Origin of the sequence: Sphaerisporangium fuscum (assembly GCF_018531465.1) — a bacterium.
GTDB lineage: Bacteria > Actinomycetota > Actinomycetes > Streptosporangiales > Streptosporangiaceae > Sphaerisporangium > Sphaerisporangium fuscum.
Genome location: NZ_JAHDTF010000005.1, coordinates 226,213 through 339,746, shown reverse-complemented (window position 1 = coordinate 339,746; position 113,534 = coordinate 226,213). Strand labels below are relative to the sequence as shown.

At 71.5% G+C, this 113,534-nt stretch carries 103 protein-coding genes, 1 tRNA gene and 1 pseudogene (2 of these 105 only partly in view); 45 read left to right on the top strand and 60 right to left on the bottom strand.

The window, feature by feature from the left end:
• Together KIK05_RS08940 and KIK05_RS08935 are read right to left on the bottom strand one after the other, a co-directional pair.
• On the bottom strand, positions 1-82 hold the 5' end (the start) of the coding sequence (locus KIK05_RS08940; protein WP_214410103.1) for an ATP-binding SpoIIE family protein phosphatase. It extends 2,423 nt beyond the left edge of the window; only the first 82 of its 2,505 coding nucleotides appear in the window; its start codon is at positions 80-82; its stop codon lies off the left edge, out of view.
• A 218-nt stretch (positions 83-300) separates the two neighbouring features.
• The gene (locus tag KIK05_RS08935; RefSeq protein WP_214410102.1) at positions 301-720 is read right to left on the bottom strand and encodes a DUF3151 domain-containing protein; all 420 of its coding nucleotides are present in this window, start codon (positions 718-720) and stop codon (positions 301-303) included.
• A gap of 146 nt (positions 721-866) precedes the next feature.
• Between KIK05_RS08935 and KIK05_RS08930 the strand changes: the two genes are divergently transcribed.
• Positions 867-1,721 (top strand): polysaccharide deacetylase family protein, encoded by an 855-nt coding sequence (locus tag KIK05_RS08930; protein ID WP_214410101.1) that lies wholly within the window; start codon positions 867-869, stop codon positions 1,719-1,721.
• On the opposite strand, the gene KIK05_RS08925 is transcribed toward KIK05_RS08930, so the two are convergent.
• From KIK05_RS08925 to fbaA, 5 genes are all read right to left on the bottom strand, one after another.
• Positions 1,705-3,306 (bottom strand): glycosyltransferase, encoded by a 1,602-nt coding sequence (locus KIK05_RS08925; protein WP_250562433.1) that lies wholly within the window; start codon positions 3,304-3,306, stop codon positions 1,705-1,707. The two genes, KIK05_RS08930 and KIK05_RS08925, sit on opposite strands and share 17 nt — an antisense overlap.
• A 4-nt stretch (positions 3,307-3,310) precedes the next feature.
• Positions 3,311-5,245 (bottom strand): glycosyltransferase, encoded by a 1,935-nt coding sequence (locus tag KIK05_RS08920; protein WP_214410100.1) that lies wholly within the window; start codon positions 5,243-5,245, stop codon positions 3,311-3,313.
• Positions 5,242-6,447, bottom strand: coding sequence for a class I SAM-dependent methyltransferase (locus KIK05_RS08915; RefSeq protein ID WP_250562432.1), 1,206 nt, complete (start codon positions 6,445-6,447; stop codon positions 5,242-5,244). The genes KIK05_RS08920 and KIK05_RS08915 overlap by 4 nt, the downstream gene beginning before the upstream one ends.
• Before the next feature lie 75 nt (positions 6,448-6,522).
• Positions 6,523-8,058 carry an asparagine synthetase B family protein gene (locus tag KIK05_RS08910; protein WP_214410099.1) on the bottom strand — a complete coding sequence of 512 codons (1,536 nt, stop codon included), beginning with the start codon at positions 8,056-8,058 and terminating at the stop codon, positions 6,523-6,525.
• A 261-nt stretch (positions 8,059-8,319) separates the two neighbouring features.
• A complete protein-coding gene (fbaA, locus tag KIK05_RS08905; protein ID WP_214410098.1) occupies positions 8,320-9,342 on the bottom strand; it encodes a class II fructose-bisphosphate aldolase in 1,023 nt (340 codons plus the stop codon).
• A 281-nt stretch (positions 9,343-9,623) separates the two neighbouring features.
• Between fbaA and KIK05_RS08900 the strand changes: the two genes are divergently transcribed.
• Together KIK05_RS08900 and KIK05_RS08895 are read left to right on the top strand one after the other, a co-directional pair.
• On the top strand, positions 9,624-10,316 hold the full coding sequence (locus KIK05_RS08900) for a DedA family protein (protein ID WP_214410097.1): 693 nt from the start codon (positions 9,624-9,626) through the stop codon (positions 10,314-10,316).
• An 84-nt stretch (positions 10,317-10,400) separates the two neighbouring features.
• On the top strand, positions 10,401-10,853 hold the full coding sequence (locus KIK05_RS08895; protein ID WP_214410096.1) for a DUF4115 domain-containing protein: 453 nt from the start codon (positions 10,401-10,403) through the stop codon (positions 10,851-10,853).
• Between the two features lie 33 nt (positions 10,854-10,886).
• Here KIK05_RS08895 and pyrE read toward each other — a convergent pair whose 3' ends face one another.
• Positions 10,887-11,423 carry an orotate phosphoribosyltransferase gene (pyrE, locus tag KIK05_RS08890; protein ID WP_214410095.1) on the bottom strand — a complete coding sequence of 179 codons (537 nt, stop codon included), beginning with the start codon at positions 11,421-11,423 and terminating at the stop codon, positions 10,887-10,889.
• Positions 11,424-11,657: 234 nt separating this feature from the next.
• Here pyrE and KIK05_RS46690 point away from each other — a divergent pair, with 234 nt between their 5' ends.
• Positions 11,658-14,384 (top strand): NYN domain-containing protein, encoded by a 2,727-nt coding sequence (locus tag KIK05_RS46690; protein WP_308249822.1) that lies wholly within the window; start codon positions 11,658-11,660, stop codon positions 14,382-14,384.
• 198 nt (positions 14,385-14,582) lie between these two features.
• Here the strand turns inward: KIK05_RS46690 and KIK05_RS08875 are convergent, their stop codons facing one another.
• The 4 genes from KIK05_RS08875 to KIK05_RS08860 all read right to left on the bottom strand — a co-directional run bounded on the left by KIK05_RS08875 (position 14,583) and on the right by KIK05_RS08860 (position 21,396).
• On the bottom strand, positions 14,583-15,785 hold the full coding sequence (locus KIK05_RS08875; RefSeq protein WP_214410094.1) for an MFS transporter: 1,203 nt from the start codon (positions 15,783-15,785) through the stop codon (positions 14,583-14,585).
• A gap of 187 nt (positions 15,786-15,972) precedes the next feature.
• Positions 15,973-16,443 (bottom strand): RrF2 family transcriptional regulator, encoded by a 471-nt coding sequence (locus tag KIK05_RS08870; protein WP_250562431.1) that lies wholly within the window; start codon positions 16,441-16,443, stop codon positions 15,973-15,975.
• Positions 16,444-16,588: 145 nt separating this feature from the next.
• Complete coding sequence (locus KIK05_RS08865; protein WP_214410092.1) at positions 16,589-17,215, bottom strand: response regulator; 627 nt, start codon at positions 17,213-17,215, stop codon at positions 16,589-16,591.
• Positions 17,215-21,396, bottom strand: a complete 4,182-nt coding sequence (locus tag KIK05_RS08860) for a HAMP domain-containing protein (protein WP_214410091.1) — start codon at positions 21,394-21,396, stop codon at positions 17,215-17,217. The genes KIK05_RS08865 and KIK05_RS08860 overlap by 1 nt, the downstream gene beginning before the upstream one ends.
• Positions 21,397-21,607: 211 nt before the next feature.
• Here KIK05_RS08860 and KIK05_RS08855 point away from each other — a divergent pair, with 211 nt between their 5' ends.
• Complete coding sequence (locus tag KIK05_RS08855) at positions 21,608-23,083, top strand: PP2C family protein-serine/threonine phosphatase (RefSeq protein WP_250562430.1); 1,476 nt, start codon at positions 21,608-21,610, stop codon at positions 23,081-23,083.
• Here the strand turns inward: KIK05_RS08855 and KIK05_RS08850 are convergent.
• The 3 genes from KIK05_RS08850 to KIK05_RS08840 form a co-directional block, all read right to left on the bottom strand.
• Positions 23,080-24,903, bottom strand: coding sequence for a S9 family peptidase (locus KIK05_RS08850; RefSeq protein ID WP_214410089.1), 1,824 nt, complete (start codon positions 24,901-24,903; stop codon positions 23,080-23,082). The genes KIK05_RS08855 and KIK05_RS08850 overlap by 4 nt on opposite strands.
• A 116-nt stretch (positions 24,904-25,019) precedes the next feature.
• Entirely contained in the window at positions 25,020-25,853 is an 834-nt protein-coding gene (locus tag KIK05_RS08845; protein WP_214410088.1) for a putative RNA methyltransferase, read from the bottom strand.
• Between the two features lie 8 nt (positions 25,854-25,861).
• A complete protein-coding gene (locus tag KIK05_RS08840; RefSeq protein WP_214410087.1) occupies positions 25,862-26,818 on the bottom strand; it encodes a TetR/AcrR family transcriptional regulator C-terminal domain-containing protein in 957 nt (318 codons plus the stop codon).
• Between the two features lie 258 nt (positions 26,819-27,076).
• On the opposite strand from KIK05_RS08840, the gene KIK05_RS08835 reads away from it, so the two are divergent.
• Positions 27,077-28,297: an FAD-dependent monooxygenase gene (locus tag KIK05_RS08835; RefSeq protein WP_214410086.1), complete on the top strand. Its 1,221-nt coding sequence runs from the start codon at positions 27,077-27,079 to the stop codon at positions 28,295-28,297.
• A 4-nt stretch (positions 28,298-28,301) separates the two neighbouring features.
• Here the strand turns inward: KIK05_RS08835 and KIK05_RS08830 are convergent, their stop codons facing one another.
• The 3 genes from KIK05_RS08830 to KIK05_RS08820 all read right to left on the bottom strand — a co-directional run bounded on the left by KIK05_RS08830 (position 28,302) and on the right by KIK05_RS08820 (position 32,244).
• Positions 28,302-30,395, bottom strand: coding sequence for a 3-hydroxyacyl-CoA dehydrogenase NAD-binding domain-containing protein (locus KIK05_RS08830; RefSeq protein WP_214410085.1), 2,094 nt, complete (start codon positions 30,393-30,395; stop codon positions 28,302-28,304).
• A complete protein-coding gene (locus KIK05_RS08825) occupies positions 30,392-31,591 on the bottom strand; it encodes a thiolase family protein (protein WP_214410084.1) in 1,200 nt (399 codons plus the stop codon). The genes KIK05_RS08830 and KIK05_RS08825 overlap by 4 nt, the downstream gene beginning before the upstream one ends.
• Before the next feature lie 113 nt (positions 31,592-31,704).
• Positions 31,705-32,244, bottom strand: coding sequence for a PadR family transcriptional regulator (locus tag KIK05_RS08820; protein WP_214410083.1), 540 nt, complete (start codon positions 32,242-32,244; stop codon positions 31,705-31,707).
• An 88-nt stretch (positions 32,245-32,332) separates the two neighbouring features.
• Here KIK05_RS08820 and KIK05_RS08815 point away from each other — a divergent pair, with 88 nt between their 5' ends.
• Both KIK05_RS08815 and KIK05_RS08810 read left to right on the top strand, forming a co-directional pair.
• On the top strand, positions 32,333-32,890 hold the full coding sequence (locus KIK05_RS08815) for a DUF3159 domain-containing protein (RefSeq protein WP_214410082.1): 558 nt from the start codon (positions 32,333-32,335) through the stop codon (positions 32,888-32,890).
• 31 nt (positions 32,891-32,921) lie between these two features.
• Positions 32,922-34,226 (top strand): carotenoid oxygenase family protein, encoded by a 1,305-nt coding sequence (locus KIK05_RS08810; RefSeq protein WP_214410081.1) that lies wholly within the window; start codon positions 32,922-32,924, stop codon positions 34,224-34,226.
• A gap of 66 nt (positions 34,227-34,292) precedes the next feature.
• Here the strand turns inward: KIK05_RS08810 and KIK05_RS08805 are convergent, their stop codons facing one another.
• Positions 34,293-34,907 carry a TetR/AcrR family transcriptional regulator gene (locus KIK05_RS08805; protein ID WP_214410080.1) on the bottom strand — a complete coding sequence of 205 codons (615 nt, stop codon included), beginning with the start codon at positions 34,905-34,907 and terminating at the stop codon, positions 34,293-34,295.
• A 103-nt stretch (positions 34,908-35,010) separates the two neighbouring features.
• Between KIK05_RS08805 and KIK05_RS08800 the strand changes: the two genes are divergently transcribed.
• Positions 35,011-35,646 carry an NAD(P)-dependent oxidoreductase gene (locus KIK05_RS08800; protein WP_214410079.1) on the top strand — a complete coding sequence of 212 codons (636 nt, stop codon included), beginning with the start codon at positions 35,011-35,013 and terminating at the stop codon, positions 35,644-35,646.
• A 6-nt stretch (positions 35,647-35,652) separates the two neighbouring features.
• On the opposite strand, the gene rho is transcribed toward KIK05_RS08800, so the two are convergent.
• Positions 35,653-36,807, bottom strand: a complete 1,155-nt coding sequence (gene rho, locus KIK05_RS08795; protein WP_214410078.1) for a transcription termination factor Rho — start codon at positions 36,805-36,807, stop codon at positions 35,653-35,655.
• Between the two features lie 345 nt (positions 36,808-37,152).
• On the opposite strand from rho, the gene KIK05_RS08790 reads away from it, so the two are divergent.
• Positions 37,153-37,941: an MBL fold metallo-hydrolase gene (locus KIK05_RS08790; RefSeq protein WP_214410077.1), complete on the top strand. Its 789-nt coding sequence runs from the start codon at positions 37,153-37,155 to the stop codon at positions 37,939-37,941.
• Here the strand turns inward: KIK05_RS08790 and KIK05_RS08785 are convergent.
• Positions 37,849-39,144, bottom strand: a complete 1,296-nt coding sequence (locus KIK05_RS08785; protein WP_250562429.1) for an MFS transporter — start codon at positions 39,142-39,144, stop codon at positions 37,849-37,851. The two genes, KIK05_RS08790 and KIK05_RS08785, sit on opposite strands and share 93 nt — an antisense overlap.
• 77 nt (positions 39,145-39,221) lie before the next feature.
• Between KIK05_RS08785 and KIK05_RS08780 the strand changes: the two genes are divergently transcribed.
• Positions 39,222-39,713 carry an NUDIX domain-containing protein gene (locus KIK05_RS08780; protein WP_214410076.1) on the top strand — a complete coding sequence of 164 codons (492 nt, stop codon included), beginning with the start codon at positions 39,222-39,224 and terminating at the stop codon, positions 39,711-39,713.
• Between the two features lie 7 nt (positions 39,714-39,720).
• Here KIK05_RS08780 and KIK05_RS08775 read toward each other — a convergent pair whose 3' ends face one another.
• The 9 genes from KIK05_RS08775 to KIK05_RS08735 form a co-directional block, all read right to left on the bottom strand.
• Positions 39,721-40,683: a UDP-glucuronic acid decarboxylase family protein gene (locus KIK05_RS08775; RefSeq protein ID WP_214410075.1), complete on the bottom strand. Its 963-nt coding sequence runs from the start codon at positions 40,681-40,683 to the stop codon at positions 39,721-39,723.
• Entirely contained in the window at positions 40,680-41,651 is a 972-nt protein-coding gene (locus KIK05_RS08770; RefSeq protein WP_214410074.1) for a glycosyltransferase family 9 protein, read from the bottom strand. The genes KIK05_RS08775 and KIK05_RS08770 overlap by 4 nt, the downstream gene beginning before the upstream one ends.
• A complete protein-coding gene (locus KIK05_RS08765) occupies positions 41,642-42,322 on the bottom strand; it encodes an SDR family oxidoreductase (RefSeq protein WP_214410073.1) in 681 nt (226 codons plus the stop codon). Before KIK05_RS08765 ends, KIK05_RS08770 begins: the two co-directional genes overlap by 10 nt.
• A 61-nt stretch (positions 42,323-42,383) precedes the next feature.
• Complete coding sequence (gene rfaE2, locus KIK05_RS08760) at positions 42,384-43,733, bottom strand: D-glycero-beta-D-manno-heptose 1-phosphate adenylyltransferase (protein ID WP_214410072.1); 1,350 nt, start codon at positions 43,731-43,733, stop codon at positions 42,384-42,386.
• Positions 43,730-44,281 carry a D-sedoheptulose-7-phosphate isomerase gene (locus KIK05_RS08755; RefSeq protein ID WP_214410071.1) on the bottom strand — a complete coding sequence of 184 codons (552 nt, stop codon included), beginning with the start codon at positions 44,279-44,281 and terminating at the stop codon, positions 43,730-43,732. Before KIK05_RS08755 ends, rfaE2 begins: the two co-directional genes overlap by 4 nt.
• Before the next feature lie 2 nt (positions 44,282-44,283).
• Complete coding sequence (locus tag KIK05_RS08750) at positions 44,284-45,480, bottom strand: glycosyltransferase (protein ID WP_214410070.1); 1,197 nt, start codon at positions 45,478-45,480, stop codon at positions 44,284-44,286.
• Positions 45,477-46,484, bottom strand: a complete 1,008-nt coding sequence (locus KIK05_RS08745; protein WP_214410141.1) for a glycosyltransferase family 9 protein — start codon at positions 46,482-46,484, stop codon at positions 45,477-45,479. Before KIK05_RS08745 ends, KIK05_RS08750 begins: the two co-directional genes overlap by 4 nt.
• A 53-nt stretch (positions 46,485-46,537) precedes the next feature.
• Positions 46,538-47,524, bottom strand: coding sequence for a glycosyltransferase family 2 protein (locus tag KIK05_RS08740; protein WP_214410069.1), 987 nt, complete (start codon positions 47,522-47,524; stop codon positions 46,538-46,540).
• Complete coding sequence (locus KIK05_RS08735; RefSeq protein ID WP_214410068.1) at positions 47,521-49,257, bottom strand: carbamoyltransferase family protein; 1,737 nt, start codon at positions 49,255-49,257, stop codon at positions 47,521-47,523. Before KIK05_RS08735 ends, KIK05_RS08740 begins: the two co-directional genes overlap by 4 nt.
• 1,012 nt (positions 49,258-50,269) lie before the next feature.
• On the opposite strand from KIK05_RS08735, the gene KIK05_RS08730 reads away from it, so the two are divergent.
• Positions 50,270-52,306 carry a glycosyl hydrolase family 28 protein gene (locus KIK05_RS08730; protein ID WP_214410067.1) on the top strand — a complete coding sequence of 679 codons (2,037 nt, stop codon included), beginning with the start codon at positions 50,270-50,272 and terminating at the stop codon, positions 52,304-52,306.
• A 104-nt stretch (positions 52,307-52,410) separates the two neighbouring features.
• On the opposite strand, the gene KIK05_RS08725 is transcribed toward KIK05_RS08730, so the two are convergent.
• The gene (locus tag KIK05_RS08725; RefSeq protein ID WP_214410066.1) at positions 52,411-53,064 is read right to left on the bottom strand and encodes a TetR/AcrR family transcriptional regulator; all 654 of its coding nucleotides are present in this window, start codon (positions 53,062-53,064) and stop codon (positions 52,411-52,413) included.
• Between the two features lie 72 nt (positions 53,065-53,136).
• Between KIK05_RS08725 and KIK05_RS08720 the strand changes: the two genes are divergently transcribed.
• Together KIK05_RS08720 and KIK05_RS08715 are read left to right on the top strand one after the other, a co-directional pair.
• The gene (locus tag KIK05_RS08720; protein ID WP_214410065.1) at positions 53,137-55,188 is read left to right on the top strand and encodes a HelD family protein; all 2,052 of its coding nucleotides are present in this window, start codon (positions 53,137-53,139) and stop codon (positions 55,186-55,188) included.
• Between the two features lie 181 nt (positions 55,189-55,369).
• Positions 55,370-56,575: a serine hydrolase domain-containing protein gene (locus KIK05_RS08715; protein ID WP_214410064.1), complete on the top strand. Its 1,206-nt coding sequence runs from the start codon at positions 55,370-55,372 to the stop codon at positions 56,573-56,575.
• A gap of 359 nt (positions 56,576-56,934) precedes the next feature.
• Here KIK05_RS08715 and KIK05_RS08710 read toward each other — a convergent pair whose 3' ends face one another.
• Positions 56,935-57,969: a HesA/MoeB/ThiF family protein gene (locus KIK05_RS08710; RefSeq protein WP_214410063.1), complete on the bottom strand. Its 1,035-nt coding sequence runs from the start codon at positions 57,967-57,969 to the stop codon at positions 56,935-56,937.
• Between the two features lie 426 nt (positions 57,970-58,395).
• Positions 58,396-58,797: an ATP-binding protein gene (locus tag KIK05_RS08705; RefSeq protein WP_214410062.1), complete on the bottom strand. Its 402-nt coding sequence runs from the start codon at positions 58,795-58,797 to the stop codon at positions 58,396-58,398.
• 928 nt (positions 58,798-59,725) lie between these two features.
• On the opposite strand from KIK05_RS08705, the pseudogene KIK05_RS46685 reads away from it, so the two are divergent.
• Positions 59,726-60,544 (top strand): annotated as a pseudogene (locus KIK05_RS46685) (helix-turn-helix domain-containing protein).
• Complete coding sequence (locus KIK05_RS08690; RefSeq protein WP_214410059.1) at positions 60,535-60,747, top strand: DUF397 domain-containing protein; 213 nt, start codon at positions 60,535-60,537, stop codon at positions 60,745-60,747. The pseudogene KIK05_RS46685 and the gene KIK05_RS08690 overlap by 10 nt, the downstream one beginning before the upstream one ends.
• A gap of 181 nt (positions 60,748-60,928) precedes the next feature.
• On the opposite strand, the gene KIK05_RS08685 is transcribed toward KIK05_RS08690, so the two are convergent.
• Positions 60,929-61,498, bottom strand: coding sequence for a nitroreductase family protein (locus KIK05_RS08685; protein WP_214410058.1), 570 nt, complete (start codon positions 61,496-61,498; stop codon positions 60,929-60,931).
• 175 nt (positions 61,499-61,673) lie between these two features.
• On the opposite strand from KIK05_RS08685, the gene KIK05_RS08680 reads away from it, so the two are divergent.
• Positions 61,674-62,768 (top strand): serine hydrolase domain-containing protein, encoded by a 1,095-nt coding sequence (locus KIK05_RS08680; protein WP_214410057.1) that lies wholly within the window; start codon positions 61,674-61,676, stop codon positions 62,766-62,768.
• Here KIK05_RS08680 and KIK05_RS08675 read toward each other — a convergent pair.
• Entirely contained in the window at positions 62,746-63,072 is a 327-nt protein-coding gene (locus KIK05_RS08675; RefSeq protein ID WP_214410056.1) for a hypothetical protein, read from the bottom strand. The two genes, KIK05_RS08680 and KIK05_RS08675, sit on opposite strands and share 23 nt — an antisense overlap.
• Positions 63,073-63,136: 64 nt before the next feature.
• Here KIK05_RS08675 and KIK05_RS08670 point away from each other — a divergent pair, with 64 nt between their 5' ends.
• Together KIK05_RS08670 and KIK05_RS08665 are read left to right on the top strand one after the other, a co-directional pair.
• A complete protein-coding gene (locus tag KIK05_RS08670) occupies positions 63,137-63,613 on the top strand; it encodes a DUF2975 domain-containing protein (RefSeq protein ID WP_214410055.1) in 477 nt (158 codons plus the stop codon).
• Complete coding sequence (locus KIK05_RS08665; RefSeq protein ID WP_214410054.1) at positions 63,613-63,834, top strand: helix-turn-helix domain-containing protein; 222 nt, start codon at positions 63,613-63,615, stop codon at positions 63,832-63,834. Before KIK05_RS08670 ends, KIK05_RS08665 begins: the two co-directional genes overlap by 1 nt.
• Positions 63,835-63,898: 64 nt before the next feature.
• Here the strand turns inward: KIK05_RS08665 and KIK05_RS08660 are convergent, their stop codons facing one another.
• The 4 genes from KIK05_RS08660 to KIK05_RS08645 all read right to left on the bottom strand — a co-directional run bounded on the left by KIK05_RS08660 (position 63,899) and on the right by KIK05_RS08645 (position 66,477).
• A complete protein-coding gene (locus KIK05_RS08660; protein ID WP_214410053.1) occupies positions 63,899-64,327 on the bottom strand; it encodes a PIN-like domain-containing protein in 429 nt (142 codons plus the stop codon).
• Positions 64,328-64,342: 15 nt separating this feature from the next.
• On the bottom strand, positions 64,343-65,023 hold the full coding sequence (locus KIK05_RS08655; protein WP_214410052.1) for a DUF433 domain-containing protein: 681 nt from the start codon (positions 65,021-65,023) through the stop codon (positions 64,343-64,345).
• Between the two features lie 239 nt (positions 65,024-65,262).
• Positions 65,263-65,547 (bottom strand): hypothetical protein, encoded by a 285-nt coding sequence (locus tag KIK05_RS08650; protein WP_214410051.1) that lies wholly within the window; start codon positions 65,545-65,547, stop codon positions 65,263-65,265.
• A 168-nt stretch (positions 65,548-65,715) separates the two neighbouring features.
• Positions 65,716-66,477 (bottom strand): alpha/beta fold hydrolase, encoded by a 762-nt coding sequence (locus tag KIK05_RS08645; RefSeq protein ID WP_214410050.1) that lies wholly within the window; start codon positions 66,475-66,477, stop codon positions 65,716-65,718.
• Between the two features lie 136 nt (positions 66,478-66,613).
• Between KIK05_RS08645 and KIK05_RS08640 the strand changes: the two genes are divergently transcribed.
• Positions 66,614-67,105 carry a DUF6653 family protein gene (locus KIK05_RS08640; RefSeq protein ID WP_214410049.1) on the top strand — a complete coding sequence of 164 codons (492 nt, stop codon included), beginning with the start codon at positions 66,614-66,616 and terminating at the stop codon, positions 67,103-67,105.
• Between the two features lie 53 nt (positions 67,106-67,158).
• On the opposite strand, the gene KIK05_RS08635 is transcribed toward KIK05_RS08640, so the two are convergent.
• From KIK05_RS08635 to KIK05_RS08620, 4 genes are all read right to left on the bottom strand, one after another.
• On the bottom strand, positions 67,159-67,581 hold the full coding sequence (locus KIK05_RS08635) for a YjdF family protein (protein ID WP_214410048.1): 423 nt from the start codon (positions 67,579-67,581) through the stop codon (positions 67,159-67,161).
• Between the two features lie 167 nt (positions 67,582-67,748).
• Complete coding sequence (locus KIK05_RS08630; RefSeq protein ID WP_214410047.1) at positions 67,749-68,783, bottom strand: cobalamin B12-binding domain-containing protein; 1,035 nt, start codon at positions 68,781-68,783, stop codon at positions 67,749-67,751.
• Positions 68,780-70,225: a PP2C family protein-serine/threonine phosphatase gene (locus KIK05_RS08625; protein WP_214410046.1), complete on the bottom strand. Its 1,446-nt coding sequence runs from the start codon at positions 70,223-70,225 to the stop codon at positions 68,780-68,782. Before KIK05_RS08625 ends, KIK05_RS08630 begins: the two co-directional genes overlap by 4 nt.
• An 82-nt stretch (positions 70,226-70,307) precedes the next feature.
• On the bottom strand, positions 70,308-70,895 hold the full coding sequence (locus tag KIK05_RS08620; protein WP_214410045.1) for a TetR family transcriptional regulator: 588 nt from the start codon (positions 70,893-70,895) through the stop codon (positions 70,308-70,310).
• A gap of 112 nt (positions 70,896-71,007) precedes the next feature.
• Here KIK05_RS08620 and KIK05_RS08615 point away from each other — a divergent pair, with 112 nt between their 5' ends.
• Both KIK05_RS08615 and KIK05_RS08610 read left to right on the top strand, forming a co-directional pair.
• Positions 71,008-71,256, top strand: a complete 249-nt coding sequence (locus KIK05_RS08615; RefSeq protein ID WP_214410044.1) for a putative antibiotic biosynthesis monooxygenase — start codon at positions 71,008-71,010, stop codon at positions 71,254-71,256.
• A 69-nt stretch (positions 71,257-71,325) separates the two neighbouring features.
• Positions 71,326-72,744: a dihydrolipoyl dehydrogenase family protein gene (locus KIK05_RS08610; protein ID WP_214410043.1), complete on the top strand. Its 1,419-nt coding sequence runs from the start codon at positions 71,326-71,328 to the stop codon at positions 72,742-72,744.
• Positions 72,745-72,787: 43 nt separating this feature from the next.
• Here KIK05_RS08610 and KIK05_RS08605 read toward each other — a convergent pair whose 3' ends face one another.
• On the bottom strand, positions 72,788-76,633 hold the full coding sequence (locus KIK05_RS08605; RefSeq protein WP_214410042.1) for a S8 family peptidase: 3,846 nt from the start codon (positions 76,631-76,633) through the stop codon (positions 72,788-72,790).
• A 144-nt stretch (positions 76,634-76,777) separates the two neighbouring features.
• Between KIK05_RS08605 and KIK05_RS08600 the strand changes: the two genes are divergently transcribed.
• The 3 genes from KIK05_RS08600 to KIK05_RS08590 all read left to right on the top strand — a co-directional run bounded on the left by KIK05_RS08600 (position 76,778) and on the right by KIK05_RS08590 (position 79,558).
• Complete coding sequence (locus KIK05_RS08600) at positions 76,778-77,830, top strand: helix-turn-helix transcriptional regulator (RefSeq protein WP_214410041.1); 1,053 nt, start codon at positions 76,778-76,780, stop codon at positions 77,828-77,830.
• A gap of 296 nt (positions 77,831-78,126) precedes the next feature.
• Positions 78,127-78,666, top strand: coding sequence for a CPBP family intramembrane glutamic endopeptidase (locus tag KIK05_RS48790; protein WP_308249821.1), 540 nt, complete (start codon positions 78,127-78,129; stop codon positions 78,664-78,666).
• A gap of 79 nt (positions 78,667-78,745) precedes the next feature.
• Positions 78,746-79,558, top strand: a complete 813-nt coding sequence (locus tag KIK05_RS08590) for a polysaccharide deacetylase family protein (RefSeq protein WP_214410040.1) — start codon at positions 78,746-78,748, stop codon at positions 79,556-79,558.
• A 4-nt stretch (positions 79,559-79,562) separates the two neighbouring features.
• Here the strand turns inward: KIK05_RS08590 and KIK05_RS08585 are convergent, their stop codons facing one another.
• Entirely contained in the window at positions 79,563-79,919 is a 357-nt protein-coding gene (locus tag KIK05_RS08585) for a nucleotide pyrophosphohydrolase (RefSeq protein ID WP_308249820.1), read from the bottom strand.
• A gap of 169 nt (positions 79,920-80,088) precedes the next feature.
• On the opposite strand from KIK05_RS08585, the gene KIK05_RS08580 reads away from it, so the two are divergent.
• Complete coding sequence (locus tag KIK05_RS08580) at positions 80,089-80,772, top strand: HNH endonuclease family protein (RefSeq protein ID WP_250562428.1); 684 nt, start codon at positions 80,089-80,091, stop codon at positions 80,770-80,772.
• Between the two features lie 122 nt (positions 80,773-80,894).
• Here the strand turns inward: KIK05_RS08580 and KIK05_RS08575 are convergent, their stop codons facing one another.
• Complete coding sequence (locus KIK05_RS08575; RefSeq protein ID WP_214410037.1) at positions 80,895-81,215, bottom strand: hypothetical protein; 321 nt, start codon at positions 81,213-81,215, stop codon at positions 80,895-80,897.
• Positions 81,216-81,549: 334 nt separating this feature from the next.
• On the opposite strand from KIK05_RS08575, the gene KIK05_RS08570 reads away from it, so the two are divergent.
• Entirely contained in the window at positions 81,550-83,781 is a 2,232-nt protein-coding gene (locus KIK05_RS08570) for a molybdopterin-dependent oxidoreductase (protein WP_214410036.1), read from the top strand.
• Here the strand turns inward: KIK05_RS08570 and KIK05_RS08565 are convergent.
• Positions 83,760-84,767, bottom strand: a complete 1,008-nt coding sequence (locus KIK05_RS08565) for an anti-sigma factor RsbA family regulatory protein (protein WP_214410035.1) — start codon at positions 84,765-84,767, stop codon at positions 83,760-83,762. The genes KIK05_RS08570 and KIK05_RS08565 overlap by 22 nt on opposite strands.
• Positions 84,768-84,920: 153 nt before the next feature.
• Between KIK05_RS08565 and KIK05_RS08560 the strand changes: the two genes are divergently transcribed.
• From KIK05_RS08560 to KIK05_RS08525, 8 genes are all read left to right on the top strand, one after another.
• On the top strand, positions 84,921-85,448 hold the full coding sequence (locus KIK05_RS08560; RefSeq protein ID WP_308249819.1) for an RNA polymerase sigma factor: 528 nt from the start codon (positions 84,921-84,923) through the stop codon (positions 85,446-85,448).
• Positions 85,445-86,614 (top strand): CU044_5270 family protein, encoded by a 1,170-nt coding sequence (locus KIK05_RS08555; protein ID WP_214410034.1) that lies wholly within the window; start codon positions 85,445-85,447, stop codon positions 86,612-86,614. Before KIK05_RS08560 ends, KIK05_RS08555 begins: the two co-directional genes overlap by 4 nt.
• A gap of 150 nt (positions 86,615-86,764) precedes the next feature.
• A complete protein-coding gene (locus KIK05_RS08550; RefSeq protein ID WP_214410033.1) occupies positions 86,765-88,123 on the top strand; it encodes a glutamine synthetase family protein in 1,359 nt (452 codons plus the stop codon).
• 51 nt (positions 88,124-88,174) lie between these two features.
• Positions 88,175-88,825, top strand: coding sequence for a Crp/Fnr family transcriptional regulator (locus KIK05_RS08545; protein WP_214410032.1), 651 nt, complete (start codon positions 88,175-88,177; stop codon positions 88,823-88,825).
• Between the two features lie 283 nt (positions 88,826-89,108).
• Positions 89,109-89,855 carry a hypothetical protein gene (locus tag KIK05_RS08540; RefSeq protein WP_214410031.1) on the top strand — a complete coding sequence of 249 codons (747 nt, stop codon included), beginning with the start codon at positions 89,109-89,111 and terminating at the stop codon, positions 89,853-89,855.
• Positions 89,852-92,098, top strand: a complete 2,247-nt coding sequence (locus tag KIK05_RS08535) for a hypothetical protein (protein ID WP_214410030.1) — start codon at positions 89,852-89,854, stop codon at positions 92,096-92,098. Before KIK05_RS08540 ends, KIK05_RS08535 begins: the two co-directional genes overlap by 4 nt.
• Positions 92,099-92,107: 9 nt before the next feature.
• Complete coding sequence (locus KIK05_RS08530) at positions 92,108-93,064, top strand: hypothetical protein (protein WP_214410029.1); 957 nt, start codon at positions 92,108-92,110, stop codon at positions 93,062-93,064.
• Between the two features lie 22 nt (positions 93,065-93,086).
• Positions 93,087-93,590, top strand: a complete 504-nt coding sequence (locus tag KIK05_RS08525) for a hypothetical protein (RefSeq protein ID WP_214410028.1) — start codon at positions 93,087-93,089, stop codon at positions 93,588-93,590.
• A 127-nt stretch (positions 93,591-93,717) separates the two neighbouring features.
• On the opposite strand, the gene KIK05_RS08520 is transcribed toward KIK05_RS08525, so the two are convergent.
• Complete coding sequence (locus tag KIK05_RS08520) at positions 93,718-95,097, bottom strand: FAD-binding oxidoreductase (RefSeq protein ID WP_214410027.1); 1,380 nt, start codon at positions 95,095-95,097, stop codon at positions 93,718-93,720.
• A 158-nt stretch (positions 95,098-95,255) separates the two neighbouring features.
• On the bottom strand, positions 95,256-95,387 hold the full coding sequence (locus tag KIK05_RS48010; RefSeq protein WP_284681240.1) for a hypothetical protein: 132 nt from the start codon (positions 95,385-95,387) through the stop codon (positions 95,256-95,258).
• 23 nt (positions 95,388-95,410) lie between these two features.
• Between KIK05_RS48010 and KIK05_RS08510 the strand changes: the two genes are divergently transcribed.
• The gene (locus KIK05_RS08510; protein ID WP_214410026.1) at positions 95,411-95,752 is read left to right on the top strand and encodes a cytochrome P450 family protein; all 342 of its coding nucleotides are present in this window, start codon (positions 95,411-95,413) and stop codon (positions 95,750-95,752) included.
• 373 nt (positions 95,753-96,125) lie between these two features.
• Here KIK05_RS08510 and KIK05_RS08505 read toward each other — a convergent pair.
• Together KIK05_RS08505 and KIK05_RS08500 are read right to left on the bottom strand one after the other, a co-directional pair.
• Positions 96,126-96,199, bottom strand: a tRNA-Pro gene (locus KIK05_RS08505).
• Positions 96,200-96,325: 126 nt separating this feature from the next.
• A complete protein-coding gene (locus tag KIK05_RS08500; protein WP_214410025.1) occupies positions 96,326-97,231 on the bottom strand; it encodes a metallophosphoesterase in 906 nt (301 codons plus the stop codon).
• Positions 97,232-97,470: 239 nt separating this feature from the next.
• Between KIK05_RS08500 and KIK05_RS08495 the strand changes: the two genes are divergently transcribed.
• On the top strand, positions 97,471-97,926 hold the full coding sequence (locus tag KIK05_RS08495; RefSeq protein WP_214410024.1) for a GatB/YqeY domain-containing protein: 456 nt from the start codon (positions 97,471-97,473) through the stop codon (positions 97,924-97,926).
• A gap of 304 nt (positions 97,927-98,230) precedes the next feature.
• On the opposite strand, the gene KIK05_RS08490 is transcribed toward KIK05_RS08495, so the two are convergent.
• Positions 98,231-100,486, bottom strand: a complete 2,256-nt coding sequence (locus KIK05_RS08490; RefSeq protein ID WP_214410023.1) for a transglycosylase domain-containing protein — start codon at positions 100,484-100,486, stop codon at positions 98,231-98,233.
• A 305-nt stretch (positions 100,487-100,791) separates the two neighbouring features.
• Between KIK05_RS08490 and KIK05_RS08485 the strand changes: the two genes are divergently transcribed.
• Positions 100,792-101,088: a WhiB family transcriptional regulator gene (locus tag KIK05_RS08485; protein WP_214410022.1), complete on the top strand. Its 297-nt coding sequence runs from the start codon at positions 100,792-100,794 to the stop codon at positions 101,086-101,088.
• A gap of 80 nt (positions 101,089-101,168) precedes the next feature.
• On the opposite strand, the gene bagB is transcribed toward KIK05_RS08485, so the two are convergent.
• Positions 101,169-102,326 (bottom strand): ATPase BagB, encoded by a 1,158-nt coding sequence (gene bagB, locus KIK05_RS08480; protein WP_308249818.1) that lies wholly within the window; start codon positions 102,324-102,326, stop codon positions 101,169-101,171.
• On the bottom strand, positions 102,323-103,327 hold the full coding sequence (gene bagA, locus KIK05_RS08475) for an ATPase BagA (RefSeq protein ID WP_214410021.1): 1,005 nt from the start codon (positions 103,325-103,327) through the stop codon (positions 102,323-102,325). The genes bagB and bagA overlap by 4 nt, the downstream gene beginning before the upstream one ends.
• A 92-nt stretch (positions 103,328-103,419) precedes the next feature.
• Between bagA and sp36 the strand changes: the two genes are divergently transcribed.
• Genes sp36 through KIK05_RS08455 form a run of 4 tightly spaced genes read left to right on the top strand, consistent with a single transcriptional unit; the run spans position 103,420 to position 105,744 of the window.
• Positions 103,420-103,575, top strand: coding sequence for a Sp36 family protein (sp36, locus tag KIK05_RS08470; protein WP_214410020.1), 156 nt, complete (start codon positions 103,420-103,422; stop codon positions 103,573-103,575).
• Complete coding sequence (locus KIK05_RS08465) at positions 103,572-104,033, top strand: RidA family protein (protein ID WP_214410019.1); 462 nt, start codon at positions 103,572-103,574, stop codon at positions 104,031-104,033. Before sp36 ends, KIK05_RS08465 begins: the two co-directional genes overlap by 4 nt.
• Before the next feature lie 53 nt (positions 104,034-104,086).
• On the top strand, positions 104,087-104,950 hold the full coding sequence (locus KIK05_RS08460; RefSeq protein ID WP_214410018.1) for an NUDIX hydrolase: 864 nt from the start codon (positions 104,087-104,089) through the stop codon (positions 104,948-104,950).
• Complete coding sequence (locus KIK05_RS08455; protein ID WP_214410017.1) at positions 104,947-105,744, top strand: MBL fold metallo-hydrolase; 798 nt, start codon at positions 104,947-104,949, stop codon at positions 105,742-105,744. The genes KIK05_RS08460 and KIK05_RS08455 overlap by 4 nt, the downstream gene beginning before the upstream one ends.
• A gap of 10 nt (positions 105,745-105,754) precedes the next feature.
• On the opposite strand, the gene KIK05_RS08450 is transcribed toward KIK05_RS08455, so the two are convergent.
• A complete protein-coding gene (locus tag KIK05_RS08450) occupies positions 105,755-106,465 on the bottom strand; it encodes a Crp/Fnr family transcriptional regulator (protein WP_214410138.1) in 711 nt (236 codons plus the stop codon).
• A 164-nt stretch (positions 106,466-106,629) separates the two neighbouring features.
• On the opposite strand from KIK05_RS08450, the gene nth reads away from it, so the two are divergent.
• Both nth and KIK05_RS08440 read left to right on the top strand, forming a co-directional pair.
• Positions 106,630-107,286 carry an endonuclease III gene (gene nth / locus KIK05_RS08445; RefSeq protein WP_214410016.1) on the top strand — a complete coding sequence of 219 codons (657 nt, stop codon included), beginning with the start codon at positions 106,630-106,632 and terminating at the stop codon, positions 107,284-107,286.
• A gap of 57 nt (positions 107,287-107,343) precedes the next feature.
• Positions 107,344-107,994 carry an NUDIX hydrolase gene (locus KIK05_RS08440; protein WP_214410015.1) on the top strand — a complete coding sequence of 217 codons (651 nt, stop codon included), beginning with the start codon at positions 107,344-107,346 and terminating at the stop codon, positions 107,992-107,994.
• Here KIK05_RS08440 and KIK05_RS08435 read toward each other — a convergent pair.
• A complete protein-coding gene (locus tag KIK05_RS08435; RefSeq protein ID WP_214410014.1) occupies positions 107,975-108,637 on the bottom strand; it encodes a HEAT repeat domain-containing protein in 663 nt (220 codons plus the stop codon). The genes KIK05_RS08440 and KIK05_RS08435 overlap by 20 nt on opposite strands.
• Before the next feature lie 61 nt (positions 108,638-108,698).
• On the opposite strand from KIK05_RS08435, the gene KIK05_RS08430 reads away from it, so the two are divergent.
• Positions 108,699-109,889, top strand: a complete 1,191-nt coding sequence (locus KIK05_RS08430; RefSeq protein WP_214410013.1) for a MarP family serine protease — start codon at positions 108,699-108,701, stop codon at positions 109,887-109,889.
• Here the strand turns inward: KIK05_RS08430 and KIK05_RS08425 are convergent.
• From KIK05_RS08425 to acs, 4 genes are all read right to left on the bottom strand, one after another.
• Complete coding sequence (locus KIK05_RS08425) at positions 109,886-110,386, bottom strand: DUF309 domain-containing protein (RefSeq protein ID WP_308249817.1); 501 nt, start codon at positions 110,384-110,386, stop codon at positions 109,886-109,888. The two genes, KIK05_RS08430 and KIK05_RS08425, sit on opposite strands and share 4 nt — an antisense overlap.
• A gap of 19 nt (positions 110,387-110,405) precedes the next feature.
• Positions 110,406-111,329, bottom strand: coding sequence for an alpha/beta fold hydrolase (locus KIK05_RS08420; RefSeq protein ID WP_214410012.1), 924 nt, complete (start codon positions 111,327-111,329; stop codon positions 110,406-110,408).
• Between the two features lie 10 nt (positions 111,330-111,339).
• Positions 111,340-111,864 (bottom strand): phage holin family protein, encoded by a 525-nt coding sequence (locus tag KIK05_RS08415; RefSeq protein WP_214410011.1) that lies wholly within the window; start codon positions 111,862-111,864, stop codon positions 111,340-111,342.
• A gap of 299 nt (positions 111,865-112,163) precedes the next feature.
• Positions 112,164-113,534, bottom strand: the 3' portion of a protein-coding gene (gene acs / locus KIK05_RS08410; protein WP_214410010.1) for an acetate--CoA ligase. The gene runs 606 nt beyond the window's last position; 1,371 of the gene's 1,977 nt are visible here — the last part of the coding sequence; the start codon falls outside the window, past its right edge — the gene reads right to left on this strand; its stop codon occupies positions 112,164-112,166.

Genomic DNA, 113,534 nt, shown 5'->3' with positions numbered 1-113,534 from the left:
GGGTGGCCACGGCGTGGTGCAGCGCGGCCAGCAGCACCTCGGTCGCCGTCAGGTCGTCGTCCATGGCCTCGAGCGCTCGCAAACGTTCCGCCTGCGGGCACCCGGTCGGCCGCTGGATTTCTGGGGCGCGTTCTCCGTCCACATCGATGCCTGTCGTCGTATCTCCTGTTTCCCCGACAAGAGACGACAACGCCTTATGTGGTCTAGTACGTACCAGAGAAATCCCGTGTTCCGGTCAAATTTCCCCAGGGACCGCCGGGCGCCACAAGGCCGGCTCGCCGCTGTGGCGCCCGGACGGGGTCACTGCGAGTTGAGCGCCTTGGCCGCCTCCGGGCTGCTGTCGCGCAGGAACTGCGCGCACCGCTCGGCCTCGTCCTTCTCACCGATCGCCTGGGCGGCGCGGCTGAGGGCGTGCAGGCAGCGCAGGAAACCACGGTTGGGCTCGTGCTCCCACGGGATCGGCCCGTGACCCTTCCAACCGGCGCGGCGCAGCTGGTCGAGCCCCCGGTGGTAGCCGGTACGGGCGAAGGCGTAGGAGGTGACGGCGTGCCCGGCGGTGAAGTATTCGTCGGCGAGCGCCGCCCAGGCCGCGGAGTGGGCGGGGAAGCGGGCCGCGACGTCGCTGGCCTTGGCCCCGGATTCGAGGGCCTGCCTCGCTTCCGGGGTGTCCGGTAGGTAGGTCGGCGGCGGCCCGGCGAGAAGGTTCTCGTGCGTTTCCATGGCACAGTCTTACCCTGTGATCGGCCCGAAGCGGCATAGCCCTTCGCCGACAGGCGAAGCGATGGGGAAGAAAGCCGAGAATCGTCGGATACGGTGACGTGGTTGCTCGTGCGAAGACTCACGTAAGACCACGAAGGAGCAGAGAAGTGTCCCTCTCCGTCTCCCGGTGCGTCGCCGTGACGCTGGCCGCGCTGCTGACCCTGGTGACCACGGCCTGCGGTGGCGAGAAGGCGGGCGAACGGCCGCCCGGCGCCGCCAGGACGGTGGTCGCGCTGACCTTCGACGACGGCTGGGCCACCCAGTCGACCGCCGCGGAGCTCCTGCGGAAGCACCACCTGACCGGCACCTTCTACATCAACAGCGGCTTCCTCGGCCGTCCCAAGCGCCTGACCAAGGCGCAGGTGGACGGTCTGGTGGCCGCCGGGAACGAGATCGGCGGGCACACCCTCACCCACCCGCGCCTGCCGACGCTCCCGGAGGCGGCCCAGCGGCGGGAGATCTGCGACGACCGCCGCGCCTTGATCGACATGGGGTACAAGCCGCGTTCGTTCGCCTACCCGTACGGCATGTTCGACGCCACGACGATGACCCTCGCCCGCGAGTGCGGGTATGACAGCGCCCGGCGGTCGGGCGGCATCGCGCCGCCGAGCGACCCGTGCCCGAAGTGCGCCCGCTCGGAGGACGTCACCAGGACCGACCACTACCGCCTGCGCAGCCTGCCCGCCGTACGCGCCACCGTCACCCTGGACACCCTCAAGGAGTACGTCACGCAGGCCGAGAAGCGCGGCGGAGGCCTTGTGACCTACCAGTTCCACAACGTGTGCGACGGCTGCGACCCGTTCGGCGTCAGCCCACGGGTGCTCGACGGGCTGCTGGGATGGCTGGCGGCGAGCGGGGTCCAGGTACGGCTGTTCGGGGACGTCGTCGGCGGCCCCTTCCGACCGGCCCCGCCCGCTCACACCGGGGCGGGGCCCGCTCCGCGCCTCAGCGCAGGCGCCTGAGCAGCGACCTCGGCCCTCTCTGCCTCGGTACGGACGCCGGGTCCTCGTCGCGGGCGGCCGCCTCCCGGGTGAGGGCCGCGACCTGCTCGGCGAGCCGCGCGTTCTCGGCGCGCAGCCGCGTGACCTCCCGCTTGAGCGCCGGGTCCTCGATCTTGCCCCGCTTCGGCGGCTCGGCCTCGGCCGCCGGGAGGAAGCCGAACGTCCGGCCGTCCAGCCAGTGCGTGCCGTGCACCTCGTGGACGGCGGCGTCCAGCGGCTCGCCCTCCTCGCGGACCAGGGCGGCCCGGGCGAACGCGCCGGTGTGCTCCAGGCGGGCGGCGATCACCTCGTCCGTCTCGTCGAGGGCGACGCTGACCAGCCCGTGCCCGTGCCCGGCGGCCTCGTCGACCAGCCGCCGGAGCGTCTCCGGGCCCGGCACCCATCCGGCCGGGCACAGCATGCGGTACGGCACCGGGGCCGCCGTCGCCGGCACCTCCTCGACGTACCGGACCCTCGGATCGCCGCGGTAGAGCCCCCGGACGAGCAGCAGGTCGAGCTGCGGGCTGTCGAGCGGGTTGCGGCGGTCCTCCCGCAGGGAGTCCCACGGCCCGGCCAGGGTGACCTGGATGTCGTTCAGGCTGCCGGCCAGGAAGCCGTCCACGGTGGCCCGGACGTCCTCGTACGACGCCCCGGCGGCCTCCACGACCACCTCGACGTATGGCACCAGCCACTGGCGGCGCGGGTGGGTGCGCAGCCACCGCATGTGCGGGATGTGGTCGGGGACGAAGACCTGGTTGTACCGCCTGACCTGCTCGCCGTCGCGCATCATCATCGAGTGGCCGAGGTGGCGGCTGCGCGCCTCGGGGGCGAGCACGAACGCCGCGCCGCACTGGGCCAGCCGGTAGCCGAGCTCGCTGTCCTCGCCGAGCACGAGCCGGGTGTCGAGCGGCCCGGCCTCGCGCAGCAGCCGGGCGTTCACCGAGGCCGCGTTGGTGACGTGGACGCGGTAGGCGGAGTCGCCCGCGGTGCGCAGGCCGTCGGTGCGCTCGGCGAGGTCGACGATCCAGGCGTGCGGCTCGCTCGCGGCCTCGTCGAAGAGCGTCTCGGTGGCGCGCGCCGCCACCGCCGCGTGCACCTGGGCCGCCGTCGGAGTACCCCGCTCGTAGTCGACATAGCGGACATAACCCATGACCACGAGGTAGTCGGCCAGGTGGTGCCAGCGCATGTGCGCCTCCACCTCGTCATGGAAGGTCACCATGTCGGCGTCCAGCCAGTGGATCACGTCGCCGTCCGCCAGGGCCAGCGCGGCGTTGCGGGCGTTGGACCTGCCCCGCGAGCCCGGCTCGGTGGTGACCAGGCGGGTGTTCTCCGGAACGATCTCCGGCAGGCGCAGGGCCGGGGCCGTCCCGTCGTCGACGACCACGACCTCCATCAGGTGCCCGGGATAGCTCTGGGCGGCGAGGGCGGCCAGGGTCAGGTCGAGTTTGTCCTGGTGGCCGTAGGCGGCGATCACCACGCTGACCGACAGCCGCGGTTCCCAGGCCCCCGGCTCCGGCGGCTCCAGCACGCCGTAGTCGTTGTGCCGGATCCTCGGCTGCCTTCTCATCTGTTCACCGCTCCCACTCCACCAACCGGCTCGGCCGGAATCCACGCCACTGCTGCTTCGCCCGGGCCAGGAAGTACCCGACCGGCTCCTGCCAGGTGTGCCGCCCTCTTGCCGCCCTGCGCGCGACGAAACCCAGGCCGTGCGTGCGGTAGATCGCGCCGCCGGCGCACAGCAGGTCCTGGAAGAACTGGACGTCGACCGAGCGCGCCACCGGCCGGAAGCCGCCGAGCGCCTCGAAGGCCGACCGCGACACCACGAACGTGCCGCCCGCCACGTGGTTCGACATCGTCTCCGCGACCCACTCCCGCCGGACGGTGAGGTCGATCTGCTGCAGGTAGAAGAACTCCGAGGCGGCGCCCACCAGCTCCGCCCCCGAGTACGAGTGGGCGAGCATCATGTCGGCCAGGTGGTCGGGGCCGTACCAGTCGTCGTCGTCCCACTTGCTGATGAACGAGCCGGTCGCCCGGGCGGCCGCCTGGTTCAGCACGACGCCGAACGGCAGGGACGCCTCCGCCTCGACCACCGTGACGGGACGGCCGAACTCCTCCACCGCCCGTGCGATCTGCGGGGTGCTCGCCGGTACCCCGTGCAGGGTCAGGATCAGTTCCAGCTCCACCCCCCGCTGCCGGGCGATCTGGCCGAGGGCGAACGGCACGAAGTCCGGGCGGCGCGTGCACATGATCACCGAGATGGTGGGGTCGGGCGGCAGGGCGATCCCGGCGCGCGCGGAGAGGGCCCGCCACCGGGCCGTGGCGCCGTGGCCGCGCAGCGCGAGGCGGCGCAGCCGTACGCTGTGCTCCTCCCGGCGCAGGTCGTCGGCCAGTTCTTGCTCGGTCGCGGCGGTGAGCCGCGCGGCCAGCTCGCGCCCGAGCGCGCGGGCGGCCCAGACCGGGGGGCGTTCGGACAGCAGGGGGACCCCGGCGGCGGCCAGGCCCGCCAGGGCGTGCGCGGCGGCGACCGGCCCGGTGTGGGCGGGCCGCCAGGAGACCCGCAGCCCGCGCAGGGGGCGCAGGCGGCCGACGTCGGCGTCCGTCACGCCTCCGGAGGCGGCCAGGCGGACGAGGGTCTCGCCGTCGAGGCGGACCTCCCAACGTCCGTCGTGCTGCACGAGGTCGGCGACCGGTCGTTCGGGGGTCCGCAGGAAGCCGCGCGGGTTGACCGAGCGTTCGTCGACCGGCGGCACGTCGTCGGGTTCGAGCGCGGCGAGCCGCACCGCGCCGTACCCGCCGGGAGAGCCGAAACGCTCCCAGGTGAGGTCGGTGGCGTGCTCCACGACGGCAATCCGGTCGTCCGCCCAGCCGGCCGGGGCGCTGTCCGGTTCCGTCAGCCGCACGGCCCGGACGGCGAGGTCGGCGCCCTGGACACCGGAGCGGTCGGGGGCCGGTCCGCTCTCGTCGGCGAAGGTCACGTTGGGGTCCCCGGGGCGCCAGCCGGCGAGCCCCGCCCCGGCGAGCCCGGCCATGGGCAGGGGATAGCCGTTCAGGTGGTGCCCGCCGAAGCTCCTGGCCACGGCCGCCGCGACCTCGCCCGCCGGACGGGGGTGGGAGAAGCGCGCCTTGACGCGCCAGCCGGTGTGGCCGTACCGCGAGACGCCGACGTCGCGCAGGAACCTGCGGCCGAGGCCGGGCGACAGCGGCACGCCGGGGGCGTCGCACCAGGGCGGGGTCTCCACCACGATCACCCCCACCATGGGGGCGGCGGGGAGGGCCCCGCCGAGCGTGACGGCGCGGCGCAGGTCGGTGGGGGTCCGGGCGACGACGACCACGGCGGAAGGGTCGGAGGTGGCCCACGCCTGCGGGCTCATGCTGTCGACGTCGGCCGCCTCGAACGGCACGCCGGGGAGCAGGCCGTCGAGGTCCGCGGCGTCGACCCCGGCGACGGCGACCGCGACCTTGCCGCCCGCCCTGGTCAGCTCGGCCGTCATCCCTGCGGACTTCATCGGGGGGTCCGCCTGAACACCATGGCGCCCTTCTCGGCCGGGTACGACGTGCCCGCGAGCTCGGGGCGCTCCCGGAGCCAGCGGTCGGCCACCTCGCGCTCGGCCGGGCGGGCGGTGTCGTCCAGGACGATCCACGCGCCGTCCGCGCAGCGCGGGAGCAGCACGGGCACGGCGGGGTAGCGCACCAGCGGGTCGGTGGCCCCGGGAGGCCCGTCCACGAAGACCAGGCCGATCTCGGTCAGGTCGCTCACGGCCGAGGTGTCGTACCAGGGGATCGTCTCCGCCTCTTCGGACGTCCACGGGGTCAGAGGAGCGTGGCGGATCTCCACGACGTCCTGAAGGCCGTGGGCGGCGACCAGGTCCCTGGACGTCTCGGCGAACCGCTCGTCGTGCTCCAGCGCGACGACGCGCCCGCCGCCGGAACGCTGCACGGCGTACCCCAGCCACACGCTGGACGAACCGCTGCCGCATTCGACGACGAGACCGGGGCGATCCACCGCTATCCGCTCGATGAGCAGGCGAAGGACGTCGGGTGAGGCCGCCCAGCCGCGCAGCCGGGGCAGCGGGGCGCGTGGCTGGAGGAGCGCCCTGAGGTCGACCAGCGCCTCCAGTTGCGCGTAGGTCTGCCGCACCGATCCGGCGAGGTCGGCCTGACCCTCGCGCAGCGTGGTCTCCAGCGTGTCGAGCCGCTCGCCCAGGTGCCGTACGGCCGCGGCGGCCCCGCCGGTGACCGTGGCGAGCTGCTCGTGGTCGTGGCGGAGCTTGCGCAGTTCGTCGAGGTCGGCGGCGCTCTCCCGGACCGTGGTGTCGATCCGGGCGACGGTGCCGGCGAGCAGTTCGAGCCGCTCGGCCTGCGCGGCGAGCTCCATGCGGTCCTCGCCGAGCGCGGCCAGCACGCCACGCGCCTGCAGGCGGCCGGCCTCCTCAAGGCGCCCGGTGAACTCGTCGAGCGAGCCGGCCAGCTTCGCCAGGCTCTGCTCGGTCCTGGCGAGAGCGGCCTCGTGCCGCTTGGTCCGCGCGTCGATCCGCAGAGCCTTGCCGTCGGTCCTGCGCCCGCTCATGACGATCACGGCCGCGGCGGCCAGCGTGACGACGGCGAGGGCGATCTGGACCGCCGGGACCGGTTCCAGGATTCCCGCAGCGGACAGCATCACCAGGGCGACCACGGCGACGCCCGTGCAGGCGGCGCCGATGATCAGCAATAACCGTGGGGGTAGTGTCCGCATTCGTACCCTTTCTGGACGTTTGTCAGGCAGGGGGTTCCAGATTACGCGTGGTCAGGGGATGGACTCCCAGGTCAGACGGGAGCCGTACTGCGTACGCCAGTCGGCGAGCATGCTCGCCCACTGGAGGACGTAAAGGGGGCCGGACCACTTGGCCTGCCGCGCGCGCAGCTCGGAATCGCTCAGCGCCGCCAGCAGCCGCGGACCGAGGAGCGCCCGTACCTCGTCACAGTCCGCGATGCTCTGCGCGAGCGCGGCCAGCGCCGCGGGGCTCGTCTTGCGCTGCGGGCCCGGCTCAGGCCTGTCGCCGGGGTCGTTCGTCGAGGGCAGCCATGCCACATGCGGTGCCCCGTACCCCAGCATCGCCCGGTAATACGCGTGATCCTCCCGGGCCGCGAGCGGCACCCGCAGCGCGGCGGTGACCACGTCCGGGTCGGCGAAGGGCAGCCAGACCTCGGCCTCCGGCCCGAGCATCCAGTTCGGCGCGGCGTAGATGCCCCGGTAGCGGGTCAGCAGCCGCGCGAGGACGGGCATCGCGTGGTGGCCCTCGGCCGGGCGCATCACCCGGTGGAACGCCGTCAGGCTGAGCTCGGCGAGGGTGTCGCCCACCTTCGGGGCCCACACCTCGGGATGGTGGGGGAAATGGGTCGTCAGGGCCTGCCAGGTGATCGTCCGCGCCTGCTCGTGACTCGCCGCGCGGGACGCCCGCGGGTGGTCGTCGCGGGTCCGCAGCAGCCCGTCGCCCAGGCATCCGTCGATCAGCGGCGCCCGCAGCCGGTGCGCCGCCCTGGCGTACGGCATCGCCCAGCCGTGGTGCAGGCTCTGGTACTGGATCCGCCGCCACACCGTCCGGTGCTCCTCCAGCCACGACTCCGGCCCCGGCCGCACCACGTGGTGGGGGACGCCCAGCGTCGCGGCCACGGTGCGGGCGCAGGTGATGTCGAGGTCCAGCCCGTCGTCGGTGCTGGTGGTCCACGCCTCCAACTGGGTGCCGGGACGGCCGGCGGCCAGCGCGGCGAGCAACCGGGAGTCCCAGCCGCCGCTGAGGCCGATCGCGACGGGCCCCGATCGGTGCGGGATGCGGTCGGCGATCAGGTCGACCATTTCCTCCGGCGCGGGTGGCTCGTCCGGCTCGGCGGCGTACCAGGCGGGCTCGAAACGCTCCAACCGGAGTCCCCGGTCGTCCGACCGCCACGCGGTGCCGCCCTCCAGGTGCCTGATCTCGCGGAACGGCGTCTCGTCGCCGACCGGCGTCGTCATCACCAGCAGGTTCGCCCAGGCGGACCAGTCCACGTGGAGGGGTGCGTCGTCGAGGCGGACGAGAGGGTCGATCCGGGCGGAGAAGTACAGGGCGTCTCCGAGGCGGCGGACGTACAGATCGTTCAGGCCGAGGGCGTCGGTGTGGAGGACGGCCGCGCCACGCTCGACCGCCAGCCCGGCGGCCAGGCGGCGCTCGGCGGCGTCCTGCCAGGAGTGCGGCTGAGGTGGTCCTCCCGCCGCGGGCCACCACAGGTGGCCGGAGTTCGGCCCCGCCGACCAGTTCTCTGGCTCACCCGTCGACCACAGGGCGGCGAGCGGAGAACGGTGCACCTCGTCGAGACCTCGCGGCGAGGCCGACAGCAGCCGCTCCGCCGTCCGTGCATCCCACTTTCCGATGGCACCGCACACATATGGTCGCGCTCGGTAGGAGATGAACATTTAGCTCATGCTAACGACGTATTTGTTACACCAACCTCTCATGCAACTCTTTTTACGCTTTCTCTCAGGAAATTCCCATGGAACGGGCAGATCCGCGAATCCGCCCGTTCCATGAGAGATGTCACACTTCGTGACTGGCCGATCTTTCTCCGCTCAGCTCAGCTTGTTACCGGCCGACAGCAGGTCGTCACAGGCCTGGGAGACCCGGGCCGCCATGCCGGCCTCGGCCGACTTGCCCCAGGAGCGGGGGTCGTAGTCCTTCTTGTTGCCCACGTCGCCGTCCACCTTCAGCACGCCGTCGTACTTGCGGAACATGTGGTCGGCCACCGGGCGGGTGAAGGCGTACTGGGTGTCGGTGTCGATGTTCATCTTCACCACGCCGTAGGAGATCGCCTCGCGGATCTCGTCCAGGGAGGAGCCGGAGCCACCGTGGAACACCAGGTAGAACGGCTTCTCGTTGCCGTACTTGGCGCCGACGGCCTCCTGGATGTCCTTCAGCACGCTCGGGCGGAGCTTGACGTGGCCCGGCTTGTAGACGCCGTGCACGTTGCCGAAGGTCGCGGCCAGGATGTAACGGCCGTTCTCCCCCAGGCCGAGGGCCTCGGCGGTGGCGAGCGCGTCCCCCGGCGTGCTGTACAGCTTCTCGTTCATCTCGCCGACGATGCCGTCCTCCTCGCCGCCGACGACGCCGATCTCCAGCTCCAGGACGACGTTCGCCTCCTTCGCCTTCTGGAGGAGGTCTTGGGCGATCTCGAGGTTCTCGTCCAGCGGGCAGGCCGAGCCGTCCCACATGTGGGACTGGAACAGGGGGTTCCCGCCCTCGGCCACCCGCCGCTTGGAGATCTCGAGCAGCGGGCGCACGAAGCCGTCGAGCTTGTCCTTGGGGCAGTGGTCGGTGTGCAAGGCGATGTTGACGGGGTACTTGTCGGCCACGACGTGGGCGAACTCCGCCAGCGCCACCGAGCCGGTCACCATGTCCTTCACCGTGCTGCCGGACAGGTATTCGGCGCCACCGGTCGACACCTGGATGATGCCGTCGCTCTCGGCCTCCGCGAAACCGCGCAACGCGGCGTTCAACGTCTGCGTCGACGTCACGTTGATCGCGGGGTATGCGAAACCGTTGGCCTTGGCCCGGTCCAGCATCTCGGCATAGACCTCTGGGGTAGCGATAGGCATCGGAAGTCATCTCCCTAGATGGAACGAATGGCGGGCGCGGGGCTGGATCTCTCCCCTGTTCGGGCGCGGAGGACAGATCGGCTCATCCTCGCTGCGCGAGGAGGAGCCCCGGGGGTCAGTATCGCGAAGGAGTGACGGACGAGGAAGAAGTAGCGGCGCACGTGTTCACCTCGCCCTCGCACCCTCTTCTCGACCGCCCGGCTCGCCCTGTGCTTTTGACACAGCTGGTCCTACCCCCGGTCGCGCCGCGAACCCGCCTTTCGGCTGTACCCTCATCGGTGATGGACCTCACTAATCTTCTGGACGCCCAATGGTGGATCGTCACCTTCGGGCTCATCGGCATTCTCGCGATCATCTTCGCCGAGACCGGTCTGCTGATCGGTTTCTTCCTGCCGGGTGACTCGCTGCTGGTGGTCGCCGGCATGGGGGCCTCGGCGGCGGTCGCCCATTCCGTCGGCCTCGAATCGCCGTTCCCGCTGGGCGTCCTGCTGGTCGCCGCCCCCCTGTGCGCCATCGCGGGGGCGCAACTGGGCCATCTCATCGGCGCCAAAACGGGGCCCCGGCTGTTCTCCCGGCCCGACTCCCGCCTTTTCAAGCAGGAGTACGTCGAGAAGGCCGAGCACTACTTCCAGAAGTTCGGCCCCTCCAGGGCCGTGGTGCTGGCGAGGTTCATCCCGATCGTCCGCACGTTCCTCAACCCCGTCGCCGGCATCCTCGGCATGCCCGCCGCGCGGTTCTTCCTGTGGAACGTCGTCGGCGGCATCCTGTGGACAGAGTCGATGCTGCTCATCGGCTACTTCGCGGGCAGGAGCATTCCGAACGTCGACCGCTACATCCTGCCCGGCGCCGCGGTCATCATCGTCCTGTCGGTGATCCCCATCATCCGCGAGGTGCTGAAGGGGCGCAAGGAGGGCAAGCAGGCCGTCCCCGAGCCGCGCGGCCGGCACCACCGGGACACCACCTCGCCGTTCTAGCCCCCGTCCGGGCGGTGAAAGCCGGGCTGACGAGTCCTGCCGAGCGGTCGTTCGGAACGGGGTCCAACCGCTACTCTCCGGTATGTGGGACGTCACCGGACCGACCCGATGGGAATCGCCCGCCTGCTGCTCGTCGGCGTGGCGATCCTCGCGGTGCTCGGGCTCGTCGTCGTCGGCGTGATCTCCCTCATCGGCTCGCTCGACTCGAGCGGCGCTTCGCCCTCCCCCAGCGCGAGCGCGTCGAGCGGTGGCCCCTCGCCCTCGCCGTCCGCTCAGGATTCCGGCCGCACCGTGCCCACCCTGTTCGTGGAGTGCCGGGCCGACCGGTGCCCGATCTTCGTCCGGGCCACCGGCGGCGACGTCATCGAAGACCGTGACCTCGCCCAGGGCCAGCAGGCGATCTACACCCAGCCGGCCCTCGACGTCGTGCTCGGCGACGCCTCCACCGTCTACGTCGAGGTGAACGGCAAGGCGCGCTCCCCCGGCAAACCGGGGGAGCGGCAGAGCTTCACGGTCAAGCGCGCACCGGAGCAGTGACCGGCCGCGTCGCCGCGCGTGGCACGGCGGCGCTCAGGCGAGCCCGAGGTCGTCCAGGCTGTAGGCCGAGCGGTAGGGCAGGCCCGTCTCCTCGATCCTGGACTTCGCGCCCCGGTCGACGATCGTCGCCACGCCCACGATCTCGGCGCCGGCCTCCCGCAGCGCCTCCACCGCCGTGAGGACGGACCCGCCGGTGGTCGAGGTGTCCTCCACGGCCAGCACCCGCCGGCCGGCGACGTCCGGCCCCTCGATGCGGCGCTGAAGGCCGTGGGCCTTGCCCGCCTTGCGGACGACGAACGCGTCCAGTCGCCGGCCGCGGGCGGCCGCCGCGTGCAGCATGGCGGTCGCCACCGGGTCGGCCCCCAGAGTCAGGCCTCCCACCGCGTCGTAGCCGAGGTCCTCGGTGAGGTCGAGCATCACCTGGCCCACCATCGGGGCCGCGACGGCGTCCAGCGTGATACGCCGCAGGTCCACGTACCAGTCGGCCTCCTGACCGGAGGAGAGCACGACGCGTCCGTGCACGACGCCCTTTTTCTTGATCTCGTCTAGCAGATTGTCCCGATATGTCACGTGCCCAGCCTAGAGATAGCGCATCCGGATGGTCCTACTGGCCACTCGTTTATCACCCCAGGACGGTGATAGAAGAGCAACTGGTACGGTCTGGATGAATGTTCTTGAACATGGTCATGCGCGGGCCGAATCGCCGGGATTCACCCTCGCGCGATCAGAGGCTTCATTACCCTGAGATAGGGCCGGGCTTCGGCTGCCACCGGGCTTGGGCCACGTGCGAAAGGGCGGTGTCGCGTGGATCGCTGCGCGCTGTTCGTGGACGCCGGCTATTTGCTGGCCGACGGCGCGATGGCCGTCCATGGCACCCGCCATCGCGAAGCCGTCGCCTGGGACTATCCAGGGCTGCTCCAGCTGCTCTCCACGCTCTCCCGCGAGCGCACCGACCTGCCGTTGCTGCGCTGCTACTGGTACGAGGCGACGGTCGAGGGCAGGCGCACCCCCGAGCACGACGCGCTGGCCGACATCCCCGGGCTCAAACTCCGCCTGGCGCGCATCAGGCCCGGGCGCAGAGAAGGGGTCGACGCCCAGGTCCACCGCGACCTCATGACCCTGGCCCGTAACAACGCCATCTGCGACGCCGTCGTGGTCAGCGGCGACGAGGACCTCGCCCAGGTGGTGAGCGACGCCCAGGACCTCGGCATCCGGGTGACCGTGATCAACATCGTGGCCGAGGGGGGCTGGGCGGTCTCGCGCACGCTCCAGCAGGAGTGCGACGACCTGATCGAGATCGGGGCGGGTCATCTGCGGCCGTACGTCAGCCTGGTGACCGGCAACATCGCGACCGGCGCCCAGCCCGGCTCCCCGTCCGGGAACGGCCGGCGCGCGTCACAGCCACTGAGCAACGGGCGTGACCACGCCTACAGCGGACGACGCGCCTCCTCATCGGCCCCACCCCCAGCCGCCGGCTCCCCGTACGGCTCCCAGGGTCCGGTGGGTGGTGGTTCTTCCGCCGGGTCTTCTTACGGTTCCCAGGGTTCGGTGGGTGGTGGTTCTTCCGCCGGGTCTTCTTACGGTTCCCAGGGTTCGGTGGGTGGTGGTTCTTCCGCCGGGTCTTCTTACGGCGCCCAAGGCCCGGTGAGTGGCGGTTCGTCCAGCGCGTCCTCTTATGGTTCCCAGGGGGCGGGGGAGGGTGGTTCGGCGGCGTCCACCGACCTTGAGTCCACCGCGCCGCGTTTCGCGCCCTCGTCGGGGCAGCCTCTCGCCTCCCAGGACACGGGGTCTTCCGCTACAGGCATGGCCAGCGGGTCGACGTACGGGGCCACCGCGGAGGAGGCCGCTTCCCGAGGGTCGTCGGGACCGCTGGGGTCCCCGGCTTCACTGGCCTCGTCGGGACCGCTGAGCTCCTCGGGAGCGGTCGGTCCCTCGGCGGCGTCCCTCGGCACTCCTCCTCACGGCACTTCCTCCCATGGCACTTCCCAGGGGGCCGAACCGTCGGCGCAGGCCGCCGGCGCTCAGGCGTCCGGCCTGCTCCCTTCGAACGTCCACGAGTCCGGCCTGCTCGCACCGCGTGGTGAGGCGGACCCCCTCAGGTCCGGCCACGGCGACTCCGGCTCGCCCGGGTCCGGCCATCAGGAGCACGGTCCTCTCGGCTCCCGGAGCGCCCACCAGAGTGCACTGGGCTCCAGTGGTACCGAGCCGGGCGCGCTCGGCCTCAGCCGCTCGGAGTCGGGTTCTCTGGGGCCCGTCCACTCGGAGTCCGGTTCTCTGGAGGCCGGCCGCTCGGAGACGGGGCTGCTGGGCGGCTCCGGCCGTTCCGACTCCCGATACCTGGGATCCCCCCGTTCCGAGTCCGGTTTCCCGGGGGCGGGCAGGTCCGACTCCGGTTCTCTCGGGCCCGGCCCTTCGGATCCCGGCCTGCTCGGCTCCAGCCGTACCGGGGCCGGCTCGTTAGGGGCCGCCCGTGCCGAGTCCGGGTCCTCGGAGACTGGTCGTTCTGACTCCGCTCTGCTGGGCGCCGGCCGCACTGGTTCCGGCTCTCTGGGAACCGGCCGTTCCGATTCCGGGCTGCCCGGCGCCGGTCGTTCCGATTCCGGGTCTTCGGGGGCCGGCCGTGCCGACCAGTCGGGGCTTCTCGGCGTCGGTGGGCAGGAGGGCGGTCCGCTCGGCCGCTCCGGGGAGGCGGGCCTGCTCCGGTCGGGTGGCCAGGACGCGGAGACGCGGCAGCTCGCCCGCGACGAGTCCGGCGCGCCGACCTCCCGGGCCCACGATTCCTCCTCGCCCGGCCTCGGCTCACACGAGCCTGGTATGTCCGGGGCCGGGCACCAGGAGGCGGGTTCCCGCGGCTCCGGTCCCGGAGCCCACAGCGCCATCGGCGCTCACACCCCGGCCGCCACCGCCGCGTCCTCCCATGGGCCCGACACCTCCGCCGCTGCTCACGGGGCCCCGTCCCCGATGAGCCACGGGACCGCCTCCCATGCGCAGACGTCCCACACTTCCGGCTCGCAGCCGCCCAGCCCGCCGCGCATGGCTCAGCCGGCGCTGCCACCGTCGTACGGGGCGTACGCCTCCGAGCCGCAGCAGCGTGAGCAGGCCGGCCCGCCGCCGTCTCCGCCCATGGCGGCGCCCGTGCCTCCGCAGGCGGCCCCGCCCGTGCCGGCCCAGTACACCATGGGAGGGGGCTCCAGCCTGACGCAGGGCTTCCCGGCGCCCCAGCTCGGCCCGTACACCGGCCCGCAGCCCGCGCCGGTGCCCCCGCAGGCGAGCTCCCCCGGCACGACCACGCTCGCCGACGCGGTGAAGGCCGCCCACAAGGAGGGGCACGACTTCGGCGAGTCGGTCGCCAGGGACGCCCCCGCCCTGTGGCTCGAAGCGGTGCTGGCCCGCAAGCCCCGCATGCCTTCGGACCTCGAGGCCCGGCTCCTGCAGGGTTCGTCGCTCCCCATCGACTTCCTGCTCCACGACGAGGTACGGCACGCCCTGCGCCGCGGCTTCTGGGACGCCCTGGAACGCGCCCGCCGGTAACGGCGACGTCGACGGGTGTGCTATCTCCTGCGGCTTCCGGGGCACCCGCGAGCAGGTCCCTGGTAATGGGGTTGGGTCACCTTCGCTCGCTGTCCTTCGCCTGCGTCGAGTCCGGTCATCTCGTCGGCGCCGGGGCGGCGGGACGAGGTGCGGTGAAGCCGGCGCCGTTCCACGGCGGGTGACCCGCTCGCGGTCCTCCTAGTGGTGGTGGCGGGTGGCCGCGAGGTAGAGGAGGCACACGAGCGCCAGCGCGGCGCAGGCGGCGAGGGCGACGGGCGGGCCGATGGGGAGCAGCAGCCCCCCGAGGGCCGTCCCGAGCGCGATGCCGATGTAGAGCGCCGAGGCGTTGAGGCCGACGACCACGGCCGTCTCATCCGGCGCGGCGGAGATCAGCCTCAGTTGCTGGGCCGGCGTCTGGAACCAGGTGCTCGCGCCCCAGGCCACCATCAGAAGGCCGGCCAACGGCAGCCAGTGGACGCCCGCGCCGGCCGCCCAGGCGAAGAGCGCCAGCGTAACGGCGAGTGCCACGTACCCGATGGCCAGGACACGGACGGGCCCGCGCCGGTCAGCGGCGGAGCCGGCGGCGAGGTTGCCGGTGACGGCCCCGACGCCGTACAGGAAGAGCAGCCACGTCTCCGTCGCGGGTCCGGCGCCCACCGCGTGCAGGACAGGGACGGCGTAGGCGTACAGACCGTAGCTCGCGGCGAGGCCGATCACGGTCAGCGGCAGCACCGCCACCACGCCGGGGCGGCGCAGGGCGGCGAGGCGGTCGCGCAGGGGGACGCGGGGGTTGCCCGGCAGCGCCGGCATGACGGCGGTCACGCCCGCGGCGCAGAGCACGCAGAGCGCCGCGACCAGGCCGAGCGCGGCCCGCCAGGTCAGGACCTTCTCGGTGAGGTTGCCCAGCGGCACGCCGAGCGCGGTCGCGACGGTGAGGCCGCCCACCACCACGGCGAGCGCGCGGGCGCGCTGTGCGGGGGCGACCAGCGAGGAGGCGACGGCGCCCGCGTTGGGGGTGAAGGCCGCCGCGCCCACGGCCGCCACGGCACGGGCGACCATCAGCGCGGGGTAGTTCGGAGCCAGGGCCGCCCCCAGGTTGGCCAGGGCGAGGACCAGCAGGGCCGTCACCAGCAGCGCTCGGCGGGGCACCCGGGCGGTGACGGTGGCGAGGACCGGGGCGAGCACGGCGTAGACGACGGCGAAGAGGGTCGCGGACTGGCCGGCCACGGCCTCGGTGACCTCGAGGGAGTGCGCCATGGCGGGCAGGAACCCCGCCACCACGTACGCGTCCGTGCCGACGGCGAAGGTGCCGACCGCGAGCACAAGAGTCCCCCCGAGCCCTCGCTGGGCCGGGGGAGCGGCTCCGGTGTCGAGCCCATCAGTAAACGGGATATTGGACATCCCTGTTCCCTTCATAGGTCTACGTGTTTCTGGCATCTGATACACCCCCACCGACATTCGCGCCCGTCCGGTGGGTGGGCCGGGAAGGGGGACGGTGCGGGTGGTCTGGAAGGAGGGCGATGCGGGTGGTCTGGGAAGGAAGGCGATGCGGGTGGTCTGGGATGGAGGGCGGTGCGGGTGGCGGGGGTCAGGTGCGCATACGGGCGTAGTTTCTGCGGGTGCGTTCCGCGCTCGCCTGTGCCCCGGCCATCAGGTCGGCGATGGTCTGGGCGGCCAGTTCGCGTCGCCAGGCGAGCTCGGCGCGGCGCATCGCCACGGAGATACCGCAGGGGCGGCTGAACTCCTCACCGGCGCCGACGGCCCCTTCGCCCCGCTGCCGGATCTCGGCGCAGCGGAACGCCTCCGCGGGCCCCTCGAGGGCGGTGACGACGTCCATCAGCGTGATCCGCTCGGGTGGGCGCGCCAGCGAGAAGCCGCCCCGGACGCCGGGTGTCGAGTTCAGGATGCCGGCGCGGGTCAGCGCCTGTAGCCGCTTCTTGAGGTACTCCTGCGGCAGGTCGAACCACGTGGCGAGCTTGCGGATGGACACCGGTCCCTCGTCCCGCAACCAGGCCAGCGTCACACAGCAGTGCAGGGCCCACTCGACTCCCTCACCCATGTTCACAATCAGGGATATTACACATCCCTGTTCCGCCCGCAGCAAGCGGGCCGCCGCAGTGGGAGGGCGGCATCGGAGGGGCGTCCGGGGGAGGGCGTTGAAGTGCAGGTCGTTTCGGTGTGGCTGGGGAGGGGGTGGGGTGGGGTCAGGAGAGGGCGTCGAAGCCGGCGCGGAGGTGGGTCACGCGGTCGGTGAGGTCGTTCAGGGGGCCGGTGATGGTGTTGCCGCCGTTGCTCTTGGCGGCGATCTCCTTGACCCGGGAGAGGTCTTCCTCGACGGCGGTCAGGCGGCGCGACAGCTCGGGCAGGACCTCGGCGGCCGTGCCCTCGGGGAGTTCCACGCTGAGCCGCTCACGCAGCAGGGCCGCCTGCTCGGCGAGCCTGCGGTTCATGGTGTAGAGCTCGACGAACACTGACACCTTCGCCCGCAGGACCCACGGGTCGAAGGGCTTGGTGAGGTAGTCGACGGCGCCCGCGGCGTACCCTCGGAAGGCGTAGTCGGGCGCGCTGTCGACCACGGTCAGGAAGATGATCGGGATGTTGCGGGTGCGCTCGCGCCGCTTGATGTGGGCGGCCGTCTCGAAGCCGTCCATGCCGGGCATGCGCACGTCGAGGAGGATGAGGGCGAACTCCGTGCTGAGCAGGGCCTTCAGAGCCTCCTCGCCGGACTTCGCGCGCACGGCGACCACGTCGAGCGAGCTGAGGATGGCCTCAAGCGCGATGAGGTTCTCCTCTCGATCGTCGACGAGGAGGATCTTCGCTCGGTCCGGCATCAACCGCGTCCTTCCGTGCCGTCGCCCGAGGCGACCCGGCCGCGCGTGAGCCACCCGCGCAGGCGCTCGAGCAGATGATCGACGTCCACCGGCTTGGGGACGTAGTCGGACGCGCCCGAGGCGATGCTCTTCTCCCGGTCACCGCGCATGACCTTGGCGGTGAGCGCGATGATCGGCAGGTCGGCGAACTGCGGCATACGGCGGATCGCCGACGTCGTCGCCCAGCCGTCCATCTCGGGCATCATAATGTCCATCAGCACCAGCGCGACATCTTCGTTGCGCTCGAGCTGCTCGATGCCCTCACGGCCGTTCTCGGCGTACACCACGGTCGCGCCGTGCCGTTCCAGCACACTGGTCAGGGCGAAGACGTTACGGATGTCGTCGTCCACGATGAGGATCTTCGCACCGTCCAGTGGATCGTCGCCCTGCCAGGTCGCGGTTTCGGCGGGCGGCGCGAGCTGGTGCAGGTGGAGCTCCTGGCTGAGCTGCGGGATCTCGGCCGGCGTCTCGGGAACGCCGAGCTCGGGGGCCTGCGACTCGACGGTGGACGAGGTCACCACCGTGGCACCGCCGTCGTCGCCGATGAGCGGGCCGGTGTAGCTGACCGGCAGATACAGGGTGAACGCGCTGCCGCGCCCGGGCTCGCTCTCGGCGTGGATCTCGCCGCCGAGGAGCCGGGCGAGCTCGCGGCAGATCGACAGGCCGAGGCCCGTGCCGCCGTACTTGCGGCTGGTGGTGCCGTCGGCCTGGCGGAACTGCTCGAATATCACCTCGAGCTTGTCGGACGGGATGCCGATGCCGGTGTCGACCACGGCGAACGACACGATCTCGGCGCCGGTCTTCAGCGACTCGTCGACGTACGGCGCGACGCCGTCCGGCCGGGTGATGTGCAGGCGCACCTCGCCCTTGGGGGTGAACTTGACGGCGTTGGAGAGCAGGTTGCGCAGCACCTGCTGCAGGCGCTGCTCGTCGGTCTGCAGCTCGTCGGGCACCGACGGGTCGACCGTGACCGAGAAGGACAGCCCCTTGTCCTGCGCGAGCGGCGCGAACGTCGCCTCGACGTAGTCGACCAGCTTGGGCAGCGAGAGCTGCTGCGGGTGGACGTCCATGCGGCCCGCCTCGACCTTGGCGAGGTCGAGGATGTCGTTGATCAGCTGCAGGAGGGCCGACCCGGCGCCGTGGATGGTCTTGGCGAACTCCACCTGCTTCGGGGTGAGGTTGCCCTCGCTGTTCTCGGTGAGCAGCTTGGCGAGCACCAGCAGGCTGTTGAGCGGGGTGCGCAGCTCGTGCGACATGTTCGCCAGGAACTCGGACTTGTAGTGCGAGGAGACGGCGAGCTGCTCGGCGCGCTCCTCGAGGGTGCGGCGGGCCTGCTCGATCTGGAAGTTCTGGATCTCGATGGCGCGGTTCTGCTTGGCGAGCAGCGCCGCCTTGTCCTCGAGCTCGGCGTTCGACCGGCGCAGCTCCTCCTGCTGGCGCTGGAGCTCGTCGGAGCGCTCACGCAGCTCGGTGGTGAGCCGCTGCGACTGGGTGAGGAGGTCCTCGGTGCGGGAGTTGGCGATGATGGTGTTCATCGTCACGCCGATGGTCTCGACGAGCTGGTTGAGGAACGCCAGGTGCACCTCGCCGAAGGGGCTCAGGGACGCCAGCTCCATCACGCCGAGCACCTGGTCCTCGAACAGCACCGGCAGCACGACGATCTGGGCGGGGGTGGAGCTGCTCAGGCCCGAGTCGACCGTGAGATACCCGGCCGGCACCGCGTCGAGCACGACGGGACGGCCCTCGGCCGCCGCCTGCCCGATGACGCCGTCGCCGAAGACGAAGCTCGGCCGCGGGCTGCACTCGGGACGCACGCCGTACCCGGCGATCAGGTGGAGCTCCTCGTCGCTGGGGTTCTGCACGAGGTAGAAGGCGCCGTACTGGGCGGAGACCAGCGGCGTGAGCTCGCTCATGATGAGCTTGGCGACCTCCATGAGGTCGCGGTGGCCCTGCATGAGGCGCGAGACGCGCGCCAGGTTGCTCTTGAGCCAGTCCTGCTCCTGGTTGGCGTTGGTGGTTGCCACCAGGTTGGACACCATCGTGTTGATGTTGTCCTTGAGGTCGGCCAGCTCGCCCTGCGCCTGCACGGTGATCGAGCGGGTGAGGTCGCCCCGGGCGACGGCGCTGGTGACCTCGGCGATGGCGCGGACCTGGGTGGTGAGGTTGCTGGCCAGCTCGTTCACGCTCTGGGTGAGCTGCTTCCAGGTGCCCTCGACGCCCTCGACGCGCGCCTGGCCGCCGAGCCGGCCCTCGGAGGCGACCTCGCGGGCCACACGGGTGACCTCGGAGGCGAACGACGACAGCTGGTCGACCATGCGGTTGATGGTGGTCTTCAGGACGAGGATCTCGCCCTGGGCGTCGACGTCGATCTTCTTGGACAGGTCGCCCCGGGCGACCGCCGTGGTGACCTCGCCGATGTTGCGGACCTGGTAGGTCAGGTTGGTGGCCATCAGGTTGACGTTGTCGGTGAGGTCCTTCCAGACGCCCGACACGCCGCGTACGCGGGCCTGGCCGCCGAGCTGGCCCATGGTGCCGACCTCGCGGGCGACGCGGGTGACCTCGTCGGCGAACAGCGACAGCTGGTCGACCATCGTGTTGACGGTGTCCTTGAGCTGCAGGATCTCGCCCTGCGCGTCGACGGTGATCTTGCGGGAGAGGTTTCCCTGGACGACGGCGGTGGAGACGGCCGCGATCTGCCGCACCTGCGAGGTCAGGTTGTTGGCCATGAAGTTGACGTTGTCGGTGAGGTCCTTCCAGACGCCCGACACGCCGTGGACCTGGGCCTGCCCGCCCAGCTGCCCCTCGGAGCCCACCTCGCGGGCGACGCGGCTCACCTCGGAGGCCACCAGCGACAGCTGATCGACCATGGTGTTGATCGTGGACTTGAGCTCCAGGATCTCGCCCTGGGCGTCGACGTCGATCTTCTTCGACAGGTCGCCGCCGGCCACGGCCTTGGTCACCTGGGCGATGTTGCGCACCTGGTAGGTGAGGTTGTTGGCCATGGAGTTGACGTTGTCGGTGAGGTCCTTCCAGACGCCCGACACGCCCTTCACCTCGGCGCGGCCGCCCAGCTGGCCCTCGGTGCCGACCTCGCGGGCGACGCGGGTGACCTCGTCGGCGAACAGCGACAGCTGGTCGACCATCGTGTTGAGGGTCTCCTTGAGCTGCAGGATCTCGCCCTGCGCGTCCGCAGTGATCTTCTTGGAGAGGTCGCCCTGGGCCACGGCGGTCGCCACGGTCGCGATGTTGCGGACCTGGCTGGTGAGGTTGCTCGCCATGACGTTGACGTTGTCGGTGAGGTCCTTCCAGACGCCCGACACGCCGCGCACGCGCGCCTGGCCGCCGAGCTCGCCCTCGGTGCCGACCTCGCGGGCGACGCGGGTGACCTCTTCGGCGAAGGCCGACAGCTGGTCGACCATGGTGTTGACGGTGTTCTTCAGCTCGAGCATCTCGCCGACCGCGTCGACGGTGACCTTGCGGCTGAGGTCGCCGCGGGCCACGGCGGTGGTGACCACCGCGATGTCGCGAACCTGGGCCGACACGCGGCTCGACATGGTGTTCACGGCCTCGGTGAGGTCGCGCCAGCTTCCGGACATGCCGCGCAGGTTGGCCCGGCCGCCGAGCTGGCCCTCCGAGCCGACCTCGCGCGCGACCCGGGTGACCTCGGAGGTGAACAGCGACAGCTGGTCGACCATGCCGTTGATGGCGCGGCCCAGCCGGCGCACCTCGCCCCGGGCGCTCTCCATGTCGACGCGGCGGGACAGGTCGCCCTGGGCGACGGCGTCGAGCACGTCGGCCGCGCTGCTCACGGGGGCGACCAGCGCGTCGATGAGATCGTTCACCGAATGGACGCTCTCGGCCCACAGGCCCACACCCGGCCCCGGCACCAGTCGTACGCCGAAACGCCCTTCGGAGACCACCTCGCGGCTCACGCGGATGAGCTCGTTGGCCAGGTGCTCGCGGCGGTCGGCGACCTCGTTCAGCAGCAGCCGCACCTCGCTGAGGACGCCGGGCAAGGCGTGGGGCACCCGCCGCCTGAAGTCGCCGTCGCGCCAGGCGACGAGGGTCTCCAGGAACGGCGCGAGATCTGATTCGGTATAGGACCGCTCCGAACCGGTCCCCTTGGTCGGGGTACCCTTCATGAAGCCTCCTTCACGCTGTTCGGGCGGGACTCGGGGTAGTGCCAGTCTGGCATGAAGGACGCCATGTGGTCGCCCTGTCGATTGACCGCATGGAAGAGACGACTGTGGTAAGCACGGTGCAATGACAAGTTCTTCCCGGGGTGTGCTGGCGGCGTCTTTCGCTGCCGGCGGTTCGGCCCTACCCGCAGCTAGGCAATTCACGCACGAGGTCATGACGGCATGGGCCGCGACCTCGGTCAGCGCGGCGGCGCTGCGGTTGACCGGGGAGCTTCTCTCGGGGGTAGGCAAAGTCCCATTTGACATCATATGGCGTCATCTGGGTGATGCGCTCCAGCTCGAGGTGCGGCAGAAGGAGCTGGGGGAGACCGTCGCCCCGCCTCCGGTCGTCCCGTCCTCGCCGGTCACCGTCTGGGGCGTGAGCTTCGAGGGGGAGCTCCGCACCCACTGGGCGCGGCTTCCGCTGCCCGACAGCGGCGGCCGCGTGTCCGAGGACGACTACATCACGCCGCCGCCGGCCGCGCAGGGGGCCGGCTGGCTCGGATATCTCGCCGACGCCAGCGACCTGCTCGCCGGCACTCTCGACTCCGACATGGTGCCCGCCCTCATCGCGCAGATCGTGGTGCCCCGGCTCGCCGCCTGGTGCGCCGTCTACACCGACGCCGCCGGCCTCGGCACGCTGGCCCCCGTCTATCTCTGGCACGCCGACGAGTCCCAGATCGACGCGCTGCGCGAGCAGCTCGAGGACGCCGCGGTGCCCACCATCGACAACCTGACCCCCGTGCAGCTCCAGGTGGCCGAGTGGCAGGCGCTGGCCTTTCCGCTGATCGCCCGCGGGCGCAGCCTGGGCGTGCTGTGCCTGGGCCGCCACGGCCGCTTCTCCGACGATGTCGCGCAGCTCGCCGAGGACCTCGGGCGGCGTGCCGCGCTGGCGATGGACAACGCCAGGCTGTACGCCCAGCAGGCCGACGCCAACCGGGCCCTGCAGCGCAGCCTGCTGCCCACCGGCACCCCGGCCGAGACGCCCGGCCTCGACTACTCGGTGGTGTACGAGCCCGCGGGCGAGACCAACGAGGTCGGCGGCGACTTCTACGACCTGTTCGCCACCGGCGAGGGCACCTGGAGGTTCGCCATCGGCGACGTCTGCGGCACCGGCCCGCAGGCGGCCGCCGTCACCGGCCTCGCCCGCCACACGCTGCGCCTGCTGGCCCGCGAGGGGTACGACATCGCCGCGGTGCTGTCGCGGCTCAACAGGGCGATCCTCGACGAGGGCGAGCGGGCGAGGTTCCTGACCCTGCTCCACGGCGAGATCAGGCGCACCGACGACGGCCTCGACCTTTCGCTGATCTCCGCCGGGCACCCCGAGGCGCTGCGTCTGCGGCCGAGCGGGGTGGTGGAGGCCGTGGTCACCTCCCAGGCGCTGCTCGGCGTCTTCCCCGAGGCCGAGTTCGTCGCCGACGAGGTCCACCTGGCGCCCGGGGACGTCCTGCTGGGCGTCACCGACGGGGTGACCGAGCGCCGCAGCGGGTCACGGCTGCTCGACGACGACGGCGGCCTGGCCAAGCTCCTGGCCGAGTGCGTCGACCTGTCCGCCCGGGCCGTGGCCGAGCGCATCCGCCGCGCCGTCCAGGACTTCGCCATCGAGCCGAGCGCCGACGACCTGGCGATCCTGGTGCTCAGAGCAGACTAGGCGCCGTGTCCGTGCTGGATCGCCTCGCTGCGCTCGGTGGCGAGGGGCGCGGCGATTCCGACGTGTTTGCGGGCGAAGTCGAGCTGGGCCGCCATCTGGCGGATGCGCTCCTCGACGACCAGGGTGCCGTGACCGGCGTTGTAGCGGTAGACCTCGAACTCCCGGCCCCGCTCGGCCAGCTTCTCCAGGTACTTCTCGATCTGCCCGATGGGGGAACGAGGGTCGTTCTCGCCGGCCAGCACCAGGAGCGGTGCCTCCACCGCGTCCAGGTAGGTGAGCGGGGACGACGCCGCGTACAGCTCGGGGACCTCGTCCGGCGAGCCGCCGAACAGCGCCCGGTGGTAGGCGCGCAGGCCCTCGGTCTCGTCGCGGTAGGCCGCGGCGTGGTCGGCGATGGGGACGGCGGCGATGCCGGCCGCCCAGGCCTTGGGCTGGGTGCCGAGGCCGAGCAGCGTGAGGTAGCCGCCCCAGGACGCGCCGGCGAGCACCAGCCGGTCGGGGTCGGCCAGGCCCTGCTTGACCGCCCAGTCGCGCACGGCCGCCACGTCGGCCAGCTCGATGTGCCCCACGTCACCGCGCAGCGCGTCGCGCCACGCCGAGCCGTACCCGGTGGAGCCCCGGTAGTTGACCCGGACGACCACGAAGCCGACCTCGACCCAGGCGGCGACGTTGGGCAGGAACGAGTCGTCGTCCTGGGAGGCCGGGCCGCCGTGCAGCAGGAACACCGTGGGGTGCGGCCCGGTGCCGGTCTCGGGGCGGGACACCAGCGCGTGGATCCGCCCGCCCGGACCTTCGACGAAGACGTCCTCCAGGGGGACGGACGGCGGAGCCGACGGGCCCGACTGGTTCATCACCACGTGGCCGTCGCTCGACCTGATCACCGGCGGGTGCGCGGCGCTGGACCAGGAGTATTCGACGGCGCCGTCGGGCCGCGGCATCGCGTCGTGGATGACGCCGTGCAGGGTCTTGATCGGCGTGAGGGCCCCGCCGCCGAGGTCGTACCGGAACAGCTCGGTCCGCGCGCGGTTGTTGTGGCCGATCAGCAGGGCCCGGCCGTCGTGGTACCAGTCGGCGGTGATCTCGCCCGGCACCCGGAGCCAGATCTCACGCTGCTCGCCCGTGGCCGGGTCCCAGACCAGCGGTTCGCGGCGCCCGCGCCGTTCGTGGAGGGTGAGGATGCGCCGGTCGTTGACCGTCGGCGCGAAGCGAACCCCGCTGAAGCCCTTGCCCGGCCCGTCGTGCAGGTCGCCGACGACCTGGCCGTTCGGCCTGATCACGCGCAGGGCGGGGTGGCGGGAGTCGCCGTGCTCGCTGTGGCTGACGGCGATCAGCGAGCCGTCGAGTGACATGCCCGACACCTGCGCGAACTCGCGCGACTCGTAGATCACGGTGGGCTTCTCGTCGCTGCCGACGCGCACGTGGAGCACCTGGAAGCCGTGGCGGCTGCTGCGCCCGACGGCGGCGGTGCCGGTGGCGGACAGGGCGAGGCCGGTCGGGTGGCCCGGCGCGAGGTCGGGGTGGGCGGGCATCTCGGGGCCGCCGTTGAACGGCTGGCGCATCCAGATGCCGTACTCGTCGCCGTAGGTGTCGGAGAACCACCAGATCCACTGGCCGGTGGGGTCGATGGCGGCGTGGGACGTGCCCCTCGGGCGGCTGGTGACCTGACGGGTGGCGCCGTTCGAGCGGTCCCAGGCGTGGATCTCCCAGACGCCGGAGATGTTGCACCGATACACGGCTCTGGCGGGGGCCAGCCGTGCCCAGGTGGGCAGTGTCATCCGTGCCGCGCGGAACCTGGCCTGCCAGCGTTCCTCGGCCTTCATGGGCGTGCCCCTCCCTCACGCTCTCCCGGACCGGGATCGGCGGGTTGCCGTCAAGTATGTCGCTTCAATACGGAAGATGGCCTACAAAGTCGGGGAAATTCGCAATTCCGGCCCGTCTAGGTGATCTTACGGAAGAGGGAGATCCTGCACGACATTTTCACGCCAATCGGCTCCGGGAGGCGTGAGATGTCCGCTCTGAGCTTGGCCGGGTCGGTGTGCCAGGCGCTCGGGCCCATGCCGACCACCGTCTCGACGGCCTGGTGACCGAGCGTCATCTCCGACTCCTCGACCAGGTGGCCGGTCTCGGCGAAGTGGGCCCCGAGCGCCTCCTCCACCCGCCGGCCCTTGGATTCGTCCACCGAGAGCAGGCCGAGGGTCTCGACGAGCGGTGCCAGGTGACCGGGCGTGGGAGTGACCACGATCAGCGTGCCGCCCGGCCGTAGCACGCGGGCGAACTCCGGCCCGTTGCGCGGGGCGAACACGTCGAGGACGACGTCGGCGCAGGCGTCCCGCAGCGGCAGCGGGCGCCAGATGTCGGCCACGACGGCTCCGACGCGCGGATGGGCCCGGGCGGCGCGCTTGAGGGCGTGCTTGGAGATGTCGAGGGCGATGCCCGTGTCTCGCGGCCCGAGCGCCCGGGCGAGGTAGTGGCCGGTGCCCGCGCCCGCGTCGAGGACGACGCCACCGCCCCCCGTGCGGTCCGCCACGAGCTCGCGCAGACGGCCGGCGAGGGAAGCGTAGTGGCCGGCGCCGAGGAAGGCCTCCCGCGCGGCCACCATGGCCGGGGTGTCGGCGGTGCCCGGCACTCCGGACCCGGTGAGGAGGCTGACGTACCCCTGGCGGGCGACGTCGAAGGAGTGGCCGCTCGCGCACCGCACCGCGCCGCCGCCGAGGGTCAGATCGCCGCGGCAGACGGGGCATAGGAGGTAGTCGATGACGTCGGCCAGCATGCCTCCCATCATCCCGGACCTGCGGAGGCCGCGGTCTCGACGAGTACGGCGAAGCCGTCGAGGAGGCTCCGCAGGCCGAACTCGAAGAGGCTGTCGAGGTCGAAGTCGACGCCGGGCGCGCCGAAGACGGCGGCGACCGCCGGGAAGTCGCCGGTGGCGAACACCCGCGCGAAGGCCTGCTCCTGCGACTCCATCCACTCGTCGTCGCTGACCCCGGTGTCCTGCCGCGCCTGGGCCTCCTGCTCGAGGTTCACCGCCACCCCCCGCACGTAGCTGAACGTCGTGACGGCGAGGTGCAGGAGGGTGTTCGGGGGCAGGCCCAGGCCGTCCAGGTGGCGAAGGGCCCGTTCGGTGTGGGCGAGTCCCTTGGGCGCCATCAGGGGGCGCGTGAACGACATGACCTGGGCCAGCCAGGGATGCCGGCGGTACATCCTCCAGTGCGTCCGGGCGGTCGACTCCAGCCCCTCGCGCCAGTTCCCGGGGCGGGCCTCCACCAGGGGCTCATCCCCGAAGACGGCGTCGGCCATCAGCGCCACCAGCTCGTTCTTGCCCGCCACGTGCCGGTAGAGGGACATGGTGGCGGCGCCGAGCTCCGTGGCGATCCTCCGCATCGAGAGGGCCGCCAGCCCCTCGCCGTCCGCGATCTCGACGCCGGTGCGCACGATCCTCTCCCGCGTGAGGTCGTGGTCGCTCTCGCGGCTCTCGCGGCTCCGGGCGGCGGGCCGTGGCGGCTCGGGGGCGTGCACCACGGTGCCGACGCCGGGCACGGCGTGCACCAGGCCCTCCTGCCGGAGGGTGTTCAGCGCCTTGGTCGCGGTCGCCATCGCCACGCCCCATTCCTGGGTGATCTGGCGGGTCGAGGGCACCCGGTCGCCGGCGCGCAGCTCGCCGGTGGCGATGCGCCGCCGGATCTCCCGCACGATCCGCAGGTAGGGCGGTTCGGACTGCGGGGCGGGACGGTCCACGTGGTTCTCCTCGGTGTCGGGGCCGACGGCCGTACTAGTGCACCGGCTGGGCGGAGCGTAGCCCGCCGGCCGCCGTTCCGCACGTTTCCCGTGCTCGGGCGTGCTGCATAGCGCCGGTCGGCGAAGGTAGTGCACTAGTACTCCGCATGCATTCCGTGTCAGTTTATCTGTGCATATTGCGTCTGTACGGTGTACGCCTTACCGTGTACGCATTGGCTCGTACGGTGTACATACGGCCCTGACACGTTGGAGTTGAAGATGGGAAACCGCAGCGTCCTGATCTCCGGCGCCGGCATCGCCGGCCCCGCCCTGGCCTTCTGGCTGCGCCGCCACGGGTTCGACCCGGTGGTGGTCGAGCGGGCCCCGCGTTTCCGCGACGGCGGCCACTCCATCGACCTGCGCGGGGTGGCACGGGAGGTGGTGGAGCGCATGGGGCTGATGGCGGACGTCCGCCGGGCCGCGATCGGCACCCGCGGGATGTCATTCGTCGACGACGCCGGCAGGCGGAAGGCGAGCATGCCCGCCGAGCTCTTCGGCGGCGAGGGGCCGGTCGCGGAGATCGAGATCCTCAGAGGGGACCTCGCGCGCGTCCTGTACGACGCCACCCGCGCCGACGCCGAGTACGTGTTCGGTGACTCGATCGCCACCCTCGCCGACGACGGCGACGGCGTGCGGGTCACCTTCGAGAGCGGCGCGAGGCGCCGGTTCGACCTGGTGGTGGGCGCGGACGGCGTCCACTCGACGGTCCGCGCGCTGGCGTTCGGCGAGGAGTCCCGGTTCAGCCATCACCTCGGCTCCTACACCTCGTACTTCACCATCCCCTTCCCGGTGCGGCACGAGCTGTGGGACCGCTACCACACGCCGCTGGGCGGCCGCGTGGTGGCGATCCGGCCGACGGCGCGGGAACAGGAGGCCAAGGCGCTGTTCGGGTTCACCTCGCCGCCGCTGCCCTACGACAGGCAGGACATGGACGGCCAGAAGCGGCTCCTCGCCGAGAGGTTCGCCGGGGTCGGATGGGAGGTCCCGCGCCTGCTGGCGGCCATGTGGGACGCGCCCGACTTCTACTTCGACGTCGTCGCCCAGATCCGCATGGAGCGCTGGTCGAACGGCCGCGCGGTGCTGCTCGGCGACGCCGCCTACTGCCCTTCGCTGATGACCGGCCTCGGCACCAGCCTGGCGCTGGTCGGCGCGTACGTCCTGGCGGGCGAGCTGGCGGCCGCCGGCGGCGACCACCGCGCCGGGTTCGCCGGCTACGAGCGCGAGATGCGGGAGTACGTCCGGCTGGCCCAGGCGCGGGCCGAGGGCGGCGAGTCCGGGTTCCTGTTCCCGAAGAGCAACGCGCACATCTGGCTGCGCAACACGATGATCAGGACCGTTCCGTACATGCCGTGGAAGGGCCTGATCGCCAAGAAGCTCCGGCAGGCCGACGCCATCACGCTCAAGGACTACCTGGGCGCGACGGCGCCGGCCGCCAGGTGAGGTGTCAGGCCGGCACGGAGGCCACGCCGGGCGTCAGGAACGGCTGCCCGTTGACCTCGGCCGACACGCCCGTGCGGTCGAGGTACGGCGTGATGCCGCCGGTGTGGAACGGCCAGCCCGCCCCGAGGATCATGCACAGGTCGATGTCCTCGGCGGCGGCGACGACGCCCTCGTCGAGCATCAGCCGCACCTCCTCGGCCATCGCGCGCAGCGCCCGGTCGCGTACCTCCTCGCCGCTCGGGCCGGTCTTGCCCGCGCCCTCGAAGATCTGCCGCGCCTCCGGGTCGATCGAGAAGTCGGGGGCGTAGACGCCCGGCTTCCCGGCCTCCACGAGCGTGGCGAGGTTGGCCGACACGCCGAAGCGGCCGGGGAAGGCCTCGTGCAGGGTCTCCGAGACGTGCAGGGCGACGGCCGGGCCGACCAGCTGGAGCAGCGTGAACGGCGTCATCGGCAGCCCGAGCCCGTCGAGCGCGTGGTCGGCGACCTCGATCGGGGTGCCCTCGTCGACGGCGCCGATGACCTCGCCCATGAAGCGGGTGAGCAGCCGGTTGACCACGAACGCCGGGGCGTCCTTCACCAGCACGCTCGACTTCTTCAGCGACTTGCCGACCGCGAAGGCCGTGGCCAGCGTGGCGTCGTCGGTGCGCTCCCCGCGGACGATCTCCAGCAGCGGGAGCACCGCCACCGGGTTGAAGAAGTGGAAGCCCACGACCCGCTCGGGGTGCTTCAGCTCGGCCGCCATCGCGGTGACCGACAGGGAGGAGGTGTTGGTCGCGAGCACGCACTCGGGGCCGACCACGGCCTCCACCTCGGCGAACACCTGCTTCTTGACCTTGAGGTCCTCGAAGACCGCCTCGATGACGAAGTCGGCGTCGGCGAAGGCGTCCTTGGTGAGCGACCCGGTCACCAGGCTCTTCAGGCGGTTGGCCTGGTCGGCGCTCACCCGTCCCTTGCCGAGCAGCTTGTCGACCTCGGCGTGGACGTACGACACACCCTTGTCGAGCCGCGCCTGGTCGAGGTCGGTGAGGACGACCGGCACCTCCAGGCGGCGGGCGAACAGCAGCGCGAGCTGCGAGGCCATCAGGCCCGCGCCCACGACGCCGACCTTGGTGACCTTGCGCGCCAGCGCCCTGTCCGGGGCCCCGGCGGGCCGCTTGGCGCGCCGCTGCACCAGGTCGAAGGAGTAGAGCCCGGCGCGCAGTTCGTCGCCCATCAGCAGGTCGGCCAGGGCCTGGGTCTCGGCGTCGAAGCCCGCGTCGCGGCCGGCGGTGCGGGCCTGCTCGACCAGGTCCAGGGCGCGGTACGGCGCGGGTGAGGCGCCGCGCAGCTTGAGGTCGACCAGCGCACGCGCGCCGGAGACGGCCGCGTTCCACGCGTCGGCGTCCTCGGTGAACGGGTGGCGGGACACCGCGGCCTCGCCGGTGAGCACGCGGGCCGCCCAGCGCAGGGACTCCTCCAGGAAGTCGGCGGGCTCGAAGATCGCGTCGGCGACGCCGAGCTTGTAGGCGTCCGTCCCCTTGATCATCCGGTTCTGGGACAGCGGGTTCTCGATGATCAGCTTCAGGGCGTTCGCCGGGCCGATCAGCCGGGGGAGCAGCTGGGTGCCGCCCCAGCCGGGCACCAGGCCGAGGAAGCACTCGGGGAGCGCGACCGCCGGGACGCCGGAGGAGATCGTGCGGTAGGTGCAGTGCAGCGCGATCTCCAGGCCGCCGCCCATGGCGGCGCCGTTGACGAAGGCGAACGACGGGATGTCCAGCTCGCCGAGGCGGCGGAACACCTCGTGCCCCAAGCGGCCGAGGCTCTCGGCCTGCTCGCGCGTGCGGACCAGCGCCGCGCCCTTGAGGTCGGCGCCGACGGCGAAGATGAACGGCTTGCCGGTCACGCCGACCGCGGCGATGTCGTCCCGGTCGCAGATCGCGTCGAGGGCCTGGCCGAGCTCGGTGAGGCCCCGCGGGCCGAAGGTGTTCGGCTTGGTGTGGTCGAAGCCGTTGTCGAGCGTGATCAGCGCCATCGTGCCCGCGCCGCCGGGAAGCCGGACGTCGCGGACCAGCGCGTGGGTGACGACCTCGTCGTCGAAGATCTCGGTGATGTCGCTCACTTGGCGCCCTCCCAGGCGAGGTTCTCCCAGATGACGGTTCCGCCCATGCCCATGCCGACGCACATCGTGGTGATGCCGTAGCGCACGTCGGGGCGCTCGCCGAACTCGCGCGCGAGCTGCGTCATCAGCCGCACGCCGGACGAGGCCAGCGGGTGGCCGAAGGCGATGGCGCCGCCGTACGGGTTGACCCGCGGGTCGTCGTCGGCGATGCCGAAGTGCTCCAGGAAGGCCAGCACCTGTACGGCGAAGGCCTCGTTGATCTCGATGAGGCCGATGTCCTCGATGGACAGCCCGGCCAGGCGCAGCGCCCGCTCGGTCGAGGGGATCGGGCCGACGCCCATCACCTCGGGGTCGACGCCGGCGAAGCCGTAGGACACCAGCTTCATCTTCGGCGCGAGGCCGAGCTCGGCGGCGACGTCGGCGGCGGCGACGACGCAGCCGGTCGCGCCGTCGTTCAGGCCCGCCGAGTTGCCCGCGGTCACGTGGCCGTGCGGACGGAACGGCGTCTTGAGCGAGGCCAGGCCCTCCATGGTGGTGCCGGGCCGGGGCGGCTCGTCCTCGGTGGCGAGGCCCCAGCCCTCTGCGGCCTTGCGGGTGGCCATCGGCACCAGGTCGGGCTGGATCCTGCCGTTGGCGTACGCCTTGGCGACCTTCTCCTGGGAGGCGACGGCGTAGGCGTCGGCGCGCTCCTTGGTGATCGTCGGGTAGCGGTCGTGGAGGTTCTCGGCCGTCATGCCCATGACCAGCGCGGAGCCGTCCACGAGCTTCTCCGACAGGAAGCGCGGGTTGGGGTCGACGCCCTCGCCCATCGGGTGGCGGCCCATGTGCTCGACGCCGCCGGCGATGGCGACGTCGTAGGCGCCGAAGGCGATGCCGCCGGCGACGGTGGTCACCGCCGTCATCGCGCCCGCGCACATACGGTCGATCGCGTAGCCCGGCACGGACTTCGGCAGCCCCGCGAGCACCGCGGCGGAGCGGCCGATGGTCAGGCCCTGGTCGCCGATCTGGGTGGTGGCGGCGATGGCCACCTCGTCGACGCGCTCGGGCGGCAGGTTGGGGTTGCGCCGCATGAGTTCACGGATGACACGGACGACCAGGTCGTCGGCGCGCGTCTCGGCGTACAGGCCCTTGGGCCCTGACTTGCCGAACGGCGTGCGCACGCCGTCGACGAAAACTACGTCACGGGACGAAGGCACGGCTGGCTCCTCGCTGCTGGATGGCGGCCCGGCTATAGGCTACTCGTGAGTAACATGATGCCACGCCGCCGCGAGCCGATCGCACTCCGGGTGTGTTGACGTAGGTCACACGGTCACGACGAGATCCTGCCCTCCTGGCCCCGGGCGATCTCGTTCTCCGCCCACTCGGCCCACTCGCGCTGCATGGCGCTGAACCGCAGCCCCCACTCCATCGCGATCCGGCCGTAGACCGAGAGGTCGTCGTCCCCTCGGGCCACGATGTCCTGCAACGACTTCAGGCGCTCGTGCAGCTCGCCCGAGGCCTCCGCCCGGCGCCGCATGAACGCGCGCGCCTGCTCACGGTGCACCTGGCCCAGGAAGAACACGCGCAGCAGCATGTCGCTGCGCCGGATCGCGGTGGGCTCCACCTCCGTCACCCAGTGGCGGAGCTCGGCCAGCCCGCCTTCCTCGATGGCGTACTCCTTGCGCCCCCTTGGGCCTTCGGCCGACACCTTGATCAGGCCGGCCTCGGCGAGGCGGCCCAACTCGGCGTACACCTGGCTCTGGGTGGCGGGCCAGACGTTGGCCAGGGAGATCTCGAACAGCTTCATCAGGTCGTAGCCGCTGGCGGGGCCCTGGGCCAGCAGTCCGAGCAGCGCGTGTCGAAGACTCATGCCGCAAGCTTACATTCCAAAGTTGACATGTCGATGGTGGAAGTTCTACTTTCGACATGTCTAAGTTGGAATGTGGAGGGAGCCCCCAATGATCCGCAGCGTCATCGGATTCGTCCCCTGGATCGCCTACGGTTTCGTCGCCACCAGCGACAACTGGCGCTACGGAGCCCTGGTCGGCCTCGCGATCGCCCTGGTGCTCGTCGTGATCGACCGGCGGAGCGGCAAGCAGTGGGACCAGATGGTCATCGAGACCAGCGGCCTGATCTTCTTCGCGCTGATCACGGCGATCTCCTTCGCCCCCTTCGGCTCCTCGCTGGTGCTGTACGGCCCGGCGCTGGTCAACGCCTGGCTCGCCGCCACCACCTGGGGCTCCCTCGCCATCCGCAAGCCCTTCACCCTCGGCATCGCCCGCACCATGACGCCCGAGGAGCTGTGGAAGACGCCGCAGTTCTACCGGGTGAACGCCGTCATCACCGCGGTCTGGGGCGTCAGCTTCACCGTGGCCGCCATCGCGCTGGCCTTCCTGCTGCACTCCGCCCCGCACGCCACCACCGCCGTCATCACGATCAAGGTCGCGAGCTTCGTCCTCCCGGCGATCTTCACCGTCCGGTACCCCAAGATCGTCCGCGCCCGTTACGCCGCCTGACCCCGTCCGCGCCATCCGAAGGAGCCCCGCGATGTCCGTCCCCGCCTACCTCTCCGGCACCATGGCCCCCGTTCCCGACGAGATCGGCGCCGTCGACCTGAAGGTGACCGGCACCCTTCCGGCGGAGCTGAACGGCAGATACTTCCGCAACGGCCCGAACCCGCTCCCCGGCCAGGACCCGGGCCACTGGTTCACCGGCCCCGGCATGATCCACGGGATCCGGCTCCGCGACGGCCGCGCCGAGTGGTACCGCAACCGGTGGGTGCGCACCCGCTCCTTCACCGAGGACGCCCGCTTCATCGGCCCGGACGGCACCATTGATCTGACCGCCGTCACCGCCAACACCAGCGTCATCCGGCACGCCGACAGGATCCTCGCCCTGGTCGAGAACGGCCTGCCGTACGAGATGACCCCCGAGCTCGAAACGGTCGGCCCCTGCGACTTCGGCGGCCGGCTGACCACCGCCATGACGGCCCACCCCAAGCAGGACCCGGTCACCGGGGAGCTGCACTTCTTCGGGTACGGCTTCTTCGCCCCCTACCTGACCTACCACCGCCTCTCGGCGTCCGGCGAGCTCGTGGAGAGCCGCGTCGTCGACGTCCCCGGGCCCACGATGGTCCACGACTTCGCGATCACCGAGCACCACGTGATCTGGCTCGACCTGCCCGTCGTCTTCGACATGGACCTCGTCGGGCGCGGCATGCCGTACCGCTGGGACGACTCCTACGGCGCCCGCCTCGGCGTGATGGACCGCGACGGCCGGGTGAGCTGGTACGACGTCGACCCCTGCTATGTCTTCCACGTCGGCAACGCCCGCGAGGACGCGCACGGCCGCATCGTGCTGGACGCCGTCCGCTACTCCCGCTCCGCCTTCCAGGCACTGTGGCCGCGCATCGGCGGCGCCGCCGACCCCGCCGCCGAGACGGGCGGCACGGCCCTGCACCGCTGGCTGATCGACCCCGCGAGCGGCACCGTGAAGGAAGAGCCCCTCGACGACCGCAACGTGGAGTTCCCGACCTTCAACGAGGACCTGCTCGGCCGGTCCAGCAGGTACCTGTACGCGGTGAGCGAGGGCGCCGTGGTGAAGTACGACACCGAGACCGGTGCCGGGCAGGTCCGCGACCTCGGCGCCCACCCGGGTGAGGCGATCTTCGTGCCCGCCTCGGACGCGCGGGCGGAGGACGACGGCTGGCTGATGTCCATCGTCACCGACGAGGCCGGCACGGGCTCCGAGCTGCTGGTCCTCGACGCGTCCATGCTCGAGTTCGTGGCCTCCGTACGGCTGCCGCGCCGCGTCCCCGCCGGCTTCCACGGCTCCTGGATCGCCGACCGCTGAGGCCGCCGGCCCCGCCGTACCGAGAACGCCTCCGCCGCGCCCGCGGCGGGGGCGTTCAGCCGTTTCTCAGCCGATTCCGGCGACGATCGTGCGGGCGAGGGCCGCGGCGAAGGCGTCGAGTGGCTGCGGCGAGCCCTCCTCGCCCACGAACAGCCGCAGGAACGCCCGCTGGTAGCAGGCGCCGAGGAGCAGCGCGGCGGCGGCGTCCGGATCGGCGTCCCGGCGGATACGGCCGCTCTCGCGCAGGTGCCGCAGGTAGTCGGCGAGGTGGTGCAACGGCTTGTGCGGCCCGGCGTCGATCTTGCGCAGCCCCTCCCGGTGGCGCTGGAGCAGGGACGGCTCGGCGAAGAGCGACGAACCGATCGGCATGCTGGCCTCGTAGAACAGTGCCGCGCTGCGGATGATCTCGGCGAGGCACTCCTCGGCCGTACGGTCTCCGGGGTCCTCGGCGAGCCGCCTGATCAGTGAGTTGAGCGAGGGAAGCCGCTCCTGCAGGACGCAGACGAAAAGCTCCTCCTTGCCGGAGAAGTGCCGGTAGAGGGCGGCCTCCGAACATCCGGCCGCGCGGGCGATCTCCTTCGTGGTGACGCGGGCGAGGCCCATCGTGCGCATGAGGTGCTCGGCGGCCTCGAGGATGCGGTCGCGGGTGCGGGCACCGGCGGGCGTGCGCGGCTGGGGCATCGGAGGCGGTACTCCCTTCCTTCTGGCTTCGGGCCGCCGGAGAGCGGGTAGTTCATCCTATGATGTGAGTGAGTACTCACCAACTTTGTGGGGGAGATGTCTCATGAGACTCACGGTCTTCGGCGCCACCGGCCGTACAGGCAAGGAAGTCGTCCGGCAGGCGCTCGACGCGGGCCACCAGGTCACCGCGGTGGTGCGCGACCCCGCCCGCCTGCCCATCAGCCACTCCGCGCTGGAGGTGGTGGTCGCCGACGTCACGCGTGCCTCCACCCTTCGCCCGGCCCTCGCCGGCCGCGAGGCGGTCGTCTCGGCGCTCGGCCCGAACGGCCGCCAGGGGGTCGGCATCACGAGCGCGGGCGTGCGGGCGATCATGCAGGCGATGGACGCCGCCGACGTACGGCGCCTCGCCGTCATCAGCGCCGTCCCGGTCGGGCCCGTCCCCGACGGGGAGAGTTTCCTCTACCGTTCCGTCCTGCTCCCGCTGTTGCGCAGGATCCTCCGGGACGGCTATGCCGATCTGGCCGCGATGGAGAAGGAGGTCAGCCGCAGCACCACGGAGTGGACGATCGTGCGCCCGCCTCGGCTGACCGACAAGCCGCTCACGGGCACCTACCGAAGGCTCGTGGGAGGGAACGTGCCGCGCGGCCACGTCATCTCCCGCGCCGACCTGGCCCACGCCCTGCTGGCGGTCATCGACGACCCGGCGACGATCAAGCAGGTGGTCGGCGTCGGGTACTGACCCCGCCTACGAGGACGCCGCGACCTGCCGGAGGAAGGCGGCGTTGGAAGGGGTGTCGCGGAGCCGGTCGAGCAGTGCGGTGAGCGCCTGCTCGCGCTCCAGTCCGGACAGCGCGCGGCGGAGCTTCCAGACGACCTCCCGTTCGGCGGGGGTCAGCAGCAGTTCCTCCCGCCGGGTGCCGGAGGCGTCGACGTCCACCGCGGGGAAGAGCCGGTGTTCGGACAGGGCCCGGCTGAGACGCAGCTCCATGTTCCCGGTGCTCTTGTACTCCTCGTACAGATAGTCGTCCATCCGGGAACCGGTCTCGGCGAGCGCGGTCGCGATGATGGTGAGCGATCCGCCCTCCTCCAGCGCGCGAGCGGCGCCGAAGAAGCGTTTCGGCAGGTAGACGGCCTGGGCGTCCACACCGCCCGAGAGGGTCCTGCCGCTGCTCGGCGCCGAGGCGTTGTAGGCGCGGCCGAGCCGGGTGAGCGAGTCGAGGAGCAGGACGACGTCCGTGCCGCCCTCGGCGAGCCGCCTGGCCCGCTCGACGGCCAGCTCGGCGAGCGCCGTGTGGTCGCGTTCCGGACGGTCGAACGTCGAGGCGATCACCTCGCCCCGGACGGACCGGTGGAAGTCGGTCACCTCCTCGGGGCGTTCGCCGACCAGCACCACCATGAGGTGGACGCCGGGGTGGTTCGTGGTGACCGCCTCGGCGACCGCCTTGAGCACGGTCGTCTTCCCTGCCTTGGGCGGTGAGACGATCAGCCCGCGCTGGCCCTTGCCGATCGGGGCGAGGAGATCGATCACCCGGGTGACGGGCGACCCGTTCTCCAGAGTGAGGCGGTCGTGCGGGTGGACGGGGGTCAGGTCGGCGAAGCGCGGCCGGGGACGCCCCGGGTCGGCGCCGTTGACGGACACGAGCTCGACGGGCCCGTCGTACGCCTTCCGCGCGCCGGTGGCGGGCCTTCGCGCGGTCGCGACCACGAGGTCGCCGGGCCGGAGCCCGAACTGCCTGACCTGCGAAGGTGAAAGCCGGACGTCGTCGTCGCCGGGCAGGTAGCCCTCGGTTCTGATGAAGGCGCCTTTGTCCCGGATGTCGAGAATCCCGGAAACAGTCACGACGTGCTGCTCGGCGGCCTTCTGGGCTTTTGTCTGGGGTCTGTCGATGGTTACGGTCATGGTTCTTCCTTGAGGGAGGTGCGCGGCGGCGCACGAGGTGCGCCGAGCCGCCGAACGGTGGAATCCGGGAACGGTGAGATGCGGGAATCGCCGGAAGGCGGGAGCGCCGGAAACGCGCTCGAAAACGCCACGACAACCCGATGAACACGGGCTCAGGGCCCGAACGGAAATGCCTGCCTACGACGAGGCGGCGAAAGAAGAAGGCTCAGACCACGCGATGGATCAACCAATCGCCCTATGGAGCCACTTTCACTATAACAGCACTCCCCGCCCCACCCACAAGCCCCTCGCTGTTGGGGCAGGCAGGCTAGTCTGGGCGGGAATGTCGTGGGTGAGGGGAACCGGATGTCGTACGCGGCCAGGTCGGTCGATGGGGTCGAGGTGATCCCGCTACGCGACGCGGTGGGGCCGATGGGCGGGGAGCTCAAGCAGGCGCCCTCGGAGATCCTCACCGGAGGGTCGCCCGGCGACTGGGCCGGGCTCTCGCCGGACGAGTGGGTGCTCCACTTCCGCTGCTACCTGCTGCGCGGCCGTACGGGGCGTACCGTCCTGGTCGACACAGGGGTCGGCGCGACCGACTCGCCCGCCTCGACGTGGGCGCCGGTCCCCGGGACGCTGCTGGGCGAGCTGGCCCGGGTGGGCGTCGCGCCCGGTGACGTCGACACCGTCGTCCTCACGCACCTGCACAGCGACCACGCCGGAGGCGCCGTCGTCGACGGGGTGCCGGCGTTCCCGAACGCCCGCCACGTCATCCAGCGCGCCGAGGTCGAGTGGGTCGGGAGCGGCGGCCCGAATCCCATCCTGGAGCGCGTCCTGCGCCCGCTCACCGGCATGGTCGACGCCGTCGACGGCGAGGCCGAGGTGATCCCCGGGGTTCGCGCCATCCTGGCCCCCGGGCACACCCCCGGCCACCAGGTGGTCGAGATCGGGCGGCTGACGCTGACCGGCGACCTGGTGCTCCACCCCGTCCAGCTCGCCAACCCCGCGATCCGCTACGCCCACGACGAGGACCCCGACCGGGCCGCGGCCACCCGGCAGGCGCTACTGCGCAGGCTGCGCGCCGAGGGCGGCCTGATCGGCACCGCCCACTTTCCCGAGCCCTTCACCGAGATCCTGGTCGAGCAGGGCGATTAGCCTGCGCGCCTTGCCCCGGTAGCGCAGCACCTGCACCGCGCCGAGGATCCAGAGGGGGTACTGCACGGCGAGCGCCCAGCGGTAGGCGGCCAGATCGGTGCCGCCGCGCAGGTCGAGGGCGATCCCGATGAGGGCGATCACCGACATGGTGGCGGTGAACCCGCCGCCGTTCACGATGCCGGTGGCCATGCCGATGCGGGCGGCGGGGTTGAGGGTCCGCGCGTAGTCGAAGCCGATCATCGACCCCGGCCCGTTCCAGGCCAGCACGGCGACCAGTACGAACAGCAGCCAGAGTGGCGCCCTGCCCGGCCACAGCAGCACGGCCGTCCAGGCCGCGGCCGTCGAGCAGATCACGATCAGCACCATCCGCGAGCGGTGGAACGGGAAGCGTCCCGCGAGGTACCCGAGCACCGGTCCGCAGACGATGCCGAGCATCGTCAGCGTCGTCAGCAGCACCCCCGCCGTCGCCGGCGCCAGCCCCTGCCCCTCGACCAGGAACGGATACCCCCACAACAGGAGGAACGCCGCCGAGGACGACTGGGTGGCGGCGTGCGTCCACATGCCGAGGCGCGTCCCGGGTTCCGCCCAGGCCTCGCGCAGCCGCGGCCGTTCCGTCGTCCCGGACACCGGACGGGACTCCCGCAGCACGGCCGCCACGAGCACGAGGGACAGGCCGCCGAGGGCGGCGGCGGTGAGGAAGGTGGGCGTCCAGCCGTAGCGGTGGAGACCCTGGATGAGAGGGACGGCCGAGGCGATCGCGCCGAGCTGGCCGAGCAGGCCCGTGAGCTGCACGATCAGCGGGTTGCGCCGGGCGGGGAACCAGATGTTGACCAGGCGGATGACGCTGATGAAGGTCATCGCGTCGCCGCACCCGACCAGTACCCGGCCGCCGATGGCGTCGAGGAGGCCGCCGGACAGCGCGAACACGAGCTGCCCGCAGCCCATCACGCCGGCGCCGATGAGCAGCATCCGCTTGGAGCCGAGCCGGTCGACGAGGATCCCGACGGGGATCTGCATCGCGGCGTAGACGAGGAGCTGCAGCATGGCGAGCATGGAAAGCCCCGTCGCCCCGATGCCGAGCCGGGCGCCGGCCTCGATGCCGGCGACGCCGAGCGACTGGCGGTGGAAGACCGCGACCGCGTAGGCGAAGACCCCTGCCGCCCAGATGATCCAGACACGACCAGGTGTTCTTTCCGCCGCCATGACGGCGATTTTACGCTTTGACCGTTTCCAAACCGTTACAGGGGGTACCGCGGGTAGATCGCACTATCGTCGCCTGCATGGCACCGATCCCGCCGGACGAGTTCTACGCCCGGATCAACAAGACCCTCGCGGGGGCAGGCGCGTTCATCACCGACCCCGAGGGCCGGGTGCTGTTCGTGAAGCCGAACTACCGCGACCACTGGCTCTGGCCCGGCGGCCACGTGGACGAAGGGGAGTTTCCCGAGCAGGCATGCGCCCGCGAGGTGACCGAGGAGCTCGGGTTGACGCTGCCGGTCGGCAGGCTGCTCGGCGTGCACTGGGTGCCGCCGTTCCGCGACCGCCCGCTGCCCCTGGTCCACTTCCTGTTCGACTGCGGCACCCTGCGCGACGGCGAGGCGATCGTGCTGCAGGAGGAGGAACTCGACGAGTTCGCCTTCCTCGACGTCGCGCAGGCGGAGACCCGGATGCCGTCGTACCTGGTCACGCGGTTGCGCGCGGCCATCGCGGCCCGAAACGACGGGACGACCTTCTACCTCACCGGCGGAACGCCCGAGATCCCGCACCGCTGACCGCCGCTCACGAGGCCGGACGGTCCTTGCGCAGCAACTCGCCCTCGAACCAGGCGATGGTACGGCGCAGCCCGGTGGCCACGTCCACCTCGGGACGCCAGCCGAGCGCGCGGGCGGCGAGCGAGGTGTCCGGGCGGCGTACGGCGGGGTCGTCCACCGGCCGTTCCACGAACCGGATCGGCGAGGAGGACCCGGTGAGGTCGCGGATCAGCGTGGCCAGCCGCAGCATCGACATCTCGGCGGGGTTCCCGATGTTGACCGGCCCCGCGAAGCCGCTCGCGGCCAGTTTGAGCACGCCGCCCACGGTGTCGTCGACGTAGCAGATGGATCGGGTCTGGCTGCCGTCCCCGGTCACGGTTATCGGCTCACCGGTGACGGCCTGGCGGACGAACGTCGGGACCGCCCGGCCGTCGTACGGGCGCATGCGCGGGCCGTAGGTGTTGAAGATCCGCACGATGGCCGTGTCGAGGCCGTGTGAGGCCCGGTAGGCGGTCGTCAGCGACTCGGCGAACCGCTTGGCCTCGTCGTACACGCTGCGCGGCCCCACCGGGTTGACGTTCCCCCAGTACGTCTCGCGCTGGGGGTGCTCCAGGGGGTCCCCGTACACCTCGCTCGTCGAGGCCAGCACGAACCGCGCGCCCTTCTCCCGCGCCAGCCCCAGCGCGTGCAGGGTGCCGAGGCTGCCCACCTTCAACGTGGCGATCGGATGGCGCAGGTAGTCGGCGGGCGAGGCGGCCGAGGCGAAGTGCAGCACCAGGTCCACCGCGCCCGGCACGTGGACGAACCCGGTCAGGTCGCACTCCACGAGCCGGAACCTCGGACGTCCCAGCAGGTGCTCGACGTTGCCGGGGCCGCCGGTGAGGAAGTTGTCCATGCAGACGACCGACGCGCCTTCGGCGAGCAGCCGTTCGCACAGGTGGGAGCCGAGGAATCCCGCCCCTCCGGTCACCACCACCCGGCGCGCGCTCATCGGGCGCCCGCCTCGGCGGCACCGGCGAGCAGGCCCAGGGCCGCGTCGAGCACCGCCTCGGCGCCGATCTCCAGCAGCCCGGGATCCGGCCGGGGCGCGTGCGCGTCATCCCGGCGGCCCGCCCACAGGGCGACATGGGGCCCGGTGGGCGGCGGCCCCCACTGCTCGGGGGACACCGGGCCGAACAGCACCACCGAGGGCGTCGCGAAGGCCGTCGCGAGATGGGCGACGCCCGTGTCCCCGCAGATCACCAGCCGTGCCCCCGCGACCACCCGCGCCAGGTCGCGCAGGCCGGTACGGCCGGCGAGCACGTCCTCGACGGGCAGGTCCGCGAGGGCGGCCACGCGGAACGCCAGGGAACGCTCGTCGGTGTCCCCCGTGACCAGCACCCGGTGGCCGGCCTCGCGCAGCGCGGCCGCCACCTGGGCGAACCGGTCCGGCGGCCAGCGGCGGGCCCCGGAGGTCGCACCAGGGTGGATGACGACATGTCCCCCGAGGCCGCCCCGGCGCGACTCGGTTCGAACGCCGTGGAGGAGAAGATCGCCGGGGTGGGCCGGGATGCCGTACCACTCCAGCAGGTCGCACCACCGGCGCACCTCGTGCGCCTCCTGCCGCCAGCCCGGGCCCTTGATCGCGGGAAACTCGGGATGGGCGTGCGTGAGCAGCCGCCCGGGGCGGGTGCGGCACAGCGCGGCGATGCTCTCCGGGCCGCGTCCGTGCAGGTTGACCGCGACGTCCGGCCGGTCGAACGGCACCGGTCCGGGGCCGGACACCTCCAGCAGTTCGTCCACCGCCCCGATCAGCGGCACCAGGCCGGCCAGGGCGGCGGGCGCGGCCAGCACGAGCCGGTGACCGGGGAAGGCCGCGCGCAGCGCCCTCAGCGCGGGGACCCCGGTGAGCAGGTCCCCCAGCCCGAGCGCGCGCAGCGCGAGCACCACCGGCCCGCGCGCCGCCGGTCTCACGGCCATGACGGTTCGGTGGAAGGGCACACGACCAGTTCGCGCACCTCGCACCCCTTGGGCTGGCTCAGCGCGAAGATCACCGCCGCGGCGACGTCCTCGGGCTGGTTCAGCCGCGCGTCCGGCCCCGGCCGGTACTTCTCCTCCCGCCCGTCGAAGAAGCGCGTCCGCATCCCGCCCGGCACCAGCAGCGTCACCCCGACCCGCCCGGCCAGCTCGGCCGCCAGCGCGCGGGTGAACCCCACGACGCCGAACTTCGCCGCGCAGTACGCCGTGGCGTCGCTCACCGCCCGCAGGCCGAGCGTCGAGGCGCAGGTCACCACGCGGCCCTGCGAGCGCATCAGGTACGGCAGCGCGGCGCGGACCACGGCCACGGTGCCGAGCAGGTTGACCTGGATCACCCGCTCCCAGTCGGGCACGGGGACGTTGGCGAGCGGCCCGCACCTGTCGATCCCGGCCGCGGTCACGACGCCGTCGAGGCCGCCCGCCCGTTCGGCGAGCTCGTGTACGGCCCGCTCCGCCTCCTCGTAGTCGGCGATGTCGGCGGCGACGTGGTCGACCCCGTTCTCGGGCGTGTTGACGTCGATCACCAGTGGCCTGCCGCCGACCTTGGTGATCGCGGCGACCGTGGCCTTCCCCAGGCCCGACGCCCCACCGGTGACCAGGATGTTCCCGACCATGATGTTCACTCCTAGGTTGAAGGGGGCTTCGGTGTGGGGCCGTGATCAGGGGGAGGGGGCTTCACATCACCCCCTGCGCGGCGGCGATCAGCCCGGTGGTGGAGTAGCCCGGCACGGTGGGCAGGACGACGATCTCGCCGCCGGTACGCCGCACCGCCTCCGCCTCCGGCAGCTCCAGGCCGGTGTAGTCGCCGCCCTTCACCCAGACGTCGGGACGAAGATGCTCGATGACCGCGCAGGGCGTGTCCTCGTCGAAGATCATGACCGCGTCGACGCAGCCCAGCGCCCGCAGGATCTCGACCCGGTCGCGTTCGGCGACGACAGGACGGCCCGAGCCCTTCAGCCGGCGGACCGACTCGTCGGAGTTGACGCACACGATCAACGCGTCGCCGATCGCCCTGGCCTGCCGCAGCAGGCTGACGTGACCGGCGTGGAGCAGGTCGAAGCAGCCCCCCGTGGCGATCAGCCTGCCGCCGCCCGCCCGCACCAGCGCGGCCAGCTCCACGGCCGTACGGGGACGCTCGCCCACCGCCGGCTCCGGTACGCGGACGGCCGCCGCCCCGCCCGCCTCCACGAAGCGCGTCGCCTCGGCGACGGCGGCGGTCACCGCCTCCTCGACCGGGGCCCCGCCGCGCAGGGCCAGCGCCGCCGCCGAGGCGAACCGGTCCCCGGCCCCGCAGGTGTCTCCCGCCGCGACGGGCGCGGGCGACGGCACCCGGACCGTCCGGCCGCCCCGGCGGCACAGCACGGCCCCGCCCGGCCCGAGCGTGACGGCGACGGCCTCCGCCCCGAGGTCGGCGATCAACCGGCGGACCCCCGCCTCCGGCCGCGCGTACCGTTGCCCGCACAGCGCCGCAGCCTCCGCCTCGCTGGGGGTGACCAGCGCGCAGCCGGGCACGGGCGCCTCGCCCGACGGGTGCGGGTCCCACACGACCGGCACGGCGAGGTCACCCAGCAGATCGCGTACGGCGCCCACGGTCCCGCGCCCGTAGTCGGACACCAGCACCGCGCCCGCCCCGCGCAGCGCCCTGGCCACGCGTTCACCCTCCCGGCCGCGCCAGGCCCGGCCGTCGCCGGTGTCGACCCGCAGCAGCGTCTGGCCCCGCGCGCGGATCCGGGTCTTGCGCGAGGTGGTCCCCCGCAGCGGCAGCCGCACGACCTCCGCGAACCCGGACAGCAGGGCGCGCAGCCGCTGACCGGAGGGGTCCTCGCCGAGGGCCGTGACCAGCACGACCTCCGCGCCCTCGCGGGCGGCGAGCAGGGCCGAAAGGCCCGCCCCTCCCGGTCTGCGGTGTTCCGCGCGCCCGCACACCACGGGCACCGGCGCGTCCGGGCACAACCGGTCCGCCTCGCCCTCGATGTCCACGTCGAGGAGCGAGTCGCCGATGACGACGAGCGGGCCGTCCGTCATGCCGCCGACTCCTCGAACGCGTCGCAGATCATGTGGATGAGCGCGAGGTGCACTTCCTGGACGGTGGCGGTGTCGCCGGAGGGGACGGCGATGGCCTCCTGGCACAGGTCGGCCAGCGGGTTCGGCGCCGGGCCGGTCAGCGCCCAGGTGACCAGCCCCACCACCCGTCCGGCGTCGGCGGCCTCCAGCACGTTCTTGCTGGCCCCGCTGGTGGACAGGCAGAGCAGGACGTCGCCGGGCCGGCCGTGCGCCCGTACCTGCCGGGCGTACACCTCCTCGGCGCCGTAGTCGTTGGCGATCGCCGTGGCGGCCGAGGTGTCGGCGTGCAGCGCGATCGCCGCGTACGGGCGGCGGTCGGTGCGGAACCGGCCCACCAGTTCGGCGGTCAGGTGCTGCGCCTCGGCCGCCGAGCCGCCGTTGCCGCAGGCGAGCAGTCGTCCGCCTCCCGCCAGCACCTTGGCCAGCCGGCGGCCCCACAGGCGGATCTTGCGGCTGTCGGCGTCGATCGCGGACAGCGTCGCGGCCAGGCGCGAGAGATGAGGATGCATGGTCAACCTCCCGCCGCGGCGTACCTGTCCAGGCGGCCGCCGATCAGGCTGCGGTACACCGACTCCGTCTGGGTCGCCACCTGCGCCCAGCCGTACCGCGACCGGGCCCGGCGCACCCCCTCGGCGGCGAGCGAGGCGCGCAGGCCGGGGTGGGCGAGCAGGTCGCGGAGCACCTTGGCGAGGACACGGGGGCGGCGCGGCGGCACCAGGACGCCGCAGCCGGCCACGGTGTCCAGGTGCCCGCCGACGGCCGAGGCGACCACCGGGACCCCGCACGCCATCGCCTCGAGCGGCACCATGCCGAACGGCTCGTACCAGGGCACCGTGACCACGACCTGTGCCGACCGCATGAGGGCGGGCACGTCGGCGCGGGCGACGCTGCCGATCAGCCGCACCCGGGCGCCGACGCCGCACGCGCTCGCGCGCAGCCGCAGCGGTTCGCCGTCGCCCGGTTCGCCGCCCGCGATGACCAACTGGGCGCCGGGCACGTGGCGCAGCGCCTCGATGATGGTGTCGATGCCCTTGCGCGGGACGATCCTGCCGATGCTCAGCACCCGGGCGTACCCGTTCCGGTCCTCGTGCGGCATCGCCGGTCCGTCCGGGCGGAAAAGCGTCAGGTCGACGCCGCAGGGCACGACCACGACGCGTCCCACCGGCACGCCCATGTCCGACAGTTCGGTCACCTCGTCGGTGCAGGACGCGATGATCGCCGCGGCGCGGCGGCCGATGTCCCGCTCGACGGCGACCCGGTTCGGCGGGCTGGTGTCGGCCGCCCCCTGCCACCGCCGCTTGACGCTGCCGAGCGCGTGGAACGTCTGGACGACCGGGATGCCGAGCTCCGCGGCGGCCGTGAGGGCCGCCGTGCCGCTCATCCAGAAGTGCGCGTGCGCCACGTCCGGCGCCTCCGACCGCCAGCGGCGGGCCAGATGGGCGGCGAAGGCCGGCATGTGGGGCGGCAGCTCGTCCTTGGGCAGCGGCTCGGCCGGCCCGGCGGGCACGTGTTCGACGACCACCCCGGGGGCCAACGGCAGCGCGGGCGGCTGCTCGGGGCCGGTGCGGCGCGTGTAGACGGTCACGGTGTGCCCGAGCGCGCCGAGCGCCGTGGCCAGGCCCGCGACGTGGACGTTCTGCCCGCCCGCGTCCACTCCGCCGACCGCGGCCAGCGGGTTCGCATGCTCGGACACCATGGCGACCTTCATCGCGCTCCTTCCTTGACGCCGTCCCTGGCGCCGGGCGCCGTCGCGGCCACCAGGCCGAGGACGGCCGCCACGACCTCCTCACCGGTGACCGAGGAAAGGCACGGATGGCCGGGGACGGGGCAGACGCGCGCCCTGGTACCCCGGCAGGTGGCGTGCTGGTCGCCGAGCAGCACGACCGGCACCCGGTACGGCGCCCAGCGCGCCGCCGGCACGACGGGGGCGAACAGGCTGACCACGGGAGTGCCGACCGCCGCCGCGAGGTGCGCGGGCCCGGTGTTGGCCACCACGACCGCCGCCGCCCCCGCCAGCACGGCCGCCAGTTCGGGGAAGGTCGTCACCCCGCCGAGGTCGCAGCCGTACGCCCCCGCCACCTGGGCGGTCAGCGCCTGCTCGTCCGGCCCGCCGGTCACCACCACCCGCATCCCGGAGAGCACGAGCTCACGCACCGTCTTGGCGTGCGACTCCGCCGGCCACGACCGCGCGGACGCCGAGGTGCCGGGGTGCACCACCACGTACCCGGGCGGGCCGGTGAACCGGTCCACCGAGCGCAGGGGCCGCCGTACGGCGAGCGCCCCGTCGTCGTCGGCGGGCAGCTCGAAACCGGCGGCGCGGGCCAGCTCCAGCATGCGCAGCGCCTCGGGCACGTCGACGTTCTCGTCCACGATGTGCCGGACGTCGACGAGCGAGCCGGGGTAGTCCTCGCTGATCGCCGCGATCCGCGGGACGCCCGCCAGGCGCAGGAGCATGGCGAGCGGCAGCGACGACTGGTGGAACGACGTGAAGATCACCGCCTCCTCCGGTCCCGTCGCCTCCACCAGCGAGACGAGCTCCTCCACGTGCGCGCGGGTGAGCGGACGCGGCTCGGGGTCGATCCACGGGGCCCGCCACTCCAGCACCCGGTCGACGCCGGGCAGCAGCTCCGCGGCGGCACAGCCGTTGGGGCCGGTCAGCAGCACGACCTCCCGCGCCCCGGCGGCGATCGCGCGGATGGCGGGCCCGGCCATCAGGACGTCCCCGGCGTTGTCGAGGCGGGCCGCCAGCACCGTCCCCCGGCCCGTCACCGGCGTGCCCGCAGTTCTCCCCGGAGGCGGTGCGCGCACGCCACGGGCGGGATGACCACGCTCGTCACGGCCATGCGCACGATCTCCTCAGGGGTGCGGGGCCCGGGGGCGAGCCTCGCCCAGGCGAACTCGGCGGTCAGACCCAGCCACGCCAGCCCGGCCGCAGCGGCTCCGAGGGCGGTGGTGTTCCGGACGCGGGACTGGACCAGGCGCCCGGGTCTCCGGCCCGCCTCCCGCCGGGCCCCGGCCGCCAGCAGCAGGGCGATCGAGGCCACGCCCATGAAGGTCGTCATGGCGTGGCGCGCGAACCTGCCGGGGACCCCGCCGACCGCCGCCCGCCAGCCCGCCCCGTGCAGGCGGCGCATGAGCGCGTCGTCGGCGTTGCCGCGCTGGGCCCGCACGCTCGTCCAGAACCCGTCGTCGCGCACCGGGTGCCAGGTGACGCGCCGCCCCTTGACCAGCCGGTGGCCCGCCTTCAGCAGCCGCAGCGCGAGGTCGGCGTCCTCCCGGTACGCCCGGGGGAAGCGCTCGTCGAAACCGCCCACGCCCTCCAGCGCCGAACGCCGGTAGGCCATGTCGGCGGTGGCCCAGCCCGCCTCCGTCAGCGCGGCGGTGTTCCGCTCGGCGTCCGTGGGCCGCCGGTCGGCGGGCAGGCGCACCTCCAGGCGCCCCTGGGAGCCGGCCACGTCCTCGCCGAGGTCGCGCAGGTCGGCGAGAAGGGCGTCCTTCCAGCCCGGCGGCGGGACCACGTCGTCGTCCAGGAAGGCGATCCAGGGCGTGGCGGCCGCCCGCCAGCCCGCGTTCCGCGCGGTGGCGGGCCCGCGCCCGCCCGTGCGCAGCACCCGCACGTGCTCGGGCACCTTCAGCGCCGGGCAGAACCGCGGCCGGTCGTCGACCACGATGACCGGAAGGTCCGGTTCGAGCGCGTCCAGCAGCCGGTGCAGACTGCGCCGGCCGATGGTCGGGATGACGACGGTGATCACGCTGCGAACACCTCCCCCCGGGTGACGAGGTACGGGCCGATGGCGAGCACGTCGACCGGGGCCGAGCCGAAGCACTCCAGGGCGTCGCGCGGATCGTCCACGATGGGACGGCCGGCGGTGTTGAGGCTGGTGTTGACCAGGACGGGCAGCCCGGTGCGGGCGTGGAACGCCTCCAGCAGCCGGGCGAGCAGCGGCTCTGACTCCCGGTCGATGGTCTGCACGCGGGCCGTCCCGTCGACGTGGACGACCGCGGGGATGCGCTCACGCCACTCGGGCCGCACGTCATGCACGAACAGCATGTACGGGCTCGGCAGCGGGCCGCGTTCGAAGATCTGATGGGCGTGCCCGGCGAGGACCATCGGCGCGACCGGGCGGAACTGCTCGCGTCCCTTCACGGCGTTGATCCTGTCGGTGTTGGTCGCCCGGCCCGGGTGGGCGAGCAGCGAGCGGTGCCCGAGGGCGCGGGGACCGTACTCGGCGCGTCCCTGGAACCAGGCGACGATCCTGTCGGCGGCCAGTTCGGCGGCCACGGCCTCGGCCAGGTCGGCGGGCCTGCGGTGGGGGATCCCCGCCGAGACCAGCCAGGCGGCCAGCTCGTCGTCGGTCCAGCCCCGGCCGAGAACCGCGCCCCGCATCGGCGCCACCCGCTCACCGTGCAGACGGGCCAGGTGGAGCGCGCCGCCGAGGGCGGTCCCCGCGTCGCCCGCGGCCGGCTGCACCCAGACCCGGTCGAACGGCCCCTCGGCCGCCAGTCGCGTGTTGGCGACGCAGTTGAGCGCGACACCGCCCGCCATCGTCAGGCACCGCTCCCCGGTGCGCTCCCGCAGCCAGTCGGCGAGCTCCAGCAGCACCTCCTCCAGCCGGGCCTGGACGCTCGCCGCGAGGTCGGCGTGGTCGGCCGTCCAGGCCTCGTCCCGGCGCAGCGCCTTGGCGTACCCGCTCCAGTCGATCTGCTCCACGCGGAAGCCACCGTCGCCGGTGGTGTAGATCAGCTCACGCAGCTCGCCCAGGTGCCGGGGCCGGCCGTACGCCGCCAGGGCCATGACCTTGTACTCGTCACTCGACCTGAGGAAGCCGAGATGCGCGGTGACCTCCTCGTACATCAGGCCGAGGGAGTGGGGGAGGTCCTGGGTGGCGAGGACGGTCAGCCGGCCGTCGCGGTAGTGGCCCGCCAGGTGCGACACGGCCTCGCCGCGGCCGTCGCAGACCAGCACGGCCGAGTCCCGGTACGGGGCGGCGAGCGCGGCGGAGGCGGCGTGCGCGATGTGGTGGGGCACGAACTTGACCTGCGCCGTGTCCAGGCCGGGCAGCGCGGTGGCGAGGAAGGCGGGGGCGCGGCGGGCGTAGGTGGTCCGCAGTTCCTCCCAGCCGTCGGGGCCGAGCCCGGTCGTGGGCGCCCCGATTCCGGCGGTGTACGACGAGGGGGCCGCGGCACGCTCGACGGACGTCGGCAGGCGCCGCCGGGCGTACGGCGCCGGGGGACGCTCGGGGCGGACCAGTTCGGGATCGTAGGAGTAGGCGACGCCGTCGAGGTCCTCGGGACGCAGGCCCGCCTGCTCCAGGCACCAGGCGGCGGCCTGCTCGGGCAGCTCCCAGGCCGAGAAGGGCACCGGGCGCTTGCCGTGCTTGCGGCGGCTGAACCGCTCCTCTTCCGCGGCCGCCACGACTTCACCGTCCACCACCAAGGCCGCTGCCGGGTCGTGGAATATGGCGTTGATCCCGAGAAACCGCATCGGCTCACCTCCGTAGGGCCGCGGTGGTCTGGTTACCGAGAGAAGCGGCTCTCAAACGCTGCTTTGCGCATATGTCGAGGTAGAAAGGCGTGAATCTTGAACTTTGTCACGCTAAGTAGCCGTCGACGCTCATTTATCACCAAATCTCCCCCACCCCAGAGCCCCCCTCCCCCCGCACCCCAACTCCCTCCGACTGCCCCCTCCCAACCCCCTCCGGCCCCACCTTCAAACCTCCTCGCGGTGCCACCTCTGAACCCCCTCTTGGCGCCACCGCCGAACCCTTCCCGCCGCACCCCAACTCCCTCCGGCTGCCATCTCCGACCCCCTCCGGCCCCACCTCCAAACCTCCTCGCGGTGCCACCTCCGAACCCCCTCCCGCCTTCGCCGATCTCCCCCGCCGCCACTCGTGCGCCCACCCGCGCCTCGTCCGCCATGAGGCCCTCCCCTCGGCGCCGGGTCGGTGGGGTGGTGTGCGGTGAAATCGGCGCCGCCGTACGTCGAGTGACCCGGCAGGACTCGGGTTCGTTCGATCTCGTTCTTTCGGGATGAGCTGGAATATCTCGAGCCACATACATCGGATGTGTGTATCGGTCGAGGTGATAATCAGGCCTCTGCGTCCGTTGTCCGGGCCCCGTTCGGCACGGCTTCTCCTGCCGACGACTCGAGTATGGCCAGGTGTACGGCGAAGTCGGGGCTGCCGTGCGTTGAACGATGAGGTGCAGTCGCTGTCGACGCCATAAACGGAAAGTCAGGCTATTTCCATATCTGCCCGTTGACTCATCCGATCTCTGATCTTAACCTGAGCTCGTCATGGGGTGTGAGGCAGATCACTCGGAACCCCGTGTGGCACGGCACGCCCGACGACCGTAGCGGGAGATCGCGCCTCCTCCGGAGGCCGGCGATCACGGGCTGGCGGTACGCGTCCGTTCGGGAACGGCAAGGTGGGCGCATCCCTCCGCGCCCACCCGCGTGAACGGAGAGGCATGTGCGAGAAAGCGTGCGAAAAAGGGCTGTGAGGGCCGCGACCACCTGGCTGGCCGTACTGGCGCTCCTGGGCACGGCGTCAGCCGTCCCCAGGCGGACCGGCACGGCCGCACCGGCCGCACCGGCGGCGCCGGCCGCGCCCGTCGTGCTGAAGGCCCGCACGGTCGCCGCCGCGGTGTTCGACGTCCGCGACTACGGCGCCAAGGGGAACGGCTCGGCGAACGACACGGCCGCGATCAACAGCGCGGTCACCGCCGCGAACGGCGCGGGTGGCGGCATCGTACGGTTCCCCTCGGGGACCTACCGGTCCGCCGGCACGATCCACATGAAGAGCAACGTGACGTTCCAGCTCGACTCCGGCTCCACCATCATCGGCTCGCCGAACGACACCTACGACCCGCCCGAGTCGAACCCCAACGACGACTACCAGGACTACGGCCACAGCCACTTCCACAACGCCATGATCTACGGTGACCGGCTGACGAACATCGGCTTCGTGGGCTCCGGCACGATCGACGGCGGCGGCAACCTGATCACCGGTAACCCGTCCTCGGGCGAGGCCGACAAGATCATCTCGCTGACCCGGTGCGACGGCCTGACGGTCGACGGCATCACGCTGCGGCGCGGCGGCCACTTCGCGATGCTGATCAACGGCTGCGACCACGTCACCTCCGACCACCTGACGATCAACACCTCCGGCGATCGTGACGCCTGGAACATCATCAACACCCGGAACGTCACGATCAGCCACGCGGACATCAACGGCAACGACGACGCCCTGGTCTTCAAGTCCGACTGGGCGCTCGGGCAGAAGTTCTCCAACGGGCACGTCACCGTCACCGACTCCCACCTGTCGGCGGTCTGCTGCAACGCGCTGATGTTCGGTTCGGAGACCTGCGGAGACTTCTCCGACTACCAGTTCTCCCGCATCAGCATCACCGGTGCGCAGAAGTCCGGCCTCGGCATGGTGTCCATGGACGGTTCCGACATCTCCGACGTGCACTACCGCGACATCACGATGTCCAACGTCAGGTCGCCGATCATGGAGAAGATCGGGACGCGGCGACGGTGCGGCAACAGCCCGGGCGTCGGGCACATCAGCGGCATCACCTACGAGAACGTCACCGGCACCGGCACGACGCCGTCCTTCAGCCCGACTCTCTGGGGCGAGTCCGGCGGCAACCGGATCAGTGACGTGACCTTCACCAACGTCCACCTGACCGTCGCCGGCGGCAACGGCACCATGGGCACCGGCGTGCCGAGCAACGACTCCACCGACTACAACCCCAAGAGCATCGGCACCCGCCCGGCGTACGGCTGGTACATCCACAACGCCAACGACATCACCTTCAACGACAGCTCGGTGGAGTTCGCCTCGAACGACGGTCGCCCGGCGGTCATCGCCAACTCCGGCAGCAACCTGAGGTTCAACGACTTCACCGCGGAAAAGGGCGGCGACAGCCCGTTCGACCTGGGGTTCCAGTCGGTCACCGGGTACTGCGTCACCGGCGGGAACACCAGCGGCGGAGCGCTGCGTACCAACTCCAGCGGCTCGACCCGGAACTGCCCGTCAGGTGGCTCGTCGACCGTCACGGTGGAGGCCGAGAGCGGTACGGTCACCGCGCCCATGCAGGTGCGGAGCGACTCGGCGGCCTGGGGTGGCGGGTACATCACGGTGGCGGCGGGGAACAACAGCAACTCCTCCGCCCCCTCCAACGGCTCCTCGGTGATCCCGTTCACCGTCCCCACCGCCGGCACCTACCGGCTGTGGGGCAGGGTCATCGCGCCGGCGGACACCGACGACTCGTTCTGGGTCCGGATCGACGGCGGCTCGTGGGTCGACTGGAACGACATCACGCCCGGCTCGTCGTGGCACTGGGCGCGGGTCACCGACGACGCCTCCTCCGACGCCGTGGTGACCGCGAACCTGTCCGCGGGCTCGCACACCCTGACGGTCGCCTACCGCGAGGACGGCGCCAAGCTCGACCGGGTGCTCGTCACCGATGACGCGAGCCTGGTCCCCGCCAACGACCCGCCGCCCTCCGCGGCCGCCGTCACCCGATAGCAGCCACGTTCCCCTCCGGTCGCGAAGGTCCGCCGCCGGAGGGGACGCCCTTGTCGAGCCGCCCGCGCCTGGGGCGCCGTTCCTTCGCCTGCGGTCCCGGCGGTTCACCCGGCCTCTCGGCGGCCGGTCGGCGGGCCGCCGTCACCGGAGCCGGCGACGCCGTGTCGTAGCAGGGCGAAGGCCCGGTCGGCGGCGGCGACCGCCGCCGGGTGGAGATCGGCGATCGGCGTGCCCGCGGCCAGCTCCGACCAGTTCCTCCGCGCCAGCACGCGCTGCACCGCGATCACCTCGCCTGCCAGCAGGGCCGCCGGGAGAGCGTCCATGGTCTCCGCGAGCGCCTCGGCCAGCGCCTCTTCGTCGGCCGCCATGTGCTGGAACAGCCGGGCCGCCAGGCTCGGTGTGGAGAACACCATGCGGTGGTAGCCGAGCACCTCTTCGTGGTCGTTCAGGCCGGTGACCGGGTCGCGCCGCTCCAGCCCGGTCAGGAAGTGGCGGTGCAGCGCCGCCAGGGGATCCTCGCCTGGATCCCGCTGCCGTACGACGCGTGCCGCCTCGCCGAGATGGTCGGCGATCCGGTGCAGGACCAGGTCTTCCTTGCTGGCGAAGTACTTGAACAGGGTGGGTTTGGACACCTCGGCCGCCGCCGCCACCTCGGCGACGGAGACCTCGTCGAAGCCCCGTTCGAGGAACAGCGAGATCGCGGCCGAGGAGATCGCCTCGTGGGTCCGCTGCTTCTTGAGAGTCCGGAGTCCTGTCATGCGGTCACCCTAGCAACCCTGTTAACCTGGTCAAAAAGTTGACCGAGTTAAGAGAGCGGAGTGGGTGCGGACATGACGGGACTGGAGGAGGAGCGGGCGTACGTCGAGCGGTGCCGGACGGGTCTGCGCCGCATGCTCGACGGCGCCCGGCTGAACGTCATCGTGGGGGAGCAGGTGGCGGGCGACCGGTACAGCGCGGAGCGGCTCGGACGCCACCTCAAGAGCCTCGCCAAGGAGCTGGGCGAACTCCCCGACGGCCCGCCGTTCTTCGGCCGGCTCGACTTCGGCAGGGGCGCCGACGCCGGCGACCACGGAGGTCAGCGCTACTACATCGGCCGGCGGCACATCTCCGGCGACTCCGGCGAACCGCCCGTGGTGATCGACTGGCGCGCCCCCGTCTCCCGGATCTTCTACCAGGCCGGTGCCGCCGACCCGCAGGGCGTGTCCGTGCGCCGCCGCTTCGGCTGGGCCGGCACCACGCTCACCGGTTTCGAGGACGAACGGCTGGAGCTGGGCGAGGACCTCGGCTCCGCCAGCCGCATCATGGCGGCCGAGATCGAGCGTCCCCGCGTCGGCCCCATGCGTGACATCGTCGCCACCATCCAGCCCGAGCAGGACCGGCTCGTACGCGCCGGGCTGGAGGAGTCGATCTGCGTGCAGGGCGCGCCGGGCACCGGCAAGACGGCCGTCGGCCTGCACCGGGCGGCGTACCTCCTGTACGCCCACCGCGACCGGCTGCAGCGGGCGGGAGTCCTGGTCCTCGGCCCGAACCGCGCGTTCCTCGGGTACATCTCGGCCGTGCTCCCCGCGCTCGGCGAGGTCGACGTCGAGCAGACCACCGTGGACGAACTGCTCGCTCGCGCACCGCTCGCCACGACCGGGAAGCGGGCCGGCGACGGCGCAGTCGTGAGGCTCGCCGCGGACACCGGCACCGCGGCCGCGATCAAGCACGACGCGCGCATGGCGGTCGTCCTCCGCCGGGCGCTGTACGAGCGCGTCCGCAAGCCCACCCGGCCGATCAGCGTCCCCGACGGCTCCTACCGCTGGCGCGTCCCGGAGGAGGACCTGCGCCGCATCGTGGACGACACCCGCCGCGAGGCCCTGCCGTACGCCGTCGGGCGCGAACGCGTGATCTCGCGCACTGTGGAGGCGCTGCGGCGGCACGCCGAAGCGCGCGGCGCCACGCCGAACGCCGTCTGGACCCGCAAGATGGGCAGGGCGGTCACGCCGTTCGTGGACGAGGTGTGGCCGGCGGCGCGCCCCGAGGAGGTGGTGGCCGGCCTGCTCGGCGACCCGGCCGTGCTCGCCAGGGCCGCCGCCGGGGTCCTCACCGAGGAGGAGCAGGCGGCGATCCTGTGGACGAGGCCGCCGCGTAGCTATCGGAGCGCCAAGTGGTCGGCGGCCGACCTGGTGCTGATCGACGAGGTGGCGGGCCTGCTGGAGCGCCCGGCGCGCTACGGTCACGTGATCGTCGACGAGGCGCAGGACCTGTCGCCCATGCAGTGCCGCGCCGTCGCCCGCAGGAGCGCCCATGGCTCGATCACCGTGCTCGGTGACCTCGCCCAGGGCACGACACCGTGGGCCGCCCGCGACTGGCGCGAGCACCTGGCGCACCTCGGCAAGCCGGAGGGGCAGGTCGTCGCGCTGACCACAGGCTTCCGCGTCCCCGCCGCCGTGGTCGAGCTGGCCAACCGCCTCCTTCCCGCGCTCGACGTGGAGGTCCCCCTGACGCGTTCGTTCCGCGCCGACGGCAGGCTCCGCGTCCGGCAGGTGCCCGATCCGCAGGCCGCCGTCGTCGCCGCGGTACGGGAGGCCCTGGAGTACGAGGGTTCGATCGCCGTCATCGCCGCCGACACCCACACCGACGACCTGACCACCGCCCTGGAGAAGGAGGGCGTCCCCGTCACCGGCCCCGCCACGCTCGGCGCCGCCACCCGGGTGGCCATCGTCCCCGCCACCCTCGCCAAAGGCCTGGAGTTCGACCACGTCATCGTCGCCGAGCCCGCCGCCATCGCCGAGGCCGAACCCCGCGGCCTCAACCGCCTCTACGTCGCCCTCACCCGCGCCGTCTCCCGCCTCGACATCCTCCACACCCACCCCCTGCCGTTCCCGCCCGCCCGTTGACCATCGAAGCCGCCGATACGCACGGGTCCGGGCCTCGTCCTTCCGGGGGAGTGGCGCGAGGCCGTCGGCCGCCGGATCCCTCCGCCGGGTGAGTCGGAAGACCGCTCGCACAGGCGATCCGCCGCGAGGGCGGCCGAAGCAACGATGGGATCACCGACGAAGATCCCATCGAGGAGCAGATATGTACAAGCCGGTCGTGACCCTCGCCCTGGCCGCCACCGTGGTGGCGGGGTCCCTCTCTCCCGCACTGGCGGCGTCCGCCACGCCGGCGCCGAGGCCCGTGTGCTCGGCGGCCACGAGCGCCGTCGGCGCGACCTCGCTCCCTCCGCTGAACGCCGAGGCGATGTGCGCCTCCATCGCCGGTCTCCCGAACGCGCAGACGACCGGCGCCCTCGTCCAGGTGCGCGGCACCGCCGGTTCCTGGACCGGCAAGTCGGGTGTCGGCGACCTGAAGACCGGGCGGCCGGTGCCGGACGGCGCCAGGTTCCGGATCGGCAGCGTGACCAAGGTCTTCACCGCCACCGTCGTCCTCCAGCTGGTCGCCGAGAAGAAGGTCGACCTGGAGGGCACCGTCCAGGAGTACCTCCCCGGCCTGCTGCCCGCCGCCTTCCCGCCCGTCACGGTCGGGCAGCTCCTCGACCACACCAGTGGCCTGCCCGCCCCGACCTTCCCCGACGACGACAAGTGGATCCTCGACCACCGCTACGACAAGTGGACGCCGGAGCAGTGGATGGCGGGCGTCGCGAAGAACCCGATGGAGTTCACGCCCGGTACCAAGCAGCACTACCTGAACACCAACTACATCCTGCTCGGCATGCTCATCGAGAAGATCACCGGCAGGTCGTACGAGGACGTGGTGCGCGAGCGGGTCGTCCGCCCGCTCGGCCTGAAGCACACCACCCTGCCCGGCGACGGCATCCGCATCCCCGGGCCGCACGCCAAGGGGTACATGGCCGTCAGGGGCGAGGACGGGAAGACCGAACTGGTGGACGTGACGGAGATGAGCCAGAGCATCACCTGGGCCGCCGGTGAGATGATCTCGACCACTGACGACCTGGACCGCTTCATGACCGCCCTCTTCCGGGGCCGCCTCCTCCCTCCCGCCCAACTGGAGAAGATGTTCACCGTCCGGGATGGCGTGGTCATGTACGACGGAGACGACGACCCCGGGAACGACAAGCCGGCCGCCTACACCATGGGCATGACCGTCATGAAGCTCACCGGCGGCGCCACCATCTACGGAAAGACGGGCAGCCGTTACGGCTACAGCACCGGGATGTTCGCCACCCGCGACCTCCAGCGCCGCATCGTCGCCTCGGTCAACTCCACCACCAAGGGCGACTCCGCCCTTCTCCAGACCATCGGCCTGGCCGCCTTCACCTCCTGACGCCGCGCTCCACGGGAGGTGGCCCGGACCTCGATCCGGGCCATCCGGCCTCCGGGAACGGTCGAGCGGGCGAGCCCCGAGGGGCCCGCCCGCCACGGCTTTCAATTACCGATGGAACCGCTGACCGCGGTGGTCTCGGCCCGGTCCAGAAGCCGAATGCTGATCTCTACGACCGGCGCCGGCTCGTCGTCGTACTTCGGCTCTTCCATGTCGTGCCTTTCTGCGGAGGGGAAAGGACGTATTGGATGATCCATGCAATGACAACCCAGGGTCAAGGAACCTGTCATCGCACGTCGAGGGCGGGTCGAGACGTGAACGTTCCCCCACAAGATCTCGACGGTCCGGCCGCCCGCCGGGTGTCAGGACCTCTCGCCCGGCCCGCAGGTGGGGCAGCCGGGGCGCGGTGGGTGGCGTACGTACACGTGGTGCTCGGGCGCGATCAGGTTGACCCCGGTGACGTAGCCGGGGGTCAGGCGCGGCACGCCGGTGAGGAGCGCGATCACCGCGTGCGCGGTGAGCTGGCCCGATATCCCGGCAGTGGTGGCCAGCGCCCCCGGCCCTCCCAGGTCCACGGGTGTGCCGGGCCGCAGACGGGCCTGCTCTGCCGCGCTCAGGCACTCGTAGCAGGTGCCACCGGGCCCGAAGACGCCCACGGTGACCAGAGGCCCGTTGTAGCCGCCGCCCACCCAGGGAATGCCGGCCGCCGCGCACACCTGGTCGGCCCAGATACGGACGCCGTCGGTGCCGCGCGGCTCGTCGGCGCAGAGCGCGAGCACGTCGAAGCCGCCGACCAGCGCGGCCAGGTCGTCCCGCGAGCAGATCCGGCGCCGCTCGCCGGTCACCTCGATCGCCGAGTTCGTCCGCCGGAGCCGGTCCAGCGCGGCCTCGACCTTCGGCCTGCCCACGTCCTCCTCGTCGTACAGCACCTGGCGGCTCAGGTTGGACAACTCCACGACGTCGGGATCGACGCAGTGCAGCGCTCCGACTCCGGCGGCGGCCAGCGCCCAGACCGCGTGCCCTCCCGTGCCGCCCAGACCGAGGACGAGCACCCGCGCGGACTTCAGCCGCAGCTGTGCCTCCCACCCGTGCTCGCCCGGAGTGAGATCGGCCCGCCGGAAGAAGGCGCGGTTGCGGCTGTACCTCTCCACCTCGTCCTCGTGGAGCCCGGGAGGTACGGCGTCGTCGCCGCTTTCGACGTATCCGGACGCCACAAGGGTCTCCACGACGACCTGCGCCTGCCCGCGGGAAATCCCGGGCAGCGAATCGCACAGAATGGCGATGATGTCGTGCGTCTCGCGTGTTCCGTCCATCAGGTCGAGCGCGGCCCACGCCCATCCATTCGGATCACTGATTTCGGCGGCGAGCCCGTAGATCTCGCCTCCGATGCGTATCACCCCGTCGCCATACCGGTGCGGACGGTGTTCCGCCTTCACCCGAGGTAATCGCATGGAGCCGCTTCTCCTTCACGTGACCGACCGAGATGACCAGAATGTGATTACCGCTCAGTTCTATCCGCTCCCGAACCCCCCGAGCCAACCACCCACCCGTTCACGCCGGCCCGAGGCCAACCGTCCGCCTGCTCCAGAAGCCCCCGAGCCAACCACCCACCCGTTCACGCCGGTCCCGGGCCGACTGTCTGGCCGTTTACCTAGGTGGCGGGCCAACCGGATTTCCGGGGGAAGGACGCCGGCCTGAGCCGGCCGGCGTCCTTCCTCCGGCGCTGTGTCTGGTGCTTTCCCTCGGCGCCGGGGCGGCGGGAGGAAGTGCGGCGAAGCCGGCGCCGCCGTACGGCGGGCAACCGGTGGACCTCGCGGTGCTCCCTAGACGCGCCACAGCGCCCAGACCGTCTTCCCCGGCCCGTCAGGAAGCGGCGTGATGCCGTGTTCGTGGGCGAGGGCGGCCACGATGGCCAGGCCTCGGCCGTGTACGGCCTCGATGCCGAGGTCCAGATGACGCGGCTGCTCCGGGCCGTGGTCGGAGACACGGACACACAGCTCACCTCCGCGCTGCCACAGTGACAGCCTCACCGGTGGCTTCCCGTAGGTCATGGCGTTGGCGAGCAGTTCCCCGACAGCGAGAACCACGTCGTCGGCCAGATGATCAGGCAAGGCCCAGGCGGCGAGAATCTCTTTCACCATTCCGCGCGCCTTACCGATCATCGACAGGTCGCCGGGCAGGTCCCAGCAGACGGTACGTAGACCGCCGTCCGGTGTCTCAGGCATCGGTGCTCCATGGGGTGGGGTGGGTGGTGGGACGGTCGGATGGATGACCGGTTGCAGCAGGTCGGCCGGTCGACGCGGGGGCGGGGGCACAATGGGGTCGGCCGGTGTCGCATCGGGCAGGTCGATCGGTCGGTGCGGGGGCGGAGCCGGGGAGGGGCGGTACGGCATGATTTGTTCGGCCGCACTTATCAGTTCGTGTAGCTGGGCGGCGGTGCGCGCCTGGACGAGCAGGGGTTCGGGGACGGGCGACCGGCTCCATCTGGTCCAACTGCCGAGCGGCTGCCCGCTCGGCCCTGTCCCACTGCCGAGCACGGACGTGAGCAGCCGCCGTTCCGCGGCGGTGCCGGCCTCGTGTTCGTGCACTTGAACGCTCCTTTCTCATCACGCCGCCACCTCCTCGATGGGTCGAGTTGGGTCCAGATCGCGATATGTGGTGGCCCACCCGACGGCTGCCGCCGCTCGACCGCCCGGCCACGGCCAACGGCTACCGGCCGGTCAGCGGGTCGCCCTGACCCGCTCGTTGTGCGGGCCCTTGCTCGGTACCGCTGTGGCGGGTCGTCGCCAGGTCAATCCCGTGCCGTCGTTCGGCGGATGGTGACATGTGGGGCTTACCGATTAGCGACAACTCTCTATCGGCCCGGTACGGCGATCATTCGCCTAAAGGCGCATACTGAAGCCTCTTTCTTGGACATATCGCGCATCATTTATCCGGATATATCTGGTGGCTATGTGAGCCGCGCTTGGCTATGAGTGGAGAGATGGATAAGTGATGGGCGCTTGATCTGCGTGTATTCCGCAGCCCTTCACAGGGTGCCTTGGGTCCGATACTTTTTGCATCGCAAATCGGGGCACACTCTGGGGACAGTTCGTGGCGACCTGTGTCATCCCTGTGCCGCTGTAGCATCACTGGTCGGACGGGACGAAGAAGATGGTCTCTTATCAGAAAAAACCGTCAGCGGGCTCGCTGGACCTCTTTGGGGGCGAACTTCGCAGATACCGACGAAGGGCGAATTTGACCCAAGAGCAGTTGGCCAAGGCCGCCCGCTTCAGTCGTAGCCTCCTGGGTTTCATCGAGCGAGGACAGCGAACCCCCAGTCCTGCCTTGGTCCACCGCTGCGACGACGCCCTGGGCGCAGGGGGAGAGCTCGTCAACCTGTGGCACCAATTGATCGGGGAGGTGAGCCCTCACTGGTTTCGCGGGTGGCTCGGTATTGAACGAGAGGCCCATACGCTTCATACCTGGGAACCCCTTGTGGTACCTGGCCTGCTGCAAACGGAGGAGTAAGCAAGAGCGGTTATCCGGGGAGAACCTGGCATTACCGACGAACAGGTGGAGAAGGCGGTCGCCGCCCGGATGGAGCGACAGGGCATATTCTCTCGGGCCAATCCGCCACTTCTGCGCGCGCTGCTAGACGAAGGCGTTCTATACCGCTTGATAGGTAGTAAGGAGATCATGCGACGCCAGATCGCAAGCCTCCTGCAAGCTGTAGATTCGCCCCGCATCGGCATCCAGGTAGTCCCAATGGCGGCAGGGGTGACCACGGGCATCCTTGGCGGCTTCGTGATCGCGCAGCTTCCTGGAAGCCCAGATACGGTGTATATCCAATCCGCTATCCATGGTCATGTCTCGAATCGTCCAGAAGACGTCGAAGCTATCCATGCCCGATACGACAGACTGCGTGCCGAGGCGCAGCCCCAGCATGCATCCATCGAGTTGATCAGAGAGGCGGAGAAGCAGTGGACCTGAACGATGAGCTGAGGACGGCTGCCTGGCGCAAGGCGACCAAGAGTGGGTCGGACCAGGGGAACTGCCTGGAGGTGGCTCCGCTGGCCGGTGGGCGGGTGGGGGTGAGGGATACCGAGGCTCCGGAGAAGGAGCCGTTCGTGTTGAGCGCGAGTGTGTGGAGTGCGTTCATCGACGGCGCCAAGAAGGGCGAGTTCGACTTCTGATCCGCGTCCCCGCGCATTCGGGGGTTCCTCCGCCGGCAGCGGAGGAACCCGCCGTCCCGCGGCGACCGATCCACGAAACCCGCTGCCGGCCTCGGCGGTGGCAGGGCCGGAGGACTTGATCGCGGTGGAGGACTCCGGCCCCGAGGGCGGATCGGGCGTGTTCACCGCAGACCCGTCCTGCTCACCCCTGTAGACGCCTGTGTGGTGGAGACGACACTCCTGCGGTTCGTAGGTCCACGATGCTCCGGCGCTCTCGTGCAGGCGGTGTCGTGTCGCCTCGGGGCGGAACTCCGATGGCCGTCATCGTGAGGATGTGCCAACCGGGCCTGACTCCGAGCGTGTCGTGCAGTCCTTCGAGATCGAAGGCGCGGAACTGCCGGCAGGCCAGGCCCATCGCGTGGGCCTGCACAGTCATGTGGGCCACCGCCTGGCCGAGGTCGTAGTCGGCGAACTCGGAGTAGGTCATGCCGCTGTCGTCGACTTCGCGACGAGCCATGTTGACGACCAGCGCGCTGGCGGCGGGTGCCCATCGGCGTGAGCTCGCGGCGAGGTGTTCGACAAGTTGATCGTGCCCCTCCTCTCCTCGCCGGCGCACATGGAACGACCAGGGCTGAGCGTTCCCGGCAGAGGGGGCCCACCTGGCTGCCTCCAGCACGGTCACGACGTCCGCGTCGGACAGCTGGTGGTTCGGATCGAAGCGCAGGGGACTGAAACGCCCCTGTAGCGCCGATGTGAGCTGCGGGGTGTTCATACCTGACGCCGGTGGACCGGTCCGAGCGCCTCCGTCAAGATCACCATGAGCGCGGAACACGGGCTGTTGGCGAAGGGGCTCAGGATGTGACGACACAACCGCCACAATAGCCACGCCGGTACTACCCATACCCCGTAGCGGTACTATTGTGGCTTCCGGCGAAGGGAGAGCGTGGGTGAAGGTCGAAGGGTTCGTCGCGGATGGGTACGAGCCGGTACGCGAGGTCTTCCGGAAGCTGGTGGACGAGGGCAGGGAGACCGGGGCGGGCGTGTCGGTGTGGAAGGACGAGCGCGAGGTCGTCCGGCTCGACGCGGGGTGGGCCGATGCGGCGCGGACCCGTCCCTGGCAGGCGGGCACGCTGGTCCAGCCCTACTCGCTCTCGAAGTCGTTCGTCACGCTCGCCGCCCTGGTGGCGGTGCGCGATGGCGCACTGACGCTGGACGAGCCGATCGCCCGCCACTGGCCCGCGTACGGTCTCAACGGCAAGGAGGCGACCACGCTGCGGCAGGTGCTCACCCACCGGGCCGGCCAGCCCCGCTTCCCGGTCGCGGCGGCGGAGGTGGACCTGCTGGACGACGCCGCGCTGCGCGAGAGCCTGGTGGCGGCGGCTCCGGAGTACCCACCCGGCAGCTCGCTCGGCGAGCACGCGCTGACCTACGGCCACCTCGTCGACGGCATCCTGCGCGCGGCGGCCGGCACCACGTTGCACGAGGTGTACGACGGGGTGGTGCGCCCCGCGCTGGGCCTGGACGCCTGGTTCGGAGTGCCGGACGACGAGCTGGGCCGCGTCGCCGACCTGGAGTACGCCGATCCGGCTTGGCCGCGCCTGCTGCACGCGGCCCCGTGGCTGCAGATCCCTGGCGGCGTGCTCGACGTCGAGCGGGCCAACTCCCGGGCCTGGCGGCAGTCGGTCTTCGGCGCGGTCAACCTGCACGCCACCGCCACCGCCATGGCCCGCTTCTTCGCGGAGCTCACCGCCGAGGACGGTCCCGTACGCCGGCTGCTCGGGCCGGAGCTGCACGCTGAGCTGCTGGAGCCGCAGGTCACGGACTTCGATGAGGTCTTCGGCACCCGGATCACGTGGACGCTGGGCTTCGTCCGCGACCATGGCAAGATCGCCAAGGGCGGCATCGGCGGCTCCGCCGCCTGGTGGTCGCGCCGGCATCGCCACGGCGCCGCGTACCTGACCCGCCGCCTGGGCGACCACTCCCGCGCGGCCGAGATCGCGGCGGCTCTGGGCGACGACCTCACCGTGGTGGGCGAGGACTGACCGCGTCGGGTCTCTGTTTGCGTGCGGGCATCCGGAGGAGGCCCTGGGCGACGGCGACGGCGGCGGCGCCGGGGCCGGGGGTCAGGAAGTGTTCGGGGGAGAGTGTCGCGGGAGGGGTGAGCAGCAGTCGTACCGAGCCGGCCAGCAGGACCAGCCATCCCACGATCATGACGAGCTGGCGGAGCAGGCTCGACGTCTGCCGGAGCAGGCCGGTCGTCGCCCTGACCACCGTGGAGGCGTCCTCCAGCCCCTGCGCTGCTTGCGGCCAGGGCGGCCCGCCCCTCCGGGTCAGCTCTTGCTTCACCTATCGAAATTCGATAGATTTCCATCGCAAATCGATGGAAGGGTGGGCCATGGGGAAGCTGACAGTGCGCGCGCTGCGCGCCGTGCTCGTGGTGATGCTCGTCGGCACCGTGTCCGTACAGGCATTGATGGTGTGGACGTTGATCAGCGGAAACGACCCGGAGGACGGGTCGCTCCCGCTGACCTCGCTGCGCGTGATCACGATCCTGGGTATCGGGACGATCCAGGTCATCGGGGTCTGCGTGTGGCGGCTGGTGACGATGGTGCGACGCGGAACCGTGTTCTCCCACGCCGCCTTCCGGTACGTGGATGTCATCATTGGCGCCATCGTGGCGGCTGCGCTCGTGTGGTTCGCGGTCACGGCCCTCAATGCGCCGGGCCAGCGGGACGACCCGGGCGTCACCGTCATCATGGGCGGGATCGGCGTGGCCATCCTGGGGGTCGCGCTCATCGTGCTCGTGCTGCGGATGCTGCTCGCCCAGGCCGTCGCGCGCGACGCCGAAGCGGCGCAGATGCAGGCCGAGCTGGACGAGGTGATCTGATGCCGATCGCCGTCGACATCGACGTGATGCTGGCCAAACGGAAGATGTCCGTGGGCGAACTCGCGGACCGCGTAGGGATCACGCCCGCCAACCTGGCGGTACTCAAGAACGGCCGCGCCAAGGCCGTGCGCTTCACGACTCTCGCCGCCCTCTGTGAGGTGCTCGAGTGCCAGCCAGGCGACCTGCTGCGCTGGGAGGCCGAGGACGCCACGGGCGGATGACGCGCCCCTTCCGCCGCGGAAGGGTGGGGGTTCGTCGTTGGGTGGGCAGCACCAGGGCTCCGTCCTAGCGCCGATCTCCATGTATGCACATCTCACTGAGCCTCGACTCATTGATCGCCATGAACCACGGTCCCGGGCCGTGTTCCTTGATCTCGCGCTCGATGTCGTCCCATCGGCGGGTGAGCAGGCACATCGTGTCCCAGTTGGACAGATCTCTCTTGCCGGCGATCCAGAAGACTCGCGCTTTGTGCTCGGCGTAGAGCATCGCCTTGGCGTGCTTGGTACGGATGCGCTTGTCTCGTGTGATGACGACGAGATCTCTGGCGGCGACCTTGGGGATCCACTCGTCGTCCAAAGTGCCGAGCGGTACCTCTGGGATCAGCGGATGGCTGGTGTGGATGACGTCCCGGCGTAGGAGAGCAAGCGCGCGGCCGACGCCGAGGGAGGTCTCGTCGACGAAGAAGCGCAGACCTCGCGGATCTATGGGGGGCATGGTGGTCCGGGTAGGTCAGGCGCTGCGGAGCTTCTCGAACAAAACTGCTTGCCGCACCTGTTCCAGCGGCAGCTCGTAGAGATCTGCGATCAATTCCTCGGAGTCGCCCGCCCGAACCTGCTCGGCGATCACTTCGGTGGGCACCGACCGGACCGCGGGCTCGCCGAAGGCGCGCAGTGGGTCGATCTTGACCTCCGGAGTTCTGAGGTCGGGAAGCATGCGCACCACGGTGTCGTCGTCGAACTCCACGGCATTGACGAAGATCTCGACGGCTTCGGCCATGACCAACTGCCCGTTGCGTGGTATGACGAGAAGAAGCTCCGCCTGCAGGCGCACCTGCTCCTGCACCCGCCACACAAGCTCTTTGCCGTGTGGTGTCACGAAATTGGCCAGGTGTGCGAGGGGATACCGGGCGCCGGTCTCGGCTCTGAGCTTGGTGATGGCCGGCCGCATGTTGATCATGGGGACGCCTGCGTTGCGGTACTCGGCGAGCAGCCGGGCTTCCACGAATTCGCCCCATGTCGCCATCATGTCGCCTGTGCGGCTTTGCCGGACGACTGGCTCGTAAGTGCGGCCATTACGGGAATATCCGTCGACCCAGCGTCGCGCGGTGCCCAAGGGTAGACCGATCAGCCGGTCGACCTGTGACATCGTGTAGGTCGGCCGTTCCAGGAGATCGACGACGGCGCCGCTCATGCTTCGAATCATCCCATCGACTCACCGGCTGAAACTTTTTCATCGCCGAGGTTCTTGATCAAAGCATGGAGAGGGGCCGCATGTGCCCTCCTGCGATAATGTTAAGTCCGATATAACAATATCGGTCGCATGGGTGGCGAAGTCATTTCCGTTAAAACGGTTATAAACTCCAAGTTCCGTCATCTTGCTCAACAAGTGGCCGGAGCTATCGGCGTGGCAGGCCGGCGGGGTCGTAGGTATCAATGATCCGAAGTCGATCGTCCTTTGCGTGCGGGCATCCGGAGCAGGCCCTGGGCGACGGCGGCGGCGCCGGCGCCGGGGGTCAGGAAGTGTTCGGGGGAGAGTGTCGCGGTAGGGGTGAGCAGCAGTCGTACCGAGCCGGCCAGCAGGACCAGCCATCCCACGATCATGACGAGCTGGCGGAGCAGGCTCGACGTCTGCCGGAGCAGGCCGGTCGTGGCCCTGACCACCGTGGAGGCGTCCTCCAGCCCCCGGACCAGCCTGCGCTGTCTCGACCTCGCCACGCGACCCACCTCCCAGCAAAAGGATCTGAGATCCCTCGGGCGGGCTCGCTAGCGCAAGCAATATCAACATCTCGGACGTGTTCGCAACGGACTCCACGCACCCTCGGCCGATTCTTCGAATATGCGTTCGAGATGTGCCGCTCCCTTTGCCGTTCCGGGCGGGACCGGTCACCCGCCCGTCAGGAAGGCCAGGGCGTCGGGTGCGAAGCGCTTGTCGGTGAACGTGGCGCTGTGAGTGCGGCCCGGGTAGATGACGAGCCGGGCGTCCGGGATGCCTGCCACCGTCTGCCGGGCCAGCTCCAGCGGGTAGACGACGTCCCTGTCGCCCTGGATCAGCAGGGTGGCCGCCGTGATGTCGCCCAGCCGTCCGCGCAGGTCGAAGCCGTCCTCGGCGTTGAGCACGGTCACGGCATCACTGTGATCTTGCCGGCCGGCGTCCGACAGCCACAGCAGGCCTTTGAGCAGTGTCCGGCCGATCCTCGATTCCGTGACGACCTCGGCCAGGGCCGGGCTGGGGTGCCTGCCCTGGCGTGCCCGTTCGATGTACGCGCGCTGGGCGCGCCTGCCCACGGGGCCGAGGGTGCAGGCGGCCCCGGCCAGGACGAGACGGTCCACCAGGTCGGGATGGTCGGCGGCGAGTTGCAGGGCGATCGATCCGCCGGTGGAGATGGCCAGCACGGCCACCGGGTGCTCGAAGGTGGTCCTGATCGCGTCGGCGTAGACGGCGGCGAGGTCGGCCATCGTCGTCGTCGGCGGCAGGCCGGGCGGGCGGTTGACGACGTGGACGCTGAAGTGTCCGGTGAACGGTCGTACCAGCCGCATGGTGGACCAGCGGGCCACCCCCGTCGGGTTGGCCGCCTGTGGGGTGTAGAGCAGGACGACCAGGGGCGGTCCCTCGCCGGCGGACAGGTGGGGCAGGTCGTTCAGCATGAGGTGATCCCTTCGGTGGCCGCGTCGAGGAGGCGGGCCGGTGATTCGTTCCCGCTCTTCCTGCGGGGGCGCCGAAGGCATACTATCTCCATATGAACAGATTGGATTTTTGTTCACAGCGTGGAAGGTGCCGGGCATGAAGTCCTTCGCCGCGGTCGCCCAGGCCTTCCGCATGACCGACGAGGCCTGGAAGCGGCACGCCAACCCCTGGAGCGTCTACACGCGCTTCGCCGCGATCCCCGGCATGATCGTCGCCATCTGGAGCCGGACCTGGATCGGCTGGTGGTCACTGGTCCCCGTCGCCGCGGTGGTCGTCTGGCTGTGGCTCAATCCTCACGTCTTCCGCCCGGTCGACGAGCCCCGCGACTGGGCGGCCAAGGGCATCTACGGCGAGAAGCTGTGGCTGCTCCAGCGGGCCCAGGTGCCCCACGAGTACGGGGCCTTCCTGCGGTGGCTGATCCCCGTCGGGCTCGCCGGGTTCGCCCTGCTGGCATGGGGGCTGGTCGCCCTCATGGTCTGGCCGACCGTCTTCGGCGCGACACTCGTCGTGCTCGCGCAGCTGTGGCGGATCGACCGGCTCGGCCTGCTGTACGAACACCGGCAGAGGTGTGCTCAGGAAACCCCGTAGCCCGCCGAGGGAAACCCCGTAGCCTGTCGAGGGACCGCCCTGGCCCGTCGAGCTCAGCGGTCGCGGCGGCGTTCGAGGCGCTTGCGGCGGGCGACCTCGCGTTTGTGCTCCGCCAGCGCCTTCCTGCGCTCCTTGCGGCCGGTCGCGGCCTCCTTCTTGTGGGTCTCGAACTCCAGCCGCAGGGCCTCCTGCGACGCCGTGCCACGCCGGGACACCTGGGCCGCCGCGCGGGCGGCCAGCTTGGCGGCGCGTTTGGGGTTGATCCTGCGCTCGGCCGGGGCGTCCACGCTCACGGCGGGGGCGGCCGCGGCGCGTTCGAGCAAGGCGACGCCGTGCCGCATCAGGAACTCGTACAGCTCGGGATCGGTGGGCTCGGGCCCGAAGGCGAACCGCGTCGCGCGCAGCTCGCCGCCCTCATGAAGCTCCAGGACACCGACCCAGAACGAGCCGTCGAAGTACACCGACAAAGACACCATGACGCCCTCCCAGAGGCATGCCGACCGGCGGCTTGGCGAAGCCGCTTTCCGGCACACCGGACATCCCTGGAAGGGCGGATACAGGACCACCGGCCCGCCGAGCGTGCCGGTGGCCGCCCGGGCTACCGACCGGGCCGCGTTTTCGTGTGCCCCAGCAGCCTACGCCCTCAGCGGTGGGCGGCCTGAACACCCGCGGTCAGCAGGGTGCGGGCCCGGGGGAGGTCGGGCAGGGCGTCGTGGAGGAGACGCAGGCCCAGGGCCACCGAGTCGGCCGGGACGTGGCGGGCCGCAAGAATGTCGCAGGTCCAGTGGACGAAGTCCGTGAACAGCGCGGTGTCGTCCACATACAGCGCGGCCGCGAGGAAATCGACGATGTGCCCCAGGTCGTCGGCCGTGGATTCCAGCTGCTGTGGGCTGTAGGAGGCCATGGGCGGGTAGGCGTCGGCCAGCGCCCCCATCGTGCCGACGGTGAGATCGGCGCGGCGCCGCAGCAGGTGGGAGTACTCCTCGCAGGCCACATGGGAGACGGGGTGCGGCGAGGCCGGGAAGGACGGCAGCAGTCCGGCCTGGAGGTGGTCGGCGGCGGCGTCCGCGGTGGGCGCCCAACCGTCGGCGCCGAGCAGCCGGGCGTACCGGCCGTCCGGTCCGAATCCCGCCCCGCCCGCCAGCACCGGTGTCCCGGCGCTCTGGCAGGCGATGATCGTGGCGTGCGCGCGGGGCAGCCGTGTGGGCAGCGCGCAGCCGAGCGCCACGGCGTCCGGTCCCGTCTGGTGCAGGTGGGTGACCAGATGCGAACCGGGGACGCTGGCGCCGAGGAAGTCCACCTGCCAGCCGCGCAGCCGCAGCACCTCGGCGAGCAGACGGGTGGGCAGCTGGTGGTACTCGCCGTCGGCGCAGGCGACCGTGACCCGCCCGTGCCGTGGGGTGGTGCGCGCCCTGGAGGCGATGGCGGCGACCACGCGCTCGCTGACCGCCGTCGCCCCGTGCTCCCGGGCCACCGACCACTCGTTGGCCGCCCACAGTTCGCCCACGCGATGCTGGGCGGGCGCGACGAGTTCCAGCAGGAGGCGCTCGGCGGGTACGCCGTGGTCCAGCAGTTCCAGTGCCAGGTCGATGGCGCCGTACTCGTCGGCCGCGCCGATGCGCTCCAGGTACCGTTCGACGTCGGCCCTGAGATCGGTGGTGACGGTGGGGTCGCTCATGTCGCCCTTCCGCCACGCGGCCTGGCCTGGATGGCCAGCAGCGCGCGGTCGTCCTGGTCACCGCGGGCGATCCACTCGGTGGTGATCTGTTCGAGCCGCTGCACGACGGCGGCGGCCGGCATCCCGGCGCAGGTGGCCAGGGCGGATCGCAGCCGCTCCAGCTCGTACCGCTCCTCCCGGGTGGGGCCGCCCAGTGCCTCGGTGATGCCGTCGCTGTACAGCAGGCAGAGCTCGCCGGGGGCCAGGCGGACGGTGACGGAGGTGAGGTCGATCCGCGGCAGCGCCCCGAGCATGGTGCCCCGGGCGGTCACCACCTCCACGCGGCCGTCGGCGCGGAGGATCAACGGCTCGGGATGCCCGGCCACGCTCAGGTCCACCTCGACGTGCCCGTCGCCGGGGTCGGGGCGCACAGCGGCCAGCACCAGCGTGGCGTACGAATCGGGCGCGGGCGAGGCCAGCAGGGAGCGGTTGAGCAGCTCGACGAGCCGCTCCGGGTCGTCTTCGAGGAGGAGCAGCGTCCGCATGGAGTGACGGATCTGCCCGGCGAGCACGGCGGCCCGCGCTCCCTTGCCGCACACGTCGCCCAGGATCACCAACGGCGCGTGCCCGGCGGTGTCCGTGCCGCCCCCTCCGGGCAGGTACACGTCGTAGAAGTCGCCGCCGATCAGTCCTGCGTGCTGGGAGGCGTGCAGCGATCCCGCCAGCTCGACCTGGTCGATCTCGGGGAGCCGGGGTGGCAGCAACCCCTCCGTGAGGACGCGGTTGACGGCGCTCTGCTCCTGGTACAGCACGGCGGCGGCGACGGCCGCCCCTGCCCGGGCCGCGAAGACCCGGACCAGGATCTCGGTCTCCTCGTCGAACGGCGGGGCGCCCTGGCCACGGACGAGCAGGAGGGCGCCCGCCGGGCCCTCGTTACCGGGCAGCGGCGTCACGAGCACATGCCCCACCTCCCCGAACCCGTCCGGCAGGACCCAACAGGGGATCCGCCCGGGGTCGAGCCGGCTACTGGGCGCGGTTGGGAACCCGGCCAGGGCGTCGGCGAGGCCGGAGACCTCGGCGGTCGCCGCCGCCGGGATCGTGCCCTCCTCGACGCGGCCGGCCCAGGCGCGTAGCCAGAACGCCGGACGGGGGCCATGGGGCAGCACCACCATGGCGAAGTCGGCGAGCAGTGAGGTCGCGAGTTCGGCCGTCGCCCGTGCGCAGCGGCGTGTGTTGAGCGAGGCCGACAACCGTCGGCCCGCCTCGATCAGGAATTCGGCGTGCCGCCGATCCCAGAAGGGGCCGCCGCGCTCGTACGCCCGGGTGTGGTCGCCCGAGTCCTCGGACGGACCAGGCGAGGCGTACGCCTTGCGCGGGAGATCCTTCTTGCTGTTCTCCTCGTGATCGCCGGTGAGCTGGTGGATGGAGTCCGGTGGGCTCCCGGCTGGTCGTGCTCGTGTCATCACGAGACCTTCCACATTGAGTGGAATCAGCCTACCTGGGCAATTCCTCCGGCTGGTCAGGGAGATGACCTTGGCCGAAGCGTCAGGCGATCAGGGCGCGGACGAGGCGGACCAGGGCTTCGCGGCGGGCGGCGGGGCCGTCACCGGGGACGTCCCTCCTGATCATGCGGGCGAGCTGGGGGGTGGAGAACCACCAGCCGGCCAGGGCGATCACGGCGTACACCAGGTCGGCGGGCGGGATCGCGCCGGTGAGGGTGCCGGCCTGCTGGGCCGCGGCGAGCGCGGCGACCTTCTCGGCGTAATGGGCGCTGCGGGCCGCCTCGGCGGGGACTTCGTCGTCTTCCCGGCTCTGGAGGCCCTCCCAGTGCAGCAGGCGTACCAACTGAGGGTGGGTGCGGTGGTAGTCGAAGACCCGACCGGCGTATTCGCCGAGGTCGGCGGCCTGGCCGGCGTCCAGCGGGACGGCGGCCGCGAGCCGTTCGAGCTCCTGGTGGAGCACGGCGCCGAACAACTGCTGCTTGTTGCCGAAGTACTGGTAGATGCGCTCCTTGTTCACCCCGGCCTTGGCGGCCACACGGTCGACGCGCGCGCCCTGCAACCCGTGTTCGGCGAACTCGTCGACCGCCGCGTCGAGGAGAAGTTGCTTCGTGCGCGCTGTGTCCCATGCCATGACCTCAGCATACGGCAGATTCCAACTAAATGGTTGGAGTTTGGGTGGCATCTGTGCCAAACTCCAACCAGTGAGTTGGAGATTCCGTATCGCTCCGAACGAAGGGACCGTCATGCCCAGCACCCCCGCCCGCCCCCAGTCCGCCCCCGCTCCGTCCGTCCACCACCGGGCGTTCCTGACCTGGGTGGCCGTCTACGCGATGATCATGTCGGTTCAGCTGCTGCTCGGCTCGTCGATCGCCCCGCTGCCGCTCCCCCTGCGGACGCTGATCCTGACGGGCATCGTCGTCCCCACCGTGGTGTACCTGCTGATGCCGGCGCTCTTCCGCGCCCACGCCAAGGTGTGGAGGCGCGGAAGGTGACCACGCCGCCCGAACCGGGGAAGGACTGCGTCAGTGACATGACCTGCGAAAACGGGGGTGCAGGTGCCCATGGACGACGACGTGTTCGACGTGATCGTGATCGGTGCGGGGCCGGTCGGGGAGACCGCCGCCGGTCGCGCCGTACGGGGCGGCCTCACGGCCGCCGTCGTGGAGGAGCGCCTGGCGGGCGGTGAGTGCGCCTACTACGCGTGCATCCCCAGCAAGGCGCTGCTGCGGCCGGTGGGCCTGGCGGGCGAGGTGCGCCGGGTGCCGGGACTGGAGCTGCGCGGACCGATCGACGCCGCCAAGGTGCTGGCCCGCCGCGACGAGGCGGTGTCCCACCTCGACGACGACGGCCAGGTGCGCTGGATCGAGAACCTCCCGGCGACGTTCGTCCGCGGCCGGGGACGCCTGGCCGGCCCTCTGCGGGTGGACGTGGCGACGCCGGACGGCGGCACGCGGGCGCTGCGCGCCAGGCACGCCGTCGTCGTGGCGACCGGCAGCGACCCCTTGATCCCCGGCGTCCCCGGGCTGCGGGAGGCGTCCCCGTGGACGAACCGCGAGGCGACCGGCGTCCAGCAGGTGCCGAAGCGGCTGGTGGTGATCGGCGGCGGGGCCGTCGCGTGCGAGATGGCCCAGGCGCTACACGCCCTCGGCGCCCTGGAGACGACCGTGCTCGTGCGCGGCGACCGCCTGCTCGCCCGGTTCGAGCCGTTCGCCGGCGAGCTGCTGGCCAGGTCGTTCCGCGAGTCGGGCATCGACCTGCGTTTCGGCCGCTCGCCCGTCGCCGTCGAGCGCCCGCTACCGGACGGCCCGGTCACCGTCCGCACCGACGACGGCGCCGAGATCGAGGCGGACGAGATCATGGTCGGCACCGGCCGCCGCCCGGCGGTGGGCGACATCGGCCTGGAGACGGCCGGCCTGGACACCCACGGCCCGATCGAGGTGGACGCGAGCATGCGGGCCACCGGTGTCCCGGACGGGTGGCTCTACGCCGTCGGCGACGTCAACGGGCTCAACCTGCTCACCCACATGGGCAAATACCAGGCCCGGGTGTGCGGCGACGTGATCGCCGCCCGCGCGCGGGGATTGCCCGACGACCGGCCGTCGATGCGCGACACCGCCGACCACCAGGGCGCCCCCCAGGTCATCTTCACCGATCCGCAGGTCTGGGCGGTCGGCCGGACCGAGGCCCAGGCGCGTTCCGGCGGCTTCCGGGTGCGCGCCGTGGAGTACGACATCGGCGCGGTCGCCGGTGCCTACCTCCAGGGCGAGGACTACACCGGCAGGGCCGAACTCGTCGTCGACGAGGACCGCCGCGTCCTCCTCGGCGCCACCTTCGCCGGGCCCGGGGTCGTCGACCACCTCCACGCGGCCACCGTCGCGGTGACCGGAGAGGTCCCCCTCGACCGGCTGTGGCACGCGGTCCCGGCGTTCCCGACCGTGAGCGAGGTGTGGCTCCGCCTCCTGGAGGAATACGGCCTGTGACGGCCGCCGCGATCAGGCGGCGACGGCCGTCACCCGGGCGGTCTCACCTCGTGGCGTAGGCGCGGATCACCTCCTGCTGGAGCGTGGCGCCGCGCTCGTCGGCCGCGTGCAGGCGGAGCGAGACGAAGCCGTTCCGCGCGGAGGGCCGGTCGAGGGAGGCCTTGTAGGCGTTCGTGCCGGTGGAGGTCAGCCGCCGCACCGGCCGCCAGGTGGCGCCGTCGTCGTACGACACCTCCAGCGAGACGTCCTTCACCCTGCTCTCCTCCGCGCCCTGCTGGTGGTACAGCTTCAGGCCGATGGACGACGGGTCGCCCGTGTTCCCGGCGTCCAGCGCCACGTCGTAGTCGGCGAGCAGCAGCGGGATCACCGTCTTCCCGCCCTCCGCGGTGCGCCGCGAGGAGAACGTCCACACCGCGCTCGTCCTGGTGGAGAGCCTGGCCCACGCCGCCTTGTTCTCGACGTCGAACTCGATGCGGTATCCCGCTTCCTCGGCCGGGAGCAGGACGCTGCCGCTCGGCAGGTACTTGGTCTCGGTGAGCAGCCTGTCGCCCTGGTACAGCTTGAAGTCGGTGCGCAGCCCCTGGTCGTAGGAGTTGGAGTACGCCGAGGCGAAGTTGCGGGCCGGGTCCACGAAGCCCTGCATCGAGACCCGCAGCACGTCACCCTCCCGGCGCAGCGGGTTTCGCGGGTTGACGCCGGGCACCATGGGCTGCCGCAGCCAGGAGCGGTGCGCCGTGCCGGCGGCCGTGTAGGTGTGGAACTCCGGGTCCAGGAACTGCAGGTGCGGCGTCTCCGGACGCGGCCAGGCGTAGTTGTACGGCGCCTCGGGCGTGGTCACGCCGTTGTTCCACCGCACCTCCGGGTCCGGCATGACGTAGGTCACCTGGGTGCGCGGGGTCCGTGCGACCGGCCGGTTCGTCGTGATCGAGTAGGTGTCCCACGGCTCGAAGGCGTAGCGGGCCTCGTCCACCGTGGCCTCGCCCGCGATCTGGCCGCGGAAGTCGGTCTCCTCCTTGACCAGCGAGCGGGTCCGCGCCACGTACGACAGCTCGTCCGGCACCCGTCCCCGCTCGCGCAGCAGCAGGTCGTACTGGTAGGGGCTCGCCACGGTGCCCGTGGTCAGGACGGGCACCGGGACGCGCCGCACCATCCCCAGCAGCTTCTCGCCCTCCTCACCGGACAGCCGTACCGTCGGGACGGTGAGCTTGGCGGCCGGTCCGCCCGGCGAGGGGTCGACGCCGCGGCGGTCGTTGTAGATCGCCACCATCGCGGCCCCCGCGGCGGCGGCGTTGCCGGACTGGGTGGCGACGGGGATGTCGTCGCTGCGCCGGATCAGGGCGAGCCTGCCGCGCAGGTTCCTCCCCTTGAGGTCCTCGGGCCTGCCGAGCCCGGCGTCGGCGGCGAGCAGGAGCTTCACCCCGTCCAGGCGCGGGAAGTCGGTCGAGTAGTCGCTGAACCACTTCGGGTCGTAGTACTCGGGGTTCAGCTCGGTGCCGAGGGCGTTCATCGTGACGGCCGGCGCGTCGAGCAGCCAGCGGCTGGACACCGCGAACGTGCCCTTGGTGACGCGCCTGGTCGGCTGCACGAACAGCCGCTCCTCGATCTGCGACCCCGGGCCGATGTACGTGCCGCCCCGCAGCACCGCGTCACCCTGCGCCGGGGCGCGGTACCACATGAGGCTCGCCGCGGCCCCGAGGTTGCGCTTGGTGCGGTGGTCCGGGGTCTGGATCTTCACTTCGACGGCCTTACGGGCGTCCAGCACGACCTCGGTGTCCTTGGTGATCCGGATCTCCGGGTCACCGGTGAGGCTCTCGTTGAGCGGCGTCCCGGCCGCCGTGGAGTCCTGCCAGGCGGGCATGGTGAAGATGTGGCCGAGGACCGAGTAGGTGCCGGGCGGTACGAGCAGGCAGGTCCCCGTGCCGTACTTCTCCTCCGAGCACGGCTGGTCGGCGTCCCCGGGCAGCACCCGGCCGACGAGCGTGCCCCTGTCCAGGTCGAGCACGGTGAACCCGCCCCGGGCCGCGCGGCCGTCCCTGGCGATGCCCCGCACCCGCAGCCGGACGCGCGGCTCCTCCACGTCGCCGGTCAGCAGGGTGCGGACGTTCACGCCCTGCGGCGTCGTCGCGACCAGTTCCTCGCGCAGCACGCCTTCCGGGGCCTTCGCCGCGTCGAGGGCGACGGTCGCCTCGGCCGTGCCCCCGGCCGGCACCGTGAGGGTGGCGGGCGACACGGCGAACGTGTCGCCGCTCCTCAGGGCGAGTTGGACCGGAGAGCCGCCGAGGTTGCGGTAGGTCAGCTTGCGGACGGCCGGGTCACCGGGGGAGGAGGTGACCCGGCCGAAGTCCAGGGATCCGGCGGAGGCCGCCACCGGGTCGGCGAGGGCGGCGGCGACGTCCACGCGTCCGGCGCCCTGCTGGTCGACGGTGGTGTCGTCCTGGCGCTCGGCCGAGCCCATCAGCACGGCCTTCAGCTCGCCGGCCCGGATGCCCGGCCGCGCCTGCCGCAGCAGCGCGGCGGCCCCGGCGACGTGCGGGGTCGCCATGGAGGTGCCCGACAGCTTGGTGTAGGACGCGTCGACCGGCTCGCCGAGGGAGGTGCCGCTCGCCCGCGCGGCCACGATGCCGACGCCGGGCGCGGTCACGTCGGGCTTGACGGAGAAGTCGGCGGCGGGACCCCGGCTGGAGAAGTCGGCGAGCCGGTCCGAGCCGTCCACCGCGCCCACGGTCAGCGCCGAGGCGGCGTCGCCCGGGCTCCCCACGCACGCGTCGCAGCCGCGGTTGCCGGCCGCGACGACGAACAGGGCGCCGTACCGCCGCGTCAGCTCGTCCACCGCCTCGGTGAGCGGGCCGCCGGGCTCGGGGCCGCCGAGGCTCATGTTGACGATGTCGGCGTGCTTGTCGGCGACCGCCCATTCCATGCCGTCGATGATCCCGGACAGGCTGCCCGATCCGTCCGCGTCGAGGACCCGGCCGTTGAGCAGCTTGGCGCCGGGCGCGACGCCCTTCAGCCGTCCTCCGGAGGCCGCGCCGCTGCCCGCGATGGTGTCGGCGACGTGCGTCCCGTGGCCGTGGTGGTCGCGCACGTCGTTCTCGCCGGTGAAGTCGCGGGCGTCCACGACCTTTCCGGCGAGGTCGGGGTGGGCGGCGTCGATCCCGCTGTCCAGGACGGCGACCGTCGTGCCCGAGCCGTCGTACCCCGCGGCCCACGCGGCGGGGGCGGAGATCTGCGGGACGCTGTGGTCCAGGACGGCCGTCACCTTGCGGTCCAGCCAGATCTTGTCCACCCCGGCGAGCGGGCCGGCGGCCGCCCTGTTCCCGCCGCGCGCCAGCTCGGCCAGGGCCGCGCCGAGCCGCGCGGCCTGCTTCTTGTCGGCCGACGCCCCGGCGCCGCCGATGCTCTCCAGGCGGCGCGTGACCTGCGTGGCCGGGACGGCGGGGGCCGCCGCCAGGGTCGCCGGGCCGGTGTAGGTGAGGATCAGCGGCACGCTGCCGCTGGCCGCGTCGGCGTCGCCCTCCTTGATCAGGGTGGTCACGTTGAACAGCGCCGGGTCCAGGCGGCGGGGGACGAGGCCGGCGACGTCGTCGGGGACGACGGTGAGCCCGGCCGTGGTCTCCAGCACCTGGAAGCTCGGCACCGATCCGTCCGCGCGGGGCGCGGGGGTGACCGTGGCCGCCTGGTGGCCGTCTCCGAGGTCCGTCACGTGGACGCGGTCGCCGGTCAGCAGGGTGACGTCGGCAGGTCCTGTGCTCGCGGCTCCGAACGGTTCGGGCGCGGCGGGCGTATTGGAACCGTTTACGGCGGAATTCTGGACCTCCGCCGCCGCCGACGCGGCGGGCCCGATGCCGCACCCCGCCGCCACGGCGACGACCGCCGCCACCCATCGACGCATCAACGGACCTCCGGAATCCGAGAACTAGATCAACCGAATTCCTAACGGGGTCCAAAGACGCTGTCCATGCTTTCCCGGCGGCTAGATAACGACTTGTCGCAAACCCGCCATACGGTCAGATGCCTTGCCCGTAATGTGTGATCCGTGCTCGACTCGCCCGGCAAGGCGCCCCAGCGGAGCGCCGCCGATCTCGCCGACCGCCGGCTGCTCGACGGGCTCGGCGTCACCTCCGCCGAAGAAGGGGCCTACCGGGCGCTGCTGCGTCACGGACCGGCCACCCTCGCCGAACTCGCCGCCGAAGCCGGCACCTCGGCCGCCGGGCTCCGGCGGATGCTCCCCCGGCTCGAAGACCTCGGCCTGGTCACCCGCCTCGCGGGCCGCCCCCTCCGGCTCATCGCCACGCCGCCGCACTTCGCGGTGGACGCCCTCGCCGCGCGCCGCCAGGAGGAGATCGCCCACAGCAGGGCGGCCGCCGCCCTGCTCGCCGCCGAGGTGGCCGAGCGCACCGGGCCGCAGCCCGAGGAGGTGCTCGAGGTCGTCATCGGGCAGGAGGCCGTCGCCCGGCGCTTCCTCCAGATCCAGCGCAACGCCGTCGAGGAGATGCTCGTGCTGGTGCATCCGCCGTACGCCGTCGACGTCACCCAGGTCCAGGACGAACAGCAGCGCGCACTGCGGCGCCGGGCCAGGACGCGCGGCATCTACGGCCCGCGCGCCTTCGAAAGGCCCGGCATGTTCGAGCACACCCGCCAGGCCATCGCCGAGGGCGAGCAGGCTCGGCTGGGGCACGTCCCGGTGAAGCTCGCCATCGCCGACGGCCGCACGGCCATCCTGCCGCTCGTCTCGGAGGAGGACCGGGCGGTGGAGAGCGCCCTCATCGTCCATCCCTCGGCCCTCCTGGACGCGCTGGTCGGCCTGTTCGAGGTGCTGTGGCGCGCGGCGACGCCGCTGCGCCCGGCGGAGCCCCCGCCGTCCGCGCCCGCCGACCTGCCGGACTTCTCCGGCGCGCCGCCTGAGGAGTTCGACGCCGACGTCCTGGCGCTGCTGGCGACAGGGATGAAGGACGACGCCATCGCGCGGCAGCTCGACGTCAGCCTGCGCACGGTGCAGCGGCGCGTCAGGCACCTGAGCGAACAGCTCGGCGCGCGCACCCGCTTCCAGGCGGGCCTGTTCGCCGCCCGCCGCAACCTCCTCGGCTGAGCCGGCGGCTGACGGCGGGCACACGGGCGCCGGTCTAGTCTGCCGGGCATGCGCGACTCCCTGCCGCCCCCGGTGACCGGCGCCACGGCGTTCACCCCGCGGCTCGTCCGGGCCGAGATCATCGCCGTCTTCGCGGTGTCGCTCGGCGCCAGCGCCCTCCAGTCGCTGGTCTCCCTCATCGGCTCGCTCACCGCGCCGAAGGCCCTCCAAGGTCAGCACGCCGTCCTGGTCGGCACGATGGCCCCGGCCGGCCGTGGTACGACCTCACGCTCCAACTGGTCGCGATCGCCGTCACCGTGGCGCCCGTCGGCCTGGTCGCCTACCTGCTCGCGCGGTCGGGAGAGTCGACGCGCACGATCGGCGTGGACCGCACCCAGCCCGGCCGCGACCTGCTCCGCGGGGCCGTGCTCGCCGCGGTGGTCGGCGGTACGGGCCTGGCGTTCTACCTCGCCGCCTACCGCGCCGGCGTCAACCTGGACGTCGTGCCGGACCGGCTCCCCGACACCTGGTGGCGGGTTCCGGTCCTGCTCCTCGCCGCCCTGCAGAACGGCGTGCTCGAAGAGGTGATCGTCAGCGGCTATCTGCTCCACCGGCTGGCCGGGCTCGGCGTACGGCCGTGGCGCGCGGTGGCGGTCTCGGCGCTGCTGCGCGGGTCGTACCACCTGTACCAGGGGTTCGGCGGGTTCGTCGGCAACCTGGCGATGGGCGTGCTGTTCGGCCGTCTCTACCAGAGGTGGGGACGCGCGATGCCGCTCGTGGTCGCGCACACGCTCATCGACGCCGTCGCCTTCGTGGGGTACGGCGTGCTGCGCGGACGGGTGTCGTGGTTGCCATGACCGACTTAGACCCGCATGGTTACCCAGATCGCTCCTGTCGGTCAGGACCATCTTTGTGGACGCTGGGTAGCGTGAGATCATGGAGGAGAGCGAGGTCGGACGGCGCCGAGTTCTGTGGGCTCTGGCAGGTTTGACGCTTTCGTCCCTGGTGGCGGGTGATGCCATCCGGACGTCCTCCTCGACGTCGGTCGCATCCTCGCCACACGCGCCGGGCGCCCTTCACCGGCCGCCCGCGGGCTCGTCCCACCGGCACGCCCCGCCCGGCTGGACACCCAAGGGGCTCAAGGCGCGCCGCCAGCCCGTGCACAGCCTGCGCGACCTCGCCCCGGCGGCCCCGGGGAACGCCGTCGCGCTCACCATCGACGACGGGCCCCACCCCGAGTGGACGCCGAAGATGCTCGACCTGCTGGCCGAGCACGAGGTGCTGGCGACGTTCTCGCTCATCGGCTGGCAGGTGCAGCGGTTCCCCAAGCTGGCCGAGCGCATCGTCCGGGCCGGCCACCAACTGTGCAACCACACCATGCACCACCCGATGCCGTTCGACCGGCTGTCCCCCCGGCGCGTCACCGCCGAGATAGCCGACGCGCAGCACCGCATCTCCGACACCACCGGCGTCGCCCCCCGGCTCTTCCGGTCGCCCGGCGGCGCCTGGTCGCGCCAGGTGGTGCACACCGCGGACGAGCACGGCATGATCCCCGTCGACTGGGACATCGACCCGCGCGACTGGTCGCGGCCGGGGACACGGCACATCGCCGACAGCATGCTGGCGTGTCGGCCGGGCGCCATCCTGCTGTGCCACGACGGCGGGGGCGACCGTTCGGAGACGCTGAAGGCGCTGCGCACCGTCATCCCCCGCCTGAAGCACCGCGGGCTGTCCTTCGTCTCGCTCTGAAGTCTCAGGGGGCGAGCGGGGGTGCCTTGCGGGCCGAGCCGCGGTAGTGGTCGGCGTCGTAGCGGCGTTCGTTCTCCTCCAGCTTGGCGTGGGCGGCGGCGAGCAGGTCGACGCCGAGCACGTCGGCCAGCCGGACCAGGTAGTTGGTGACGTCGGCGAGCTCCGACCGCACCCGGCCGAGCGTCTCGTCGTCCAGGGCCGCGGCCTCCGCGGGCGTCAGCCACTGGAACTCGGCGACCAGCTCGCCGACCTCCCCGGCCAGGGCCATGGCGAGGTTCTTCGGGGTGTGGAACTGCTCCCAGTCGCGCTCGCGGGCGAACTCCCGCAGCCGGGCGGCCAGCTCATCCAACCGGGTCGTCACGTCTCCCGACCCTACCGGTGGGGGCGCTTCTCGGGAGTCGCCGGTGTCAACCACGCCCGTCATGGGGATCATCAAAGGGAGTCTTGGCCCACGCATTGCCTTAGGGGAGGCGACGCTGAGCGCACGCGCGACGATCGCCGCGGTGGCGGTAGGCGTTCTCCTCGTTTCCTTGGCCGCGCGCGGCGGCACGCACGCGCCGTCCAGCCCTGTGGCCGAGCGGGCGCACGCGGTGAACCCTCTGCGCAACCCGACCGGCACCAGGCCCGGACTCGTGCCCATCACCGCGCACGCCGACAGGGCGGCGGCGGTGCGGCTCATCAAGCAGGTGCGGGTCGGCGTCCAAGGGTCCAAACGGGGTTACACGCGGCTGCGGTTCGGCGAGAACTGGGCCGACAGCGCGAGAGGCGTCCCGTACGCCCGCAACGGCTGCCGTACCCGCGACGACCTGCTGGCACGGGACGGCGAGGAGCTCCAGTACCGCCACGGCTCCCGCTGCGTGGTGGTGTCGATGAAGCTCCACGACCCCTACACGGGCCGGACCATCCAGTGGCGCAAGCGCGACTCCGCCCGGGTCCAGGTCGACCACGTGGTCCCGCTGTCGTACGAGTGGCGCATGGGCGCCTGGCGGTGGCCGAAGGCCAAGCGGGTGCGCATCGCCAACGACCCGCTCAACCTGATCCCCGTCTACGGCCCGGCCAACGAGGCCAAGGGCGGCGCGGGCCCCGCCTCCTGGCTCCCGCCCGCGCGCAAGGTGCGCTGCGCGTACGTCGCCCGCTTCGCCCAGGTGGCGGTGAAGTACGACCTGCCCGTCACCAGGGCCGACAAGGCGGCCATGCTCGCCCAGTGCCGCTGAGCGTGCCCGGGGGCAGGCCGAAGCCGCGACACCGTCCACGGTGCCGCGGTGAGATGGAGAGATGAGCCGGGGCGCGGCGGCGACCGGGGGCGGGCCGCCACACCTGCGCCGGACGGCGCGGCTCAGCCGTTGGCGGTGACCGGCTGCCGGTGAACGGGCCCCGGGTGCGCCCCCATCGGAGGAGCGTTCACGGGCGCCTGCTCGGGACGCGGCGCCTCCTGGGCGGGGGCCATCTGCTGCGGGGCGCCTCCGCTCATACGCCGCACGGCTTCCTCAAGCTCCTGGACACTGTCCCCCTCGGCGAGCTGGGCACCGGCCGTGGTGGCCGCCCGCGGTACGGCCCAGAACCGCTTGGTGTGCTCGCCGTACCACACCATCCATCCGGGCAACCGTGCCGCCAGCTCGCGTGCCGCGGTCTTGCCTTCGGTGACCTCGTTCGTCATAACGACCTTCTTCCCGTGGCCCAGCCCTGACACCGGACGGACGCACGTCCTCGGTCCGAGGGCCGCCTGGCGCGGCGACTCCTCGGCGGACCTGCCCCCTTCCGGACGGGCTGGATTGGGCCGGCTCGAATTCGACCGCACTGCCCGTTATCTAGCCCTCAAAACCCCCGGCCTCCCACCGTACGTGACAAAAGCTCCCACCGTACCTGAGGATCAAGATATTTGTGACGAAACTCGCTCTACCCGTATCCGCCCCCAGACTCCTCGTCTCCGGGTTCCCGGGCTCCCGCGTGCCTGCTCATCATGGGTCCAGCCGACGATCTCAGGAGCGCCGATGAGAACCGTGCACCGGACCTGTCCCCTCTGCGACGCCGTCTGCGGGCTGCGGCTCACGCTCGACGACGACGGGCACGTCACCTCGGTCAAGGGCGACCCGGACGACCCGTTCTCCAAGGGCTACATCTGTCCGAAAGGGGCCAGCCTCGGCGCCCTGGACGAGGACCCGGACCGGTTGCGCGTCCCCATGATCCGCGAGGGCGACCAGTGGCGCCAGGTCACCTGGGAGGAGGCCTTCGAGGCCGTCGACCGGGGCCTGTCGGGCGTGATCGAGGCCCACGGCCGTGAGTCGCTGGGCGCCTACTTCGGCAACCCGACCTTCCACACCATGGCCGGCCCCCTGTACAGAGGCCCGCTCAGCCAGGCGCTCGGCACCCGCAACATCTTCTCCGCCAGCACCATCGACCAGATGCCCAAGCACGTCGCCTGCGGCTACATGCTCGGCGACCCGATCGCCATCTCGGTGCCCGACCTCGACCGCACCGGCTACCTCCTGGTGCTCGGCGCCAACCCCGCCGAGTCGAACGGCTCCCTGTGCGCCGCCCCCGACTTCCCCGGACGGCTGAAGGCGCTGCGCGCACGCGGCGGCAGGCTGGTGGTGGTCGACCCGCGCCGCACCCGCACGGCCGCCCTGGCCGACGAGCACGTCTTCATCAGGCCCGGCACCGACGCGTTCCTGCTGTTCGGCATCGTCCACACGCTGCTGGCCGAGGACCTCGCCGGCATCGACGTCGAGGTGGCCGGCCTGGACGACCTGCGGCGCCTGGCCGCCGACTTCACCCCGCAGGCGGTGGAGCGGGTGTGCGGAGTGCCGGCCGAGGCGATCGTACGGCTGGCGCGCGAGCTGGCGGCGGCGGAGACGGCGGCGGTGTACTCCCGCATCGGCGCCTGCACGCAGGAGTTCGGCACCGCCGCGCAGTGGCTGGTCGACGTGGTCAACATCCTGACCGGCAACTTCGACCGTCCCGGCGGGGTGATGTTCACCAGGACGGCCTGCGTCGAGCTCGGCCGCTCACCCGAGCCGTACAGCACGGGACGGTGGCACAGCCGCGTCCGCGGGATGCCGGAGTCGCTCGGCGAGCTGCCGGTCGCCACGCTCGCCGACGAGATCGAGACCCCCGGCGAGGGGCAGATCAGGGCCCTGGTCGTGGTCGCGGGCAACCCCGTGATCTCGGCCCCGGACGGCCCCCGGCTCGACCGCGCCCTCCAGAAGCTCGACTTCATGGTCTGCGTCGACCCCTATCTCAACGAGACCACCCGGCGCGCGCACGTCATCCTGCCGCCGCCGCGCATCCTGCAGATGCCGCACTACGACTTCCTGCTGCTGTCGGTCACCGTGCGCAACTACGCCAGGTTCTCCCCGCCGATCCTGCCGCTCGCGCCCGGGCAGCTCTCGGAGGCCGAGATCATGGCGAAGCTGACGCTGATCGCCTCGGGCCAGGGGCCGGACGCCGACCCCTCCGCGCTCGACGAGATGATCCTGGGGCAGATACTCGGCTGGGCCACCCAGACGCCCGGCTCCCCGGTCGAGGGCCGGGACGTGGCGGAGGTGCGCGCCTCCCTGGAGGGCGACTCCGGCCCCGAGCTCATGCTGGACGCCATGCTCAGGCTCGGTCCGTACGGCCTGTCGCTGGCCGACCTGCGGGCCAACCCGCACGGCCTCGACCTGGGCCCGCACGAGCCCCGCCTGCCCGAGTTGCTGAACACCGCCTCGGGCCGCGTCGAGCTGGCGCCGCCGAGGCTCGCCGAGGAGGCCGCGCGGCTGCGCGAACGGCTCGCCGCCCCCGCGCCCGACATGGTGCTGATCGGGCGGCGCCAGCTGCGCTCGCTCAACAGCTGGCTGCACAACGTCCCCAACCTGGTCGGCGGCAGCAACCGGTGCACCCTGCACGTCCACCCGGACGACGTCGCGCGGCTCGGCCTCGGCGACCAGGCGGTCGTGCGGTCGGCCGCCGGCGAGCTGGTCGTCCCGGTCGAGCCCACCGAGGCGATCATGCCGGGGGTGGTGAGCCTGCCGCACGGCTGGGGGCACGCCGGAACGGCCCAGCGGGTGGCGTCGACCGACGCGCCCGGCGTCAACGCCAACACGCTGACCGACGCGTCGGTGGTCGACGTGCCGTCCGGGAACGCCGTCTTCAACGGGGTGCCCGTCACCCTCGGCCCTGTGGTCCCGGCGGCGCCCGGCGACTCACTCGGCGATGAGGTCGCCTACACGCCCGCGGCCACCTGACCTTCGCCCCCGCCGGGCCCGTCCGGGCACGCCGGGAGGCCGAAGTGCACCCGGATGCTCGTGCCGGACGGGCGGTGGTGGAGGCGTACCAGGTCGGCGAGCTCGTTGACGATGAGCAGCCCCCGCCCCCGCGTGGCGCTGTCGGTGGGCGGGACACGGCCGGCGAGCGGGTCGGTGATGCGGCCGAAGTCGTCCAGCTGGCAGACGAACGAGCCGTTCTCGACCCACGCCGTGATCATGCCCGGCTCGTCGGTGTACTCGGCGGTGTTGGTGGCGAGCTCGTTCACCGCGACCAGCACCTCCTCCAGACGCTGGTCGCGCAGGCCGGCGGCGGTCGCGTGCTCGGCGACGAAGGCCCGCACCGCCGGCAGGGCGATCGTGCCGCGGAAGGTGTACGGCGCGGCGTCGCGCGGCGGGTCGGGGAGCGGCAGGTCGAACATCGCGGCCGTCTCCACCGGGTCGCGGTACGCCGGGCTGGCCCAGGTGGCGTTCACGTCACCGACGAGAGGGTGGGTGCGCGCGGCGTCGGCGAGGGCCCGCGCGGCGAGCGCCGAGGCGTCGTACGGGCACAGGATGCTCGCCTCACGACCGGCGAAGGCCGCGTTGATCAATGCCTCGTGGACCACGCACGCGGGGTACTCGATGTCGTCGCGCCCCGCCCAGATCGGCTCGCCGATGATCCACACGCGGCGGCCCGGGTTGGCCCCCGCGAAGGCGAGGAGCACGGAGGGGATGATGCGGCCGGGGTTGCGGCCGTCACGGGCCATGTCCTTGAACGTGACGGTGGCGGCGCCGGCGCCCAGCCGCCCGCGGATCAGCTCACCGTTGCGGCCCGGTACGGCGACGAGCGCGGGATCACCGGCGTCGAGCGCCTGCTCGACGAACTCCGCACACGCTGCGGCGTATTCGCCCACGTCGCGATAGAAAAGTCCGATGTGCCGGAACGGGTCCACTCCGTTGGGGGTGCCCTCTGGTGCTGAAGTCATGCCACGGCTTCCGTATGTACCCTCGCCGCCGAGCTTCAGCAGCTTTCGCAGGATAGGACAACCGCTCGTGATGAGCATCCGCCGGTAACGATGGAGCCTCCCGGACCACTACCTCATGTCAGAACTAAGCACCCGGGACCAAGGGGGCAGGCGGTGACGGACGATCATCACCGGTTCACCACTATGTACGACGAGTGCCGGCAACGCGTATGGGCCTACGTGGTGAGCCGAGCGGGCCGGCAGATCGCGGACGAGGTGGTGAGCGAGACGTTCGCGATCGCCTGGCGCAGGTTCGGCGACGTGCCCGACCGGCCGTTGCCGTGGCTGCTCGGCGTGGCGCGCAACGTGCTGCGCGACAACATCCGCGCCGAGATCAGGCGCGAGTCGCTGGCGAACGAGCTGTACGGCTGGACCGAAGGCGACCACGCCGACCAGGTGGCCGAGCGGCTGGCCATCGTGAACGCGCTGGTCTCGTTGCCCGAGGACGACCGGGAACTGCTGATCCTGGTCGCCTGGCACGGGCTCACGCCGCGTGACGCCGCGCGCGTCGTCGGATGCTCGTCGGCGGCCTTCCGCGTGCGGCTGCACCGCGCACGCAAGCGGCTCGCCCAGGCGATGAACGAACAGCCCGCCGTACGTCCGATGCCTCGGGTGCGCAATCTCAGCGAGGAGTGGTCATGAACCCGATGGAACGACTGCGGGCGGCGCGTCCGGCCCATCTGGACAGCCCGGTGGACGGGCACACGCGGGATCGCGAGCTTTCGTACGCCATGGCGCAGTCCAGGCAGCCGCGCGGGCGCAAGATCACCAAGCCCGTCTGGGGGCTCGGCCTCGTGAGCGCGGCCACCGCGACCGCCGTGGTCGTGGGCGTCGCCGTCTCGGGCACGGGCGGCACGACTCCGCGCGCGCCGTCCACCTCCCAGGCTGTGGCCGGGGGGCCGGTCTCCTCGGCTCCGGCCGTCCGCCTCTCGGCCGAGCAGGTCCTGCTCACGGCGGCCGCCTCGTCGATGAAGGCCCCAGCCGAGGACGGCGCGTACTGGTACGTCGAGAGCGTGCTCGGCAGCGCCGACGAGGCCGGTGACAAGGTGCGCTACATCGTCCACACCACCACCGCCCACAAGATGTGGATCGCCCGCTCGCCGAAGGCCGCGAGCTGGTTCCAGGACCAGAACCTCGGCACCAAGCCCGCCGAGGGCGCCGAGGAGAGCTGGAAGCAGGACGGTTCGCCGACGCGGTGGAAGGTGGACGCGGCCAAGGAGAAGGCCGGCGGGAGTGGACGCCTGGCGCCGATGCAGCTGGAGTCCAGGCCCGGCAAGCCGTTCGGCAACCAGATCAACCTCGGGGACAAGGTCGTCGACCTGGCAGGCCGCAACACCTCGGTGGCGGAGCTCCAGGCGCTGCCCACCACCCCCGACGAGCTGAAGAAGCGGCTGCTCTCGGGGTACCAGGGCCACGGAACCGAGAGCGGCGAGCCGGAGGACGCCGACAGCTGGCTCTACCAGGTGACCTCCGGGCTGCTGCGCGACATGCCGGTGAAGCCCGCCGTGCGCGCCGCCGCGTACAAGGTGCTCGCCGGGCTCGACGGCGTACGCTCGCTGGGCGAGGTGACCGACGCGCAGGGCCGCAGGGGCCAGGGCGTCGCGCGAACCGAGACGTGGGGCAACGGGAGGTTCGAGCGGCAGCTGATCATCGACCCGGAGACCGGGGTGCTGCTCACCGACCAGATCGTCGCGGTGGAGCCCACCGGAGACTACGCCTGGGCCAAGCCCGGCACCGCGATCTGGTGGGAGTCGACCCTCGAGGCCGGCTGGAGCGACAAGGTTCCCCCGAAGATCTCCCAGCCGTAGCGCCCGGCCCGGCCGGCCGTCGCAACGATGGCCGGCCGGGCACGTCGTACTCCGAAGACTTGATGCCGTGCCGCGCACCTCTGCCACCATGAATGCTGGGCTGTGGACGATGCCCGCACGGCGCCTTTCGGCGGTGGAGGAGGGAGCGCGATGGACCGGCAGGAGCGCGAACGACGTACCGAGGCCGCCCGGAAGGCGTGCGAACGTCTCGCCGCGGCGGACGTGACCGCCGTCGCTCTCACCTGGGTGGACACCAGCGGTGTGACCAGGGTGAAGGCCGTGCCGCTCCCGCGCCTCGCCCACGCTGCGGCCTGGGGCGTCGGGGCCTCGCCGGTGTTCGACGCCTTCCTCCTCGACGACTCGATCGTGAGCGGCCGCTTCGCCGGCGGCCCGGTCGGCGACCTGCGCCTGTACCCCGACCTCGACCGGCTCGCCGTGCTGACCGCGCTGCCCGGCTGGGCGTGGGCGCCCGCCGACAGGTACGACCAGGACGGCGAGCCGCATCCCCTCGACGCGCGCCACCTGGCCCGGCGGGAGGTCGGGCGGCTGGCGGCCGAGGGCTTCTCCGTCCGGGCCTCTTTCGAGGTGGAGTGGGCCGCCTCGGTCGGCGGCGGCGACGAGTTCGTCCCTGCCTGCGCCGGCCCGGCGTACGGCATGACGCGGCTCACCGAGCGTTCCGGCTACCTGCTCGACGTGGTGCGAGCCCTGACGGCGGCCGGTGTCCCGGTCGAGCAGATCCACCCGGAGTACGCCGCGGGCCAGTACGAGATCTCGGTCGCGGCCGACGACCCGGTCGGGGCGGCGGACACCGCGGTCCTGGTCCGCGAGACGATCCGGGCCGTGAGCCTGCACCACGGGCTGCGCGCGACGTTCGCGCCGAAGGTGCTGGCGGACGGGGTCGGCAACGGCGGGCACGTCCATCTCAGCCTGTGGCGGGACGGTGCGAACCTCATGGCCGGCGGCGACGGCCCGTACGGGCTCACCGCCTTCGGGGAGGCGTTCGCCGCCGGGATCCTCGCCCGGCTGCCGGCCCTGCTGGCGGTGGGCGCCCCGTCGGTCGCCAGCTACCTGCGGCTGATCCCGTCGCACTGGGCGGGCGCGTTCGCGTGCTGGGGGCTGGAGAACCGCGAGGCGGCGATGCGGTTCGTGACCGGGTCGGCCGGTGAGCGGTCCGTGGCGGCCAATCTCGAGATCAAGTGTTTCGACGCCGCCGCCAACCCCTATCTCGTACTGGCCGCCGTCCTCGCCGCCGGACGTGCCGGGCTCGCCGACGGCGGGACACTCCCCGAGCCGGTCTCCGTCGATCCGGTCACCCTGGGCGGCTCGGTCACGCCGCTGCCGTCCTCGCTCGGCGTGGCGCTCGCGGCCTTCGAGGCCGACGGGGTGCTCAAGGAGGCGCTGGGCGAGCCCGTCGTCGACACCGTCGCCGCCGTCCGCCGCGGCGAGATCGCCCTGTTCGAGGGGGCGCCTCCGGAGGAGATCGCGGCGCGCACCCGGTGGAAATACTGAGAACGGTTTCTTTCTCGGAAGATCGGCGGGCTTTTAGTAGATTCAGGAGATGTGAGCGGCTTAGAGGGGTTCCTGCCTCCGGAGCTCTGGAAACGGCTGGTTTCGGGGGCCGCGCCGCGTTCGTACGCGCCCGGGCAGACGCTCATGCGGCAGGGGGAAAAGGCCGACAGCGTCCTGGCGCTGATTTCCGGGCGGGTCACGGTTTCCCTCGTCGACGAGGAGGGCCGCGACGTTCTGCTCGCCGTGCGCGGCGGCGCCGAACTCATCGGTGAAATGGCGCTGTTCGGGGACGGAACCCGTTCGGCGACGGTCACCGCGATCGACCGTTGTCATGCCGTGGTTCTCACGGCGGCACATTTCGAGCGCTTCGTTCGCGAGAACAAACTGCAGGAGCGGCTCCTGCGTCATCTCGTCCACCGCCTCCAGGAGGCGGAGCGGCTGCGGGCGGAGCTGGCGTCGCTGGCCGCCCGCCCGAGGATCACGCAGTGGCTGATCAGGCTGGCGCAGCCTCCGGTGGGGCGGCCGGGCCCGTGGGCCGGGACGGTGGAGATCGGGATCGGCCAGGGGGATCTGATCCGGGCGACGGGCCTGGCGAGATCGACGGTGGCGGAAGAGATCACGAAGCTGAAGGCCGAGCGGGCGGTGGTGAACTCGCGGACCCCCATCGTCGTGGATCCTCGACGGCTCGAGGAGCTCCTCTAGATCTTCAGGACCTGCCGGCCGGTGGCATGTCCACTTCTGGACATGACTCGATCCCGCCGGCTGATAAGCAGGAGAACGGTGCGGTGCGGTGGTGCCGCGTGCCCGCCGACACCGTGCTACTTATCGGCCAATTCTCATTAAATGCTGATTATTCGGATAATCCAGGCATATGCCGCCCGTCTCCCCGAATCCAGCGATGCGGGGGCGGCTACCGAACGATATGTGTCAACCGGTGCGGGGAGCTGGGCGTGAGATTCCTGGAACACGTCGCAGGAGGGGATTCATGTACGACGACGCGCCGCTTCTCGACCGATTCGTCTTCGGCTGCGACGTGCAGGATTACAGCTCACGCGACACCGAGCTGCAGGGGGAGATCCAGACCGAACTCCGCAGGATGCTCGAAACCGCGTTCCGGCGCTCGGGCCTGGACTTCTCGGCCTGCGCGGTGTCCCCGACGGGCGACGGCCTGCTCGCGGTCCTGCCGGCCGACGTCGACCTCGTCCGTCCCGTCGACCGGCTGGTCTCCGAGCTGCACCGCCTGCTGGTCACCTACAACGGCAAGCGGGTGGCCCGGGCCCGCATCCGGCTCCGCGTGGCGATGCACGCCGACGCGATCCGGACCAACGCCCACGGGGAGCACTCCGGCCCGGCGCTCGTCGTGCTGAGCCGGCTGCTCGACTGCGCGCCGGTACGCCGCGCCCTCGATCGCTTCCCGGGGGCGCCACTGGCGCTGATCGTCTCCGCTCCGGTGTTCCGGAAGGTGGCGCTGTCAGGGCTGTCCGGAATCCGGCCGGAGCAGTTCGAGTGCGTGGAGGTCGACATCCCGGCCAAGAAGTTCCACCAGAGCGGGTACGTCCACGTCCCGGGAGCCCCGCATCCCCAGCCCCCCGACGGCGCCGACCCTCCGGAGGCCGCCTCTCCCCGTCCGGCGAGCACGATCGAGGTGCACGGCAACGACAGCGTCGTCTACGGCAACGTCTCCATCCGCGCCGAACGGTTCACCGGCCGCGACTCCAGGGGGCCGTCGTGACCGCCGGCGCCGGGGAGAACACCGACACGCCGGCCGAGCCCGGCGGCAGGAGCGGACAGGACGGCACGCCGGAGGCGGCGGAGCGGCCCGCGCCGTCCGGCCGTCCGGAGCAGGCCACCGAGGACCGCGGGCCCGGCAAAGGACGGCCGGCCGAGGCGAACCCGGGGCAGGTCGAGCGGCCGGGCGAGACCAGGCAGGCGAGGAGCAGGCCGAGCCCCCAGACCGGCAGGCAGGACGTCAACGAGTACCGGGAGAACCGCGACCGCATCCTGGTGGGCGAGGGCGGCGTCGTCTACGCGTACTGCGACATCCAGGCCGAGAGCTTCAACGGCCGTGACTCCCGTGCCGGCGGCGGAGCGAGCTCCCTCTTCGTGGCGAAGGTCCGGGCCGACCACCTCAAGAAGCTCTCCGAGGTCTACGAATCACCCGGCTGCGCCGTCACCGCCGGCAGCCGTCTCGGTGGCGACCGCTTCCTGTGCCTGTACGGGCAGGAGGGGAGCGGCCGGATGACCTTGGGCATCCAGCTGCTGCGCGAGCGCGTCGGCGACGAGGTGTGGCAGATCCGGCCGCACACCCCGGTGGCGGAGCTGACCGAGGCCCAGCTGGTCGAGGACCGCGGCTACTTCCTGGTCAGCCGCCCCGACGAGCGCGTCACCGAGTTCGAGATGACCCGGCTGCGGGCCATGTGCGACCAACGCCGCAGCTACCTGGTACTGATCGGGACAGGTGAGAACCTCGGCGCGCTCGGCGGCGTACGGGTCACGCCCCCGGAGACGGGCCTGGCCGGACTGCTGCTGCGCCACGCGTCCCGGGGGCTGCCGGACGACCGGCATCCACAGCTGCGCGAGGTGCTCGCCCGGGAGGAGCTCGCCGAATGGTGCCGCGGCGGTCACCCCCTGGCCGACCTGGAGAAGGTCGCCGCGATCGTGGGAGACGTCGTCCGCGACCGGATCAGGGTCGAGGCGCTGGCCACGCACCTGCGCATGGTCGACACCGAACAGATCCGGACCTGGTTCGAGGACCACGACCGGACGGCGCTGCGGCCGCTCATCATCACCCTCGGCTACTTCGGCGGCCTGCCCCTGCAGACCCTGCTGGAGCTGGAGAACCGGCTGTGCGTGCTGCTGCGCGAGGAGGCCGGGGAGAAGACGCCGCGGGACCTGTTCTCCGGGACGGGCCGGGGGCGTCTGGCCGATGTACAGGCGCACACCTCGGTCGTCGACCACGACGACGCCTACGGCACCGTCCGGGCGGAGATCGCCGAATTCGCCGATCTCAACTGGGAGAACAGCCTGGTGGAGCTCCTGCGCACCGACTATCCGGCGGTACGGCCCGTGCTGATCGCCTGGCTGCGGGAGCTGGCCGGGCACCCCGACCCGCACGTGCAGCGCCGAGCCGCGCTGATGCTGGGCACGTTCGCCGAGGACAGCCTGCACATGCTGCTGCGCGAGGTCGTCCTGCCGTGGGCGCTCACCGACGACGAGTACGTCTGGCACCTGGTCGCCGCGGCGCTGACCGTCCCCCTGGCCGACCCCGACATCGCCCCGCGGATCTCGCGGTTACTGGAGGACTGGGTGGCCTCCGACGAGTCCAGCCTGGTCGGCGCCGCCGCCATGGTGTACGGGCTGGCGCTGGCGCCGGCCAACCCCAAGGCCGCGCTGAACGGGCTGGTCCGCATCGCCAGGCGGCAGCGCTCGACGGACGACATATGGTCCACGGCGGCGGCCGGTGGCATCGTGGCGATGTACCTCAGCGACCTCATCGACGACGACGAGGTGCTGGGCTCGTTGCGGCGGTGGGCGGGCTCGAAGAAGAAGAGCGAGCGGGAGCTCGCGATGCTGGCCTTCATCGTCATCGCCGACGGCATCGACGAGAAGATTCCCGGCCCGGACGGCGCCAAGGGGAAGAGACAGACCTGGCCGAGCCTCCTGCACGCGGCCGGACGGGAGACCACCAGGCCCGCGGTGTTCGAACTCACGCGCCGGGCGCTCAACGACCCGGACTGGACCGAGCTCGCGCTCGACGTGCTGAAGCAGTGGTTCCTCCGGGCCAACACCCGGCCCTACCTCGACTCGGCCCTGACCGCGCTGGTCGCGGCGCTGGGCGGCACCCGGCCCGAGGCGGCCCGGCTGGCCTTCCACATCGAGGCGTGGGCCCGCAAGAACCCCCAGGGCGCCGCGGCGCGCATGTACCACGTGGTCACCGGCCGCGCCGGCGCCGTTCCCGAGCGTTCCCCGGCATAGGAGAGTGAGATGCCTTCGATCGATCCCGTAAGAGGGCCGAAGGTCCTACCGCGGTTCGGGCGGCTGCGGTCCGACCTGCGGCCGCAACTGCACGAGGCGATGGTGCTGCGCTCCCGGGACGGGCGCCTGGTGGAGCTCCCGCGCGGCGCCCCTCCCACGTTCGGGCAGCGACTGGTCGGCGGCTTCATCGAGGCGTACTACGTCTCGGTGGGAGCGCACACCCGGACGTTCGCCTCCCGGCTGCCGACGGCCGACGTCGGGATCGAGCTGCAGGGGGAGGTCGATGTGGAGCTGGAGGTGAAGGACTGCGGCCTCTTGGTCCGGGAGCGCCGGGGGGACCTGAACGAGCGCCTGCGCAACTGGTGCCTCGACCTGGCGGGCCGCATCACCGCCCAGCACAACATCGGGACGGTGGCGAACGCCGGCGACGAACTGGCCCGGCTCGCCTCCGTCGTGGCCGACTCGCTGCGCACCACCACCAAACGGCCCGACCTGCCCGGCATGACGATGCGGGAGCTGCGGGTACGGCTGCGGTACGCCGACGAGGCCACGGTCCAGCAGGCCGGCAAGGACGCGCTCCAGCAGAAGCTGCAGGCCCGGAAGGCCAAAGACCTCAAGGAGATGTACGAGCCGGTCTACGGGCCGGACATCGCCGGGATCGTGGCGCTGCTCACCGACGGGCACACCGACCGGATCCCCGACGTCGTCGACAGGATCCACGCCAGCCAGCAGCTCACCGAGCAGCGCAAGATCGACCTGTTCCAGCAGCTGGTCACCAGCCCGTCCATCGAGGTGCACGTCCGGGACCGCCTGGCACAGCAGCTCGCCAGACAGCTGGGCGAGGGCGACGGCGCGGTCAGGGACTTCACCGCGGCGATCTTCGACCGTTCCGGCGACCTCGCCCTGCAGGCCCCTCCGGCCGACCGGAAAGGCGACACCGACGACGAAGAAGACGAGGACGAATGACGATGACGAATGAGCCGGTCCGGTGCTGAGCGCGCTCGCGGACGTTATCGAGGGACTGGGGCAGTGGTGGTACGGACTGGCCGGATGGCTGCCGGCCCCGCTCCAGGCACTGTCCTTCATCCTGGTGATGGCCGTCGCCGTGCGGCTGGCCGTCAAGTACGCCCTGCCCGTGCTGGCGGGCTGGGGCGTACCGCTGTGCCGTCTCGCGCTGCGAACCCTCGCGTGGCTGGTCCTCCTGCCGGAGTACCTCATCACGTCCAGGTCGCTGCGGACGGCGCAGCGGATGCCGTCGGGGGCGCACGTCTACGGCGAGGCGGTGGCGGGGCTGCTGGAAATCGCCGACAAGGGCGTGACGGAGCTGCTGCGCCGGCTGTCGAAGTCCGCCAAGATCGCCAACCAGGTGACGCTGGCCACCGTGCTGGTCTCGATCTTCGTGGTCAACGCGGTCGCCTACCAGGCGAACGACCCGCTGCCCCTGTCGCGGTGGTGGGACTCGGTCCAGGTGTGGGCCCAGTCCCTCGGCTAGTGGGTCGACCGATGTCACGGTGGTGGTATCGGTCCAGGTCTGGGCCCGGTCCCTCGGCTAGTGGGTCGACCGATGTCACGGTGGTGGGACTCGGTCCAGGTGCGGGCCCGGTCCCTCGGTCAATAGGTCAACCGATCGCCGGGGGGATGTTCTGGTTGAGGCGGAAGAGATTGGCCGGGTCGTACACCGCCTTGATCGCCGCGAGCCGGTGCCAGGTCGAGCCCGGGTACGCGGCGCGGACCCGATCTTCGCTCTCGTCTCCCAGGAAGTTCACGTACGCCCCCGCATCGCTCTGCCGCAGGGCGCCCGCGAGCTCGGCGACCCAGGCCTCGCGGGCGGCCCGGTCCTCGGGGCGCTCGTAGAACGCCGCGACGTTCACCATGATCCGGCTGTGGCGGTGCGCGAACGCGGTCGCGTCGACCGGCACACGGGCCATCGCCCCGCCGAGCATTCGCAGTTGCACGGCGCGCATCGAAGCGTCGGAGGATTCGAGGTACCGGACGACGGTCTCGGCCATGTCCCGGTCGACACTGTCCATGAACATCGTCTGCGCCGCCGCGGTCACCGGCTCGACGTCCCCCTCCGGGGGGAACATCCCGGAGTACGGCATCGCCTGGACCATGTCGGCGAGGGGGGTGGCGAGCGCGCGGAACGGCGCGATGGCCCGCTCGCCGGCCTCGGCCTCGCCGGCGTACGCCATGAAGGCCATGATGATCAGCCGGCCGTGGAGCTCACTCGGCAGGAACGGCATCGGCGGCGCGGGCATGACGTTGGCGATCGTCGAGAGCTCCTCCGGCGCCGCCTCCGCCTCGGCCATGAACGAGGCGATGACCTCCGGCGTCGCGGGCAGGATCAGGATTCCGCCCATGAACGACTCCAACGGGTGCAGCCTGAACCGCAACCGGGTGGCCACCCCGAAGTTGCCGCCGCCGCCGCGGATGGCCCAGAACAGGTCGGGATGGGTCTCCGCGTCCACGTGGCGGATCTCACCGTCCGCGGTGACCAGCTCGGCGGCCAGCAGGTTGTCGATGCTGAGGCCGTGCTTGCGGACGAGGAAACCGATGCCGCCTCCGAGCGTGATCCCCCCGATCCCCACGGAACCGGTGTCGCCGAATCCGGTCGCCAGGCCGTGGGCGCCCGCCTGAGCCGTGTACGCGCCCGCGGTCAGCCCGCCCTGCGCCCACGCGGTCCGTCCTTCGACGTCGATGTCCATCGCCTGCAGATCTCGGAGGTCGAGCACGATGCCGCCCTCGGTGACGCTGTGGCCGGCGTTGCTGTGGCCGCCGCCGCGGACGGCCAACTCGGCCCCCGTCTCCCGCGCGAACGCGATGACCCGCGCCACGTCGGCGGCGTCGGCGACCCGGATGATGGCCGCCGGCCGACGGTCGAATCCGCCCTGGTAGACGGTCCGCGCCCTGTCGTACCCGTCGTCATGCGGCTCGATGACCCTGCCGGTCAGGGTGCCGCGGAGGCGCGAAATCGTGACGGGCGAGACGTTCACCAACATGAGGGGAACTCCTTCGCGGCGTCTGCTTGCCCGCCGCTCGTCGCTGACAGGAAATGCTCACGTCCCGGAGATCCGGGCTCCACCTCTAAGGAGCATTCCTTCCAGCCGACCGACCTTCAACCCGGATAGGGGTGGGGTGTGGGGTACCCCTACCTTGATCAAACCGAACGACTAGCGCCGAGGTCTCGCGCGATCTCGCTGATCACGTAAGGAGCGAACACAGCGAAATCGCCGGGACCGTCGTAACGCCCGTCGAGGGTAAGGCCCAGGTTCGCGGCGAGCGCGCGCATTTCAGGATGCCACCGCACAGGCGGTGAGCTTCGACAACTCCGCCGAACAGCGGGGCGCCGCACACGCCGAGCTGATGCGCTACCTGTCCGAGCTCGTCGGACACAAGCGAGCAGAACCTTCCGACGATCTGTTCAGCGAGCTGGCCGCCGGAGGTGAGCTCGACCACGACGAGCTCACCGGCGTGGCCACGCTGCTGCTGACCGCCGGGCATGAGACGACCGCGAACATGCTGGGCCTGGGCACGTTTCTGCTGCTGTGCCGCCCCGAGCAGGCGGAGCTGGTGGTCGATTTGACCAGCAATGCGATCATGACGGTCGACACGGTCGTGCTGCTCGTGATCGCGGTACGCCGGGTCTCCCGGTGAGCGGTCTCCGCAGATCCATGATCAGGAAGAGGGCTAGTCCGGTCCAGCTCTCGGCAGCCACCAGCCATGGCAGCGCGCGCCGCCTCCTCATCTCCGGGCGGATCATCCGCCGCGGTCGGAGCCGGGTGGCCTATCGCGTGGCTCCGCGCCGGTCGCGGCCCAGCGTGAGATGGACTGGTCCGTAGGCGCGGGAACCCAGGTCCTCGTCGGCGCGGCGACCCGGCCGACATGACCACCAGAGCAGGCCGGCCGAGACCAGGAAGGCGGCGCCGAACCCGTCAGTGCCCTCTCGCGGCGTCCAGAACGACGGTCAAACGATCAAGGGCCTGATCGCTGTCTCCAGCGATCAGGCCCTTGATCTGTAACTTCTGGGTCGGGGTGGCGGGATTTGAACCCACGGCCTCTTCGTCCCGAACGAAGCGCGCTGCCAAGCTGCGCTACACCCCGGTGCACTTGCGGTTTGCTTGTGCTCGCATGAGTCTAGCGGACTTTGGTGGTGCTCGCGTCATCGGCGAGAGGCCGATGGGGCCTCGGTATCGGCTTGGTTCGCGGGTTCGTGCGGGAGGGGGCGCGTCAGGAGCGGGTGGGGCGGCGGGGGACCAGGGTGAGGAGGGTGGCCTCCGGTGGGCAGGAGAAGCGGACCGGGGCGTACGGGCTGGTGCCGAGGCCGGCGGAGACGTGGAGCCAGGCGGAGTCGTGGCGGTGCAGGCCCTTCACCCGCGCGCGGTCGATGCCGCAGTTGGTCACCAGGGCGCCGTAGAACGGGATGCACAGCTGGCCGCCGTGGGTGTGGCCCGCGAGGAGCAGCTGGTAGCCGTCGTCGGCGAAGCGCGACATGTTCCTGGGCTCAGGGGAGTGCATGACGCCGAGCCGGAGATCGGCGTCGGCCGGGGCCGGGCCGGCGATCTCGTCGTAGCGGTCGCGGTTGATGTGGGAGTCGTGGATGCCGCCCACGTGGACGTCGAGGTCGCCCACCTTGATGCGTGCGGTGGCGTTGTTCATGTCGAGCCAGCCCGCCGCCGTCATGCCCGCGCCGAGCTCGCTCCACGGCAGGTTGGGGGTGTGCTGGCGCCGGTCGCCCTTGGAGGTGCTCCAGAGGTAGCGGGCGGGGTTCTTGGGGCGCGGGGCGTACAGGTCGTTGGACCCGTAGACGAACAGGCCGGGACGGGACAGCAGGGGCTCGACCGCGTGCAGGTAGGCCGGGACGGCGTCGGGGTGGGCGAGGGTGTCCCCGGTGTTGACCACCAGGTCGGGGTTCAGCGCGTCCAGCGAGCGGACCCAGTTGATCAGGCGGGTGCGCCCTGGGGTGAGGTGGAGGTCGGAGATCTGGAGGACGCGCACCGGCCGCTGCCCGGGCTCGAGGACCGGCACGTCGAAGCGGCGTAGCCGGAACCAGTTGCGCTCGATCACCGAGGCGTAGCCGATCCCGGCGACGCCGAGACCGAGCAGGGACAGGGGTATCGCGGCAGCTTTCCTCACCTCTTCATGATGCCCGAGGGCACGCCCTGCCGCCGCCCAAGACCCGGAACGAGCCGCATGTCCCGATTCTCTGGTCGCGATCTGCCGTTTGCGGCCCGCTCCGACTCCAAGTGCTCCGGGGAGCGTACGGCGAGGGCCGTCAGGGGGACGTACGGCGAGGCGGGGATCGTGCGGCCCGGCGGGAGCGGCGCGGGGAAATGGAGGCGAGAGGGCTGCCGGGAAGCGGCAAGATGGTGACCATGAGTGCTTTGAAGGACAAGCTGAAGGCCGACCTCACGACTGCCATGAAGGCGCGGGACGACGTCCGCACCCGCACCCTGCGCATGGCGCTGGCGGCGGTGAGCACCGAGGAGGTGGCGGGCAAGGAGGCCCGCGAGCTCTCCGACGACGAGATCGTCAAGGTGCTGACGAAGGAGGCCAAGAAGCGGCGTGAGGCGTCCGAGGCGTTCGCCAACGCCGGGCGCGCCGAGCAGGCGCAGGCGGAGCAGGACGAGCAGGCGGTGATCGAGGAGTACCTTCCCGCGCAGCTGAGCGACGAGGAGCTCGACCGGCTCGTCCAGGAGGCCATCGCCGAGAGCGGCGCCGAGGGGCCGAAGGCCATGGGTCAGGTCATGAAGGTGCTGGGCCCGAAGGTCGCCGGGCGGGCCGAGGGCGGCAGGGTCGCCCAAATCGTCCGCGCCCGCCTGGCCGGCTGAGCCTGGCCGGGGTTGTGGGGCTGGTCGTCCGCGCCCGCCTGGCCGGTTGAGGCTGGCCGGGGTTGTGGGGCTGGTCGTCCGCGCCCGCCTGGCCGGCTGAGGCTGGCCGGCGGTTCAACCGGCCCCTGTGGGGCTGGGTGGTTCATGCCCGGGTGGGCCTCGGCTTCCCGGTATATGCCGGTCGCCTGAGGTACGCCCGGTCCGGTTTACCCCGTACGCCGCCTCGCCTGCGCGCGACCCGTGAGCCCCCGTACGACACGGCAAGGGCCCTCCACAGATCGGTGTGGAGGGCCCTTGCCGTTGGTCAGTTGCTCGGGAGGATCGGCATGGGGGCGATGCCGGTGCCGCCGTTCCCGGTGCCGGTGCCGCGGTTCCCGTTCCCGTTGCCGTTCCGGCCGTTGCCGCCGCGGCCGTTCCCGTTTCCGAAGCCGAAATCGTTGCCGTTCGGGACGGTGAAGGCGTTGCCGTTGTTCTCGATGCTGTCCTTCGGGGGACGCTTGGGCGCGCAGCCGCCGCTGCAGCCGCCGAAGCGGTCCATGTTCGGCGGGGTGAAGGAGCTGGGGTCGATGTTCTTCAGGGCGTCGAGGAAGGTCGCCTTCCAGACCCGGCCGGAGATGGTGGCGCCGAAGACCTCGGAGTAGTACCTGCCGCCGATGGTGATGCTGCGCAGCGGGTGGGTGTAGGAGCCGCGCGGGTCGCCGAGGCTGACGGCGCCGGCGAGGTCGGGGGTGTAGCCGGCGAACCAGGCGGTCATCTCGCCGTCGGTGGTGCCGGTCTTGCCCGCGGCGTCGCGGCCGATGCCGCCGACCTCCCGCATGGTGCCCTTGGTGAAGACGCCGGAGAGGATGTCGCTGACCGCGTCGGCGACCTCTTCGTCGAGGACCTGCTTGCAGCCGGGCTTGAAGTCGGTCGTCTTGCCGTTGCGGTCGGTGATGGAGGTGATCGCCATCGGCTTGCAGTACTTGCCGCGCGCGCCGAAGGTGGCGTAGGCGCTGGCCACGGTGACCGGGTCCATCTCGTTGACGCCCAGGGTGAAGGTCTCGACCTCCTGGAGCTTGCCGCCGTCGGAGCGCTTGATGCCGAGGTCCTTGGCGGTCTTGACGACGTCGCAGAGGCCGACCTTGCGCTCCAGTCCGAGGAAGAAGGTGTTGACCGAGCCCCAGGTGCCGGTCTGGAGGGTCTTGAAGCCGCCGCCGCCCTCGGCGTTGTGGGCGGTGTGCGAGGGGTCGCCGACGTTCTCGCCCTTGCAGTTCTTGAAGTCGCTGTATCCGTTGGCGGTGAAGCTGCTGCCGGAGTTGAGGCCGTCGTGGAACTTCATGCCCTCTTTGAGCGCGGTGGTTAGGGTGAAGACCTTGAACGTCGAACCGGCCTGGAAGCCGGTGCCGCCGCCGTGCGCGGCGTCGGCGACCAGGTTGTAGTTGGACTCGTTCTTCTTCTTGCTCCGGCCGTACTTGCGGCTGGCGGCCATGGCCTTGATCTCGCCGGTTCCGGGCTCGATGAGCGCCTCGGCGGCGACGGGCTTGTCGGACGCGAAGACGTACTTCTTGATCGCCTTCTCGGCGGCCTTCTGCATCTTGGTGTCAAGGGTGGTCTTGATGACCAGGCCGCCGCGGTTCAGGAAGTTCTCGCGGGCTTCCTGGGTCTTGCCGAACTGCGGGTCGTTGCGGATCTCGTTCTGGACGTAGAGGCAGAAGTACGGGTAGCGGCTCGCCTCGCAGCCACCCGGGATGGCGATGTCCTTGTAGCCGAGCTTCTTGGCCTTGGACTCGGCGGCCTGCTCGGGGGTGATCTTCTTCAGTTCGGCCATGCGGTCGAGGACGACGTTGCGCCGGGCCAGCAGGGCGGCCTTGTGCTGCTTGCCGAGGTTGGGGTCGGTGGCGTTGGGGTTCTGGACGGCGCCCGCCAGCGTGGCGGCCTCCCAGAGGGTCAGTTCCGAGGCCGGCTTGTCGAAGAAGCGCTTGGACGCCGCCTGGATGCCGTACGCGCCGGCGCCGAAGTAGGCGATGTTGAGGTAGCGCTCGAGGATCTCGTCCTTCGTGTGCTTCTGCTCGATGGCCATGGCGTACCGAAGCTCGTTCAGCTTGCGGGAGACCGTGGGGGCGATCGCGGCGAGTTTCTCTTCCTTGGTCTCGGCCTTGTTCAGCAGCACCTGCTTGACGTACTGCTGTGTGATCGTGGAGCCGCCCTGGGCGACGCCGCCGGACTGGAAGTTCTTCATCAGCGCGCGGAAGGAGCCTTCCAGGTCGAGGGCTCCGTGCTGGTAGAAGCGGAAGTCCTCGATCGAGATGATCGCCTCGCGCATGATGGGGGCGACCTGGTCCAGCTTCACCGATTCGCGGTTCTGGTAGTAGAACTGTGCGATCAGCTTGCCTTTGGCGTCCCGGATCTCGGTCTTCTCCGGGAGGTCGGACTCCACCAGATCTTCCGGCTTCAGGTTCAGGACATCAGTGGCGCTCTTGACGCCCACGCCGGCACCGCCCACGGCGGGCAAAGCGATGGCGGCGGTCAGCACGCCAGCGGCGACGGCTGCTCCGATGAGGCGCAGCAGGTTGCCGACCACGACTACCGATCCGTGTACTTTGCCTTGTCCTTGCACACGTCCAAGGGTATGCCGAACTGCTGACTCAATACGTACCGAAAGTCCATTTCGCCTTGACTCGCCCGCTACCTGACGGGGGGAGGACTAGTCATTCCCGGCCACATGGCCTGACATGACCATGTGGGAAATTGACCCGCCCGGGGACTGTCGGTCCGAACGTCTGGTTGCGTACGTTCTCCTCTGCGGCAACTGAATAAGGAGGCTCGACGCCCGCGCCCGTCGGCCGCCAAGTGACGACTGACCACCTATAGGGGAGTGGGGTCGAAATGTGGATCACGGATTGGACCTCCCGTGCCGCCTGTCGAGGTGCGGATCCTGACGCGTTGTTCGTCCAGGGTGCCGCCCAGAACAGGGCGAAGCTGATCTGCCGAGGATGCCCGGTCCGTACGGAGTGCCTCGCGGACGCTCTGGACAATCGCATCGAGTTCGGGGTCTGGGGCGGGATGACCGAGCGGGAACGGCGAGCGCTGCTCAGGCGCCGCCCGGAGGTCACGTCGTGGCGTGACCTGCTCGAGGTCGCCAAGGAAGAGTACGAGCGCACGAACGAGTTGATCGCCGGCTGAGTTCAGGGGCGGGGGCCGGCCGCCTCGCGTCCCCCACGCCGATCGCTCCCGAGAGACGTCCTTGGCTCATGGCATGAGCCTCATGACACGAGGAGTTCGCCGATCCTGCGCAGACCCGCCAGGTCGTGCACGTCCTCCGGCATCGCGAGTACCTGGGAGATCGGCACCGTCGGGTGGGCCGTCGCGAAGTGCTCCTGCTCCCGGTTCTCCCGCGCGGCGAGTTGCATGCGTCCGGCGTGAAGCCGCAACACGGCGGCCGTCAGTTCATGCTCGCCACGCGTTTCGAGGTCCTCGGCGGCGGCCGTGCTCCGAGCCGCCGAGAGGGCCGGCGCCGGAGATCGGTGTACCCGATTGACCACCAGGCCGGCCAGGGGCATGCGCTCCTCCGCCAGCCGCTCCACGAAGTACGAGGCCTCCCGCATCGCGTCCCGTTCCGGCGCGGCCACGACGAGGAACGCGGTGCCGGGAGCCTGGAGCAGGCGATAGGTCTGCTCGGCGCGCTGCCTGAACCCGCCGAATACGGCGTCGAGGGCGGCGACGAACGTCTGGATGTCCTTGAGGAACTGCGCGCCGAGGATCTTGGTCATCGCCCCGGCCACGAGGCCGAAACCGGCGTTGAGCAGCTTGAACGCGCTGCGTCCCCCGGCCTTCGCCGGAGCCATCAAGATCCTGATGAGCCGCCCGTCGAGGAAGCGGCCGAGGCGTTCGGGCGCGTCGAGGAAGTCGAGGGCCGAGCGCGACGGCGGGGTGTCGACGATGATGAGATCCCACTCGTCCTGACGCCGTAGCTGGCCGAGCTTCTCCATCGCCATGTACTCCTGGGTGCCGGAGAAGCTCGACGACAGCGACTGGTAGAAGGGGTTCGACAAGATCGTCCGGGCGCGCTCGGGATCCGCGTGAGCTTCGATGATCTCGTCGAAGGTCCGCTTCATGTCGAGCATCATCGCGTGGAGCTCGCCGGGTCCCTGTACTCCGGCGACCGGGCGCGGGGTGTTGTCGAGCTCGGTCAATCCCATCGACTGGGCGAGACGCCGCGCGGGGTCGACCGTGAGCACGACCACCCGCCGTCCGCGTTCGGCCGCCCGCAGCCCGAGGGCCGCTGCCGTGGTGGTCTTGCCGACGCCGCCCGACCCGCAGCACACCACGATGCGCGTGCCGGGGTCGTCGAGCACGGCGTCGATGTCGAGGACCGGTGAGATCCTCGTGACGTGGGGGACGTCCCCCGCATGAGCCTTCACGCTGCTCCCTGGGAACACATTGCTTCGGCCAGCTCGTACAGACCGGTGAGGTCGGCGCCGTCGGGCAGCAGCGGCAGCTCGTACCGCGGCGCCTTGGCCGCCGCCAGGGCTCGCCGCTCGCGGCGCTCCAGCCGGGTGCGCTGCGCGTGCTCGGTGACCTCCTGGGCGAGAGCCTGGGCGATCGCGGACGCGTCGGCGGTGCCGTCGATGACGCCCGCGGCCTTCAGGCCGAGCGCGATCTCGGCGGGATCGAAGTGGTCCTTCATGGCGGCGTCCAGCGCCGCCTTCGGCAGCACCTCGGGACGGACCATGTTGATGAAGATCCCGCCGACCGGCAGGCCGGCCGCGCGGAGGCTCTCGACGCCGTCCAACGTCTCCTGGACCGGCATCTCCTCCAAAAGTGTGACGAAATGCACGGCCGTCTCTGGGGAGGCGACCACCCCGCGCACCAGGTCGGCGTGGTTCTTGACCGGGCCGATGCGGGCGAGGCCCGCCACCTCGGCGGTGACGTTGAGGAACTTGGTGACGCGACCGGTGGGGGGCGCGTCCATCACGACGGCGTCGTACACCCGTCTGCCGGAGAGGTCGCGGCGCCGGACGGCCTCGCTGGTCTTGCCCGTGACGAGCACGTCGCGCAGTCCGGGGGCGATGGTCGTGGCGAAGTCGACCAAACCGATCTTGGTGAGGGCCTTCCCCGCGCGCTTCAGGCCGTAGAACATCTCGACGTATTCGAGCATGGCCTCTTCGGGGTCGATGGCCAGCGCGTAGACGTCGCCGCCGCCCGGGGCGACGGCGATCTTCCGCTCCTCGTACGGCAGGGGCGGGATGTCGAAGACCTGGGCGATGCCTTGACGGCCCTCGACCTCCACGAGCAGGACCTTCTTGCCGCCCGCCGCGAGGGCGAGGGCCAGGGCCGCGGCCACGGTCGTCTTGCCCGTGCCGCCCTTGCCGGTGACGACGTGTAGTCGTACGCCGTCCCAATCGGTGTCGCGAGCGCTCACCCTTCGAAGGCTACCCAACGGTCATTTCGCTGATGGCCGCCCCCGCTGCTCCGGACGCCACCCGGCGGGTCCGCGCGGTCTACAGTGCCACCATGAAACGCTACGAATACTCGACAGTTCCGCTGTTGACCCATGCCACCAAGCAGATCCTGGACAACTGGGGACAGGACGGCTGGGAGCTCGTCACCGTGATCCCCGGCCCGAACCCCGAGCAGCTCGTCGCCTACATGAAGCGGGAGAAGGAATGAGCACCCCCGAGCAGAAGCTGGCGGAGCTCGGCCTGACGCTTCCCGAGGTGGTCAAGCCGCTCGCCGCGTACGTCCCCGTCGTCCGTACCGGCGACTACGTCTACACCTCCGGCCAGCTTCCCGTGGTCGACGGCAAGCTCGCGGTCACGGGCAAGGTGGGCGACGAGGTGGACCCGGAGACGGCCAAGGAGCAGGCGCGCATCTGCGCGCTGAACGCCATCGCGGCCCTGGCCTCGGCCGTCGGTGACCTGTCCAACGTCGTGCGGATCGTCAAGGTCGTCGGGTTCGTCGCGAGCGCGCCCGGCTTCACGGGCCAGCCGCAGGTCGTGAACGGCGCCAGCGAGCTGCTCGGCGAGGTCTTCGGGGACGCCGGACTCCACGCCCGCAGCGCCGTCGGTGTCGCCGTCCTTCCGCTGGACGCCCCGGTCGAGGTCGAGCTCATCGCCGAGGTGCGCTGATCCGTGACACCATGGTCCAGCCGAGCTTTGTTCGGTTGGATCATGGAGGCGTCATGAACGGCATCCCGCTGCCGGGTGAGTTCGGTGAGCGAGCCCGCGCGATCCTTTCCGGCGACATCCTCCCCGTGCCCGCCAGGGACGCCGCCACCGTGGTGCTCCTGCGCGACGGCGGCGAGCCCGGCGGGCCGGACGGGGACGGCCGGGCGGGCCTGGAGGTCTACCTGCTCAGGCGCAAGGCCAGCATGGACTTCGCGGCCGGCGCGTACGTCTTCCCGGGTGGCTCGGTGGACCCGCGCGACGCCGACCAGGCGGTCGCCTGGGCGGGGCCGGCGCCCGAGGAGTGGGGCCGCGTCTTCGGCGCCGCCCCCGACACCGCCCGCGGCCTGGTCTGCGCGGCCGTGCGCGAGACGTTCGAGGAGTCCGGCGTGCTTCTCGCCGGGCCGAGCCCGGACACGGTCGTGGCCGACACCACCGGGGACGACTGGGAGGCCGACCGCGAGGCCCTGATCGCCCGGTCCCTTTCGCTGGCGGAGTTCCTGAACAAGCGGGGCCTGGTGCTGCGCGCCGACCTGCTGAGGCCCTGGGCCCACTGGATCACTCCCGTGGTGGAGCACAAGAGGTTCGACACGAGGTTCTTCGTGGCCGCGATGCCGCCCGGGCAGCGCACCCGAGACGTGGGCGGCGAGGCGGACGCGGTGGCGTGGCTGCGCCCGGCGGGGGCGCTGCGCCGGGCCCAGGAGGGCGAGATCTTCCTCATGCCCCCGACGGTCCGCACTCTGACGGAGATGTCGGAGTACGACGACGTGGAAGCCGTCCTGGCGTGCGAGCGGGAGGTCGTGACGTTCCAGCCGCGCATCGCCGAAGTCGAGGGCGAGATGTGGATCGTGCTGCCGGGAGAGGATTATCGGATGCCATGAGCGGTCTGCGAATCCCCCTGGACGGCCCGGACGGATCCGGCACGCCCCGCGCCACGAACCTGCTGGCCCCCAACCCCTCGCCCATGACCCTTGAGGGCACGAACACCTGGGTGATCGGCGAGCCGGACGCGACGGCCGTGCTCGTCGTGGACCCGGGGCCCGACGACGAGGAGCACCTGCGGCGCGTGGCCGGCCATCTGGCCGGCAGGCGGGTGGAGGCGATCCTGCTGACCCACGGGCACGACGACCACAGCGGCGGAGCCAGGCGGTTCGCCGGGATGACCGGCGCGCCGGTGCGCGCCCTCGACCCCCGGCACGTCCTCGGCGAGGAGGGGCTCGCCGACGGCGACGTGGTCACGGCGGGTCAGGTGGAGCTCCGGGTGATCGGCACGCCGGGCCACTCGTTCGACTCGCTGTGCTTCTGGCTGCCGAGCGACGCCGCGCTGCTGACCGGTGACACCATCCTCGGCAGGGGGACGACGGTGATCGCCCCGGACGGCGACCTGGCCGACTACCTGCGCAGCCTCGACCGGCTGCGGGCGAGCGCCGAGATGGTGGCGGCCGAGGCCCTGCTTCCGGGGCACGGGCCGGTGCTGCCCGACCCGATCAAGGCGCTGGAGGGGTACATCGCCCACCGGCGTGAGCGCCTCGACCAGATCCAGCGGGCACGGCGGGAGGGGGCGAGGACGCCGCGCGAGATCGTGGAGGTGGTCTACGCGGACGTCCCCGAGGAGCTGTGGCCCGCCGCGGAGATGTCCGTGCGGGCCCAGCTGGCCTACCTCGAGAGCCTCTGACCCTCCAGGGTCACCTGGAGCGGGCCTGGAGCCGGTCGGCGTCCATGATGACCACGGCCTTGGCCTCGATGCGGAGCCAGCCGCGCTGGGCGAAGTCGGCCAGGGCCTTGTTCACGGTCTCGCGGGAGGCGCCGACGTACTGCGCCAGCTCCTCCTGGGTGAGGTCGTGGTGCACCCGCAGGCCCTCGTCGGTCTTCTGGCCGAAGCGCTCGGCGAGGTCGAGCAGTGCCTTGCCGACCCGGCCGGGCACGTCGGTGAAGACGAGGTCGGCCATGACGTCGTTGGTGCGGCGCAGCCGCTGCGCGAGCGCGCGCAGCAGGTGCAGGGCCACCTCGGGGCGTCCGGTGAGCCACGGCCGCAGGTCGTCGTGCCCGAGGCCGGCGAGCCGCACGTCGGTGAGCGCGATCGCGCTGGCCGTGCGCGGCCGGGGGTCGAACAGCGAGAGCTCGCCGAACATCTCGCCGGGGCCGAGCACGCTGAGGAGGTTCTCGCGGCCGTCGGGGGCGGTGCGGATCAGCTTGATCTTGCCGTCGAGGACGACGTAGAGCCGGTCGCCCGTCTCGCCCTCGCTGAACAGCGTCTGCCCCTTGTGGAGCTCTACCTCCGAGATTCCCGTGCGTAGGGCGGCCGCGCTCTCACGGTCGAGCGCGGAGAACAAAGGGGCCTTACCCAGCACGTCGTCGGTATTCACGGTGCCTCCTCGCTCCAGTGGTCGCGCCATCACGACTGCGCGCACCACGCCTGGGATCGCGCTCGCTGCTAGACATTGTGACGTACTGCACCAAGCGGGTCTCATGGAGCCCGTCCGCGTAGGCTGTCGGGGTGCCCCGCAAAGTGACCTCAGCTGGGGAGTCCCGGCTCGCTCTCGTCCGCCGAGCTCGGCGAATGACCCGAATCCTGGCCGAAACCTACCCTGACGCCCATTGCGAACTCGACTTCGGTAACCCGCTGGAGCTGCTGGTCGCAACGATCCTCTCCGCGCAGTGTACGGACAAAAGGGTCAACATCGTTACTCCGGTACTTTTTGCCAAATACCGGACAGCGGCTGACTACGCCGCCGCCGACCGGGCCGAGCTGGAAGAGATCATCCGCAGCACGGGGTTCTTCCGGGCCAAGGCCAACAGCATCATGGGCATGGCGCAGGCCCTGTGCGAGCGCTACGGCGGTGAGGTCCCCGGCAAGCTCAAGGACCTCGTCACCCTGCCCGGCGTCGGCCGCAAGACCGCCAACGTCGTGCTCGGCAACGCCTTCGACGTGCCCGGCATCACCGTGGACACCCACTTCCAGCGGCTCACGCGCCGCTTCGGCTGGACGACCGAGACCGACCCGGTCAAGATCGAACACGCCGTGGGCGAGCTGATCCCGAAGAACCAGTGGACCCTCATGTCCCACTACCTGATCTGGCACGGCCGCCGCATCTGCCACGCGCGCAAGCCCGCCTGCGGCGTCTGCCCGCTGGCGAGCCTGTGCCCGTCGTACGGCGAGGGCCCCACCGACCCCGCCCAGGCCGCCAAACTGGTGCGCAGCGGCCCGTTCTCCTGACGCACGGCGGGAAGCAGCCGGACGCCTGCCGATGTTGCTCCCCCCAGGAGGTAACGCATGACTGCTCCAGTGCCCGGCTGGTTGAACGATCTCGCGGCTGACGCCGTCCACCACTCCGTACCGGCCGAGTTGCGGCCCCCGGGAGACAGCGGGCGCGAGGCGGCGGTCCTGCTGCTGTTCGGCGAGTCCGCCGAGGGGCCCGACATCCTGCTGATCCAGCGAAGCGCCAAGGGACGCAACCACGCCGGGCAGCCGGCCTTCCCCGGCGGAGGGGTGGACCCCGGCGACGGCGGGCCGGTCGGGGCGGCGCTGCGCGAGGCCCAGGAGGAGACCGGGCTCGATCCGCGCGGCGTGCGGGTGGTCGGCACCCTTCCCGAGCTCTACATCTGGCACAGCGACAACAGGGTCACTCCCGTGCTCGGCTGGTGGCACACCCCCTGCGCCGTGTACGCGGCCTCGCCCGACGAGGTCGACGCCGTCGCGCGCGTCCCGATCGCCGAACTGGTCGATCCCGCCAACCGGCTGCGGCTGCGCTTCCCCGGCGGTCACACCGCCGGCCCCGCCTTCAGGGTGCGCGACATGCTCGTCTGGGGCTTCACGGCGGGCGTGCTCGACACCGTGCTCACGGCGACCGGCTTCGCGCGCCCCTGGAACGGCGACCACGTCGAGGACCTGCCCCCGGAAGTGATCAGGCTGGCCCGGCGCTAGCGATCCCGCCGGCGGTCTCCGGCGCGCCCGCCGCCCGCATGAGGCCCAGCGCGGCCCAGTCGGCGACGTCCTCGTCGGGGTCGGCGGCGAGCCGCCGCAGCGCCGCCAGCCCCGCGGGGTCCGGCGGGCTGCCGAGGACGTGAGACAGCGCGTACGCCGCGCCGTACCTCACCGACGCCTCGTCGTGCCCGGCGAGATCGACCACCGACGGCAGGGCCCGAGGGTCGCCGAGATGCCCGAACGCGATCAGCACCGCGTGGAGCACCTGTACGTCGTCGTCGCCGGCCGCGAGGTAGCGCAGGACCGAGAGGGACTTGTCGACGAAGGGACGCGGCGGCGCGCCCAGCTCCCCGAGGATGTCGGCCCCGAGCACCCTCTCGGCCGGTGAGTCGCTCGCACAGAGTCTGCGGGCCTCGGTGAAGGTCTCGAGGTCGCCCCTTCTGTGGAGAAGGCTCACGGCCTTCCACCTGGCCGGACCGTCGCGGTCGTGGTCCGCCAGCGCGACCGCGATCAGCTCGGGGACGCCACAGCCGCGCAGATCGTCGTCTTCGTCCGGATCGGGGCTCCGGCCGGGGCCGCCGCTGGAACGCGTGCCCGTGCGGCCGTCCGTACGCCCGTTGCTCGATCCCCCGATCGATACCATGGCGCAACGATATCGACCCAACCGGTGCACGACGTGTGGCCGCGCTGGATACCTTTGAAGCGTGAGCGGCGATCTCCTCGATGTCATCCTGATTGTCCTTGTGGTCGCCTTTGCCGTTTCCGGGTATCGGCAGGGGTTCATCATCGGGGCGTTCAGCTTCCTCGGTTTCGTCGGTGGAGGTTTCCTCGGCGTCCTGATCGCGCCGCCCATCGCGCACGCGGTGGTCACCGGGTCCTACGAGCAGGCGCTGCTCGCCATCGTGATCGTTTTCCTGGCCGCGGTCGTGGGGCAGTTCGCCTCCTCCACGATCGGCGCGGTGGTGCGCAGCCATGTCACCTGGGAGCCCGCGCGCACGGTCGACGCCCTCGGCGGCACGTTCACCAGCGCGCTGTCGGTGCTGGTCATCGCCTGGCTGATCGGGTCGCTGCTGTCCGTCGCGCCCTTTCCGTGGCTGCGCCAGCAGACCAACGGCTCACTGCTGCTGCAGACCGTCGACGCCGCGATGCCCGACACGGCGAAGGACTGGCGCCTGTCGTTCAAGAAGTTCGTGGACACCTCGGAGTTCCCGCAGGTGTTCAACGCCATCGGCGGAGGCGAGTCCGTCGAGGTGCCCCCGCCTGACGCCAGCGTGGTCAAGGGCGCCCAGTTGCAGCGGGCCCGCCGGGCGATCGTCAAGGTGCAGGGCACCGCGCCCAGCTGCCGCAAGCGCATCGAGGGCACCGGCTTCGTCTACGCGCCGCACCGCATCATGACCAACGCCCACGTGGTCGCCGGAGTCACCCAGGACCTGCGGGTCACCGACGCCGACCGCGTCGGGCACGACGCCCAGGTGGTGCTGTACAACCCCGACCGCGACATCGCGATCCTGTACGTCCCCGACCTCACCGTGCAGCCGCTGCAGTTCGACTACACCGCCGATAGCAAGGACAGCGCGATCATCGCCGGCTTCCCCAAGGGCAAGGGTTTCACGCTGAAGGAGGCGAGGATCCGCGTCAAGCAGCCCGCCAAGGCCTCCGACATCTACTCGCGCAAGACCGTGACCCGCGAGGTCTACGCGATCCGGGGGCTGGTGCAGCCGGGCAACTCGGGCGGCCCGCTCCTGACCCCCACCGGCAAGGTGTACGGCGTGATCTTCGCCGCGGCGACGGACGAGAAGGACACCGGGTTCGCCCTGACCGCGGCCGAGGTGCAGCCCGACGCCGACCAGGGCAGCGCCGCGGTCGCCCGCGTCGACACCCAGGACTGCGACTAGGCGGTCGCCGGGCGCAGGGTGGCGGCCACGCGGGCGATCGCGGCGGAAGGGTCGGCGGCCGGGTCGTCCGCCAGCAAGCGGGCCGTGCGGGCCGTCCCCTCCAGGTCGAAGGCCACCGCGCCCGGCGCGCCGGAGCCGTACTGCGTGATCCGGTCCGCGCCGCGCCTCAGCAGGGTGGCGGCCCCGCGCACGTTGCCCCGCTGGATGTGGGTCAGCCCCACACAGATCTGCGCCAGCCCCTGCCACAGGCCGCGCTCGGCCGACGGGCCGGTCTTCCAGCGGGCCTCCAGCACCTCGTGGGCGTGGAACGGCCGCTCCTCGGCGAGGTAGCGCAGGGCGTCGTCCAGGGCCTGCTCAGGGCTCGGCGCGTAGTCGTCGGGCACGCGCTCCACGCCGGCCGCCCCCTTGGGCAGAGGACGGCCCAGGGCGTCGCGCGGGCGGGCGTTTCGGGGCCGCCCGGCGGGATCCCTGTCCCGTCCGATCGTCTGCGGGCTCACGGGTTCCTCCTGCGTTCGGTCACCTGTCGGGTTCGGAGTCGGCGAGCCAGCCCAGCAGCTCGGCGTCGAACGACTCCGGGCGTTCCTCGTGGGGGAAGTGGCCGGTTCCCTCGATGAGCCGCCAGCGGTACGGCGCGGCGACGTACCTGCCGGACCCCTGCGCGGTGCGCGGCAGCATGCAGGTGTCGAGCGAGCCGTGCATCTGCAGCGTGGGCATCTCGAGCTCGGTGCGCATGAGCGCGCGGTACCGCATGCCGTCCGGCCGGAACTGCGAGCGGATGAACCAGCGGTGGTACTCCAGGGCGCAGTGGGCGACGGTGGGGATGCCGAAGACGTCCCGGTAGGTGCGGGAGACGTCCTCCTCGGGCCACGCCGGCCCCGACCAGGCCTCCAGCAGCCGTCCGACGCGCGCCGCGCCGTCGCGGGTCAGCCGCCGCTCAGGCAGCAGGGGAAGCTGGAAGCCCAGCAGGTGCGCGCTCGCCTTGAGCTGCCCGAACGGGTCGGTCAGCATGGCCTGGCGCAGCCGCAGCGGGTGCGGGGCGGACACGGTGACCAGGCGGCGCACCGCCTTGGGGTCCATCGCGCCCATCGTCCAGGCGACCAGGCCGCCCCAGTCGTGCCCCACCACGATCGCGCACGTCTCGCCCATGGCCCTGATCAGCCCCGCCATGTTGCCGGCCAGCGTGGGCAGGTCGTACCCGCGCGGCGGCTTGTCGCTCGCGCCGTACCCGCGCAGGTCGACCGCGACCGCGCGGTACCCGGCCGCGGGCAGCGACACCAGCTGGTGGCGCCAGGTCCACCAGAACTGGGGGAAGCCGTGCAGCAGCAGCACCAGCGGCCCGTCGCCGGCCTCGACGACGTGGAACATGCCGTTCCCCGCGTGCACCGACCGGTGGCTCCAGGGCCCGTCGAGGCGGGCCAGCGACTCGTCAGGACGCGCCATCACGGCCTGCTCACGGGCCCGCGGGTCCGGGCCCGGAGCCGCCCTCGGGCTCGGTGGCGATCGGCACGCGGTGGTGGCCGACCTCCCCGGCCGTCGGGCCGGTGTACGGTGCGGGCCGGCGCGTGGAGCCGGTGACGGCCGCAGGCTCCTCTTCGGGCTTGGCGACGCCCTTGAGGTTCTTCAGGCTGCGGGCGGTGCGCTTCATCCCGGCCAGGCCCTTCAGGCGGCGGTACCCGACCACGGCGAGCAGCAGGGCCACCACGAAGTAGAAGGCGGTCACGATGGTGAAGGCCAGCCAGGGCATCATCCCGAGCTGCACCAGGCCGTAGGCGATCGCGAACGACGCCAGGATCAGGCACAGGTGGAGCATGAACGCCGCCACGCCGAACAGCCCGGCCGCCGTGCCGACCCGTTTGGCGTCGAATTTCAGCTCGGCCTTCGCCAGCTCGATCTCCGAGCGGACCAGGGTGGATATGTGGTGGCTCGCCTGGGCGACGAGGGCGCCTAGCGACTCCTCCTCTGGCGGAGCGGCCATATCTGCTCTCCTATCGGGAATTCTCGGGACACATTCATCCTGCGTGATGCTGCTAATCGTCGCGCCTCTCCGCCCCGGCCGAGGTGCCGGACGCGCCGGAGTATGCCCGGGAACTTCCCATTCACCGCCCCCGCTATCACACCGGGCATGACCGGATGAACGAGATTCACCGGCGAACCGGACACCGGGCACATCCAGTCCAAGACTAGAGATCGTGTCCGATGAGTGGCCGGGCCGGGGAGCCATGAAGGGCGCGGATCCGGGGATCCGCGCCCTTCAGTACGGCTTGTCGGAGGTGATCAGTCCTCGCTCGGCGCGGCGGGGAGCTTCTGCGAGATGAGGTTCATCACCGAGCTGTCGGCCAGCGTGGTGACGTCACCGATGCTGCGGTTCTCGGCGACGTCGCGGAGCAGACGGCGCATGATCTTCCCGGACCGGGTCTTGGGGAGCTCGGGCACCACCAGGATCTGGCGCGGCTTGGCGATCGGGCCGAGGGACTTGGCGACGTGGTCGCGCAGCTCCTTGGCGATGTCGGGGCTCTCCTCGGCGCTGCCGCGCAGGATGACGAACGACACGATCGCCTGACCGGTGATCGGGTCGGTGGCGCCGACCACGGCGGCCTCGGCCACCTTGGGGTGGGAGACCAGCGCCGACTCCACTTCGGTGGTCGAGATGTTGTGGCCGGAGACCAGCATCACGTCGTCCACGCGGCCGAGCAGCCACAGGTCGCCGTCCTCGTCGCGCTTGGCGCCGTCGCCGGGGAAGTACATGCCCTCGAAGCGCGACCAGTAGGTGTCCTTGTAGCGCTGCTCGTCACCCCAGATGCCCCGGAGCATGGACGGCCACGGCTCGCGGACGACGAGGAAGCCGCCGCCGCCGTTCGGCACCGACTGCCCGAGGTCGTCCACCACGTCGGCGACGATGCCGGGCAGCGGGCGCATCGCGGCGCCCGGCTTGGCGGCCGTCACACCCGGCAGCGGGGTGATCATGATGCCGCCCGTCTCGGTCTGCCACCACGTGTCGACGACCGGGCAGCGCTCGCCGCCGATGTGCTCGCGGTACCAGACGTACGCCTCGGGGTTGATCGGCTCGCCGACGGAGCCGAGCACGCGCAGCGACGACATGTCGTACTTCGCGGGGATGTCGTCGCCCCACTTCATGAACGTACGGATCGCGGTCGGCGCGGTGTACAGGATGGTGACGCCGTACTTCTGGACGATCTCCCAGAACCGCCCCTTGTGGGGCGTGTCGGGGGTGCCCTCGTAGATCACGCTGGTCGCGCCGTTGGCGAGGGGGCCGTACACGATGTAGGAGTGGCCGGTGACCCAGCCGATGTCGGCGGTGCACCAGTAGACGTCGGTCTCCGGCTTGAGGTCGAAGACCGCGTGGTGGGTCCAGGCGATCTGCGTGAGGTAGCCGCCGGTGGTGTGCAGGATGCCCTTCGGCCTACCGGTCGTGCCGCTGGTGTAGAGGATGTAGAGGGGGTCCTCGGCGTCGTGCTGGACGGCCTCGTGCCGGTCGCTCTGCCGCTCGACCAGGTCGTGCCACCAGATGTCCTTGTCGGTGACGGCGACGTCCTCGCCCGTGCGGCGGACGACCAGCACGTGCTCGACGCCGGGACACTCGGCGACGGCCTGGTCCACGGTCGGCTTGAGCGCGCTCGGCGCGCC

Coding starts and splice junctions, on each gene's coding strand:
- KIK05_RS08870 (WP_250562431.1), bottom strand. CDS start 16,443: ATGGGTGAGGGAGTCGAGTGGGCCCTGCACTGCTGTGTGACGCTGGCC.
- KIK05_RS08800 (WP_214410079.1), top strand. CDS start 35,011: ATGAGACTCACGGTCTTCGGCGCCACCGGCCGTACAGGCAAGGAAGTC.
- KIK05_RS08755 (WP_214410071.1), bottom strand. CDS start 44,281: ATGCATCCTCATCTCTCGCGCCTGGCCGCGACGCTGTCCGCGATCGAC.
- KIK05_RS08725 (WP_214410066.1), bottom strand. CDS start 53,064: ATGACAGGACTCCGGACTCTCAAGAAGCAGCGGACCCACGAGGCGATC.
- KIK05_RS08640 (WP_214410049.1), top strand. CDS start 66,614: ATGAAGTCCTTCGCCGCGGTCGCCCAGGCCTTCCGCATGACCGACGAG.
- rfaE2 (WP_214410072.1), bottom strand. CDS start 43,733: ATGACGGACGGCCCGCTCGTCGTCATCGGCGACTCGCTCCTCGACGTG.
- KIK05_RS08735 (WP_214410068.1), bottom strand. CDS start 49,257: ATGCGGTTTCTCGGGATCAACGCCATATTCCACGACCCGGCAGCGGCC.
- KIK05_RS08590 (WP_214410040.1), top strand. CDS start 78,746: ATGGAGGAGAGCGAGGTCGGACGGCGCCGAGTTCTGTGGGCTCTGGCA.
- KIK05_RS08845 (WP_214410088.1), bottom strand. CDS start 25,853: ATGCTGGCCGACGTCATCGACTACCTCCTATGCCCCGTCTGCCGCGGC.
- KIK05_RS08440 (WP_214410015.1), top strand. CDS start 107,344: ATGACTGCTCCAGTGCCCGGCTGGTTGAACGATCTCGCGGCTGACGCC.
- KIK05_RS08465 (WP_214410019.1), top strand. CDS start 103,572: ATGAGCACCCCCGAGCAGAAGCTGGCGGAGCTCGGCCTGACGCTTCCC.
- KIK05_RS08530 (WP_214410029.1), top strand. CDS start 92,108: ATGCCTTCGATCGATCCCGTAAGAGGGCCGAAGGTCCTACCGCGGTTC.
- KIK05_RS08665 (WP_214410054.1), top strand. CDS start 63,613: ATGCCGATCGCCGTCGACATCGACGTGATGCTGGCCAAACGGAAGATG.
- KIK05_RS08810 (WP_214410081.1), top strand. CDS start 32,922: ATGTCCGTCCCCGCCTACCTCTCCGGCACCATGGCCCCCGTTCCCGAC.
- KIK05_RS08655 (WP_214410052.1), bottom strand. CDS start 65,023: ATGAGCGGCGCCGTCGTCGATCTCCTGGAACGGCCGACCTACACGATG.
- rho (WP_214410078.1), bottom strand. CDS start 36,807: ATGACCGTAACCATCGACAGACCCCAGACAAAAGCCCAGAAGGCCGCC.
- KIK05_RS08900 (WP_214410097.1), top strand. CDS start 9,624: ATGGACCTCACTAATCTTCTGGACGCCCAATGGTGGATCGTCACCTTC.
- KIK05_RS08875 (WP_214410094.1), bottom strand. CDS start 15,785: ATGTCCAATATCCCGTTTACTGATGGGCTCGACACCGGAGCCGCTCCC.
- nth (WP_214410016.1), top strand. CDS start 106,630: ATGACCCGAATCCTGGCCGAAACCTACCCTGACGCCCATTGCGAACTC.
- KIK05_RS08790 (WP_214410077.1), top strand. CDS start 37,153: ATGTCGTACGCGGCCAGGTCGGTCGATGGGGTCGAGGTGATCCCGCTA.
- KIK05_RS08520 (WP_214410027.1), bottom strand. CDS start 95,097: ATGTTGGTGAACGTCTCGCCCGTCACGATTTCGCGCCTCCGCGGCACC.
- KIK05_RS08625 (WP_214410046.1), bottom strand. CDS start 70,225: ATGACACGAGCACGACCAGCCGGGAGCCCACCGGACTCCATCCACCAG.
- KIK05_RS08720 (WP_214410065.1), top strand. CDS start 53,137: ATGACGGGACTGGAGGAGGAGCGGGCGTACGTCGAGCGGTGCCGGACG.
- KIK05_RS08685 (WP_214410058.1), bottom strand. CDS start 61,498: ATGAACACCCCGCAGCTCACATCGGCGCTACAGGGGCGTTTCAGTCCC.
- KIK05_RS08450 (WP_214410138.1), bottom strand. CDS start 106,465: ATGGCGCGACCACTGGAGCGAGGAGGCACCGTGAATACCGACGACGTG.
- KIK05_RS08705 (WP_214410062.1), bottom strand. CDS start 58,797: ATGCCTGAGACACCGGACGGCGGTCTACGTACCGTCTGCTGGGACCTG.
- KIK05_RS08565 (WP_214410035.1), bottom strand. CDS start 84,767: ATGACTTCAGCACCAGAGGGCACCCCCAACGGAGTGGACCCGTTCCGG.
- KIK05_RS08935 (WP_214410102.1), bottom strand. CDS start 720: ATGGAAACGCACGAGAACCTTCTCGCCGGGCCGCCGCCGACCTACCTA.
- KIK05_RS08820 (WP_214410083.1), bottom strand. CDS start 32,244: ATGAGTCTTCGACACGCGCTGCTCGGACTGCTGGCCCAGGGCCCCGCC.
- KIK05_RS08805 (WP_214410080.1), bottom strand. CDS start 34,907: ATGCCCCAGCCGCGCACGCCCGCCGGTGCCCGCACCCGCGACCGCATC.
- KIK05_RS08765 (WP_214410073.1), bottom strand. CDS start 42,322: ATGGTCGGGAACATCCTGGTCACCGGTGGGGCGTCGGGCCTGGGGAAG.
- KIK05_RS08780 (WP_214410076.1), top strand. CDS start 39,222: ATGGCACCGATCCCGCCGGACGAGTTCTACGCCCGGATCAACAAGACC.
- KIK05_RS08745 (WP_214410141.1), bottom strand. CDS start 46,484: ATGGCCGGGCCCGCCATCCGCGCGATCGCCGCCGGGGCGCGGGAGGTC.
- KIK05_RS08420 (WP_214410012.1), bottom strand. CDS start 111,329: ATGGCGCGTCCTGACGAGTCGCTGGCCCGCCTCGACGGGCCCTGGAGC.
- fbaA (WP_214410098.1), bottom strand. CDS start 9,342: ATGCCTATCGCTACCCCAGAGGTCTATGCCGAGATGCTGGACCGGGCC.
- KIK05_RS48010 (WP_284681240.1), bottom strand. CDS start 95,387: ATGCGCGCGCTCGCCGCGAACCTGGGCCTTACCCTCGACGGGCGTTAC.
- KIK05_RS08635 (WP_214410048.1), bottom strand. CDS start 67,581: ATGGTGTCTTTGTCGGTGTACTTCGACGGCTCGTTCTGGGTCGGTGTC.
- KIK05_RS08645 (WP_214410050.1), bottom strand. CDS start 66,477: ATGCTGAACGACCTGCCCCACCTGTCCGCCGGCGAGGGACCGCCCCTG.
- KIK05_RS08630 (WP_214410047.1), bottom strand. CDS start 68,783: ATGAGCGACCCCACCGTCACCACCGATCTCAGGGCCGACGTCGAACGG.
- KIK05_RS08455 (WP_214410017.1), top strand. CDS start 104,947: ATGAGCGGTCTGCGAATCCCCCTGGACGGCCCGGACGGATCCGGCACG.
- KIK05_RS08925 (WP_250562433.1), bottom strand. CDS start 3,306: ATGAGAAGGCAGCCGAGGATCCGGCACAACGACTACGGCGTGCTGGAG.
- KIK05_RS08770 (WP_214410074.1), bottom strand. CDS start 41,651: ATGGCCGTGAGACCGGCGGCGCGCGGGCCGGTGGTGCTCGCGCTGCGC.
- KIK05_RS08485 (WP_214410022.1), top strand. CDS start 100,792: ATGTGGATCACGGATTGGACCTCCCGTGCCGCCTGTCGAGGTGCGGAT.
- KIK05_RS08540 (WP_214410031.1), top strand. CDS start 89,109: ATGTACGACGACGCGCCGCTTCTCGACCGATTCGTCTTCGGCTGCGAC.
- KIK05_RS08660 (WP_214410053.1), bottom strand. CDS start 64,327: ATGCCCCCCATAGATCCGCGAGGTCTGCGCTTCTTCGTCGACGAGACC.
- KIK05_RS08610 (WP_214410043.1), top strand. CDS start 71,326: ATGGACGACGACGTGTTCGACGTGATCGTGATCGGTGCGGGGCCGGTC.
- KIK05_RS08860 (WP_214410091.1), bottom strand. CDS start 21,396: ATGAAGGGTACCCCGACCAAGGGGACCGGTTCGGAGCGGTCCTATACC.
- KIK05_RS08415 (WP_214410011.1), bottom strand. CDS start 111,864: ATGGCCGCTCCGCCAGAGGAGGAGTCGCTAGGCGCCCTCGTCGCCCAG.
- KIK05_RS08460 (WP_214410018.1), top strand. CDS start 104,087: ATGAACGGCATCCCGCTGCCGGGTGAGTTCGGTGAGCGAGCCCGCGCG.
- KIK05_RS08495 (WP_214410024.1), top strand. CDS start 97,471: ATGAGTGCTTTGAAGGACAAGCTGAAGGCCGACCTCACGACTGCCATG.
- KIK05_RS08620 (WP_214410045.1), bottom strand. CDS start 70,895: ATGGCATGGGACACAGCGCGCACGAAGCAACTTCTCCTCGACGCGGCG.
- KIK05_RS08575 (WP_214410037.1), bottom strand. CDS start 81,215: ATGACGAACGAGGTCACCGAAGGCAAGACCGCGGCACGCGAGCTGGCG.
- KIK05_RS08850 (WP_214410089.1), bottom strand. CDS start 24,903: ATGAAGGCCGAGGAACGCTGGCAGGCCAGGTTCCGCGCGGCACGGATG.
- KIK05_RS08615 (WP_214410044.1), top strand. CDS start 71,008: ATGCCCAGCACCCCCGCCCGCCCCCAGTCCGCCCCCGCTCCGTCCGTC.
- KIK05_RS08835 (WP_214410086.1), top strand. CDS start 27,077: ATGGGAAACCGCAGCGTCCTGATCTCCGGCGCCGGCATCGCCGGCCCC.
- KIK05_RS08815 (WP_214410082.1), top strand. CDS start 32,333: ATGATCCGCAGCGTCATCGGATTCGTCCCCTGGATCGCCTACGGTTTC.
- KIK05_RS08865 (WP_214410092.1), bottom strand. CDS start 17,215: ATGCCGGACCGAGCGAAGATCCTCCTCGTCGACGATCGAGAGGAGAAC.
- KIK05_RS08855 (WP_250562430.1), top strand. CDS start 21,608: ATGACGGCATGGGCCGCGACCTCGGTCAGCGCGGCGGCGCTGCGGTTG.
- KIK05_RS08785 (WP_250562429.1), bottom strand. CDS start 39,144: ATGGCGGCGGAAAGAACACCTGGTCGTGTCTGGATCATCTGGGCGGCA.
- sp36 (WP_214410020.1), top strand. CDS start 103,420: ATGAAACGCTACGAATACTCGACAGTTCCGCTGTTGACCCATGCCACC.
- KIK05_RS08555 (WP_214410034.1), top strand. CDS start 85,445: ATGAACCCGATGGAACGACTGCGGGCGGCGCGTCCGGCCCATCTGGAC.
- KIK05_RS08605 (WP_214410042.1), bottom strand. CDS start 76,633: ATGCGTCGATGGGTGGCGGCGGTCGTCGCCGTGGCGGCGGGGTGCGGC.
- KIK05_RS08715 (WP_214410064.1), top strand. CDS start 55,370: ATGTACAAGCCGGTCGTGACCCTCGCCCTGGCCGCCACCGTGGTGGCG.
- KIK05_RS08775 (WP_214410075.1), bottom strand. CDS start 40,683: ATGAGCGCGCGCCGGGTGGTGGTGACCGGAGGGGCGGGATTCCTCGGC.
- KIK05_RS08570 (WP_214410036.1), top strand. CDS start 81,550: ATGAGAACCGTGCACCGGACCTGTCCCCTCTGCGACGCCGTCTGCGGG.
- KIK05_RS08920 (WP_214410100.1), bottom strand. CDS start 5,245: ATGAAGTCCGCAGGGATGACGGCCGAGCTGACCAGGGCGGGCGGCAAG.
- KIK05_RS08435 (WP_214410014.1), bottom strand. CDS start 108,637: ATGGTATCGATCGGGGGATCGAGCAACGGGCGTACGGACGGCCGCACG.
- KIK05_RS08550 (WP_214410033.1), top strand. CDS start 86,765: ATGGACCGGCAGGAGCGCGAACGACGTACCGAGGCCGCCCGGAAGGCG.
- KIK05_RS08750 (WP_214410070.1), bottom strand. CDS start 45,480: ATGAAGGTCGCCATGGTGTCCGAGCATGCGAACCCGCTGGCCGCGGTC.